Source organism: Polaromonas sp. YR568 (assembly GCF_943371715.1).
Classification (GTDB): Bacteria; Pseudomonadota; Gammaproteobacteria; order Burkholderiales; family Burkholderiaceae_C; genus Polaromonas.
In genome coordinates this window covers 57003-167873 of sequence record NZ_CALRVW010000006.1, presented here as the reverse complement: position 1 = coordinate 167873, position 110871 = coordinate 57003, and the positions used below count along the sequence as shown (strand labels likewise).

Sequence of the window (110871 nt, the reverse complement as noted above, 5' to 3'; positions counted from 1 at the left end):
CCAGTTCACTCTGGAAGCCGCGTTGATCCAGGCCGCGCTGCTACAGGCGTAAGCGGCATCGCCTCAGGGGTGGACTCCCCTTCAAGCCGGGGCCGCGGAACCGGCTTTGCCGGGCCGCAGGCGCAGCGCCCCCTCGGGGGGCAGCGACCCGCGCAGCGGCGGAGCGTGGGGGCCTTTATTCATTCACCGCCCGGCCGATCTCCGGCCAGCGGTGGTGCAGGTAGAGCCAGGCCAGCAGGCCGATGCCCATCATCAGCAGCGACACGGCGGCCAGCGCCACGGTGGAGTGCATGATCAGCGGCGCGATCACGCCGGCGACGATGCCGTTGGCGGTCGAGCCGATGAAGGCCTGCAGCGACGAGGCCATGCCGCGCCGTTCGGGGTAGAGGTCCAGCACCAGCAGCGTCACCACCGGCACCATCAGGGCCCAGCCGAAGGCGAAGATGGCAATCGGAAACAGCGCCCACGAGACATGGGCCTTGAACAGCAGGTTGGCCGCCAGGTTGAGTACCGCAATCACCAGCATGATCACAAAGCCGTGGCGGATCTGCTGCTTGGGCGCGATCCGTCCTGCCATGCGGCCACTGACCCAGGCGCCCGCCATGATGCCGGCAATCGTCAGCACGAAGAACCAGAAGAACTCCGTTGGCGCCAGGCCCATGTGCACGCCCAGGAATTCGGGTGCCGCCAGCACGTAGAGAAACATGCCGTTGAAGGGCACGCCGCTGGCCAGCGCCAGCAGGAAAAACCGCGCGCTCGAACCGAGCTGCCAGTAGCCGCGCATCAGGTGTTTCACATTGAAGGGCTGGCGCTGCGTGATGTGCAGCGTCTCGGGCAGCAGCTTGTAGTTGGCGGTCCACAGCAACACGCCGATACCGGTGAGGAACCAGAAGATCGCGTGCCAGTTCAGGTGCACAAACAGCCAGCCGCCGATGATGGGCGCAATCGCCGGCGCCACGCCGAAATAAATCGTCACCTGGCTCATGACCTTCTGCGCCTGGGCCGGCGGGAACATGTCGCGGATCACCGCGCGCGAGACCACGATGCCGGCGCCGGTGGACAGGCCCTGCAGCGCCCGGAAAAATACCAGCTGCTCAATGCTTTGCGACAGCGCACAGCCGGCCGAGGCGATGGTGAACATCGCAATGCCCCACAGCACGACCGGGCGGCGGCCGAAGCTGTCGGCCAGCGCCCCGTGGAACAGGTTCATGAAAGCAAAGCCGAACAGGTAGGCCGACAGCGTCTGCTGCATCTCGACCGGCGTGGCACCCAGCGAACGCGCAATGCCCGAAAACGCCGGGATGTAGGTGTCGATGGAAAACGGCCCGAGCATGCCCAGCAGGGCCAGCAGCACCGCCAGGGCCCAGCGCGGTGCCCGCCAGAGCTGGTCGGCGTCGGGGTTCATCGCGGCATGTCCTGCCGGTCAGCGGGAGACGGAGTCACTGAAGGCGCTTTGGCGCAGGCGGTTGGGCACCAGGGCGCCGGCCGAATCGAGGATGGGGTAGGCGATGGAGCAGATGTGCGAGTTGATGCGTTTGAGGTCGCTGATCAGATCGATGTGCAGCGAGCTGGTTTCAATGCTCTGCACGGTGTTGTCCGACAGCCGGCCCAGGTGGGTGTTGGCGTAGGCACGCTCGAGGTCGCGGAAACGCGCCTTTTCCTCCAGCAGTTTTTTGGCATCGCGCACATTGCCATTGAGGAAAACGCTCATGCCCAGGCGCAGGTTGTCGAGCAGTCGCTGGTGCAGCTCGCAGATCTCGGCCATGCCGGCTTCCGAAAAGTTGCGGCCAGGCTTGATCTTCTTGTCCTCGATGTCGATCAGAATGCGCTCAATGATGTCGCCGATCTGCTCCATGTTGATGGTGAAGCTGATGATGTCGGTCCAGCGCCGGCTTTCTTCCTCGCCCAGGGCCTCGCGCGAAATCTTGGTCAGGTAGTACTTGATGGCCGAGTACAGCTCGTCCACCGTGTCGTCCATCTTGCGCAGGTCTTCGGCCAGCCGCAGGTCGTTGCGGCGCATGACTTCCAGCATCCCGATCAGCATGCTCTCGACCACGTCGGCCTGGTGCAGGGCTTCGCGGGCGGCGCACGAGATGGCCAGCGACGGCGTGGTCAGCGCCGACGGGTCCAGGTGGTGCGGTCGGCCGCCGGTGGCACCGCCCTTGACCGGACGCGGCAGGAGTTTTTCAACCCAGCGTGCCACCACCTGCGTCAAGGTGATGAACACCAGGCCTACCAGCACGTTGAACATCAGGTGAAACAGCACCACTGTGGTGGCCGCCTCGCCGAGGAAGGGCCGCACATGGCGCAGCCACAGGCCGACCAGGGGTGCGGCGGCGGCGACACCGAGCAGCTTGAAAAGGAAGTTGCCCAGTGGCACCTGGCGCACTTCGATGGCCGAGCGGGCCGTGGTCAGCACCGCGAGCAGGCCGCTGCCGAGGTTGGCGCCCAGCACCAGACCCAGCGCCACGTCCAGCGGAATCACGCTCGAGGCGGCCAGGGTGGCTGTCAGCAGCACGATGGCCAGGCTGGAGTAGGACACCACAGCCAGCACCGCGCCGACCGTGATCTCCAGCAGCAGGTCGCTGCTGAGTGTGCCCAGCAGGGCCTTGACGGCTGCGTTCGAGGTCAGCACCGCGGTCGAGTCCGTCACCAGGCGCAGCGCCAGCAGCATCAGCCCCAGGCCGATCAGGACGCGGCCGAAACGTCCGACATTGGTGGTCTGGCGCGAGATGAACAGCACCACGCCGCTGAAGATGAACAGGGGCGAGAGCCAGGACAGGTCAAACGAGAACACCACCGCCATCAGGCTGGTGCCGATGTCGGCGCCCAGCATCACGGCCAGTGCCAGCGGCAGCGCGATCAGCCCCTGGCCGACAAAGGAGGAAACGATCAGCGCGGTGGCGGTGCTGGACTGCACCAGCGCGGTCACACCGAGACCCGACAGGGCGGCAGTGAAGCGGTTGCCTGCACTGCGCGACAGCACGTGTCGCAGGTTGGCCCCGAACACGCGCAGGATGCCGGTCCGAACCAGGTGGGTGCCCCAGACCAGCAGCGCTATGGCTGCCAGCAAATTCAACAAATGCTTCATAAGTGTGGAGGACCACTATAACGCCGGTGTGCGTGCGACTGGCGCTTTGCGGCAGGGGCCGTGCATTTTTCACCACGCTGCCCGTTGCAGGCAGGTGGTGCAAGGTCGGAGGAAGCGCCTATTTCGCCTTCCGCACTCGCAGCAGTTCGTCCAGCACCAGGCAGATGGCTCCGACGGTGATGGCGCTGTCGGCGACGTTGAAGGCCGGGAAGTGCCAGCCGGCGTAGTGGAAGTCCAGAAAGTCGACCACATAGCCGTGCAGCGTGCGGTCAATCACATTGCCGACCGCGCCGCCCAGAATGCAGGCCAGCGCAAAGGAAAACAGCTTCTGCCCTGCATGCGACTTGAGCATCCACAGGATGAAGAGAGCCGCCGCGATGCCGATGGCGGTGAAGAACCAGCGCTGCCAGCCCGACGCGGAGGCCAGGAAGGAGAACGCCGCGCCGGTGTTGTGCACCCGCACCACGTTGAAAAAACTGGTGACATAGGTCGCGTCCCCGAGCTGGTAGTAGCCCAGGATCAGCACCTTGGTGAACTGGTCGGCAATCAGCAGGATCAGCGCCAGACCCAGCCAGGGCAGCAGGCTGGTGGAGGTGGTGCGGAAGGTGGTTGTGGCCATCATGCAAATTTCCTGTCTTCACCCGCGCCGTAGAGGTTGCTGGTGCAGCGCCCACAGATCGTCGGGTGAGCAGTGTCGTGGCCGACGTCGTCCCGGTAATGCCAGCAGCGTTCGCATTTGATGGCGGAACTGGCTTCGGTCCCAATGGCTTGTGCGCTTCCAGCTATCAAATTTATAGCGGAGGTGATGAAGACGAACTTCAAATCGTCGCCCAGGCTGGCCAGCAGTGCATGGTCATCGGTCGTGACTTCGAGCGTCACTTTGGCCTGCAGCGACGAGCCGACCTTGCCGTCGGCACGCAGGGCCTCGATGTCCTTGTTGACGGCGTCGCGCAGTTCGCGGATGCGGCCCCATTTGGCCAGCAGGGCCGCATCGGGCGTGGCCAGCTCGGCATAGGTTTCCATGAAGATGGATTCCGAACTGCCGGCGAACTTCCAGGCTTCCTCGGCGGTGAAGCTCAGGAAAGGCGCCATCCAGCGCAGCATCGCCTGTGTGATCTGGTGCAGCGCGGTTTGCGCGCTGCGCCTGGCCAGCGACTTCGGTGCCGTGGTGTACAGCCTGTCTTTCAGGATATCGAGATAGAAGGAGCCCAGGTCTTCGCTGCAGTAGATCTGCAGTTTGGAGACCACCGGATGGAACTCGTAAACCTCGTAGTGCGCCAGGATGTCGGCCTGCAGCTGCGCTGCGCGGCTCAGGGCGTAACGGTCGATTTCCAGCATCTGGTCCAGCGGCACGGCGTCTTTGGCCGGGTCGAAGTCACTGATGTTGGCGAGCAGAAACTTCAGCGTGTTGCGCACGCGCCGGTAGGTGTCGACCACGCGCGCGAGGATCTTGTCGTCGCCGGCGATGTCGCCCGAGTAGTCGCTGGCGGCCACCCACAGGCGGATGATCTCGGCACCCAGCTTCTTGCTGGTTTCCTGCGGATCAACACCGTTGCCCTGCGACTTGCTCATCTTGCGGCCCTGGCTGTCCACCGTGAAGCCGTGGGTCAGCAGGCCTTTGTAAGGCGCGTGGTCGTACATCGCGCAGGCGGTCAGCAGCGAGCTGTGGAACCAGCCGCGGTGCTGGTCGTGGCCTTCGAGGTACAAATCGGCCGGCCAGGTGGACTGGGCCGCATGGCTTTTCTGCAGCACGGTGTAGTGCGTGGTGCCCGAGTCGAACCAGACGTCGAGGATGTCGTTGCTCTTGGTGTAGAACTCGGCATCCGCGCCTATCAGCGATTCGGCGGTCGCCTTGCTCCACGCCTCGATGCCTCCCTCGGCCACCATGGCGGCAGCCGTGTCCAGCAACTCCATGGTGCGCGGGTGCAGCTCGCCGGTGGCGGTGTGGATGAAAAACGGCAGCGGCACGCCCCAGCTGCGCTGGCGGCTGATGCACCAGTCGGGCCGGCCGGCGATCATGTCGCGCAGGCGGACCTTGCCGTTTTCCGGGTAGAAGCTGGTTTCATCGATCGCGTTGAGCGCCAGCTGGCGCAGGGTCTGCGGCGCCTTGTCCCTGGTGAATACGCCTTCGCCCTCGTCCATGCGGATGAACCACTGGGCGGCAGCCCGGTAGATCACCGGCGTCTTGTGGCGCCAGCAGTGCGGGTAGCTGTGGGTGATGGTTTCGGTGGCGAACAGGCGCCCGGCGTCGCGCAGCGCGTCGATCACCAGCGGGGCGGCTTTCCAGATGTTGAGTCCGCCGAACAGCGGCAGCTCGTCCACATAACGGCCGTTGCCCTGCACCGGGTTGAGGATGTCGTCCACGGCAATGCCGTTGGCGACGCAGGAGTTGAAATCTTCCACGCCGTAAGCGGGCGATGAATGCACGATGCCGGTGCCGTCGTCGGCGGTGGCATAGTCGGCCAGGAAGACCGGGCTCAGGCGACGGTAACCCTCGTTGACTTCATACAAGGGGTGCATGAAGTTGAGCAAGGCAAGGTTTTTGCCTTCGGTGGTCGCCAGTACGGTGCCGGTGAGTTGGAAACGCTCCAGACATTTCCCGACCAGCGAGGCGGCCAGCAGCAGGATGCCGCGCTCGGTATCGACCAGCGCGTACTCCAGATCCGGGTTCAGGTTCAGCGCCTGGTTGGCCGGGATGGTCCAGGCCGTCGTGGTCCAGATCACCGCAAAGGCGTCTTTCGCCAGATTTTTCAGGCCGAAGGCGGCGGCGAGTTTCTCTGGCTCGGCCGACTTGAAGCCGACGTCCAGCGTCTGCGACTTCTTGTCGGCGTATTCGATCTCGAACTCGGCCAGTGAGGAGCCGCAGTCAAAACACCAGTACACGGGTTTCAGGCCGCGATACACAAAACCGCGTTCGATGATGCGTTTGAGCGCGCGGATTTCATCGGCCTCGTTGCCGGGGTTCATGGTCAGGTAGGGGTTGTCCCATTCGCCGAGCACGCCCAGACGCTTGAAGTCTTCCTTCTGCAGCGCGATCTGCTCGGTCGCGTAGGCGCGGCTTTTGGCCTGCACCTCGTCGCGGCTGAGCTTGCGGCCGAATGTTTTTTCGATCTGGTTCTCGATCGGCAGGCCGTGACAGTCCCAGCCCGGCACGTAGATCGCGTCCAGGCCCTTGAGCTGGCGCGCCTTGACGATCATGTCCTTCAGGATCTTGTTGACCGCGTGGCCCATGTGGATCTGGCCGTTGGCATAAGGCGGGCCGTCGTGCAGCACGAACTTCGGCTTGCCGGCGCGCACGTCACGCAGCTTTTTATAGATGCCTTTTTCGTCCCACTCCTTGACCCAGCCCGGCTCGCGCTTGGGCAAGTCGCCGCGCATGGGAAAGGGAGTGTCGGGCAGGTTCAGGGTGCTGCGGTAATCGGTTTTGTTGTCGGACATGGGATGCTTTTGTTGAGGCGGCCGGTGAGGCCGGACCGCCGGAATACGGGTCGGGAAGAAAGCCGTTCGCCCGGAGGAAGGGACGGGGCCAGAGGCGATGAGATCGTCTAAATTCGGTCGCGCGTGGTCTGGCGGCTGGTTTCCGTGTGCATGGAGGCTGAAAATGACTTCGCGGCCTCGGCAAAAAACGCCCGCGCATCGTCGCAGTCCCTGGCGATGCCTGCCTTGAGGCTGTCCAGACCGTCGTATTTCAGTTCGTCGTGCAGTTTGTGTAGCAGTTCCACGCGGATGATTTTACCGTATGCCTCCTCCGGTCCCAAGCCGGCCGGCCAGGCCAGGCAATGGGTTTCCAGCAGCACCCGTCCGCCGTTGACGTCGGCCGGGTCCAGCGAGGGCCGGATGCCCAGGTTGGCCACACCGGGCAGGGGCTGGTCCGACAGGCCGAACACCTGCACCGCAAAAATCCCGCTGGCTGCCGGTTTCCAGTGGGAAAAACGCAGGTTCAGGGTCCGGAAACCGAGCTCGCGCCCGAGCTTGCGGCCGTGCACCACATGGCCCGAGATGCTGTACGGCCGGCCCAGCAGGCTAGCCACCCGTGTCATCTGGCCCTGGGCCAAGGCCTCGCGCACGGCCGAGCTCGACACCCGGGTGTTGCTCACCTCGTAGCTGTTCATGCGGGCCACGTCAAAGCCCAGGCGGTCGCCAGCGGCGTCGAGCATGGCGTAGTCTCCCGTGCGTTTGGCGCCAAAACGGAAGTCGTCGCCGACCAGCACGTAACGCGCGCCCAAGCCCTGCACCAGCACGTCTTCGATGAACGCCTGGGCCGGCTGGGCGGCCAGCCGCGCGTTGAAGGGCAGCACCACACACTGGTCGATGCCGCAGCGCGCCAGTTCGGTCAGCTTGTCGCGCAGCGTGGCGATGCGCGCCGGCGCCAGCTCGGGCTTGCGCGCCACGGCGGCGAAGTAGTCGCGCGGATGCGGCTCGAAGCTCATCACGCAACTGGGCACGCCGCGGTGTTGCGCCTCATTTTTGAGCAGCGCCAGCATGGCCTGGTGGCCGCGGTGCACGCCATCGAAGTTGCCAATCGTCAGCGCGCACTGCGCCGCAAGCTGGGGGTGGTTGTAGCCGCGGAAAACTTTCATTGCGAAACTTTCATGCCGCCAATTATCGTTTTAATAGCGCCTCAGATCAGTTGGCTGCGGGCTGAGGGACGAAATAGGGCTATTGCCCCGGCTTTGTCATGAATTCGCTGTATATTGATGGTTCAAGCAGTTTGAGTCCGGTTTCCAAGCGTTTTTTTTAAATGTTGGAGGTTCGTTTGAAGGTCTTGAAGCTCTCAGCCCAGGGGTTGCCGCAGTCGTGGATCAGCCTCGAACAAGCCGTGCTGCACTATGCCTCGGATGAAGTGCGCTGGGAGATGGGTGCGCAGGTGGCCACGTTTCACGGCGGCCACAATGCCATCACCGGCAACCAGTCCATCATCAACGTCAACAGCATCATCGGCACCAAGGGCGTGCCCAACATCAACCCCTTCGACCTCAAGCCCGGGCTGACCAACAGCAAGCTGTTCGCCCGTGACCGCAATGTGTGCGCCTACTGCGGCGACCATTTCCACGAGGAAGACTTGACCCGCGAGCACATCATCCCCTTTGCCCAGAACGGCATCGACACCTGGATGAACGTGGTCACCGCCTGCCGCGCCTGCAACCACCGCAAGAGCAGCCGCACCCCCGAGCAGGCGCACATGCCGCTGCTCTACACCCCGTACGTGCCCAGCCTGTGGGAAGACTTCATCCTGCGCAACCGCCGCATCCTGGCGGACCAGATGGAGTTTCTGATGGCGCATGTGCCGAGGACTTCGCGGCTGCTGGTTTGAGCGTGGCAGTTTGGGTCTCCCGGCTCCTGCGGCAGATCTGACCACTGGAAAACGACAGAAATTAGGCCGCCATGCCAATGATCCAAGCAGGTTCAAGTTGAATCGGTGGAACATTCCCGACTGGCTGGAGGATGAAGTCCTTGCGCGGGATTCATCATGCGTCTATTGCAGAGTCGACTTTTCGCTTCCAACTACATCGCCCTCCTGGGAGTACATCGTCAATGATGCAAAGATGGTGACGCGCCAAAACATCGCTCGATGCTGCACGTCCTGCAACGCAAGCAAGGGCGCAAAAGATCTGAGGGCGTGGCTTGCGTCGAACTACTGCAGGCGTAAAGCCATAGCCGAACTTTCTGTTGCCCAAGTTGTGCGAGAAGCGCTATCCATCTCTCCATCCCACGCAGGCGCCTGATGCGCTCCGGTCCAAGGGCGAACACACGCATCATCCTGGCCGTCTTTTGAGTCTCTGCAGCGGCAAACGCGCTTCAAAACCTCAGTAAGTCAGCTCCAGCACCACCAAGTGCCCGTCCGCCAGCGGCCAGGTCCGACCGGTGATCTTCTCACCGTTGAACTCCGCCGCAATCGGGCGAACACCGTCCTGGCTCAGGTTGATCTTGGAACTCGACACGCCCGCGCCCGCGGGCGGCACGCCCGGCAGGGCTTTGCCGTCGAACGACATCTTGTCGCGCGTCGCGTCGAAGTAGCCGCGTGGCCGCGTCAGCGTGATGCTGGACTTGGCGGCTTTGTCGGCTTCGGCCGGGCGGTCGGCGCGCAGGTGGATGAGCTTGCTGGAGCGCGGGAAGGGGCTGCGGTAGATGTGGGTGGTGGCATACCCCGGCGCGCTGATGACAAATTCGTATTGGGTGCCGGGCTGGGCGGTGAACGGTCCCCAGAGGCCGTCGGCGCCCACGGTTTTGCTGTGGACTGCGCTGCCCACACGTGCGCCGGTTGCCGCGTCGGTGGCGTACACCGCCAGTTGCGCGCCCGGCAGCGGCAGGTTGTTCGAATAGTTGCCCGAAGCCGGATCGGTTGGGCGCAGGCCCAGGCCGGTGATCTTGCCGTTGAGGACCAGCGGTGTGTCGGGCTGGATGGTCGTTGTCTGCGGGGTTTTTCCGGTGATGAAACGGTAGGTGGCCTCGAACGCCGCCGGTGAAAAAGAAGTTTCGCGGTGGTCGACGCGCGGCAGTACGAGGTTGGTCGCGCCCTTGAGGGCCGGGCCCTCGAAGCTGACGTTGGTCGGTGTGCCCTTGGAGCCTATCCACACGCCGTCGGGCTGGGCGAACTTGTCGTTGTTGTCCGAGCGCAAGGTCAGCCACTTGACGGGGCCGGTGACTTCGTCGCCGGCGGCGTTCTTCGAGGCATTGAGTGCGGTCAGGAAAGGCCCGGTGCCGGAAAACTCGTTGGCTTCGCGGAAACCCTTGATGGCCCACACGCCGTGGTTGGGCGTGCCGCCCAGAATCGCGTGGCTCACGCGGCTGGCGCCGCCGCCGTTGTAGATGTAGTTGCGCACGGCATACCCGCCGCGCGAGTTGGCAACCAGCACGACCTGGCGGGCGCCCGTGGCCTGCAGCACCTTGTCGACTTCCGCTTTGAGGTAGGCCATGTGTTCCGCGGACGAGCTGCGTCCCGGCTGGGCCTTGCCGTCTTCGTCGCGCGCCAGCGGGTAGGGCAGGTCGATGGCGTGCAGGCGTTCGCGCGGCCAGCCGTTCGATTCAAAACGCCAGATCGTGGTCTGCCACAGCGCGGCGGTGTCGCCGTTGCCGTGCACAAACACGATAGGCGGCTGGTCGCCGGAGGAAGGCGTGGTGGCGCAACCGGCCAGCACCAGGCCGGTGGCAGCAAGCACAAGAAGAAGGCGGCGGTGCAGCATCATGGGGGGTCTCCTGGCATTAAAAAGTGCCCGTGGTTCGTGCCACGGAGCATCGTTTCTCAATATGTCGCCGGCAAGTCAGGCAAACACGCCCGCCGTGTCCTGCATGCGGGCCGAGACCTCACCCAGATGATGCAGGGTGTCGCCGAAGCTCATTTCCATCTGCGTCAGCCGCTTGAAATAGTGGCTCACGATGTATTCGTCGGTCACGCCGATGCCGCCATGCAGCTGCACCGCCTGCTGGCCGACAAAACGCATGGAGACGCCGAGCTGGTACTTGGCGCGGGCCATGGCGGCGCGGCGTTCGGCTGCCGGCGCATTGAGCTTGAGCGAGGCGTAATAACTCATGGAGCGGGCCAGTTCCAGCTGCATCTTCATGTCGGCCACGCGGTGGCGCAGCGCCTGGAAGCTGCTGATCACCACGCCGAACTGCTTGCGCGTGTTCATGTACTCGACGGTGATGGCCAGGGTTTTGTCCATCACGCCGACGGCTTCGGCGCAGGTGGCGGCGATGCCGATGTCGGTGGCGTGCTCCAGCGCCGCCAGGCCGTCCAGCGTGATCAGTGTGGCCGGTGCGTCCTTGAGCACCACGTCGGCCGCGCGGCCGCCGTCCTGCGTGCCGTAGCCGCGCGTGGTGACGCCCTGGGCCGTGCGCTCGACCAGGAACAGCGCGATCTTGCCGTTGGCCTGCGCCGGGACGATGAAGGCATCAGCCTGGTCACCGGCGGGTACTATGTTTTTGGTAGCTGTCAGCGCCCATTCGGCGCCGGCTGCAGTCGCTTTTGCTTCACAAACATCGAGTTGGTAGCGGGCGACGCGCTCCTGCGAGGCGAGCATCACCAGTGCTTCGCCGCTGGCGATGTTTGGCAGCCACGCGGCTTTGACATCGGCGGGCGCGTAGCCGGACAACACGGCGCCGGCGATCAGGGCCTGGGCCAGCGGTTCGAGCACGATGCCGCGACCGAGTTCCTCCATCACGACCATGCCTTCGACCGGGCCCATGCCGAGTCCGCCGTCATCCTCGGGGATGTAGAGGCCGGTCAGGCCGAGTTCGGCCAGCTGGCCATAAGCCTCGCGCGAGAAACCGCCGGCCTTGGCAATGCCGCGGCGGCGCTCGAAGTCGTAGCCCTTGCTGACCCATTTGCCCACTGCATCGCGCAGTTGTTCCTGGTCGTCGCTGAAATCAAAATCCATGCTGATGCTCCAAATTTTTGAGGTTGCGCAGTGAGCTTTCAGCCCAGAACGAACTGCGACACGATGTTGCGCTGCACTTCGTTGCTGCCGCCGTAAATCGTGGTCTTGCGCATGTTGAAATAGGTCGAGGCCAGCGGCGCGTCGGCCGCCATGCCGCCGGGGAAGTTGCCTTGCCAGCCGGCTTCCATGGCTTCCTCGATGAAGGGCAGGCTGTAAGGACCGGCCGCCAGCATCATGAGCTCGGTGTAGCGCTGCTGGATTTCGCTGCCGCGGATCTTGAGCAGGCCGGCGATGTCCAGCGAGTTCTTGCCGGACTTTTCGGCCGAGAGCACACGCAGCACCAGCATTTCGAGGGCCACCACATCGACTTCCATCTTGGCGATTTCGTCGCGGAAGCGCAGATCGTCATAGACACCTTCGGCCTTGGCGATGCGTTTGAGGCGCTCGAGTTCGCGTTTGGCGCGGTTCACGTCGGCAATGTTGGTGCGTTCGTGGCTGAGCAGGTGTTTGGCGTAGGTCCAGCCCTTGTTTTCCTCACCGACCAGGTTCTCGGCAGGCACTTCGACATTGTCGAACCAGACCTCGTTGACCTCGGCCTCGCCGTCGAGCAGCACGATGGGCCGCACGGTGACACCGGGCGATTTCATGTCGATCAGCAGGAAGGAAATGCCGGTCTGCGGCTTGCCTTCGGTGCTGGTGCGCACCAGGCAGAAAATCCACTCGCCGTACTGGCCCAACGTGGTCCAGGTTTTCTGGCCGTTGACGATGTATTTGTCGCCGACACGTTCTGCGCGGCATTTGACCGAGGCCAGGTCCGAGCCCGAACCCGGTTCGCTGTAACCCTGGCTCCACCAGACTTCGCCGCTGGCAATGCCGGGCAGAAAGCGTTTTTGCTGCTCTGGGCTGCCGAAGGCCATGATCACTGGCGCCACCATCACCGGGCCGAAGGGCACGACGCGGGGTGCACCGGCGAGGGCGCATTCTTCCTCGAACAGGTGTTTTTGCACCGCGTTCCAGCCTGGGCCGCCAAATTCCTTGGGCCAGCCGTGGCCGAGCCAGCCTTTTTTTCCGAGGATTTTGGCCCAGCGCTGCATGTCGTCGCGGCTCAGGCGCAGGGCGTTGTGCACCTTGTGCGAAATGTCGGCCGGCAGGTTGGCGTGAACCCAGGCGCGAATGTCTTCGCGGAATGTCTGTTCTTCGGGGGTGAAAGCGAGATCCATAAGATGCGTGTCTCCGTCGGGTTCGAGTTACTGCTGCATTTTTAGCACGGTCGTTCGGAATTTTATGTCCCAGTTGGGACAAATAGCGAGCGATTCCACCTTGCAGAATCGGGCGCCGGCAAACGTGTTTTTCCCGCCCCGGATAATCATCCCACTTTGCCTTCCTACCGCACCATCATCAGCGCCCTCAGTGTCGGCCAGATTCTTGTCTGGGCCATCATGTATTACGGCTTTTCGTCTTTTGTGCTGCCGATGCAGCGCGACATGGGCTGGAGCCAGCCCGACATCATGGGGGCGTTCACGCTGGGCCTGATGGTCTGGGGCCTGGCGACCTATGCGGTCGGCGCGGCGATTGACCGCGGCCGCGGGCGCGCCGTGCTGACCGGCGGAGCGCTGATTGGTGCCGCCGGCTGCGCAGTCTGGTCGCAGGCCTACAGCCTGCCGCTGCTGTACGCCGCCTGGGCGCTGCTCGGGCTGGCCATGGCGATGACCTTGTACGAACCGGCCTTCAGCGAGATCACCAAACGTTTCCCCGATCGCTACCGCCAGGGCATCACCACCATCACGCTGGTCGGTGGTTTTGCCAGCACGCTGTCGTTTCCTGCAGCGGCCTGGCTGCTGCTCACGCTGGGCTGGCGGCCTGCGCTGCTGGTGATGGCCGGGGTGCTGCTGCTGGTGGCGCCGCTGCATGCCTGGGTGCTGCGCGGCCCCTGGAAACGGCCGCCGACTCCCGGCGCCGCGCCGGTGGAAGTGGCGCAGGACCAGGCCACCCTGCGCCAAGCCATGCAGGGCCGCACCTTCTGGCTGCTGACGGCCACCTTCACGCTGTATGCATTTGCGCTGTCCACCGTGTGGGCGCACCTGATGCCGGCGTTCGAGTCGCGCGGGCTGTCGCAGACCGAAGCCGTGGCCGTCATGGTCTGGTTCGGCCCGGCGCAGGTGGCCGGGCGTTTTGCCTTTTTGTGGCTGGGCCGGCCGCTGAGCCACCGCAGCCTCGGGCTCATGGTGCTGGCGCTGTTTCCGCTGGCGCTGATGGTGTTTGTGCTGGGCCGCCAGCCGCTGGTGCTGGTGGGGTTTGCCGTGCTGTTCGGGGTGGCCAACGGCCTGATCACCATCGTGCGCAGCAACATCGTGCCGGACTTCTATGGCCGCGAACATGTGGGCCGCATCAGCGGCGCGATGTCGGGCATTGCGCTGTGCACCCGCGCGGCGGCCCCTTTTCTCACGGCCTGGGCCTTGCTGGGGCTGGGCGGCTACACCGGGCTGCTCTGGCTGCTGGTAGGCATGGGCGTGGCGACGCTGGCGCTGTTTGCCCTGGCCAGGCCGCCGCAGCCGCGGGCGTGATGGCGATAATCCACGCACCCATGCCAAACCTGATGCCACGCCAGCCCAAAAACATCGTGATCCTGATCTCGGGCAGCGGCTCGAACATGGCTGCCATCGTTCGGGCCGCGCAGGCTCAGCACTGGCAGCAGCAGTTCGGTGCCCGGGTGGCTGCCGTCATCAGCAACCGGCCCGACGCGGCCGGGTTGCAGCTCGCGCAGTCGCTGGGCGTGGCCACGCAGGTCCTGAGCCACCAGGCGTTTGAATCGCGCGAAGCGTTTGATGCAGCGCTGATGGCACTGATCGACACCCACCAGCCCGCCCTGGTGGTGCTGGCCGGGTTCATGCGCATCCTCACGCCGGGCTTTGTCAGGCATTACGCGGGACGACTGCTCAACATCCACCCCTCGCTGCTGCCGGCCTTCACCGGCCTGAACACGCACCAGCGCGCCATCGATGCGGGTTGCAAAGAGGCCGGCTGCACCGTGCACCAGGTGACGGCCGAGCTGGACCACGGCCCCATCCTCGCGCAGGCGGCGGTGCCGGTGCTGCCGGACGACACGGCGGACACGCTGGCCGCACGCGTGCTGGTGCAGGAGCATCTGCTGTATCCGCAGGCGGTGAAAGCCTGGCTGCAGAGCCAGCCCTGAACCGGCCTGGCGGTGTTTCAGCCCGCCTTCAACTGGTGCAGCGCCGCCTGGACGATGCTTGACGCATCGACCCCGAAAAAGCTGCGCAGTGCCGCACGCGTGTCGCTGCGGCCGAAACCGTCTGTGCCCAGCGTCAGGTAGCTGCGGCCGGCCGGCAGGAAGGCACGGATGCTTTCGGGCACGGCGCGTACATAGTCAGTGGCGGCGATGATGGGGCCTTCGCTGTCCTCCAGCTGTTGCGTGATGAAAGCTTCCGCCATGGATTCGCCCGCCAGCGCGCGCTGCTGGCAGGCCGCGCCGTCACGCGCGAGTTCGCTCCAACTGGTCACGCTGTACACCGTCACCTCCATGCCGCGCTCGGCCAGCTGCTGCGCGGCCTTGATCACCTCGGTCAAAATCGCGCCGGAGCCCGTCAGTGTAATTTTCTTGAGTGTTTTAGGGCTCTGGCCCCTGTCCGGTGTGCGAGAGTAGCTATTGAATTTATAGCAACCGCGAACAATGTCGGCTTCCGACCCGGGCCGCAGATCGGGCTGGGCGTAGTTCTCGTTCATCAGCGTGACGTAATAAAACACATCCTGCTGCTCCACCATCATGTTCTGCATGCCGCGGTCGAGGATGACGGCCAGCTCGCAGGCAAAGGCCGGGTCGTAGGCCTTGCAGTTGGGAATCGTCGCGGCCACCAGGTGGCTGGAGCCGTCCTGGTGTTGCAGACCTTCGCCACCCAGCGTGGTGCGGCCCGAGGTGGCGCCCAGCAGGAAGCCGCGGGCACGCTGGTCGGCGGCGGCCCAGATCTGGTCGCCGACGCGCTGGAAGCCGAACATCGAGTAATAAATGTAGAAGGGCAGCATCGCCAGAGCGTGCACGCTGTAGCTGGTGGCGGCCGCCGTCCAGCTCGCCAGTGCGCCGGCTTCGCTGATGCCTTCCTCGAGAATCTGGCCGTCGAGCGCCTCGCGGTAGCTGAGCACCGAGCCAATGTCTTCCGGCGCGTATTTCTGGCCCACGCTCGAATATATGCCGACCTGCTTGAACAGATTGGCCATGCCGAAGGTGCGCGCCTCGTCGGCGACGATGGGCACGATGCGTGGGCCGAGTGATGCGTCTTTCAGCAGCCCGCCCAGCATGCGCACAAAAGCCATGGTGGTGCTCATTTCCTTGCCGTCGGCGGCCAGCGCAAAGTTGGCGTACACCGGCATGGCAGGGACCGTGACCGTGTCGGCGCTGGTTTCGCGCTTGGGCAGATAGCCGCCGAGCGCGGCGCGCCTGGCATGCAGGTACAACATTTCCGGGCTGTCTGCGGCCGGCTTGTAAAACGCCAGTTGTCTGGCCTGTTCGTCGCTGAGCGGCAGGTTGAAGCGGTTGCGGAATTCGAGCAGATCGCTTTCGTCAAATTTTTTCTGCGAATGCGTGGTCATCTTGCCCTGGCCGGCGCTGCCCATGCCGTAGCCTTTTTTGGTGTGCGCCAGGATCACGGTGGGCTGGCCGGTGTGGTTGGCCGCAGCCGCATAAGCCGCGTGGATTTTTACCAGGTCGTGGCCGCCGCGCTTGAGCCGGTCGATCTGCTCGTCGGTCATGCCCTGCGCCAGTCGCGCGAGCTCTTCGTTCTGGCCGAAGAAGTTGTCACGGTTGAAGCGGCCATCCTTGGCGGCGAAGGTCTGCATCTGGCCGTCCACCGTGTGCGCGAAGGCCTGCGTCAGCGCGCCGGTGATGTCGCGTGCGAAGAGGCCGTCCCAGTCGCTGCCCCAGACCAGCTTGATGACGTTCCAGCCGGCGCCGGCAAACAGTTTTTCAAGCTCGTCGATGATGCGGCCGTTACCGCGCACCGGGCCGTCTAGGCGCTGCAGGTTGCAGTTGACGACCCAGACCAGGTTGTCCAGCCCTTCGCGAGCGGCCAGCGTCAGCGCGCTCATCGACTCGGGCTCGTCCATCTCGCCGTCGCCGAACACGCCCCACACTTTTCGTCCGGTGCAGTCGAGCAGGCGCCGGTGTGTCAGGTAATGCATGAAACGCGCGTGGTAAATCGAGCTGATCGGGCCGATCCCCATGGAGCCGGTCGGGAACTGCCAGAAGTCCGGCATCAAATAAGGGTGCGGATAACTCGACAGTCCCTGGGCGCCTTGCTTCGCCGCCGAGAGTTCCTGCCTGTAAAACCCCAGATCCTTCTCGTTCAGCCGGCCTTCGAGGTAGGCGCGGGCATAGACGCCGGGCGCGCTGTGCGGCTGAAAAAACACCAGGTCGCCGCGGTGCTGGTTAACACCGTCGATTTGGCCAAGGCCTTCACGTGCATGAAAGAAATGGTTGAAGCCGGTTTCAAACAGGTCGGCCGCGCTCGCGTAACTGGCGATGTGGCCACCGAGTTCGGCCGAGCCGCCCGATTCGGCCTGGTTGGCGCGCACCACCATGGCCAGCGCGTTCCAGCGCATCAACGAGGCCAGCCGTTCTTCCATCGCCAGGTCGCCCGGAAAGACCGGCTGTTCGTTGACGCCTACGGTGTTGACATAAGGCGTGGCAAGTTCCGGCTTCCAGCCCACGCGTTGCTCGCGTGCCAGCCGCGCCAGTTCATCGAGCAGGTACCGCGCCCGGGACGCGCCCTGCGACGCTGCCAGCGCCATGAAAGCTTCGCGCCATTCAGCGGTTTCCTGAGGATCGGGATCGGGTGTGGACATGTCAGCCTGCTGCAGGGCGTGGAGGGGGACGGATGCATTCATGCCTCCAATATAGGCCGATCGGGTCCACATGAGCTGTCGAAAGACGTCGCCAAAAGTGTTTTCGACGGCATAAAATGCTTCAAATTGGAGAGATGAAGCGCCATGAAGCTGGATGCACTGGATTTACGGATACTTGACGAGCTGCAACGCGACGGCTCGCTGTCCAACGTGGAGCTGGCCAGGCGCGTGCATCTGAGCCCGTCCCCCTGCCTGGCCCGTGTCAAGGCGCTGGAGGCGGCCAGGGTGATCGACCGTTATGTGGCGATCGCCAATGCGGCGGCGCTGGGGCTGGGCCTGAGCGTGTTCATTTCCATCAGCCTGCGCTCGCAAAACAAGGACTCGCTGGCCGAGTTCGAGCAGCGTATTGCCGAGCACGACGAGGTTATGGAGTGTTACCTGATGACCGGTGACAGCGACTACCTGATCCGTGTGGCCGTGGCCGACATCGCGGCGCTCGAAAAATTCATCCTCGAGCAGCTCACGCCGATTCCGGGCATCGAAAAAATACGCTCGAGTTTTGCGCTCAAGCAGGTGCGCTACAAAACCGCCTTGCCGCTGCCCGCGCCGTGAAGGCGGGAAAGCTGCTGGTCGTTCAGTGCCGGATGGGATGTTTCGATCGCATTGATCTTGGCCAGCAGGTCTTCGCGGCGGGTGCTTTCTTCCGGCGGAATGCTCGCAGGGCCACCCGCGAAATCGACAAACTGAACGTAGCGCTTCGGCCCTGAGGCCATCCGGCGCAGGCAGGTTTTCAGGCTTCCCAGGACTTGCTGGTGGGTCTGTTTGCGAGGCGTGTCATGCCAGATGGCGATATGCAGGTTGAACGCGTTGGGATCGTCCAGTTTTTCGGACAGGCGGATGCAATCCGCCAGGATCTTGGTGGCAACCTCGGAGACAGCCTCGCGGTTGACCGGGCCTTCGACGAGCATCAGAAAGAGGTTCTCGTCGCAACGAACCACGGTGTCCATGTCCCGCGCGGCCCGGCGCAGGATCTCGCCGATGCGCGACAGCGCGGTGCTGCGCTTGTGGTCGCTCAGCTCGTCGGGGCTGGGCGCCTGATCCAGCCAGCTCAGCATCAGCAGGCCGCATTCCGAGCGCTTGCGACCTGCGCGCAGCAGCATTTGTTCAAGCCTGGGTTCGATGACCCGGGGCAGCATCAGTCCGCTGGCCGGGTCATAGGTCGCCAGGGCGACGCCGCGGTGATTGGAAAACAGGGCCGCCCGGCTGCGCCATGCCAGCACCAGGAAGATCCAGAGCAGGCCAACCATGGCGGACAGCACCCCGGCCGCCTGTGCCGCCTCGATGTTGTGCACCCAGCCCGCGTTGTAGGACAGTCGGGCCAGCACGGCCACTGCGATGGGTGCCGTTCCCAGCAGCAGCAGCAGGTTCCACGCCTGTCCGCGCAGGGACATCCATACCAGGCTGCCCAGGATCGCCAGCGTGGCCAGCGCCAGCCACAGGTTGCGGAGGTCACGCGGGATCACCTCCCGGTCGATGGCCGTCAGGCCGGCCATCAGCAGGCTGCCTACTGCGACGGCAGCCAGCAGCCGGTAAATGCGCGGATGGCTGCTTCGGGCGTAACTGGCCTGGGCGCAGAACCAGGCCCCGGCGGCCATGCTCAGCGCCGACGAGACCCAGCCCATGACCTGGTTGAGGTGCGCACTGCCTGGCCAGATGCGCCAGCTGCCATAACCGATCAGCACCAGCTGCGTGAACATCAGCGTCACCACCACAGCGCCAAACCACAAGAACACCCGGTTGCGTGCCATGGAGAACGCGGCCAGGCTCAGCGCTGCCAGCACGCTGAACATGCCCCACATCAGGCCAATCACCACGCCGACCCGGGAGGCGCCGTCGACATACTCGATGGGAGACAGCAGCATGGGCCGCCCCGTGAGGGCCCGGTTGTTCTCGAAGCGCAGGTAGTAGGTCTGCACGCGGTCGGTGCGGGTCTGCAATTCAAAACTTGGTACGCGGGTGCGCAATGACCAGTCGGCCGGTGCAATCGCCTCGCCGGCCGCCTGCACGAGCCAGTCGCCCCGGGGACCGCGCGAAAAAAGGCTGGCCTTGACGATCTTCTGGCCCGGCAAACGGATGAACCAGGTTTGCAGGGTTTCGGTGGCCGGCAGCGAGAAGCTGGCCCAGACGTCCTGTCCGTCGGAGGTGGGCAGGACCGTGTTGTCGGTGTAGGGCTGCAAGCCCCAGGGCCCGGCGGCGGTGAAGGCCTCAGGCGAGGCGACCGTGCCTTTGGGTACCGCCACCCACCGCAGTGGTTCGGCCAGCGTGATGGTGACGCTGTCGCTGTAAAGGCGGCCGAAGTCCTGCGTGTGGCCTGCCCGCAGCACCAGGCCCAGCAGCACCAGAAAAAAAATGCGCCAACTGGCCTTTCCGTACATTTGCATAGCTTATTGCATAACCCATTGCCTGAGTCCCTGGGTCCGGCCGCGGACCGCCTGGTCATCACGATGTCACAAGAATTGACCACCATGCGTCTTTCTTCAACAACGGATGTTCCATGCCTTCTTTCCGCTTTACCCCAATCCTTCGCCTGGTGATCCAGTCGGTTCTGCCCACGCTGGCCGCCTCGCTGCTGGCCACACCGCTGCATGCGCAGACCGCCTTTCCGGCCACCCTGGCCGGCCATGTGGTCATGCCCGCGCAGTCGTTCATTGCCGCACCGAAAGACGCGCCGCAGGACCTGAAAAATGCCGGTAAATTCACCACCGGAAAGCGCGTCGAGGCCCTGGGCACGGTCGAGGGCCGGTCGGCCGGCCGACCCACCGGCGTCTCGCTGCCGTTCAGGGGACAGCCGCTGCAAGGCCACTCCGGCATCAAGAAAATGCCCGACGGCAGCTTCTGGATCCTCACCGACAACGGCTCCGGTGCCAAGGCCAACTCGCCCGACTCCATGCTCTACCTGAACCGCTACGCAGTGGACTTCAAGGGCGGTGGCATGAAGCGGCTGGAAACGATTTTCCTGAACGACCCGGACAAAAAGGTGCCGTTTCGCATCGTCCATGAAGGCACGAAACAGCGCTACCTGACCGGCAGTGATTTCGACACCGAAAGTTTCCAGATCGCCGGCGGCGCCTTGTGGATCGGTGACGAGTTCGGTCCCTTCCTGATCAAGGCCGACATGAAGGGCAAGGTGCTGGCGGTATTTGAAACCCAGGTGGACGGCAAGCTGGTGCGTTCGCCCGACCACCCCGCGGTGACCACGCCGGGCGTGCCCGGCGGCGCGGTGGATTTCCAGGTACGCCGCTCCAAGGGTTATGAAGGCATGGCCGCCTCGAAGGACGGCAGCAAGCTGTATGCCCTGCTGGAAGGCGCCTTGTGGGATGCGTCCACCAAGGGCAATGAAAAGCTCGACGGCAAGGACTACCTGCGCGTGCTCGAGTTCGATGTCAAAAGCGAGTCGTGGACCGGCCGCCACTGGAAGTACGTGCTGGAAGGCGCCAGCCACGCGATCGGCGACTTCAACATGATAGACGGCACGACCGGCCTGATCATCGAGCGCGACAACGGCGAAGGCACGGCCGACAAGGCCTGCCCCGAAGGCCAGAAAAGCAGCACCTGCTTCCACGACCTGGCCAAATTCAAGCGGGTCTACAAGGTCGAGCTCAGCGAGGCCAACGTCGGCGGCGCGCTGCGCAAGATCGGCTACATCGACCTGATGGCGATTGCCGACCCGGCCAGGCTGGCGCGCAAGCCGCTGAACAACGGCGTGCTGACCTTCCCCTTCTTCACGATCGAGAACGTGGATGTGGTCGATGCCACACACATCATCGTGGGCAACGACAACAACCTGCCGTTTTCCAGCAGCCGCGAGCCGAACAAGGCTGACGACAACGAGCTGATCCTGCTGGAAGTCGGCGATTTCCTCAGGGCGCAGTGACGGGGCAGGGCGCAATCGCTATTGAATTAATAGCTGCTTGCGCCCGTCCCTGTTGGGCCGGAGGCCGAAAAGACTAGATTTTTGACTGGAAGACCAGGCCCGCGTGTTCACGCAGTGCATGGAACTTGATCTTGGGCCACTGCTGCTCGACCGCGCGCAGGGTGGCGCTGTGGTCCACCAGCAGCGTGGGCGCGTCCACCGCGTCGAGCGCCACACGGTGGGCATTGGCGTCGATGAATTTCTTCAGCTCGTTTGGGTCGTCGCAGGTGACCCAGCGCGCCAGATTGAAGTTGCTCGGCATGATGCGCGCCTTGACGCCGTATTCGTGCTCGAGCCGGTGGGCGACCACTTCAAACTGCAGCTGTCCGACGGCGCCCAGCAGCAGCAGGGAGCCGGCAATCGGCCGGAACACCTGGATCGCGCCTTCTTCACCGAGCTGCGTGAGGCCGGCGCGCAGTTGCTTGCTGCGCAGCGGGTCGGCGACCTCGACCGCGCGGAACATTTCCGGCGCGAAGAAGGGCAGACCGGTGAACTGCAGCGCCTCGCCTTCGGTGAGCGTGTCGCCGAGCTGCAGGATGCCGTGGTTGGGGATGCCGATGATGTCGCCGGCAAAGGCGGTGTCCAGCAGCTCGCGGCGCTGGCTCATGAAACTCACCACGGTGTTGGGCCGGATTTCCTTGCCGCTGCGCACCACCTTCAGGCGCATGCCGCGGGTGAATTCGCCGCTGGCCACGCGCAAAAAGGCGATGCGGTCGCGGTGCGCCGGGTCCATGTTGGCCTGGATCTTGAAAACCACGCCGGAAAATTTCTTTTCCTCCGGGTGCACCACGCGCTGCAGCGCGGTGCGGTCGGCCGGCGCCGGTGCCAGGTCCACCAGCGCGTCCAGCACTTCCTGCACGCCGAAGTTGTTGATGGCCGAGCCGAAAAACATCGGCGTCTGCTTGCCGGAGAGAAAGGCGGCGCGGTCAAACTCCGGCGAGGCGCCTTCGAGCAGCTCCAGTTCGCCTTGCGCCTGGGTGAACTCGGCACCGAAACGCCGTTGCGCTTCGGTGTTGTCCAGGCCGGCCAGGATTTCATCGTCGCCGCCGGCCTTGTCCTCGCCGGGGCTGAAGACGCGCATGCGTTTTTCGCGCCGGTCGTAGACGCCGTGGAACAGCTTGCCCATGCCGACCGGCCAGGTGAAAGGCACGACCGTCATGCCGAGCTCCTGCTCGATCTCGTCCATCACGCTCATCGGGTCCTGCACCTCGCGGTCCATCTTGTTGACAAAGGTCAGGATGGGGGTGTTGCGCGCGCGGCAGACCTGCAGCAGGCGGCGTGTCTGCGGCTCGACGCCGTTGGCTGCGTCGATCACCATCAGAGCCGCATCCACGGCGGTCAGCACGCGGTAGGTGTCTTCCGAGAAGTCTTGGTGGCCGGGGGTGTCGAGCAGGTTGATCACGCAGTCGCGGTATTCCATCTGCATGACCGAGGAAGCCACCGAGATACCGCGCTGCTTTTCGATCTCCATCCAGTCCGAGGTGGCGTGGCGTGCTGCCTTGCGCGCCTTGACACTGCCGGCGATCTGGATCGCGCCCGAGAACAGCAGCAGCTTTTCCGTCAGCGTGGTCTTGCCGGCGTCAGGGTGGGAGATGATGGCAAACGTGCGGCGGCGCTTGACCTGTTTTTCGATTTCGGTGGATTCGGACATAACCCACGATTATCGTTGACGGTGGAAAGCCCGGGCTAGCTGGCCTGCCTGGCAAAGCGCGGCTGGCGAACGCCGTCGATCACCACCTCTTCATTGAACATCGCAGCCGGTCGCACCCACAGGCCGTGTTCGCCGTACAGCGCGCGGTACAGGGTCAGGGGTTCGAGGGTTTCGCTGTGGCGCACGGTGCCCACCACTTCATACAACATGCCCTTGTAATGGCGGTAGAGGCCGGGCGGGGTGGTGATCAGCGGGGGAAGGTCGTCAGACATGGTCATCCAGATGCAAAAAGGCACGCCGCGGGCCTGCGGTGGGACAATAGGGGCATGCATCCTAACGCCTTACTCGACAGTTGTGCCACGCTTCTCAAGCAGGTCCTCAGATTTGAACACCCCGCCGACATGGTGGTGTCGCGCCATTTCCGCGAGCAGCGCCTCGGCCCGCGCGAGCGCGCGACCGTGGCCGAGACGATTTACGGCGTCCTGCGCAAAAAGAATCTCTACACCTACCTGGCCCAGCACGGCAGCGGCCCGACCGAACGACGCCTGGCCATTCTGGGTTTTGCGGCGGACCGCGATTTCCTGCTGGGCGCCCTGACGGACCAGGAAAAAGACTGGCTGGCGCGCTGCGACCAGGTCAAACCGGACGACCTGATGGAGCCGCACCGGCACAACCTGCCGGCGTGGCTGGTCGAGCCGCTCAAGGCCCAGCTCGGGGCCGACTTCTGGCCGCTGGTGGAAAGCCTCAATGCGCCGGCCGGGCTGGACCTGCGGGTCAACACCCTGAAAGACAAACGGGCAGACATCCAGAAGGAGCTGGCCAAGGCCGGCATCAAGGCCGTCGCCACGCCGTATTCCCCCTGGGGCCTGCGGCTGACCGGCAAACCGGCGCTCAACAAGCTCGACGCCTTCACCCGCGGCGCGATCGAGGTGCAGGACGAGGGCTCGCAGCTGCTGGCCTTGCTGGTTGACGCCAAACGCGGGGAAATGGTGGTGGACTTCTGTGCCGGTGCTGGCGGCAAGACGCTGGCCCTGGGTGCCAGCATGCGCAACACCGGCCGGCTCTACGCCTTTGACACCTCGGGCCACCGGCTCGATGCGCTCAAGCCGCGGCTGGCTCGCAGCGGTCTGTCCAATGTCCACCCGGTCGCGATCGCGCATGAGCGGGACGAGCGCATCAAGCGCCTGGCCGGCAAGATTGACCGGGTGCTGGTCGATGCGCCGTGTTCGGGCCTGGGAACCCTGCGCCGCAACCCTGACCTGAAATGGCGGCACAACCCCCAGGCCATCGAGGAGCTGACCGCCAAGCAGACCGCCATCCTGCAAAGCGCCGCCAGGCTGCTCAAGCCGGGTGGACGGCTGGTTTATGCCACCTGCAGCATCCTGCGCGAGGAAAACGAGGCGATCGCCGAGGCCTTCAGCGCTGCGAATAAAGAATTCACAGTCCTTGAAACCGGGCCCTTGTTGACCCATCTAGGGGTGGAAAAGGCTGAAACACTGTGCCGCGGTCCTTATCTGCGGCTCTGGCCTTACCTGCATCAGACGGACGGTTTTTTTGCCGCCGTCTGGCAAAAGGCTTAATGTTTTTAGCGGGAAAAGACGGTGAGTAAGCCGAGGTTTCCTGCTTATCGTTGATTTTGTTCGTTTTCTACCGGTTTTGGTATTGGTGCTCCGATTTGCTGTTTCGCACGGTCCCAATTACAATGGAAAGTTGTCCGGCACAGCCTCCGGAGATAACTTTGGTATGCGTGGCTGGTGACTGTTTAAAGGATTCTCATGGTCTTGTTTGATGCCGCCCTTGACTGGCTGGCAAATGGTTTGCTCGCCGCCAGCTGGTGGCAAATTGTGCTGTACACCCTGGTGACGACCCACATCACCATCGCCAGCGTGACGATTTATCTGCACCGCCACCAGGCGCACCGCGCGATGGACCTGCACGCCATCCCCTCGCACTTTTTCCGTTTCTGGCTCTGGCTCGGCACCGGCCAGGTCACCAAGGAATGGGTCTCCATCCACCGCAAGCACCACGCCAAATGCGAAACGTCGGAAGACCCGCACAGCCCGCAGGCCTACGGCATCAAGAAGGTGTTCTGGGAAGGTGCTGAGCTGTACCGCGCTGAAAGCAAGAACAAGGAAACCATGGTCAAGTACGGCCATGGCACGCCGAATGACTGGATCGAGCGCAATCTCTACACCCGTTACAGCTGGCAGGGCGTTGGTCTGATGCTGGTCATCAACCTGGCTTTGTTCGGTGCAGCCGGCCTGGCGGTGTGGGCTGTCCAGATGATCTGGATTCCCGTCACTGCCGCCGGCATCATCAATGGCATTGGCCACTACTGGGGTTACCGCAACTTCGAGGCACCGGATGCCAGCACCAATGTTTCGCCTTGGGGCATCATCATCGGCGGCGAAGAGCTGCACAACAACCACCACACCTACCCCACCTCGGCCAAATTCTCGGTCAAGCCCTATGAGTTCGACATTGGCTGGGTGTACATCCGCGCCATGGAGAAAGTAGGTCTCGCGACTGTCAAGAAGGTGCCGCCCCGGCTTCAGCTCGGCGACATCCAGCCTGTGGCCGACGAGAAAACCCTCGAAGCCCTGATTGCCCACCGCTACGAGGTGATGGCCGGTTTTGCGCGTGAACTGCGTCGTGCCGGCAAGGTTGAAATCGAGGCGCTCAAGGCCCGCAAGGCCGACATCTCGGTCCTGCAGGCGGCCAACCGCTGGTTGCATCGTGACGATGACAAGGTTCCTGCCGCGGCGAAACCTCAAGTGGCGCAGGCCCGTGCCGAGCACCCGGTGCTCGACAAGATGGTCACCATGCGCGAAGAGTTGCGCCAGATGTGGCTCTCGAGGTCGGCGTCGCGCGAGCAGCTGGCCGCCGATCTGCAGGCTTGGTGTCGCCGTGCTGAAGAAAGCGGCATTGCCGCCTTGCAGGAGTTCTCGATGAAGTTGCGCGCCGCCCGCGCCTGATACTCCATCGTCGGGGGCTTGCCTCCCGCGCTGTCAACCGCCTCGGTGCCTTGCGCCCAGGCGGTTTTTCTTTGGGTGCAAGGTACCGCCAGCCGACACGGGCAAGGGTTGGCGATCATGGACCCTTCGGGGTGGTTGCATCTGGCTGCTGGGCAGTCTTGTGACACCAAGCGGAGGCCATGCCGAAGCCTGCGGATCCTGACCATGGTCCATGGCCGCGCCATGGCAAACTGGCACACGCATGAAAAAACCCGCTGGGATGCAGCGGGTTTTTTCATGGTGCAGCACAGGGTGCTGCAGGTTCAGGCCGAATTACTTCAGCTTGATTTCCTTGTATTCCACATGTTTGCGTGCCTTGGGATCAAACTTCATGATCAGCATCTTGTCAGGTGTGGTCTTCTTGTTTTTGGTGGTCGTGTAGAAGTGACCCGTGCCGGCAGTCGATTCCAGCTTGATTTTTTCGCGTGCGCCTTTTGCCATGATGATTCTCCTTAGATTTCACCGCGGGCACGAAGGTCCACCAGGACCGCGTCGATGCCGAGCTTGTCAACAAGGCGCAAACCAGCGCTGGACGTGCGCAGACGCACCCAGCGGTTTTCCGTCTCGACCCAGAAACGGCGGTATTGCAGATTAGGCAAAAACCGACGCTTGGTTTTGTTGTTCGCGTGAGAAACGTTGTTTCCCACCATCGGGCCTTTGCCCGTAACCTGACAGACGCGTGCCATGAGCACTCTCCGTATAAAAAAAGAAAAAAAGGGATGCTGGCACCCGTCGGATACTCAGCCAAGCCTGCGATTATAGCCTGAAAACCAATTCCTCCCAACTGATCTGGCGAGGATGGGAATAATGGCCATTCCTCGTCGGATTGCCCGAGGCAACATCAGCCCTTGCGGGCGCCTGGTCAGCTGCTCTGTTCCAGAAAACGCTGGGCGTCGAGGGCTGCCATGCAGCCGGTGCCCGCACTCGTGATGGCCTGGCGATAGACGTGGTCCTGCACGTCGCCGGCGGCAAAGACGCCGGGCACGCTGGTCATGGTGGCAAAACCCTGCAAGCCGGATCGGGTGACGATGTAGCCGTCCTTCATGTCCAGCTGGCCGGCAAAAATGTCAGTGTTCGGCTGGTGGCCGATGGCGATGAAGCAGCCCTGAACGGGGAGGTCTTCGGTGGCACCGGTTTCCGTGTTCTTGAGCCGCACGCCATTGACGCCGGCGACATCCCCCAGCACCTCATCGAGTGTCTGGTGCAGCTTCAGAACGATCTTGCCGGCGGCCACTTTTTCGTGGAGCTTGTCGATCAGGATGGCTTCGGCCTTGAACTTGTCGCGCCGGTGAACCAGATAGACCTTGCTGGCAATGTTGGACAGGTACAGGGCCTCTTCCACCGCCGTGTTGCCGCCGCCGACCACACAGACTTCCTGGTCGCGGTAGAAAAAGCCGTCGCAGGTCGCGCAACCCGACACGCCCCGGCCCATGAAGGCGGTTTCGGAGTCCAGGCCCAGGTATTTGGCGGAAGCGCCGGTGGCGATGATCAGCGCGTCACAGGTGTAGGTGCCGCTGTCGCCGGTCAGCGTGAAGGGGCGCTGGCTGAAATCGACCTTGTTGATATGGTCAAAAATGATTTCTGTCTTGAAGCGTTCGGCGTGTTCCAGGAAGCGCTGCATCAGTGCCGGGCCCTGCACGCCCATGGGATCGGCTGGCCAGTTGTCCACGTCCGTGGTGGTCATCAGCTGCCCCCCCTGCGCGATGCCGGTGATCAGCACCGGGTTGAGGTTGGCGCGCGCCGCATAAACAGCTGCCGTATAGCCTGCGGGGCCAGACCCCAGAATGAGAACTTTAGAATGTCGCATGGTGAAAATCTGTAGGGGAAAGCATTTGAACTCAGTTAGAGTCGGGGCTGACCACAGGGTTTAAAACCCCTGGCGGGCGGAAATAGTCGGCACAACACACGCTATTGTAAGAACCTGTTCCTGAAGTTTGCATCAGCCGGGAGCCGCTTCCCGGGGTGTGGGCGGGCTTTTGGATTCTTGAGTGGCGTGGTCTGGAGAAGTTTGTCATGTCTACGATGGTGTCTAACCTTGAACTGATTCGTCGGGTGCCCCTGTTCTCGATGCTGACGACCAGCCAGGCCGAATCGGTGGCCCAGGCGGTGATCAAGCGCCGCTACAAGCGTGGTGAAGCCATTGTCGAGCAGGGCAAGAAGTCCAACGCCCTGGCCATCATCCTGACCGGGCGGGCGCGCGTCGTGACCACCGATGCGCGCGGGCGCGAGGTGATCCTGGCAACCCTGCACCCCGGCGACTACCTGGGCGAGATGAGCCTGATCGACAACGAACCGCATTCGGCCACGGTGCGTACCGAAGTCCAGACCGACGTGCTGGTGGTGGGGCGGCCGGAGTTTGCCCGCTGCCTGCCCGAAAACAGTTCCATGGCCTACGCCGTCATGAAAGGCCTGGTGCAGCGCCTGCGCCAGGCTGACCGCAAGATTGAATCGCTGGCGTTGATGGATGTTTACGGCCGCGTGGCCAGGGCCTTGCTGGAGTCGGCGGTCCCGGACCGCGAGGGCAACACCGTGATCCGCGAAAAGGTCTCGCGCCAGGACCTGGCCAAAATGGTCGGGGCCTCACGCGAGATGGTCAGCCGCGTGATGAAGGACCTGGAAGAGCGCGGCTTTATCGAGACCCGCTCCGATGGCTCGATGTGGGTCAAGGACAGGCTCAACACTCTGGGCTGACGACAGTTTTTCTGTCACCTTTTTGCGTCATGCCGGCTTGGTTAACTGAGGTAAGCTCAGTGTTGCCCTATGACTTATTCGCTAGATACCCTGAACTCCAGAACCTCTTCCGCCACCGGTCCCGCAGGCGGCGTGAAACGCTTTGCGCATGAAGTCAGCCTGATCCTGGGCCTGCTCGCGCTGGTCTTCTGGCTCGGCGCGCTGATCAGCTATTCGCCGCAGGATGCGGCCTGGTCCACCACCGGCAGCAGCGAAGCGGCCAGCGCGCTCAAGGCCGGCGAGGCCATCACCCGTAACTGGGGCGGACGCCTGGGCGCACACCTGGCCGATGCCAGCTATTTCCTGTTTGGTTTTTCCGTCTGGTGGGCGCTGGCTGCGGGTGTTCGCGCCTGGCTGGGTTCGCTGGCACGTGGCCTGCGCAGTCAGCCGGCTTCCCGCACGGCCCTCGACCGCGTCAGGTTCTGGTCCTGCCTGGCGCTGCTGCTGCTGGCCAGCACGGCGCTCGAATGGTCGCGGCTGTACCGCTTTGAATTGAAGCTGCCTGGCCATGCGGGCGGGGTGCTGGGTTACCTGGCAGGACCCGCCAGCGTGAAGTGGCTGGGGTTCACCGGCTCCGGCCTGGTCTGGATTGCGGTTGGGGTGATTGCGGTGTCGGTGGTGTTTTCTTTTTCCTGGGCTCACACGGCCCAGCGCATAGGCGCCTGGATTGACGAGCTGATCGAGTCGCGCCGCGAAAAACGCGAGATGGCCGAGGATCTGGCCGTGGGCCGCGTCGCAGCGCGCGAGCGCGAGGAAATCCTGCACGAAGAACGCATCGAGATCGAGGTGCATCACCCGGTCCCGGTGCTGATCGAGCCGACACTGGCCGAGATTCCCAAAAGCGAGCGGGTGGCCAAGGAAAGGCAAAAACCGCTGTTCAGCGAAATGCCGGACTCCAAGCTGCCGCAGGTGGACCTGCTTGACGGCGCCTTGACGCGCCAGGAAACCGTGGCGCCCGAAACGCTGGAGATGACTTCGCGGCTGATCGAGAAAAAACTCAAGGACTTCGGTGTCGAGGTGCGTGTCGTGGCGGCCGCGCCCGGCCCGGTCATCACGCGTTACGAGATCGAGCCGGCCACCGGGGTCAAGGGCGCGCAGATCGTCAATCTGGCCAAGGATCTCGCGCGCGCGCTCAGCCTGGTGTCCATCCGCGTGATCGAGACGATTCCCGGCAAGAATTTCATGGCGCTGGAGCTGCCCAACGCCAAACGCCAGTCCATCAAGCTCAGCGAAATTCTGGGCTCGCAGGTGTACAACGAAGCCAAGTCCATGCTGACCATTGGCCTGGGCAAGGACATCAGCGGCGCGCCGGTGGTGGCCGACCTGGCCAAGATGCCGCACTGCCTGGTGGCCGGCACCACCGGCTCGGGCAAGTCGGTCGGCATCAACGCGATGATCCTGAGCCTGCTCTACAAGGCCGACGCGCGCGATGTGCGCCTGTTGCTGATCGATCCGAAGATGCTGGAGATGAGTGTCTACGAAGGCATTCCGCATTTGCTGGCACCCGTGGTCACCGACATGCGCCAGGCCGCGCACGGCCTGAACTGGTGCGTGGCCGAGATGGAAAAACGCTACAAGCTGATGAGCAAGATGGGCGTGCGCAACCTGGCCGGCTACAACGTCAAGATCGACGAAGCCAAGGCGCGCGGCGAGTTCATCTACAACCCCTTCAGCCTCACGCCCGAGCAGCCCGAGCCGCTGGAGCGCCTGCCCTACATCGTGGTGGTGATCGACGAGCTGGCCGACCTGATGATGGTGGTCGGCAAGAAAATCGAGGAGCTGATCGCCCGCCTGGCGCAAAAGGCGCGCGCTGCCGGCATTCACCTCGTGCTGGCCACCCAGCGCCCCAGCGTGGACGTGATCACCGGCCTGATCAAGGCCAACATTCCGACGCGGCTGTCCTTTCAGGTCAGCAGCAAGATCGACAGCCGCACCATCCTCGACCAGATGGGCGCCGAAGCGCTGCTGGGCATGGGCGACATGCTGTACATGCCCAGCGGCACCGGTTTTCCGGTCCGCGTGCATGGCGCCTTTGTCAGCGACGACGAGGTGCACCGTGTCGTCGCCTACCTGAAGCAGCAGGGCGAACCCAACTACATCGACGGCGTGCTCGAAGGCGGTACGGTGGACGGCGAGGGCGACCTGCTCGGTGACGGCAACGGCGGCAGCGAGGGCGACAAGGACCCGATGTACGACCAGGCGGTCGAAATCGTGCTGAAAAACCGCAAGGCCTCGATTTCGCTGGTGCAGCGCCACCTCAAGATCGGTTACAACCGGGCCGCCCGCATGCTCGAGGAGATGGAGAAATCGGGCATGATCAGCGCCATGTCGGGCAGCGGGCAGCGCGAAATTCTGGTGCCCGCACGCGCCGAATGACGACAGCAGGGGATTTACCGGGGCGATACATTGTTCAGGCAACCAATGCCCTCCGCTTGAGTCCCACAAGCACTGTTCACCCAACGGGGCTTACCCCTCCATTTGCCATGACCCATTCCCTCCGATTGTCCGCCACCGCCCGCCGTCCCCTGGTCGGCGCATGCCGGGCCACACTGGCCGGTCTCCTTGCCGTTTTTGCCATGGCTGCCAGCGCGCAGGTGAGTACTACCAACGGCCTGGAAAGCCTGGAGGCCTTTGTCAAGAACACCAAAAGCGGACGGGCCGTTTTCACCCAGGTGGTGACCAGCCCGGCACGCGAAGGGCAGACCGCCAAGACCAAAACTTCCAGTGGCGGCTTCGAATTTTTGCGCCCCAACCGTTTCAAGTTCGTCTACAAAAAACCATTTGAGCAAAGCATCGTGTCCGACGGCCAGACCCTGTGGCTGCACGACGTGGACCTGAACCAGGTCACCGCCCGCAAGCTCACGCAGGTGCTCAGCGGCACGCCCGCGGCCGTGATCGCGGCGGCGGCAGACATCAAGGCGCTGCAGGCCGATTTCACCCTGGTGCCGCAGCCGGACAGGAACGGCCTCGAATGGGTGCTGGCCACCCCCAAAACCAAGGACGGCCAAGTGCAAAACATCACCGTCGGTTTCAGGAACACCGCCAAGGGCAGCGAATTGGCGGTGCTGGAAATTCTCGACAGCTTCGGCCAGCGCTCGGTGATGACTTTCAGCGAGTTCGAGGTCAACCCGGCCCTGAATACGAGCGGTTTCCAGTTCAAGCCGCCTGCGGGCGCGGACGTGATTCGTCAATAGAAATACAGAAGAAGATACATGGCCGCTCTCGACGGGACCCCATTCGGGCAGGATGCAGATGTCCGGGCGGCGGCCCCACTGGCCGAGCGCCTGCGCCCGAAAAACCTCGGTGAGGTGATCGGCCAGCAGCACCTGCTCGGCGAAGACATGCCCCTGCGCATTGCCTTTGAGTCGGGCCAGCCCCACAGCTGCATCCTCTGGGGCCCGCCCGGCGTCGGGAAAACCACGATCGCGCGATTGATGGCCAGCAGTTTCGACGCCCACTTCATCACCATCTCGGCCGTGCTGGGCGGTGTCAAGGAGATCCGTGAGGCGGTCGAGCAGGCCAGCATCTGGCAGGGGCAGGGCGGCAAACGCACCATCGTGTTTGTCGACGAGGTGCACCGCTTCAACAAGAGCCAGCAGGACGCGTTCCTGCCGCATGTGGAAAGCGGCCTGTTCACCTTCATCGGTGCGACCACCGAGAACCCCTCGTTTGAAGTCAACTCGGCCTTGCTGTCACGCGCGGCGGTGTACGTGCTGCAGCCGCTGGGCGAGCAGGATCTCAAGCAAATCATCGCCAGAGTCCTTTCCGATAAAGCGCTGCCAGCTATTAAAAGCATAGCTACCGAGGCCGCGGACCAGCTCGTGGCCTACGCCGACGGCGACGCCCGGCGCCTGCTCAACACGCTGGAGTCACTCAACGTGGCGGCCCAGCGCGAGAAAAAGGGCGGCAGCCTGGAAGTCACGGCGCCCTGGCTGCTCAAGATACTGGGCGAGCGCATGCGCCGCTACGACAAGGGCGGCGAGCAGTTTTACGACACCATCTCGGCGCTGCACAAGTCGGTGCGCGGCTCCGACCCGGATGCCGCGTTGTACTGGCTGGTGCGTATGCTCGACGGCGGTGCCGAGCCCAAATACATGGCGCGGCGCCTGATCCGCATGGCCAGCGAGGACATCGGCCTGGCCGACCCGCGTGCGCTGCGGCTGGCGCTGGACGCCGCCGAGGTCTACGAGCGCCTGGGCTCGCCCGAGGGCGAGCTGGCGCTGGCCGAATGTGTGGTCTACCTGGCGATCGCTCCCAAGTCCAATGCGGTCTACAAGGCCTTCAACGAGGCCAGGTCACTCGTGAAAAAGGACGATAGCCGGCCGGTGCCGCTGCACCTGCGCAATGCGCCGACCAAGCTGATGAAAGACCTCGACTATGGCAAGAACTACCGTTATGCCCATGACGAAGAGGATGGTTTTGCCGCCGGCGAAAGCTACTTCCCGGACGGCATGCCGGTGCCGGTGTTTTACCGACCGGTGAACCGGGGGCTGGAGATCAGGATTGCTGATAAGTTGAATGAGTTGAAGCTGATGAACAAGCAGAAAATCTAATGGAAAACAAAACCTGCTGATAAAGCCTGATTCGGTTCGATAAATGCGGTTTCTCAAGGGTAAACCCCGCGAAAACCGACTTGCTGGCCCGTTTCTCGCTAGAGACGCATGGCTACAATTTGCGGATTAGCTCGCCACCCAATCCAGTTCTTGTCTGGTGTTGATAGGCGGGCTTTTTGTTAGCTCACGCAGCCTCACGGTGATCCCGGGGGGTCGTGGCCGCCAGGCGGAGTTGACAATTTCAACCAATCGGAGACTGAGTTATGGAAGTTTTGCTTCAGCAGATCATCAACGGGCTGGTGCTGGGCAGCATGTATGCCCTGGTCGCCCTGGGCTATACCATGGTGTACGGCATCATCAACCTGATCAACTTCGCGCACGGCGAGGTGCTGATGGTGGGCGCGCTGACAAGCTGGACCATCATCGTCTGGATGCAGGAAGCCATGCCCGGTACACCGGGCTGGATCATCCTGCTGATTTCACTGCTGATTGCCTTCGTGGTGTGCGGTGCGCTCAATTTTGCGATTGAAAAAATCGCCTACCGGCCGCTGCGCAACTCGCCCAAGCTGGCACCGCTGATCACCGCCATCGGCATGTCCATCCTGCTGCAGACCCTGGCCATGATCATCTGGAAACCCAACTACAAGCCTTACCCGACCCTGCTGCCCTCCGAGCCGCTGCAAATCGGCGGCGCCGTGATCACCGTCACGCAAATCTTCATCCTGGCTGCAACCGCCGTGTCGCTGTCCATCCTGATGTACCTGGTCAATTACACGCGGCTGGGCCGGGCCATGCGCGCCACCGCCGAGAACCCGCGGGTGGCCGCGCTGATGGGGGTCAAACCCGACACCGTGATTTCGGCGACCTTCATCATCGGTGCGGTGCTGGCGGCGCTGGCCGGGGTGATGTACGCGTCCAACTACGGCACGGTGCAGCACACCATGGGTTTCCTGCCCGGCCTCAAGGCCTTCACCGCCGCGGTGTTCGGCGGCATCGGCAACCTCGGCGGTGCGGTGCTGGGTGGCATTCTGCTCGGGCTGATCGAAGCCATTGGCGCCGGCTACATCGGCCCGCTGACCGGCGGTGTGCTGGGCAGCCAGTACTCGGACATCTTCGCCTTCATCGTGCTGATTTTTGTGCTCACGCTGCGGCCTTCGGGGCTGCTCGGGGAACGTGTGGCGGACCGGGCCTAGGAGAACTTCGATGAAAACCAAAAAAATCGTCACTTTCCTCATCGTCGCGGCGGCACTGCTGGTGCTGCCCCTGATCCTGCAGCAGGGCGGCAACGCCTGGGTGCGCATTGTCGACATGGCGCTGCTGTATGTCCTGCTGGCCCTGGGCCTGAACATCGTCGTGGGTTACGCCGGCCTGCTGGACCTCGGCTACGTGGCTTTCTTTGCCGTCGGCGCCTACCTGTTTGCGCTACTGGGCTCGCCGCACCTGGCCGATGCCTTTCCCGCGGTGAAGGCGGCCTTCCCGAACGGCCTGCACCTGCCGATCTGGGCCATCATTCCGATGGCGGCGGCCCTTGCCGGTCTTTTCGGCGTGCTGCTGGGCGCCCCCACGCTGAAGCTGCGCGGCGACTACCTGGCCATCGTCACGCTGGGTTTTGGTGAAATCATCCGCGTGTTCCTGAACAACCTGGACCGTCCGATCAACCTGACCAACGGGCCCAAGGGCATCAGCCAGATCGACTCGATGAAGTTTTTCGGGTTCGACCTGGGCAAAACGCATGAGTTCTTCGGCATCGAGTTCACCTCGGTGTCGATGTACTACTACCTCTTCCTGGTGCTGGTGATCGTGTCGGTGGTGATCTGCCACCGGCTTGAAAACTCGCGCATCGGCCGCGCCTGGATGGCGATTCGCGAAGACGAGATCGCTGCCAAGGCCATGGGCATCAACACCCGCAACCTCAAGCTGCTGGCCTTCGGCATGGGCGCGACCTTTGGCGGCGTGTCCGGCTCCATGTTTGCGGCCTTCCAGGGCTTTGTCTCGCCCGAGTCCTTCAGCCTGATGGAGTCGGTCATGATTGTGGCCATGGTGGTGCTGGGCGGCATCGGCCACCTGCCGGGTGTCATTCTCGGCGCGTTGCTGCTGGCCGCGCTGCCGGAAGTGCTGCGCCACGTGGCCGGCCCGCTGCAGGCCATGACGGGCGGCCGCCTCGACTCCGCCATCCTGCGCCAGCTGCTGATTGCGCTGGCCATGATCACCATCATGCTGTCCAGGCCGCGCGGCCTGTGGCCCGCGCCCGACCATGGCAAATCGCTGGTCAACACCGGCAACGGCAAATAAGGGCAAGGCCATGAGCGAAACCATTCTCAAAGTCTCCGGCGTCTCCAAGCGTTTTGGCGGCCTGCAGGCCCTCAGCGATGTCGGCATCCACATCGAACGCGGCCAGGTCTACGGCCTGATCGGCCCCAACGGCGCCGGCAAAACCACCTTCTTCAACGTGCTGACCGGGCTGTATACGCCCGACAGCGGCACCTTCGAGCTGGCCGGCAAGCCCTACAAGCCGTCGGCCGTGCACGAGGTGGCCAAGGCCGGCATTGCGCGCACCTTCCAGAACATCCGCCTGTTTGCCGACATGACGGCACTCGAAAACGTCATGGTGGGGCGGCACATTCGCACCAAATCGGGCCTGATCGGCGCGGTGTTTCGCACGCCGGGGTTCAAGGCCGAGGAAGCGGCCATCTCCAAACGCGCGCAGGAACTGCTCGACTATGTGGGCATCGGCAAATACGCGGACTACAAGGCGCGCACGCTGAGCTACGGTGACCAGCGCCGCCTCGAGATCGCGCGGGCCCTCGCGACCGACCCGCAGCTGATTGCCCTCGACGAACCCGCCGCCGGCATGAACGCCACCGAGAAGGTGCAGCTGCGCGAGCTGATCGACCAGATCCGCAAGGACAACCGCACCATCCTGCTGATCGAGCACGACGTCAAGCTTGTCATGGGCCTGTGCGATCGCGTCACCGTGCTCGATTACGGCAAGCAGATTGCCGAAGGCCCGCCTTCCGAGGTGCAGAAAAATGAAAAAGTGATCACTGCCTATCTGGGCACCGGTCATTGAAGGAAATCAAGAACATGGCCACCACAAGTCATACCACCCTGCTCAAAGTCACCGGCCTCAAAGTGGCCTACGGCGGCATCCAGGCGGTCAAGGGCGTCGATTTCGAAGTCAAGGAAGGTGAACTGGTCACGCTGATCGGTTCCAATGGCGCCGGCAAGACCACCACCATGAAAGCCATCACCGGCACGCAGCCGCTGCTCGACGGCGACATCGAATACCTGGGCAAAAGCATCAAGGGCCAGGGCGCCTGGGACCTGGTCAAGGAAGGCCTGGCCATGGTGCCGGAAGGCCGCGGCGTGTTCACCCGCATGACCATCACGGAAAACCTGCAGATGGGCGCCTACATCCGCGACGACAAGGCCGGCATCGCGGATGACATGGAAAAGATGTTTACGCTGTTTCCGCGCCTGCGCGAACGCAAGGACCAGCTTGCCGGCACCATGTCCGGCGGCGAACAGCAGATGCTGGCCATGGGGCGCGCGCTCATGAGCCGTCCCCGCGTCTTGCTGCTCGACGAACCGTCCATGGGGCTGTCCCCCATCATGGTCGACAAGATTTTTGAAGTCGTCAGGGACGTGTCGGCGCAGGGCGTCACCGTGCTGCTGGTCGAACAGAACGCCAGCCGGGCCCTGGGCATTGCCGACCGCGGTTATGTCATGGAGTCGGGCCTGGTCACGATGAACGGCGAGGCGAAGGCCCTGCTGGACGATCCGCGGGTGAGGGCGGCTTATCTGGGGGAGTGATGCTTCAGGGGTTTTGTGCGCCCGGTCTTTGTGTGGCGGGCGCGCGCAGCTCTTTTATTCATAGCATCCTCTGATTCCATCCGTTCGGGCTGCGTCGCCCGCAGCGTGTCCCGTCGGTCCTAGGGAATGCCACGGTGACCCCGCTTCCCGGTTTTGCCACAATCGGGGCCATGAAAACCACTTCTCTTTCCTCTTTCGCGTCCCGTGCCCTGGCGGCGGCCTCCATTGCCGTGCTGGCCCTGTCGTCAACCCTTGCCGTCGCGCAGCCCAAGGTCATGCGCATCATCGTGCCGTATGCCCCCGGCGGCCCGATCGACGTGACCGCGCGCCTGATGGCTGAGCGCGTCAAGGACACCCTGGGCACCGTGATCATTGAAAACCGGCCCGGTGGCGGCGGCAACATCGGCGCCGATGTGGTGGCCAAAGCCGCGCCTGACGGCCTGACCATCGGCATTGCCGCGGTGGCCACCCATGCCATCAACCCCTGGCTCTACAGCAAGATGCCGTACAACGCAGCGACCGACTTTGCGCCCATCACGCAGATGCTGCGCGTGCCGAACGTGCTGGTGATGAACGCCGACACCGCCAGACGCCTGAACATCAACACACTGGCGGACCTGATCGCCTACGCCAAGGCCAACCCGGCCAAGCTCAACTACGCCAGCGGCGGCAACGGCAGCGCCGGCCACCTGGCCGGTGAGATGTTCAAGAAGGAAGCCGGCATTTTTGCGCTGCACATTCCCTACAACGGCGGCAACCCGGCCCAGCTCGCGCTGCTCAGCGGCCAGGTCGATTTCAACTTCGACAACCTGGCCACCGCCTCCGCCAACATCAAGGCCGGCAAACTCAAGGCGCTGGCCGTGACCACCGAAAAGCGCAGTGCCGCACTGCCCGAGGTGCCAGCCGTGGCAGAAACACTCAAGGGTTTTGCCATCGACACCTGGTGGGGCCTGGTGGCCCCGGCCGCCACGCCGAAAGACGTGGTCGCCAAACTGAACCAGGCCTTTGTGGCTGCCCTCAATTCGCCGGAAGCCAAAACCCGCTTTGCCGCGTTGCTGGCCGAGCCGGTAGCGAGTTCGCCGGAGCAGTTTGGCGCTTTCATGAAAAGCGAGCTGGCCAAGTATGAGAAGGTGGTGAAGGCTTCCGGGGCGCGGGTGGATTGATTTATTGAGTCTTTTCAGGCTCTAGTCCTTATGCGACGGGCGTAGGAAGCTATTGAATTTATAGCGGATATTTTCTGTGGCTTGTCATCCCGGACTAGAGCCGGGATCCATGTTTGCTAACTCGCGCTTTGAGGTGTGCCAACAAGCCGGGTCTCGCCCCGGCGGGCGAGGCACTTTTCTTTGCGTCGCCAAAGAAAAGTACCCAAAAGAAAGGTGACCCGATGGTCTGGGTCCCTCCGCTTCGCTGCGGGCAACCTGTGGTGCTCGGCAAAAGCAGGGTCTGGCTAAACTCGCCTGCAGCTCAAACAACGCCAGCCCTGATCCGCTTTTGCCTGCGCTCCTCGGCCCAGCCCGACGGGTGTGGGGACAAATGCGGGTTCGGGTTCGGATGCGGGGAGACGACGACGCGCTTTGCGCGTCATCGTCGGAGTACGGGACCGTCATGTTCGCACGCGAGCGCAGCACACGCGGCCAAATGAGGCTCCCCGCCATCGCCCGGCGGGGCGAGGGAGGGGCGGGGGGAGGGAGTGGGGAGTTGCTCCTACTGCCCCATGCCAACCACTAACGGAGCGTGACGCCAGCGGTGGAAAAATTCAGGCCAGCGCTTTGGCCTTGTCCGCCTCCGTCGTAAACGAGTCCGCAAAAAACTCTTCCGGCGGCAGGCCGCCGATCGCGCTGTAGTCGGCGCGGGCCGAGTCGACCACGATGGGTGCACCACAGGCATACACCTGGTGGCTCGACAGGTCGGGGAAGTCTTCCAGCACCGACTTGTGGACGAAGCCGGTGCGGCCGGTCCAGTTGTCTTCCGGCAGCGCGTTGGAGATCACCGGCACATAGCTCAGATTGGGCATTTCCGCCACTTTGGCCAGCACCCAGTCGTTCATGTACAGGTCGGCCGGGCGGCGGCCGCCCCAGTAAAGAACTGCGGGCCGCGTGATGCCCTTGAATTGCATGTGTTCGATCAGCGCCTTGATGGGTGCAAAGCCCGTGCCCGAGGCCAGCAGCACCATGGGTTTGTCGCTGTCTTCGCGCAGGAAAAAGCTGCCGTAAGGCCCTTCGATGCGCAGGATGTCTTTTTCCTTCATGGTGCCAAACACCTGCTCGGTGAACTTGCCGCCCGGCATGTGGCGGATGTGCAGCTCAATGCCCGGGTTGTCCAGCTGCGTGTGCGGCGCATTGGCCATGGAGTAGCTGCGGCGGTCGCCGTCGCGCAGCAAAAACTCCACGTACTGGCCAGCGTGGTACTTGAACACATCGCTGGCCGGCAGCTGCAGGCGGATCACGATCACGTCGTGCGAGGCGCGCGCCAGGTTGCTCACGCGGGCCGGCATTTTCTTGATCGGGAAGGCGCTTTCGTCGGTCACCTGGCGCGACTCCAGCACCACGTCGGTCTGGGCCACGCCGCAGCAGGTCAGGATGAAACCCGCGGCTTCTTCCTCGTGCGACAGTGCCTTGAGCTGGTGCGGGCCGTGCACCACCGTGCCTTCGATCTTTTTGCACTTGCAGGAACCGCAGGCGCCGTCCTTGCAGCCGTAGGGCATGCCGATACCCTGGCGGATGGCCGCTGCCAGCAGCGCTTCGTCGGGGTTGGCGGTGAACGAGCGGCCGCTGGGCAGCACGGTGACGTTGAAAGTCATACTGGTTATCCTCTGACGTAATCCTGTTTTTATAACTCTGGCTGTTTTCAGCAGATTCCCCAATTTTGCCCTCAAACCAAAGTCCCCTTGGCGCCCTGCCTTCGCGCTTTCGCCGCCAGCGTGTTCTGATCATCGGCTGCGGCGACGTCGGCCTGCGTGTCGCACGCCAGCTGGCGCCGCGTGTGCGCCTGCTGGCCCTGACCTCGTCGTCCGAACGCCGCCCTGAACTGCGCGCCCGGCACATCACGCCGCTGGCCGGCAACCTGGACCAGCCCGCCACCTTGCGGCGGCTGGCCGGGCTGGCCACCCGCGTGGTCCACCTGGCCCCGCCGCCCGGCGAGAATCTGCCCGACTGGCGCCGCGACCCGCGCACGCTGGCCCTGTTGCGCGTCTTGCGCCTGCGCGGCCTGCCGCAAGCGGTGGTGTACGGCTCGACCAGCGGCGTGTACGGCGATTGCCAGGGCGAGTGGGCCAGCGAAACCCGCCCCGTGAACCCGCACACGCCGCGTGCCTGGCGGCGCGTTGATGCCGAGGCGCAGCTGCGCTTTTTTGGCCGTTCCAGCGGTGTGCGGGTGCACACGCTGCGCATTCCGGGCATTTACGCCCCCGACCGCGAGGGCGGCACGCCGCACGGCCGCCTGCTCAAGGGCACGCCGGTGCTGGCGCCCGACGACGACGTGTTCACCAACCACATCCATGCCGACGACCTGGCACGCGCCTGCGTGGCGGCCCTGTGGCGCGGCAAACCGCAGCGCACCACCAATGCCAGCGACGACACCGAACTGAAGATGGGCGACTACTTCGACCTCGCCGCCGACCTGTACAGCCTGCCGCGTCCGCCGCGGGTGGCACGCAGCACCGCGCAGGACGAGTTGCCGCTGATGCTGCTGAGCTTCATGAGCGAATCGCGCCGCCTCGACAACATCCGCCTGAAGCAGGAGCTGCGGCTGCGCCTGCGTTACCCCACGGTGGCAGAGGGGTTGGTGCTACAAAAAGAGTAGCTAGTGGCGCTTTCCTGGAAAGGGCTGGTGGCCGATTCGACCTGAAACCTCAGATGCCGGAAGGTTTCTTCAGGGTTTGCAGGCGGTCCTGCGCTTTCAGCACGATGGTCTTGACGTCGGCGCCCTGCAGCACGGTCAGGGTCACTTCCCCATCGGGGGCGGCCCGGTCCCAAAGTTTTTTGTAGAAATCGGCCAGCGTCGCGACCTTGGTGCCGTCCACCGCCAGCACCACGTCGCCCGCTTCCAGGCCGGCCAGCTCGGCCGGGCTGTCCTTGCTGACGCGCACGATCTGGATGCGTCCGCCCTGGTCGCTCGAATTCAGGCCCAGCCAGGGCCGGTGGCTTTGGGCGCTGGTGCCGGAACGCTGCATTTCGGCCAGGATGGGGCGCAGCAGGTCCACCGGCACAAACATGTTGCCGGGCATCGCCCGGTTTTGTCCGCTGGCGTCGGCCACCAGCAGCGAACCTATGCCCACCAGCTCCCCTTTCTGGTTGAATAGCGGCGCGCCGCTGTGGTTGGCGCTGTTGCCCAGCAAGGGCGGGCTGGTGAACAGGGCCATGTCGATGTGGTATTCCCAGGTGCCGGAAAACGGCCGTTTGCTGACCAGCCGCGTCATGCTGACATCGCCGTCGTCGCTGGCCTGCGGGCCGGTCACGGCCATCAGCGCCTCGCCCGGTTGCAGGGGCAGGCTGCTGCCCAGCACCGCGGCACTGATACCGTTACCGGCGCGCAGCGGCAGCAAGGGCCGCAGCAGGCCGAAACCGGTCGCCAGGTCGTAGGCCACGGCGCGTGCCGGCAGGGTCTTGTTCTCCTGCGTGACGATTTCAATCTGCTCGGCCTCCAGCATCAGGTAGCCGATGGTCAGGATCAGGCCGTCCGGCGCGATCACCACACCGGAGCCGCGGCGCAGCTGGCCCAGGGTCTCGGCCGAGCGCGCCTCCTCGTCCACCATCACACGCACGCCGACCACCGAGGCGTTGGCGCGTGCCAGTGCCGCAATCATTTCCTGGGCGGTTGAAGGCGGGACGGTGGTCGCCAGGGCGGGCAGGGCCGCCAGCAGGACAGCCGCCACGACGGGGTGGGTCCAACGACGAAGTGAGTACATGACAGCCTCCCGAAGCCGCAGAAAACACTGCGATTCGAGAATGCGCCCGATTCAATGCCGTGGCATTGCGCAGGGTCAAATCGCGCTGGCGGCAGGGCTTACCGGCTCAGGCGAGCGTGCACCCAGTGCGCGGCCGCCAGCAGGCGGTGGTCGTCGCCGGGGGCACCCACCAGTTGCAGGCCCACCGGCAGCCCGTGGCGGCCCCGGGCAAAGGGCAGGTGCACACAGGGCAGACCCAGCAGGGTCCAGGTCCGGCAAAACAGCGGGTCGCCCGTGCCGTCCAGCCCGGCCGGAGCCTCGCCGATGCTGCTGGGCGCCAGCAACACGTCGTGTGGTCCGAACAAGTCCTGCACCTGGTGCCGCGCCTGCGCGGTCACCTGCAGGTTGTGGACATGGGTGTCACCGCCGATGGCCAGGCCAGTGGCGATCAGCGCCTGCAGCGGCGCACTGAGCCGATCGCGGTGCCGCAGGCGCTCATGGCTCAGGGAACGCGCAGTTTCGAAAGCCTGCACCTCTTTCTGCACGGCGACCAGGCCCGACAGCTCGGGCGGCAGCACCAGCGGCGCGCCATGGCCGGCCAGCGCCGCTTCGGCCTGGGCCCAGGCCTGCTGCGTGTCCTCATCGGCCTGGTCCCACTCGGGCGTGCGGCACCAGCCAATGCGCGGCGCGGCCGTTTGCGCAAAAGCGGCAGGGTCGGCCAGCCGCGCGTCGCCGGTCAGGACCGCGCCGAGCAGCGCCACGTCGCGCACGCTGCGCGCAAAGCCGCCCACCGTGTCCAGCGTTTCCGACAGGCTTTTGACGCCGGCCCGGGGCACGCGGTTGTGGCTGGGCTTGTAGCCGACCACGCCGCAAAAAGCCGCCGGCCGTATCAGCGAGCCGGCCGTTTGGGTGCCCAGCGCCAGCGGCAGCATGGCGTCGGCCACGGCGGCGGCCGAACCGCTCGATGAGCCGCCTGGCGTGTGCTCAATGTGGTGCGGGTTGCGCGTGACGCCGGGGAACATGTTGGCCAGCTCAGTGGTCACGGTTTTGCCCAGCAGCACCGCGCCGGCCTCACGGCACAGCGCCACCGCCGCCGCATCGGCCAGCGGCTGCTGGCCGGCATAAATGGGTGATCCGTAAGCGGTGGGCAGGTCACAGGTGTCGAACAAGTCCTTCACGCCGAAGGGCAGTCCATGCAGCAGGCCGCGCACCGGCCCGGCGTCGAGTTCGCGTGCCGTTGCCAGCGCGGCTTCGGCGCCCAGCTGTACAAAGGCCTGCAGCTGCGGCTCACGTTCGGCAATGCGGTCCAGGCAGGCGCGGACCAGGTCCACGGCCTGGAGTTCGCGGCGTGCGAGCAGGGTGGCGGCTTGCCAGGCGTCGAGTTGATGCAGGGGGGTGGCGGAGCGGGAGGACGTCATGCCCGCAAGTATCTGAGCTTCTGCGCTTTTGCGTGCAGACGCCCACAAAAAAGGCCCCTCCAAAACTGGAAGAGCCTGTAGCTGGTGCCCGGGGCCGGAATCGAACCCGCGTACGACGTGCGCTTCGTCACTATCGCCCAAAGGCGGGCCGGTTCGGGAGAACCAGGCGATCGGTGTTCACAAGAGGTGGTGCCCGGGGCCGGAATCGAACCGGCACGCCTTTCGGCGGGGGATTTTGAGTCCCCTGCGTCTACCAATTTCACCACCCGGGCAGGAAGAAGCAAAGAGGCAAATTATGGCACAGTGCAGGGTATGAATTATCCGACCATCGAAGACGCCATTGGCAAAACGCCCCTGGTGGCACTGCAACGTATCCAGTCCCAAGCCAACACCCAACGCCACAACGTGGTCCTCGGCAAACTCGAAGGCAACAACCCCGCCGGTTCGGTGAAAGACCGGCCCGCGCTGTCCATGATCAAGCGCGCCGAGGAGCGCGGCGAGATCAAACCCGGTGACACGCTGATCGAGGCCACCTCCGGCAACACCGGCATTGCGCTGGCCATGGCCGCGGCCATCAAGGGTTACCGCATGGTGCTGATCATGCCGGAGGATCTGTCGATTGAACGCGCGCAAACCATGAAGGCCTTTGGCGCCGAGCTGATCCTCACGCCCAAAAGCGGCGGCATGGAACACGCGCGCGACCTGGCCGACCAGATGGCCAAAGACGGCAAGGGCCGCGTGCTGGACCAGTTTGCCAACCAGGACAACCCGCGCATTCACTACGAGACCACCGGCCCCGAGATCTGGGCCGACACGGCGGGCAAGGTCACCCACTTCGTCAGCGCCATGGGCACGACCGGCACCATCACCGGCGTGTCGCGTTTCCTGAAAGAGAAAAACCCGGCGATCAGGATCATCGGCGCGCAGCCCAGCGAGGGCTCGCGCATTCCTGGCATCCGCAAGTGGCCCGAGGCCTACATGCCGAAGATTTACGACCCCAGCCACATCGACGAGACCGTGCTGGTGAGCCAGCTCGACGCCGAAGACATGTGCCGCCGGCTGGCGCGCGAAGAGGGCATCTTCGCCGGCATCTCGGCTGCAGGCGCCTGCTGGGTGGCGCAGGAGATTGCCAAAACGGTGGAGAACGCGGTGATCGTGTTCATCGTCTGCGACCGGGGTGACCGTTATCTGTCCACCGGCGTTTTCCCCGCCTGAGCTCTGCCTTTGTTATTGCGGGCTTGACCCGCCATTCATGTTCAATGGACCAGGCAGGTGGTTCATGCAACATGGATCCCGGATCAAGTCCGGGATGACACCCAGAAAATCCATGAGATGAGAAGAAAGCGATCGCATGACTCACGAATTCAAGTTTTGCCCCAGCTGCGCCACCCCGCTGGCGATGATTTCCCAGCTGGAAGACAGCGGCGAAACCGTGCGCCTGCGTTGCCCGGCCTGCGATTACACCCACTGGAACAACCCGGTGCCGGTGCTGGCCGCGGTCATCGAGCACCAGGGCAAGATCCTGCTGGCGCGCAATGCCGCCTGGTCCGGCAAGATGTACGCGCTGATCACTGGCTTCATGGAAGCCGGCGAAACGCCCGAAGGCGGCATCACCCGTGAGATCAAGGAAGAAACCAGCCTCGACGTGACCGACCTCAAGCTGATCGGCGTCTACGACTTCCAGCGCATGAACCAGATCATCATTGCCTACAGCGCCGTCGGCCATGGCGAAGTCAAACTCTCCCCGGAGCTGGTGGACTACCGGCTGTATGCCCATGAAGACGTCAAGTGCTGGCCGGCCGGCACCGGGTATGCCTTGGCCGACTTTTTGAAGTCCAGGGGCTACGCGCCGGAGTTTGTGGAGTGGGCCAAGCGGGATTGAGCGCTGGCGGCGCGGTGCGTGCTGAATTTTCAGGCTTTTTAGGCTACCAGCCCAATACTGGCGGGCGCAAGCAGCTATTGAATATGTAGCATCAGGCTGCTGCATGGCGGGCGGCCAGGAGTGGCAGGTCCCGGGTGCGGGCAGCCGGCCCACCTCCCATCTGTCCGTGCCGCCGCATTGCACCCCGCGACACACCTGCGGCGCCATCCGCGTTGTATTGGCGCTCCCGCCTACACACGCCAGCCGTCAGGACGCCTAAGCTCGAAATTTCCTTCGTCAAGAGAGTTCCCCATGGCAAACAGTTTGATTGAACAGATACTGGCCGGCGTTTTGTCCAATGCCACACTCGGTCGCGGGCAGTCCGGTGCGGAGAGCCCATCGCTGGACGGCGGGTCCAGTGGCGGCCTGGGCGATTTGCTGGGCGGCATCCTCGGCGGCGGGCGTGCCCCCGCGGGTACCCCCACGGAACGCAGCTCTCCCTTCGGCGGTGGCGGCGGCGCGCTGCTGGCCATGCTGCTGCCCCTGGCCATGCAGTGGGTGCAACGCAATGGCGGCCTGGGCGCGGTGCTGGGCAAGTTCCAGCAAAAAGGTTACAGCCAGCAGGCGGCGTCCTGGGTGTCCACGGGTGAGAACGAAGCCCTGCCGCAGCAGGCCATCGACGACGTGGTGGGGCTGGACGAACTGTCGCGACTGTCGCAGCAACTGGGCGTGCCGCAGCAGGAGGTGGCGGACGGCTTCGCGCAGATCCTCCCTGAGGTGGTGCACCAGCTGACGCCCCAGGGCGAGGTGGCCGGCAACGCCGACGATGTGCTGACGGAGGGCATGTCGGAACTGGAAACGCTGCTGCGCCGGCTGGACGCTCGCTGAGCGAGCTGGAGCCTGAGCGTGGGCGCAAGCAACTATCAAATAAGCAGCCATTGAAGGCTGCCAGTTGATGGCCGGCAGGCGCCCGCCCCGGACAACCTGTCATTCCTCGCCGCGGCGCGGCCCGGCGGCGCCCGCCCGTTCACCTTGTTAAACTACGCGTCTGCCTTTGTAGCTCAGTGGATAGAGCGATCCCCTCCTAAGGGATAGGTCGCAGGTCCGATTCCTGCCAAGGGCACCATCTTTTTACGCTGCCGCGCCAATCACCCGCTGAGCGGTGATGCCGCTTCCACCAGCTTCACTTGGACAGCAGGCGCATCGCTTCTTCCAGCCCCTTGATGGTCAGCGGGTACATGCGCTGGTTCACCAGCTGCTGGATGACGCTGATGCTCTGGCGGTACTGCCAGACGCCTTGCGGCTCGGGGTTGATCCAGACAAATTTCGGGAAGGCATTCGTCAGCCGCTGCATCCACTCGGCGCCGGCTTCCTCGTTGTTGTATTCGACGCTGCCGCCCGGCTGCAGAATTTCATACGGACTCATGGTCGCGTCGCCGACAAAGATCAGTTTGTAGTCCTTGTTGTACTTGCGGATGATGTCCCAGGTCGCGAACTTCTCGCTGAAGCGGCGGCGGTTGTTCTTCCACATGAAGTCATAGACGCAGTTGTGGAAGTAATAGAACTCGATGTGCTTGAACTCGGTTTTGGTGGCCGAGAACAACTCTTCCACGCGGCTGATGTGTTCGTCCATGGTCCCGCCCACGTCCATCAGCAGCAGCACCTTCACGTTGTTGTGGCGCTCCGGAACCATCTTGATGTCCAGCCAGCCGGCATTGGCCGCGGTGGAGCGGATGGTGTCGTCCAGGTCCAGCTCTTCCACATGGCCTTCACGCGCGAACTTGCGCAGGCGGCGCAGGGCGACCTTGATGTTGCGCGTACCCAGTTCCTGGGTGTCGTCGTAGTCCTTGTAGGCGCGCTGGTCCCAGACTTTCACCGCGCTTTTGTTGCGGCTTTTTTCCTGGCCGATGCGTATGCCCTGCGGGTTGAAGCCGTTCGCGCCAAACGGCGAGGTGCCGCCCGTGCCTATCCATTTGCTGCCGCCTTCGTGGCGCTCCTTCTGCTCTTCAAAACGTTTTTTCAGCGTTTCCATGAGCTCGTCCCAGCCCATCTTCTCAATCTTGGCCTTGTCTTCGGGGCTGAGTTCGAGCTCCAGGTTCTTGCGCAACCACTCCAGCGGAATGTCCTTGGTGAAGTCGACGATCATCTCCACACCCTTGAAGTAGGCCGCGAAGGCGCGGTCGAACTTGTCGTAGTGTTTTTCGTCCTTCACCAGCACGGTGCGGCTCAGGTAATAGAAGTCGTCGATTTTCCAGGCGCCTTCACCCGCGCCGTCCTCGCCGTCCTCGCCGTCCTCTGCCTGGCCGCTGTTGGGCCCGACCACGCCGGCCTTCAGCGCCTCGAGCAGCATCAGGTATTCCTTGACCGACACCGGCAGCTTGGCCGAACGCAGGGTGTAGAAGAAGTCGATCAGCATTTACAGCCTTCCAGGCAAGAGAATTTGGGGCATGCCACCTCGTTGTCGACCCGAACAGTCGAACCGTTGCAACTGTAAAACCGGGTGCTGGATCCGGGGGCTACCTCCACCCCGCGTTCGAGATCATCACTGGATACGCCTTCATTGAATTTTCTCGAAGCAGAGTAACGCAAGTAATCCAGGCACAACTCAGGATGCTCCGCGCTTATTGTCCAGGCCTTGGCCGTGTTGTTGTAAACGGTGACCAGCCTGGGCACGTAATTGTTAGTGTTTCGCTTGTCTTCCCATTGAAAAAAGGAGGGCGCATTTTTCAGGAAAATCTGTTTGGCTTTCGGCGCCTGCGTCAATGTTTCGCGAGGAACTTCGAATTTGATTTCATCCTCTTTCAGTAGACCCGCGCCCTGAAGGCGATAGTCCTTGAGCTGTACAGGATGCTGTAGAACGGGGCGACAGGCTTGCGCTGAGGAAGGTGAGATCAGTCTTGACATTTGCCGAACGTATATTGCCTTCTTGTCTTTTCGCTCGGAATAGCTGAGACCTTTCGAAACTACCAGGTATCGCTGCACTTGCGCTTCGCCTGCCTCCTGATGCCCGTCCTCGACAAACAGCTCGAGAATATTTCCTTTTCTGTAACCTGCCATTCTTCCGGTGTACACCTTGTGGCAACTGTTGCCCCCGCAACTGTAGTACGACCCGCAAACGAACTGGCCGTTCTGCACCAGTTCCAATTGGCTCGTCGTGTCGAGTTTTGAACCTTCGAAGCAATGCCGTACCGGTGCCACACCCATGATCCCTGCGTCTTCAAACGCCTTTGGATTGCAGGGCGAAGGGATTCGGTAGATTCCGGTCACGTCGGGCAAAGCACTCCTGTCCTGACCCCAGGCATTCGCTGCCAGCAGCGAGAACAGAAGGCACAACAGGGTATGTCGAACGTGATCCAACATGCTCAGGCCCAGTTTCAGCCGCGCGGTTTGTCCAGCATGTACAGCAACTGCGCCTTCACTTCCGGCCACTCGCCGGAGCGCAGGCTGTACATCACCGTGTCGCGAATCGTGCCGTCGCGCCGCAGCGCGTGGCCGCGGATCACGCCGTCTTTTTTGGCGCCCAGGCGCTCGATGGCGCGCTGCGAGGCGAAGTTGAAATTGTCGGTGCGCCAGCCGACGACGTGGCAGCCCAGGGTTTCGAACGCGTGGGTGAGCATCAGCAGCTTGCAGGTGGTGTTGACGTGCGTGCGCTGGCAGCGCGCGGCGTACCAGGTGTAGCCAATCTCGACGCGTTTCACGGCCGGCAGGATGTCGTGGTAACTGCTGCTGCCCAGCACGGTGCCATTGGCGGCGTCGCGCACAGCGAAGGCAAAGCGGTGGCCGGCGTCGCGGGCCTGGAGCGCGTCGCTGATGTAGGCGCGGGTCTGGTCCGGTTCGGGCACCGAGGTCACGCGCAGCTTCCAGAGCTCGCCATCGGCGGCCGCGGCGCGCAGGCCGGCTTCGTGGTCGAGTGCCAGCGGCACCAGCTCGACGCCGCGTGCGGAAAGAGTAACGGCTTGCACAAAACTCATGTGTCTTTGCCCTGTTTTTTGGCTTGCGCACGGCGCCAGCGCCGCGCGATCTGCAGCCCCAGGCCACCGCCCAGGCCGACCAGCACGATGCCGCCTATGGCGCTGTTGCCGTAACCGGCGGCAAAAATGTCCAGGCCGAACAGCCGGCCCAGCCAGAAGCCGAGCAGCGCGCCGCCGACAAAACCGACAGCGTCGGACAGGCCTTCGACCAGCAGGTTGCGGTTGTCGCTTGCCATGGCTTGTCTAGCGGTTGTGGCGTTGCATGAACACCAGTTTTTCAAACAGGGTGACGTCCTGCTCGTTCTTGAGCAGCGCGCCCACCAGCGGCGGCACGGCGACCTTGTCTTCCTTGCTTTGCAGCGCCTCCAGCGGAATGTCTTCGGCGACCAGCAGCTTGAGCCAGTCCAGCAGTTCGCTGGTGGATGGCTTTTTCTTCAGGCCAGGCAGGTTGCGCACGTCGTAAAAGGTCTTCATGGCCGCGGCCAGCAGTTCTTTCTTGAGGCCGGGGAAGTGCACGTCGACGATCAGTTTCATCGTGTCGGCATCGGGGAACTTGATGTAGTGAAAAAAGCAGCGGCGCAAGAAGGCGTCGGGCAGTTCTTTTTCGTTGTTCGAGGTGATGAAGACCAGCGGCCGGTGTTTGGCCTTGATCAACTCGCGCGTCTCATAGCAGTAGAACTCCATGCGGTCGATCTCGCGCAGCAGGTCGTTCGGGAATTCGATGTCGGCCTTGTCGATCTCGTCGATCAGCAGCGCCACCGGCTCGTCGGCCGTGAAGGCCTGCCAGAGCACACCCTTGATGATGTAGTTGTGGATGTCCTTGACCTTTTCGTCGCCGAGCTGCGAGTCGCGCAGGCGCGACACCGCGTCGTATTCATACAGGCCCTGCTGCGCCTTGGTGGTGGACTTGATGTGCCACTGCAACAGCGGCAGTTGCAGGGCTTCGGCCACTTCCTCGGCCAGCATGGTCTTGCCGGTGCCGGGCTCGCCCTTGACCAGCAGGGGCTTTTTCAGGGTGGCGGAGGCGTTGACGGCAAGCATCAGGTCCTGGGTGGCGACGTAGTTTTTGGAGCCTTGGAATTTCATGATGGACAGGAGGTGTAAACGGGAAGGGGGTGAATCTGTGGTGATTCAGTCGGGGCAGGACCGGGCCGCGGCAGGCACAGATATAATCAGCGGTTGTTTTTTATAACAAATTCTCACCTGATTGTGCGCGCAAAATGACCAAGCTGTTCACCACCTTATTCGCCCTGGCTGTCTCATTTGTGACGGTTTCCGCCCATTCCCAGGACATCAAGGGTGATGTCAAGGCCGGCGAAGCCAAAAATGCCATGTGTATCGGCTGCCACGGTATCAAGGGTTACCAGGCCAGCTTCCCCGAGGTCTACAAAGTCCCCATGATTTCCGGCCAGAGCGCCAAGTACATTGACGCCGCCCTGCATGCCTATAAAAAAGGCGAGCGCAAACACCCCACCATGCGCGGCATCGCCGAGTCGCTGAACGACCAGGACATTGCCGATCTGGCCGCGTATTACGCCCAGCATGGCGTGACCGAAGGCGCAGCCGCCGCAGCACGCACCGCCAAAACGCCCAGCCCGGCCGTCGCTGCCTTGCTCGGCAAGGCCAATTGCGCCTCCTGCCACGGTGCCGATTTCAGCAAGCCGATCGACCCGTCCTACCCCAAGCTCGGCGGCCAGCATGCCGACTACCTGTTTGTGGCGCTCAAGGCCTACAAGGTCGAGAACAACCCCAAGGTTGGCCGCGGCAACGCCATCATGGCTGGCATGGCCAAGCAGTACACCAACGCGGAGCTCAAGCAGCTGGCCAACTACCTGGCGTCCGTCGAGGGTGACCTGAAAGTGGTTCCGCAGAGTAAGTTCCGCTAAACACACCTTGCATCCACGAAAAAGCCGCTGATCCAGCGGTTTTTTTGTTGGCTTCAACGGCGATGCGCACTTCCCTGCAAGCAGGGGCCGCGGGTCCGGCCTTGCCGGCCCGCAGGCGCAGCGGCCCCCTCGGGGCTGGTGGCTGCGGCTCCGAACCTGCTTGAGCAGGTTTGGACAGGCATCAGAAGCGAAGCGTCTAACGAGCGGCGGCCTGCAAGGTGCGGGCGCCACTCGCTAGTAGAGCAACCATGGGGGCTAATCTCTTGTCGCGTGGCGCTGCACGCAGGCGATGTAAGCGTCACCGTCGGGCGGGCGCCCGGCGCGCTGGCTTTCCCAGACCATCTGGCCCAGGCAGTCCATGGCTTCATGGTGGGCGTCGTGCAGCGAATTGCGCCGGGCAGTCAGCAACTCGACGGCCTGCCGGATGCCGCGCGGCTGGTCAATCGAGCACTGCTCGCTGATCGACAGGTGCATGGACAGGTGAAGGAAGGGGTTGGTCTTGCCGCCTTCCACGTCGTACATTTTCTCCAGCGCCGCATCGGCATCGGCAAAGTCGGCGTGGTACTCGGGGTGTTCGTCGATCCACTGGCTTGCTATGGTTTCAATAGCTTCCAGCGGTTGCCCCGAGCGGGCTTTGGCGTAAACGGAACAGTAAAAACGACGGACGTCGGCTTGCGAAGGCGTGAACATGGCCTAGTGTAGTGTTGCATTCTCGATGGCGCATTTAAAACCGATGGATTTTTGTTCAGGGCTAGGCGCAAACCACAGCGATACCCGCAGGTATCGCGCGGATTTGCAACAACGCCCTGGGCGAAAAAACGCGGTTTTAAGTGCCAGATAGAGTGCAACACTGCACTTGCGTAGCATGCGGCCCGTGGTGCTTGCCGCTGTGGTGTTTTCGGGACGCCAGAAAGCGCATCGGCAATGTCCTACGGCCCTGCGGCGCTTTATCGGCTAGATTACCTTCACGGCAGCGTGATCCCGGCAAGCGCGCGCCGGCATACCCATCATCCGGCGAGGAGAATTTCATGAATGCAATCAGAATCACAGGCATTGTCCTGATCGTGCTCGGCCTGGCCGGCTTTTTCACCGGCGGTTTCAGCTTCACCAAGGACACCACCAAAGCCAACATCGGCCCCATCCAGCTGACCGTGCAGGAAAAAGAGTCCATCAATGTGCCCCAGTGGCTCAGCATTGGCGCGATTGTCTTGGGCGCCGTGGTGCTGGTCATGGGTTCCCGCAAGTCCTGAACAGCCCGTCGGGTCATGGCCCGATCAGGTGCGTTGAACGCTGAGCAGACGTGAAATCGTTTGTGCGGCGGTCAGCAGGGGCGGCAGCATGCTGTCCTGCATGACCCTGGCGCTGGTCCGGTTGGCCTGGCCGCTGATGTTCAGGGCCGCCACCGTCTTGCCCTGCCGGTCCAGAATCGGTGCAGCCATCGACACCAGGCCTTCTTCCAGCTCCTGATTCACCAGGCACCAGCCCTGCTTGCGCGTCTGCGCAATTTTCTGACGCAGGGTGTCCAGGTCCGTCACCGTGTGGCGGGTGAGCGGCGCCAGCTCCGAGGCTTTCAGGCAGGCCAGCGCTTCGCCCTCCGGCAGACCGGCCAGCAACACGCGGCCCATGGACGTGCAGTAGGCCGGCAGGCGCGAGCCCACCCCCAGCGTGATGCTCATGATCTTGTGCGTGGCGACACGCATCACATACACAATGTCCGTGCCTTCCAGCACCGCGGCAGAACACGACTCCCCGACCTCCTCGGCCAGGCCTTCCATCACCGGTTCGGCCAGGTTCCAGATTGGCATGGACGACAGGTAGGCAAAGCCCAGGTCCAGGATGCGCGGGGTCAGGGAGAACAACTTGCCGTCGCTGACGACATAACCCAGTGTCTGCAGCGTCAGCAAAATGCGCCGTGCACCGGCGCGTGTCAATCCGGTGCGTGCCGCCACCTCGCTCAGCGTCTGGCGCGGCGACTGCGCACTGAAGGAGCGGATGACCTCCAGCCCGCGCGCGAAGGACTGGACATAACTGTCGCCCGGCGCGGGACCAGGTCGGCCATCGGGGCCCGAAGGGGATGCAGCAATTGCCATGGGTGAGGAAATCTCCTAAAATTCATTATACGAACATTTGTTCTATATAAGAACAAATTCAAGGCATGTGATTTTTCCGGTGGAGACCGCTTCATGATCAACAAGACAGCCCGGTCGGTGGCCGAGGCGCTGGCCGGCGTGCAGGACGGGGCCACCGTGCTGATCGGCGGTTTCGGCACGGCCGGCATCCCGAACGAACTGATTGACGGGCTGATTGCGCAGGGTGCGAAGGACCTGACCGTGGTCAACAACAACGCCGGCAATGCCGATACCGGTCTTGCCGCGCTGCTCAAGACCGGCCGCGTGCGCAAGATCATCTGCAGCTTTCCGCGCCAGACCGACAGCTACGTGTTTGACGAGCTCTACCGCGCCGGCAAGCTGGAGCTGGAGCTGGTGCCACAGGGCAACCTGGCCGAGCGCCTGCGGGCGGCGGGGGCCGGCATAGGCGCGTTTTTTTCTCCGACCGGCTTTGGCACCGAACTGGCAAAACATGCCGATGGGTCGCCCAAGGAAACCCGCGAAATCAATGGCCGGCACTACGTGCTGGAAATGCCGATCTACGGCGACGTGGCGCTGATCAAGGCCGAACGCGGCGACCGCTGGGGCAACCTGGTGTACCGCAAGGCGGCGCGCAACTTTGGCCCGGTCATGGCGACGGCGGCCAGACACACGGTGGCGACTGTCCACGAGGTCGTGGAACTCGGCGCGCTGGACCCGGAACACATCGTGACCCCCGGCATCTTTGTGCACCGGATCGTCAAAATTGACCGTGTCGCCACGCAGGGCGGCGGCTTCAAACAGGCAGCCTGACATGACCTACCAGAAACGCAGCAAAGACCAGCTCGCCGCCCGCGTGGCGCGCGACATCCATGAAGGGGCCTACGTCAACCTGGGCATCGGCATGCCGACGCAGGTCGCCAACCACCTGCCCGAAGGGATCGAGGTCATCCTGCAGAGCGAGAACGGCATCCTCGGCATGGGCCCGGCCCCTGCCGAGGGGGACGAGGACTTCGACCTGATCAATGCCGGCAAGCAGCCGGTGACCCTGCTCAAGGGCGGCTCGTATTTCCACCATGCCGACAGCTTTGCGATGATGCGCGGCGGCCACCTGGACATCTGTGTGCTTGGTGCCTTTCAGGTCTCAAGCACCGGCGACTTGGCCAACTGGAGCACCGGCGAGTTCGGCGCCATTCCCGCCGTGGGCGGCGCCATGGACCTGGCCATCGGCGCCAGGCAGACTTGGGTCATGATGGACCTGCTGACCAAGAAGGGCGAGAGCAAGGTGGTCCAGACCTGCAGCTACCCGCTGACCGGCATAGCCTGCGTCAAACGCATCTACTCCGACCTGGCCACCCTGGACTGCACGCCGCAAGGCCTGCGGCTGGTGGATAAAGTCGAGGGGCTGGCGCATGACGAGCTGGAGAAGCTGGTCGGCCTGCCCATCGCGGTGTAAGGCCGCGAAAATTTCCGTTCGGGCCTAGCCTGTCCAGGCCCTTTGATAACCCATCTGTGAGAACGACCATGACCCCCCAAGCTTTTATCTGCGACGCCATCCGTACCCCCTTCGGCCGTTACGGCGGCGCACTCAGCAGCGTGCGCACCGACGACCTGGCCGCCGTGCCGCTCAAGGCGCTGATGGCGCGCAACCCCAACGTTGACTGGCTGGCCGTCACCGACGTGATTTACGGCTGCGTCAATCAAGCCGGTGAAGACAACCGCAACGTGGCCCACATGGCCACGCTGCTGGCCGGCCTGCCGCTGGAGCTGCCGGGCGCCACCATCAACCGCCTCTGCGGTTCGGGCATGGACGCGGTCGGCACGGCGGCCCGTGCCATCAAGGCCGGTGAGGCCCGCATGATGATTGCCGGCGGCGTGGAGAGCATGAGCCGCGCGCCGTTTGTGATGGCCAAGGCCGAGAGTGCCTTCAGCCGCGCCGCGCAGATGTACGACACCACGATCGGATGGCGCTTCGTCAACAAGCTGATGAAGGAAAAATACGGTACTGACGCCATGCCGGAAACCGCTGAAAACGTGGCGGCCGAGTACAAGATCAGCCGCGAAGACCAGGACAAGATGGCGCTGGCCTCCCAACTGAAGGCGGTGGCCGCGCAGAAGTCGGGTTTCTTCGACGCCGAGATCACACCGGTCACCATTCCCCAGAAAAAAGGCGACCCGGTCGTGGTCAGCAAGGACGAACACCCGCGCGAAACCTCGCTGGAAGCGCTGGCCAAACTCAAGGGCGCGGTGCGGCCTGACGGCAGTGTCACGGCGGGCAACGCCTCGGGCGTCAACGACGGCGCCTGCGCGCTGCTGATTGCCAACGAAGAAGCGGCGAAGCAGAACGGCCTCACGCCGCGCGCGCGCATCGTCGGCATGGCGACGGCCGGTGTGCCGCCGCGCATCATGGGCATCGGCCCGGCCCCGGCGACCGAAAAAGTGCTGGCGCTGACCGGCCTGAGCCTGGCACAGATGGACGTGATCGAACTCAACGAGGCTTTTGCCGCCCAGGGTCTGGCGGTGCTGCGCCTGCTGGGCCTGCAGGACGACGATGTGCGCGTCAACCCGAACGGCGGCGCGATTGCGCTGGGACACCCTCTGGGCGCATCTGGTGCACGCCTGGTGACTACGGCGGTCAACCAGCTGCACCGCACCGGCGGCCGCTACGCGCTGTGCACCATGTGTATCGGCGTGGGGCAGGGCATTGCCCTGGTGATCGAACGCGTGTGAACCGCGCGACCCGTTAAAGCGCCATCGACGGGCGCTGCGCCATGGCCGTGCGCCAGCGCATCAGGTCCGGGTGCTGCTCGCCGGGCTTGACCTTGACGATGCGCGCAAAGTCCACCACCACCACCGCGGTGATGTCGGCAATGCTGAACTGGTCTGCTGCCACGAAATCGCGGCCCCGCAGCTGTTCATCCAGCACCGAAAAAAACTGCTGCACGCGCGCCAGGCCGCGCTGGGCAAGCTCCGGAATCTGCGGGTAGTCCACCGGCCCGGGCAGGGCGCGGTTCGCCATCCCTGGCGAGCTGTTGCGCAGGCACTCGGCAATCGCCAGCAGGCCTTCAAACTCGATGCGCCATTGCCAGCTGGCGATATCGGCCTTTTCCAGGGCGGTGCGGCCCAGCAACGGGGGCTGCGGGCAGTGGGCTTCCAGCCAGGCTGCAATCGCGGCGTTGTCGGTCAGCATCACTCCCTCATCGGTGCGCAGTGCGGGCACGGTGCACTGCGGGTTGATGCGGCGGTAGGCCTCACCCAGTTGCTCTCCGGCGCGCAGGTCAATCTGCACGGTCTCATGGGGCACGCCTTTTTCGGCCAGCAAGATGCGGGCGCGCCGCGGGCTGGGTGCGGTGGCGCAGTCGTACAACGTGATCATCATGCGACTGCCAGCTTGTCCTGGGTGCGGGTGTCGAAGTCGCTCGCGTCATGGCGCTCATGCAACTGGCTGGAGGGCTCGCCCCAGGTGCGGTTGACCATACGCCCCCGTCTGGCGCTCGGACGCTTCGCAATCTCTTCGGTCCAGCGCAGCACGTTTTTGTAGACCTGCACCTGCAGGAACTCGCCGGCTTCATAAAGCTGGCCCTTCACCAGGGCGCCGTACCAGGGCCACACCGCCATGTCGGCAATGGTGTAGTCGTCCCCGGCCAGGTAGGGCACCTCGGCCAGGCGGCGGTCGAGCACATCGAGCTGGCGCTTGACTTCCATCGCATAGCGGTCGATGGGGTATTGCATCTTGCTCGGGGCGTAGGCGTAAAAGTGGCCGAAGCCGCCGCCCAGAAAAGGCGCGCTGCCCATTTGCCAGTTCAGCCACGACAGGCACTCGGCGCGCGGCGCGCCGCCCGAGGGAAAAAACGCGCCGAACTTCTCGGCCAGGTACTGCAGGATGGCGCCCGACTCGAACACCCGCACGGGGGTGGCGCCGCTGCGGTCCACCAGCGCCGGGATCTTGGAGTTGGGATTCGCGGCCACAAAGCCGCTGCCGAACTGCTCGCCCTCGTGGATGCGGATCAGCCAGGCGTCGTACTCCGCACCGCTGTGGCCCAGGGCCAGCAACTCCTCCAGCATCACCGTGACCTTGATGCCGTTGGGCGTGCCCAGCGAATAGAGCTGCAAGGGATGGCGGCCGACCGGCAGTTCCTTGTCGTGGGTGGGGCCGGCCACAGGCCGGTTGATGTTGGCGAAGCGGCCGCCGTTGGCTGACGGTGGCGACCAGATGGCAGGGGGGACGTAGGTTGAGGTGTCGTTCATGGAAACCATATTGCCTGAGTTTGTAAGGGTCTGCACAACACGCCTGATTTGAAAGAAGGGTCCTGGCCAGGCCCCAGGAAAAAGCCTGTTTCCCGCCAACGGGAAAACGGATTCCTCTGTATTTCCTGAACCCGGCGTTCGGCTGCAGCACATTCGCGCCAGTTGTTATGAACAAGGAGACAGTATGACGGTGCGCATCGGATGGACAGGTTTGGGACGCATGGGCGAGGCGATGGCAAAGCGCCTGATCAAGGCCGGCAATGAGGTCCGTGTGTGGAACCGTACGGCCTCCAAGGCCGCGCCACTGGCGGAGTACGGCGCCCCGGTCGTATGGCTTCCTGGGTGAGGGGTGGGCGGAGACTAATGCCCCACCTGCCACAGCGGCAGGCGCCAGTCGCGCCACAGCGCCAGCAGGCGCAGGCCGGCGGTGATGGTCACCGTGCTGACCAACGCGACCCATTCGGGCGCGCCGAGCGCGCTCAGTCCCAGGTAGACCCAGCCGCCGACAAAAGCGCAGACCGCATAAGGCCGGTGGTCGCGAAACGCGCTGGGGATTTCGTTGCAGACGATGTCGCGCAGCACGCCGCCGAACACGCCGGTGACGATGCCCATCAACACGCAGACCAGGGCCGGCATGCCGGCCCGGCTGGCCACGTCCACCCCGACGGCCGCAAACAGGCCCAGGCCCAGCGCATCGGGGATCTGCATGACGCGCTCCGTCGGCTCGAAATGGCGCTGGCGCATGAACAGCATCGCCGCCGTGCCGAGCGCCAGGATGCCCCAGACGTACTCCACATGCCGGACCCAGAAGAAGGGCCGCTGGTCCAGCAGCAGGTCGCGCAGCGTGCCGCCGCCAAAAGCGGCCACAAACGCCACCACAAAGACGCCCACGGCATCGAGCCGGCTGCGCGCCGCCACCATGACCCCGGAAAGGGCAAAGGCGACGGTGGCCGACAGTTCCAGCGCATGGCGCAGCCAGCCGCCCCAGGTGTTGATGTTTTCCATGAGGGGGATTGTGCCGCGGCGGCTGTCCGTCGGGCAGCTGCCGCTATTTTTCGGTCCCTGAAAAACTGATTTCCGCTGGATTTCTTGAACCCCGGCAAGTGCTGCTGCACACTGGCCCGGGTCACAAGAAACAAGGAACAAGCATGGGCAAGCGCATCGGATGGATAGGTTTGGGACGCATGGGCGAGGCCATGGCCAAACGCCTGATCAAGGCCGGCAACGAGGTCAGTGTGTGGAACCGCACGGCCTCCAAGGCCGCGCCGCTGGCGGAATACGGTGCCACCATCGTTGGCAGCAAGCAGGACCTGGCGACCTGCGACATCGTTTTCACCATGGTCTCCACCACGGACGACTTGAAGCAGGTACTGTTCGGCGAAGGCGGCCTGGTGGCGGGCACGGCCAAACCCAAGGTGGTGGTGGACAGCTCGTCCATTTCGCAGGAAGGTTCGGCCGAGATCCGCACGCGGCTCGAAGCCATGGGGGTCGGCTACCTGTGTTCGCCGGTGTCGGGCAACGCCAAGGTGGCCAAGGCCGGCAAGCTGCTGCAGGTGGCTTCGGGCCCCAAGGCGCTGTACACCGAGGTCGAGCCCTACCTGCAGGCCATGGCCCGCAAGGTCATGTGGGTGGGCGAGGGTGAGCTGGCGCGCATCTGGAAGATCGCGCACAACACCATGTTCGGTGTGATCATCCAGAACCTGTGCGAGATCACGGTGCTGGCCGAAAAGGCCGGCATTCCGCGCCACATCTTTCTCGAAAGCATCAACGACTCGGTGCTGGGCTCCATGTACACCAGGTACAAGACGCCGATGCTGACCAACCTGACGTTTGACCAGGTGACCTTCACACCCAAGCTGCTGCTCAAGGACATGGACCTCGGCCTGGGCGCTGCCCGCGCGCATGGCGTGGCCATGCCGGCTGCCGCCGCCACGCGCGAGTCGGTGGCACGGATGGTTGGGCGCGGCCACGAGGACATCGACTTCGCCGTGCTGCTGGTGGAAACCGCCAGGGACGCCGGCCTGGAACTGAAGCCGGAAAACGTCAAGATGAGCGACGGGCTGGAAAGCTGAAGATGTCAGTCGTCGCCAGAACCCTGATCCGCGGTGCCACCATCGTCACCATGGATGCGCAGGGCGACCTGCCCACCGGCGACATCCTCGTGACGGGCGACACCCTGACCGAGATTGCGCCGGTCATTCACGCCGACGATGCGCAGGTGGTGGATGCCACCGGCCACATCATCATTCCGGGCCTGATCAACGCCCACATGCACACCTGGCAGACCGCCTTGCGCGGGCTGGCAGCCAACTGGACGCTGCTGGAGTATTTCCAGAAGATGCATGCGGGGCTGGCCACCGTGTTCACGCCCGACGATCTGCACATCGCCACGCTGGTCGGCTCGCTGAACCAGCTCAACTGCGGCACCACCACGCTGGCCGACTGGTGCCACAACAACCCGACTCCGGCGCACAACGACGCGGCCATCAGCGGCCTGCTCGCGTCCGGCATACGCGCGGCTTTTTTCCATGGCACGCCCAAACCCGACCCGCTGCCCGGCCAGGCACCGTTCTGGGAAGTGCCGCATCCGCGCGCGGAAATCGAGCGCCTGCTCAAGGCGCACCAGGGCCAGCCGCTGCTGAGTGTGCAGGCCGCCGTGCTGGGGCCGCATTATTCGACGCTGGAGGTGGCGCTGCACGACTTCGCCATGGCCAAGGACCTCGGCCTGATCGCCTCGCTGCACCAGGGCGGCGGTCCCGCGCGCACGCCCGACGGCTGGCGCCAGCTGGACATGGCCGGCCTGCTGGGCGACCACATCAACATCGTGCACGGGCACGCGCTCAATGACGTGCAGCTGCAGCGTTTCTGCGAGCTGGGCATGAGTTTTTCGGCCGCGGCCGAAAGCGAAATGAGCCAGGGCCACGGCCATCCGCTGACCGGCCGGCTGCGGGCGCTGGGCCGCGCCCCGTCACTGGGCGTGGACCTGGAAAGCGTGATGAGCGGCGACATGTTGACGCAGGCGCGCATCGCGCTGGGCATCCAGCGCTCGCTCGACAACGTGGCCTACCGCGAAACCTACGGCACGATTCCACCGACATCGACCATCACCACGCGCGAGGCGCTGTCCTGGGTGACGGTCGAAGGTGCGCGCATGCTCAAGCAATCACACCGCATCGGTTCGCTGGCCGCCGGCAAGCAGGCCGACCTGGTGCTGATCCGCGCGACTGACCTCAACATGCAGCCGGTGCACGACCCGGTCAACTCGGTGGTGATGCAGACCTCGCTGGCCAACATCGACAGCGTGATGGTGGCCGGGCGCTGGAAAAAGCGCCACGGCCAGCTGCTGGGCGTGGACCTGGCGCCGCAGCTGGCGGCGCTTCAGGCCTCGGGACAAAAAATCGCGAAGGCGATGTCGCTATCAAATAAATAGCCGACTGCGCAGGTAATAAAAGGGCGGAGACCCGTTTTGACCATCAAACCAAGGAGACAAGCACCATGAAACGTTTCATCTTTTTCACCATGAGCCTGCTGGCCGTGGGCAGCGCGCTGGCCCAGGGCTACCCCAGCAAACCCGTCAGATTCCTCGTGCCCTTCACGGCCGGCAGCGGCACCGACCTGATTGCCCGCAGCATTGCCGACACCATGAGCAAAAGCATGGGCCAGCCCATCGTGATCGAGAACAAGCCCGGTGCCGGCGGCACCATTGCCGCGGGCCAGGTCGCCAAGGGCGAGGCCGACGGTTACACCGTGCTGGTCCATTCATCGGGCCATGCGCTGAACCCGGCGATCTACAGCACCATCGGTTACGACACGCTGAAGGACCTGACCGGCATCACGCCGCTGGCCGCCCTGCCCAACGTGCTGGTGGTCAACCCGGCCAAGGGCTGGAAGTCGGTGGCCGATCTCGTGGCCGCCGCCAGGGCCAAACCGGGCCAGCTCAACTACGCCTCGGCCGGTGTGGGCAGCGCGACCCATCTCAACGCGGAGAAGTTTCGCCTGCAGGCTGGCATCGAGGCCCTGCATGTGCCCTACAAGGGCACGCCGGAGGCCATGACCAACGTCATCGGCGGCAGCAACGACTGGTTCTTCGCGCCGCTGGCCTCGGCCCTGCCGTTGGTCAAGGACGGCAAGCTGCAGGCGCTGGCCGTCAGCACACCGGCGCGTTCGCCCGCGCTGCTGCAGGTGCCGACCACGGTCGAGGCCGGCGTGGCGGGCTCCGACTACACCTTCTGGGTCGGCATGATTGTGGCGAGCAACACCCCCGCGCCAGTGGTCAAACGCCTGCATGAGGAGGCGCTCAAGGCCATGGCCAACCCGGAGGTGAAGGAGCGCATGAACAAGCTGGGCGCTGAACCTTTCCCGCTGTCGGTCGAGGCCTTCAATGCCTTCATCAAGACCGAGGTGGACGCCGCCGCGCGTATCGCCAAGGCGGCCGGCCTCAAGGGTCAGTGATGGTGCGGGTGCATGTTGCCGGGGTAGGGAAGATGGGCCTGCCGATGGCCGGGCATTTCCACGCGGCCGGCCATGCGGTGACGGTCAGCGACCCCAGCGAGGCCCGGTTGCAGCTGGCGCGCGGCCAGGGCCTGCAGGTGGCCGAGGCCCCTGCCGCGATGGCGCTTGCCGATATCATTGTTTCCTCGCTGCCCCACGATGCCGCCCTGCGTCAGGTGGGCGCCCAGGTGGCGGCGGCCGCGCCGCGCGGCGCGATCTACGTGGACACCAGCACCGTGTCGCAGCAGGCGTCAGCGGAAGTCGCCGAGGTGCTGACAGCCACCGGCGTGGCCTACCTGCGCACCACCGTGTCGGGCAACAACAAGATGGCCGAGGCGGCGCAGCTCACCGTCATGGCCTCCGGCCCCCGCGCCGCTTATGACAGCGTGTTGCCCTTGCTCAAGGTCCTGGGGCCGAACCAGTTTTACCTCGGAGAGGCCGAGCAGGCGCGCTTGATGAAGCTGGTGGTCAACCTGATGATTGCGCAAACCAGCGCCATGCTGGCCGAGGCCCTGACCCTGGGCCGCAAGGGCGGGCTTGACTGGCAGGACATGTGGCAGGTGCTGGGCGCCAGTGCGGTGGCCTCGCCCATCGTCAAGGCCAAGTCGGCCCAGCTTTCGCAGCGCGACTTCACGCCGACCTTCACCGTCGAACAGATGATCAAGGACCTGGCGCTGATTCTGGGCGCCGGCGCCGACAGCCATGTGCCCTTGCCGCAGACGGCGCTCACCTTCCAGCTGATGCAGGCGGCGCTGGCCCAGGGCGACGGCCAGGACGACTATGCGGCCATCATCAAGGCGGTCGAGCGCAGCGCCGGTTTGCCTGCGGATTGATAAGAGGACCCATGAGAAGTTTTGTCTACAACGCACAGGCGGCTCGCGTGGTGTTCGGCGCCGGCAGCCTGCAGCACCTGGGTCGCGAAATCGACGCGCTGGGCGCACGCAAGGCGCTGGTGCTGTCCACGCCGGAGCAGCGCGCCTCGGCCGAGATGATTGCCGACCTGCTGGGGCCGCGTGCCGCCGGCGTGTTCGACCGGGCCGTCATGCATGTGCCGATGGAAACCGCACGCGAGGCGCGCGAGCTGGCGCGCAAGCTCGGTGCGGACTGCGCCGTGGCCATAGGCGGCGGCTCCACCACCGGCCTCGGCAAGGCGATTGCGCTGGACTCGGGCCTGCCGATTCTGGCGATTCCCACCACCTATGCCGGCTCCGAAATGACGTCGATTTACGGCATCACCGAAGGCGGGCTGAAAAAAACCGGCAAGGACGCGCGCGTGTTGCCGCGCACCGTGATTTACGACCCCGCGCTGACCCTGAGCCTGCCGGTCCGCATGAGCGTGACCAGCGGCATCAACGCGCTGGCCCACGCGGCCGAAGGCCTGTATGCGGTCGACAGCAACCCCATCATGGACCTGATGGCCAAAGAGGGCATCGCCGCCATGGGACGGGCGCTGCCAGCTATCAGAAAAGAAGCAACCGACCTGGCCGCCCGCAGCGATGCGCTGTACGGCGCCTGGCTCTGCGGCACCGTGCTGGGCAACGTCGGCATGGCGCTGCACCACAAGCTGTGCCACACCCTGGGGGGCAGTTTCAACCTGCCGCATGCCGAGACCCACACCATCGTGCTGCCGCACGCGCTGGCCTACAACGCGGCCGCGGCGCCGCAGGCCATGCTGGCGATCGCGCAGGCGCTGCAGGGCCGCAGTGCGGCGCAGGCGGTGTTCGACCTGGCGCAGAACAACGGCGCGCCGGTGGCCCTGAAGGACATCGGCATGCAGGCGTCCGACCTCGACCGGGCCTGCGACATCGCCCTGCAGAACCAGTACCCGAACCCGCGGCCACTGGAGCGCGCTGCGATCCGCCAGTTGTTGCAGCAGGCCTTCGACGGACAGCGCCCCGAAGCCTGAAACGCGGCCGGCCGCCATGGATGCGAAGGCTGTCATATCTCGATATTTTCTGGTGACAGGACTAGACTGGTGTCCTCTGTGGACAGACCCGTGTTGTCATGGAAATTTTTGTTCTGCTGCTGATGGTCGCCGCATTCAGCGCCTGGCAGCTCAAATCAAAAAACCAGGCCAGACGCATGGCCCTGCTGGACGGTTTTCTCGGCCGCTACCAGATCGAAAAGCGGATGGAAAACCTGATCGAAGCTTATCTCGGTGCGCTTGAGGAGAAAGACCCGGAGCGCCAGACCCGGCTCTGGGCCATGCTGGCCGTGTCCGAGGAGCAGCTGTGCAGGCAGGTGCGGCGGTTTGCCGAGGATTTTTCGGCGGTGGACGAAGCCGATGCCTGTGTCAGCAAGCTGCCGGCGTTTCTGCCTGAGACCGACCGGTTTTTCCCCGCCAACACCTTCGACCTGCGGCGCGCTTTGGTCGTTCATGCAGAGGGCATGGAGCGCGTGGCAAAAAATGCACAGGGCCGCTCGCCGCGTGACAAGGCCTACACCCTGTCGGCCGAGTTGTTGCTGATGCAGCACACCTGCCACTGGTACCGCCACTCCAGGGCGGCCGCCTCGGCGCACATGTCGGCCCGCCACCAGACGCCCTACCAGCAGTTGCTGGCGTCCGTGGACCCGCAGACACGCCAGGCCTACCTCGCGGTGATAGGCCGCTGAACCGGGGCGCTGCCCAAAAGTCTCAGTCAAATCGAGCTTCAGCCCAAGCAGGATGAGCGCAGACAGCTATCAAATCAGGAGCTGTCGACAGTTCTCATACGGTGCCGGCGGCATGCCCGGTCGCCTGCTTGAGCACCTGCAGCGCCTGCCCGCCATCGCGGCCGCGCCAGGCCACGATCTGGTCCGGGCGGATCAGGGCCAGCGGCGCTTCGTACAGCGCCAGCAGCGCGTCTGAGGGCTGTCGCACCACTTTCAGGTCCAGGCCCAGCGCCGCCGCCGCTTCCACAAAGCCGCGCGTGTCGGGCGCATCCGGCCCCAGGGCCAGCAGCGTCCATTCAAAGTTGAAACTGTCGTAGAGCGAGGAGCCATCCTCCAGCCAGGCGTGCGGCGCGCGGCCCCCGGGGCTGGCGCTCGGCTGGTAGTGGCCGGCTTCGTCCGGCGGCGGTGTGCTGCCGTCCTTCACGATCAGGGGCGAGCCGTCGTAACGCCCGCCAAAAGTCACGCCGGGAATGTTGAACTCCAGGCGCACGTGCTGGTTCAGGTAGCTGGCGGCGCGCTCGCGTTCGGCCTGGCCCGCGGCACCGTCCTGTTCCAGCAGGTCGGTGGCGCGGAAGCTGCCGACCGAATCGGCAAAACGCCGGGCATAGGCGGTGTTGCGTTCGGCCAGCGCTTGGCGCTCGGGTCCGTAACTGTCCAGCAACTGCGGCGGCGCCTGGCCGCGCAGCACGGCGGCCAGTTTCCAGCCGAGGTTGACGGCATCTTCCACCGCGGTGTTGTAGCCGAGGCCGCCGGTCGGTGTGAACAGGTGGGCCGCATCGCCGCCCAGGAATACCCGGCCGCGCTGAAAGCTCTGCGCCACCAGCGAATGCCCGGCGGTCCAGGTGCCGACCGACAACACCTCGATGGCCAGATGCTGCCCCATGGCTTCATCGACGATGCGCTGCGCGTCGGTCGCGGTCCAGGCCTCGGCATCCTCGCCTTCGTGCACGGCGGCGTGGAAGGCAAACTCCGACTGCCCGTCCACCGAGGCCATGAAGGCACGCCGCTGCGGATTGACCGACACATACATCCAGGCGCGGGCGTGCGGGAACACGGTGTAGAAATCCGGCGCACGCAGGTAGACCGCAAACATCTTGCCGCCCATGAACTCGCGCCTGACGCCGCTGGCGCCGTCCCAGGCGATGCCCAGCGTGCTGCGCACCAGGCTGCGCGGGCCGTCGGCGCCGACCAGGTACGCGGCCTGCACTTCAAGGGTTTCGCCGCCGGCGGTGGCGCGCACCTGTGCCTGCACGTGGCTGCCACGGTCCTCGAAACTTTCCAGGCCCCAGCCGTAACGCACATCGATGCCGGGCAGGGCTTCGGCGTGGCGGCGCAGAGTGGCCTCGACAAACTTCTGCGACACCCGGTGCGGCAGCTCGGCCGCGCTCCAGGAGCCGCCCATGGCCTTGATATTTGTCACCGCCTGCGCGGCCGTGGGCAGCTGCAGGCGCGCCAGCTCATGGCCGGTGTAACGCGTGAAGTAGGCAATGTCGGTCGGGTGGTCGTCCGGCAGGCCCTGGGCGCGGATCTCGCCGGCAAAACCGAGGCGGCGGAAATGCTCCATGGTGCGCGCCTGCGTGGCATTGGCCTGCGGGTTGAAGGCGGTGCCCGGTTTCGGGTCCACCAGCAGGCAGGACACGCCGCGCCGTCCGAGTTCATTGGCCAGCATCAGGCCGCAGGGGCCGCCGCCGGCGACCAGCACGTCGGTATGCAGGACGTCGCTCATGTCAGTACACGCCGAAGCGCCCAGTCCACTTGCGTTCGTAGTCCTGCTTCGCGAAGTGTTCGGCAACGAAGTCGATGAAGGTGCGCACCTTGGCCGACAGGTGTTTGCGGCTGGGGTAGGCCAGGTTGATCGTCAGGCGCGGCAGGTCCCATTCATCGAGCACCGGCACCAGGCGGCCGGCCACGATGTCGTTGTAGACGATGTAGCTGGGCTGCACCAGGATGCCCAGGCCGTCCAGCGCCGCGGTGCGCAGGATCTGGCCGTCGTTCGATTCCAGCAGGCCCTTGACGGTGACGGTGGTGGTCTCGCCGTCGCGGCTGAAGCGCAGCTCGTTCGGGTTGTTGGCGTAGGTGTAGATCAGCAACTTGTGTTTGTGCAGGTCTTCCAGGGTTTTCGGAAAACCGTGCTGCGCAAAATAACGCGGCGACGCCGCCAGGATGCGCCGCGTCTCCGCCAGGCGCCGTATCGTGATGTTGGAGTCGGGCTCGATCTCGCGCGTTCGGATCGCCACGTCGATGTTGTTGTCGATGATGTCCAGGTAGCGGTTGGCGGCTTCCACATGCACGGTCACGTTCGGGTAACGCTGCGTGTATTCGCGCAGCAGCGGCGCCACGTGGTGCAGCGAAAACGACAGCGAGGCCGTGATGCGCAGCATGCCGGTCGGGTTCAGTGCCGTGGCGTTGACCGCCGACTCGGCGTCCTTGAGATCGGACAGGATGGTTTTGGCGCGGCTGAAAAACTCCTGGCCGGTGTCGGTGAGGTAGAGCCGGCGCGTGTTGCGCTCCACCAGCCGGGCGCCCAGGCGTTCTTCCAGCGCCGACAGGTGCCGGCTCGCGGCCGCATTGGACAGGTCCAGCGCTTCGGCGGCGCGGCTCAGGCTGCCGGTTTCGGCCACCTGCACAAACAGTTCAATCTCCGTCCAGCGATCCAAGCCATGTCTCCTGCAGTTGCCGTCCTGGCTATTTTTTGGGCCGCCTGCATTGTGGCCCAGCCGCACCGGCCTTTTTTCCACCGCGCGGAAAAGTCATTTGCGCCAGCCCGCTTTTTTTCAGCGACGCCCCAGCCTACATTGAGGGAAGCGCTGAACAAGTCCCCTGCGGCGCGCGATCAGCCGGGCTAGTGCGGTCTGCTGCGTTGAATTTCTTGCCAATAGCCAGCTATTGGCTGCGAAATCCGCCTTGCATCCCATCCCTATCCGGCTGCCGCACATCCGCCAGGACCTATTCAGCACTTCCTTAGCGCCAGACAGTCCACGAAGGAAAGTATGCACGTCCACGCTCCCGTTTTTCGGCACCTCCGGCCATGCGCAACCTGAACCAGGACACCATCACCCAGGCGGTGCTGGCCCGTCTTGCGGGCACGCCCGACGCCCGCCTGAAGGAGCTCATGACCAGCCTGGTGCAGCATCTGCACGCCTTTGCGCGCGAGGTGAAGCTGACCGAGGCCGAGTGGCTGGCCGGCATTGAATTCCTCACCGCGACCGGCCAGAAGTGCGACGCCAAGCGCCAGGAGTTCATCCTGCTCAGCGACACGCTGGGCCTGTCCATGCTGACGGTGGCGATGAACAATGACAAGCCCCAGGGCTGCACCGAGGCCACGGTGTTCGGCCCCTTTCATGTCGAGGGGGCGCCGCATTTCGACAACGGCGCCGATGTGGCCAACGGCGTGGTGGGCGAGCCCTGCGTGGTGCGCGGCAGGGTGCTGGGCCTGGGCGGCGAGGCGGTGGCTGGCGCAGAGATTGAGGTCTGGCAGGCCGATGCCGCCGGCAACTACGACGTGCAGTACGCCGGGCTGGACAAGTTCCAGGCGCGTGGCGTGCTCCATGCGGGTGCCGACGGCAGCTTTACCTTTCGGACCATCGTGGCCGAGCCCTACCCGATTCCTGTCGACGGGCCGGTGGGTGACATGTTGCGGGCCACCGCCTGTCACCCCTGGCGGCCGGCGCACCTGCATTTCATGATCAAGGCGCCGGGTTATGAAACGCTGGTGACCCATGTGTTTCGCAACGGGGACCCTTACCTCGATTCCGATGCGGTGTTCGGCGTGCGCCAGTCGCTGGTGGCCGACTGGGTCAAGCAGCCCGACGGGGTCTACCGCCTGGACTTTGATTTTGTCCTCAACCCGGTGGCCTGACGTGATCTACATTTTTTCCCTGATCGACAAGCCCGACAGCGCCGCACTGCGCCAGCGCGTCCGGCCCGAGCACAAGGCCTACCTGGCCGGCATGGCGGAGCGCATCGCCTTTGCCGGCCCGCTGGTCAGTGACGATGGCCAGACCATGCTGGGCAGCCTGCTGGCCATTGACTTCGATTCGCGCGAGGCAGCGCACGCCTGGCTGGCCGATGAACCCCTTACCCGTGAGGGCCTGTATGCGAGCACCAGCATCCATGCCTTCGTGAACCTGTGGCCGCAGAAAGCCGGGTTCCCCGCATGATCAAACACATCGTCATGTGGAACATCCGCGGCGACACGCCCGAGGCGAAAGCGGCGGGCATCGCGAAGCTGCAGCGCAGTTTTGAAAGCCTGCGCGGGAAAATTCCCGGCCTCGCGCATCTGGAAATCGGTGTCGATGCCAGCCAGGTCGATTACGCCTGCGATGTGGTGCTGTATTCGGAGTTCGACAGCCAGGCGTCGCTCGATGCCTATGCCAGCCATCCCGAACACCTGCGCGTGAAGGGCGAACTCGCCGATCTGCGCATCGCGCGCCACCAGGTTGACTATGAACCCCGGCGGGGCGCCACCCCACACCACCAGGAGACAGTCCATGAATGACCACGGGGACATGGACAGCGAGTTGCTGATCCGCCAGATGGTCGAGCGCTGGGCCGTCTGGCGCGATGCCGGCGACTGGGACCGTTTTGCGACCGTGTGGCACCCGGAGGGCGTGATGATGGCGACCTGGTTCCAGGGACCGTTCGCGGACTTCATTCGCGTGACGAAAGAGGGCTGGGCCAAGGGGGTCAGCATCCTGCATTTTCTCGGTGGCTCGGCGATCGAGGTCGCGGGCGAGCGGGCCATCGCGCAGACCAAGATGACCATTTCCCAGCGCGGCATGGTGGAGGGCGCGGACGGCCCGGTGCTCTGCGACGTGGTCTGCACCGGCCGCTTTTATGACTTCGTGGAAAAACACGAAGGGCATTGGAAGCTGCTGCACCGCCAGCCGATTTACGAAAAAGACCGCATCGACCCGTTGGATTCCTCGGCCAGCCTGAAGCTGGATGCGCAGGCGCTGGCCGCTTTCCCGGAAGGCTACCGGCATCTGGCCTATATCCAGACGCGGATCGGCTACACCGTCAAGCTCGACATGCCGATGCTAAAGGGCCCGGTGGTCGAGGAGCTGTACCGGCGCGGCGCACGCTGGCTGGCCGGCGGACCCCTGGAGCGCTGACCATCGTGACAACGTCGCCCGAGGTGCTGGCCCGCCTGCGCATCAAGGCCGGTGGATCTTCCTCATTTTTTGAACCCTTGAAAGTCAACCCATGAAAATTGCCCCCGAGTGCCTCGATCAGTTGTTCCTCAAGGCACGCACCGCCAACGGATTTCTCGACAAGCCTGTGGCACTGTCCCTGCTGCGCGAGGTGTACGACATTGCGAAGATGGGCGCCACCTCGATGAACACCCAGCCGACGCGTTATGTGTTCCTCACCTCGCCCGAATCGCGCGCGCGCCTGCTGCCGGCCATGGCGCCCGGCAACCTGGACAAGACGCGGACGGCGCCGGTGACGGTGATCGTGGCCAACGACACGAAGTTCTATGAACACATGCCCCTGGTCTGGCACAAGCCCGGCGCCATGGAAATGTTTGAAGGCAACAAGGCGCTCGCTGACGGCACGGCCACGCGCAACGGCACGCTTGGGGGCGGCTACTTCATGATGGCGGCGCGTGCCCTGGGGCTCGATTGCGGCCCGATGAGCGGCGTGGACCTGGCCAAGGTCAATGCGGAGTTCTTTGCCGACGGCCGCCTGCAGGCCAACTTCCTGATCAACCTCGGCTACGGTGACGACAGCAAGCTGTTCGACCGCAATCCGCGCCTTTCCTTCGAGCAGGCATGCACGGTCCTGTAAATCGGCATGGCCGCTGTCAGGTGGCCGGCGTGGCCGCCCGGCGGATGATGTCTGCGAAATGTTTGATCGTGGGAGAGCGTGTGGCGCCTTTTTTCCAGAGCATGCCGGGTGTGCGTATCGGTGTCGGGTCTTCCAGCGGCACCACGCGCAGGTCGGCCGAGGGCGTGACGGCCGTCTCCGCAATGATGCCGGCCAGCCCGGTCTGGCGGATGAGCTCGATCATCGGCGCAATGGAGTTGAGCTGTGCCGCCACCAGCGGCTCGGCGCCGGCCGCTTCGAAACAGTCGTCCAGCAGCTTGCGTGTCAGGAATTGGGACGGCAGCAGGACCATGCGTACATGATGCAGCTCGACCATGCGCACGCGCCGGCGTGCCGCCAGCGGGTGCGTGGCGGCCACCACCAGGCGCAGCTCCTCGTTGTAGAGCGGCTCGAACCACAGGTCCGTGCCCTCGGGGCGGTAGGACACGGCGAGGTCCAGGTGGCCCGAGGCCAGGCGCCGGGCAATCATGTCGGCCGACAGTTCCTCGACCGTCACCTGGATGCCCGGGTAGTGGTGCAGAAAGGTGGACACGCACAGCGGCACCATGCGCGTGTTGAAGCTCGGCGTGGTGCCCAGGCGAATGCGGCCGGTCAGGGTTTCAGTATCGCTGCGCAGGGCCTGCACGGCACGGTCGATTTGTCCGAGTGCCGGAGTCAGGTGGCTGCGCAGGATTTCGCCGGCTTCGGTCATGCGAACTTTTTTGCTGCTGCGGTCAAAGAGCTCGACGCCGAGCTCTTCTTCGAGCTGGCGGATCTGGTGCGACAGCGTCGATTGGGTGACGTGCAGGCGTTCGGCGGCGCGTGTGAAATTCAGGGTTTCGGCGACGGCATCGAAGTAGCGGACGTGGCGCAGTTCCATGAAAGAAGCTCCGTTTTCATCATTGATGGCATCGATGATAACGGTGGAAATTAATCACTTCCGGAGCGGGGCGTGAGGTCCTAGACTGGCGCTGCTTTTCCAATGCCAAGCCTCAGGGTTAACCACTCAGGGTAAACGATTACAGGAGACAAGACATGGCACAACTCGAAGCACAAGACCTGGCGCAGGCCGTGGTGGACCGCATGGACGACTGCCAGGACGCGCGGTTCAAGCAGGTCATGACCTCCCTGGTCAAACACGCACACGCCTTCGTGCAGGACGTGCAGCTCACCCCCGACGAATGGATGACCGCCATCCAGTTCCTCACCGCGACCGGCAAGATGTGTGACGACAAGCGCCAGGAGTTCATCCTGCTGTCCGACACGCTGGGCATTTCCATGCTGGTGGTGGCGATCGAGCAGGCCAAGGGCGCTGCGGCGCACAAGGCACGCAGCGGTGTCGATGCACCGACCGAAGCCACCGTGCAGGGTCCGTTCTACTGGGAAGGCGCGCCGGAACTGCCGCTGGGCGCCGACATCGGTACAGGCAACCCGGGCGAGCCCTGTTATTACCACGGCCGCGTGACCGACCTGGCCGGCCAGCCGATTGCCAACTGCGCGGTGGACGTGTGGTCGGGCGATGGCGAGGGTTTTTACGACATGCAAAAGGGTGCGGACGCGGGCATGGCCCTGCGCGCGCGTTTTCACACCGATGCGGACGGCAACTACCGCTTCTGGTCCATCAAGCCTTCGTTTTATCCCGTGCCCGACGATGGCCCGGTGGGCGGCATGCTGCACCGCATGGGCCGCCACCCGAACCGGCCCGGCCACATGCACATGATGCTGACCGCGCCCGGTCACGAGCGGCTGACCACACACATCTTCGTGTCCGACAGCCCCTACATCGATTCGGACGCCGTGTTCGGCGTGCGCAACAGCCTGATCGTGGACTTCGATGCCCACCCGGCCGGCCCCGCACCCGACGGCCGCATCCTCGACAAACCTTTCCACAGCGCGAAGTACGACTTCCGGCTGGTGGCCAGCGCCTGAGCCCCCGCGCGCTTTTCTTGACTGGAGAAATGATTTTGAAAATCGGCAAGGCCACCGTGCCCCGTTCCGCGATTTGCACCTCGAACGAAAACACCATCGTTGTTCGCGGCGCGGATCTTGCGCATGAACTGATCGGACAGATCAACTTCGGCGACTACTTTTTCCTGCTGGTGACCGGGCGCCGCGCCGACGCCGCCACCAGCGCCGTGCTCAATGCCACCCTGGTCGCCATCGCCGAACACGGCCTGGTGCCCAGCGTGCAGGCCGCGCGCATGACGCTGGCGGCCGCACCCGACGCGATGCAGGGCGCCGTCGCGGCCGGCATCCTCGGCTCCGGTTCGGTGATCCTCGGCGCCTCCGAAACCGCGGGCCGCCTCTACCTCGAGGTCGAGAAAGAGGCAGCCCGGCACCACGGTGACCTCCAGGCCGCGGCACGCGTGGTGGTGGCTGACTTGCGCGCGCGCAAGCAGGCCATTGCCGGTTATGGACACCCTGAGCACAAGGCACGCGATCCGCGTGTGGGCAAGCTGTTCGAGGTGTCGGCCCGGGCCGGCGGCGGCCAGCGTTACGTGGAGATCGCCCAGGCCGTGGAAGCCGTGATTCCCGAGATCGTTGGCAAGGAGCTCAAGCTCAACGTCTCGGGCGCCATTCCCGCGGTGCTGCTGGGGGTGGGTTTCCCGGTCAATGCGCTCAAGGGCGTGCCCATGCTGGCCCGCACGGCGAGCCTGATTGCGCACCTGAACGAAGAGCTCAGCGACCCCATCGGTTTTGCGCTGTCCTACCAGGCCACGCGCGAGCTCGAATACACCGGCGAGATGCCGGCGGAGCGCCACGTATGAGCAAGGTTCTCGCGGACGTGCGGGTCGTCGAACACGGCACCTTCATCACCGGGCCGGCGGCCTCGATGTTGCTGGCCGACCTCGGCGCCGATGTGGTCAAGGTCGAGTTGCCGGGCACGGGGGATCCTTTCCGGGCGTTCAAGGACGGCCTGTACAGCCCGCATTTCCAGACCTACAACCGCAACAAGCGCAGCATCACACTCAACACCAAGCAGGCCGCCGACCTGGCGCAGTTTGATGCGCTGATCAAGGACGCCGATGTTTACATCCAGAACTTCCGGCCCGGTGTGGCCGAGCAGATCGGCGTCGGCGAGGAGCGCCTGCGCAAGCTCAATCCGCGGCTGATCTATTGCTCCATCAGCGGCTTCGGTGCAACCGGTCCTTCCTCACATCGACCGACGTACGACACCGTCGCCCAAGCCGTCAGCGGTTTCCTGGGCCTGCTCGTCAACCCGAAGGACCCGCGCGTGCTGGGCCCGGCCATGGCCGATTCCCTGACCGGCTTTTACGCGGCCTACGGCATTCTCGGGGCGCTGCATGAACGCCACGCCACCGGCGTCGGCCGCAAGGTGGAGGTCTCCATGTTCGAGGCCATGACGCACTTCAACCTCGACGCCTTCCAGCACCTGTTTTCGGCCAATGAAGTCATGGGTCCGTTCAGCCGGCCCAGCGTCTCGCAGTCCTATGTGATGCAGTGTTCGGACGGCAAATGGATTGCCCTGCACATGTCCTCGCCGCCGAAGTTCTGGCAGGGCCTGGCCGCGGCGATGGAGAAGCCGGACATCTTCGATGATGCGCGTTTTGCCACGCGCGAGGCCCGCATCGAACACCAGGAGGACATGATTGCCGTGCTGGGCCCCATCTTCGCCCAGCGCGATCGCGCGGAATGGTGCCGCCGCCTGGAAGCCGGGGACGTGCCGCACGCGCCCATGTACACCACCGCCGAAGTGCCCGACGATCCGCAGGCCAAACACCTGCAGCTGTTTGTCGAGACCGAGCACCCGGTGGTCGGAACCTTTCGCACCGTACGTTCACCCGTCTCTTTCGATGGCGAACGCGCCCTCGATGTCACCGCACCGCCCCTGCTGGGCGAGCACAACGCAGAACTTCGCGGCGGCTGGACCCCGCGCGCCGCCACAACACCCCAACCGGAAACCCGCGCATGACCCCTTCTTTCATCTCCTCGTCGCACCCGCGCCTGGCCCGGCGCACGCTGCTGGCGGCAGCCTGCACACTGGGCCTGGCCGCCCTGGGCCTGAGCCCGGCGACGGTGCTGGCACAGGACTACCCGTCACGGCCCGTCAAGCTGATCGTGCCTTTCGGCCCGGGCACCACGACAGACATCATTTCCCGCGTCATCGGCGAAGCCCTGGCCAAACCGCTGGGGCAGGCGGTCATTGTTGAAAACCGCGCCGGCGCCGGCGGTGCCATCGGCTCCGACCTGGTGGCCAAGTCGCCGGCGGACGGCTACACCCTGGTGATGGGCACGGTGGGCACCCATGCGATCAATGCCACGCTGTACAAAAAGCTGCCCTACGACCCGCTCAAGGATTTCGCACCCGTCGCCTTCGCCGGCTACACGCCGACGCTGCTGGTGGTGGCGGCGAATTCGCCATTCAAGTCGGTGAAAGACCTCGCGGCCCAGGCGGCCAAACCCGGCGGCGTGAGTTTTGCCTCGGCCGGCAACGGCACCTCGGGCCACCTGGCCGGCGAACTGCTCAAGGCCAGGCTGGGCGGCGAGATGGTGCATGTGCCCTACAAGGAAGGGGGCCTGGCCATGTCCGATGTGATGGGCGGGCAGGTGCAGTTCATGTTCTACCACCCGGCGGCCGTGCTGCCCCACATCAAGGCCGGCAAGCTGCGCGCGCTGGGGGCCTCCAGTGCGAAGCGCAGTGCCGCCGCGCCGGACGTGCCGGCGATCGCCGAGCAGGGTGCTGGCGACTTTGACCTGGTGGCCTGGTTCATGATCTATGCGCCCGCCGCCACCCCTGCGCCTGTCTTGGCCCGGCTGCGCGATGCCGCCGCCCAGGCCATGGCCAGCAGCGAGGTCGTGGCCAAACTCGGTGCGCAGGGTCTGGAGCTGCGCAGCATGAAGCCCGATGAGCTGGCCGCCTTCGGCCGGACGGAAATTTCAAAATGGTCTGAACTGGTCAAGCGCTCCGGCGCGCAGGTCGACTGAGTTCCGAGTTTTTCCGCGTCCTTACCCATAAATCAACAGGAGACAAACCATGAAACTTTTCAACCGTATTTTGTCCGCCGTTGCTGCGGCGGGAGCCGTCAGCCTGCTCGCGATGCCTGCCGCCGCCCAGGCCCCCGCGCCCTTGCGCATCGGCAGCACCCTGGCGCTGACTGGACCGCTGGCCACCACCGCGCTGACACACAAGCTGGCAGGCGAAATCTATGTGGACCAGCTCAACGCCAGGGGTGGCCTGCTGGGGCGCAAGGTGGAATGGATTGTCAAGGACGACCAGTCCAAGCCGGAACTGGCCCGCACCCTGTATGAGCAGCTCGTGACCTCGGACAAGGTGGACCTGCTGATGGGCCCCTATGCCACCGGGGCGATTCTCTCGGCCATGGGCGTCGCCCAGCGTTACAACAAGGTGCTGGTGCACCACACCTTCGGCATTCCGGCGCTGGCCAAGTACGAGATGGCGTTTCCGGCCTGGTCGCTGGGGTCGGATCCCGGCACGACGGTGCCCAACTCGGTGTTCGACGCGCTGGCCGCCTCGCCCAAGCCGCCGAAGACGGTCGCCTTCGTCACCAGCAAGTTTCCGTCCATCCACTTCATGTCGCTGGGCGCCCGGGAAGTTGCCAAGAAACGCGGCCTGCAGGAAGTGCTGTTTCTCGAATGGGACTTCGGCAACCGCGATTTCGGACCGATTGCTGCGCGTGTCAAGGACGCCAAGCCGGACCTGGTCTGGGTCGGTGACATCGGCCTGGAGGGCAACATGCTGCTCGATGCGATGAAAAAAATCGACTACGTGCCGCCGCTGCATTTCCACACCTATCCAGCGCCTGGCCCCATGACCAAGTCGCCTGATGGCAAAAATGCGCTGTCGCTGACGATCTTCGAAGAGCACGCACCGTTCACCGCCAACCCGGTCGCAGCCGAATTTGTCAAACTGTTCAACGAACGCGCCACCAAGGCCAACCTGCCTGACACCTCGGTGGAAGTGCAGGCCGCGGCCTCTTACTCGGCCTGGCAGATCCTGGAAGCCGGCGTGCGCGGCGCCAACAGCTTCGACGACAAGGCGATTGGCGCCTGGCTGCGCAAAAACCGGGTGGAGACCATCCACGGCCGCCTGCGTTTTGACGGCCCCGGCAACTACGGCGACGACCTGATGAAGATCAAGCAGGTGCAAAACGGCAAGTGGGTCGTGGTGCATCCGGCGCAGTTCGCGCCCGCCGGCGTCAAGCTGCAAGTCAACTGACCCCGCGAGCCGCCCATGAGTTTCCCGAGTTTCAACCTGCTCGCCCAGTCCATCCTCTCGGGGATCTTCATCGGCGGCCTCTACGGCCTGATCGGGCTCGGGCTGGGCCTGACCTGGGGCCTGCTGCGCCAGATCAACCTGGCCCACTTCGGCCTGGTGTTCCTGGCTGCCTACATGAGCTACCACATGGCCACGGTGTGGCATGTGGACCCGCTGCTGACGCTGCTGATCCTGCCGCCGCTGTTTTTCCTGTTTGGCGTGGGCATGCAATGGGTGTTGTCGCGTTTTGCAATCTCGCCCTTCAATTCGCTGCTGGTCACCTTCGGCATCACGGTGGTGATGGAGAGCATCATCCAGGCGATCTGGACGGCGGACTTCCGCCGGCTCGAGACGCACTACAACGACCAGAAGTTCACCCTCGGCTCCCTCTACGTTCCGGTGCCCGAGCTGGTGACGCTGGTGGTGGCGGTGAGCCTCTCGCTGCTGATCTGGGCGGCCATGCGGTATACCGACCTGGGCAAGGCGCTGCGCGCCATGGCCGAGGACGGACCGATTGCCGCGGCCTTCGGCATCAACCAGAAAGGCATGTCGCTGATGCTGGCCGGGATCTGCGCCGCGCTGGCAGCCGTCGCCGGCATCTGCCTGGCGCTGACCTTCACGCTCACGCCCTCGCAGATTTTTGCCTGGGTTGGCGTGGTTTTCGCAGCGGTCATGCTTGGCGGCCTGGGCAGCGCGCTCGGCCCGCTGGTGGCCGGCATCATCATTGGCGTCAGCGAGGCCATCACCATGGCCGTCGCCGCGCCTTCGTGGGCGCCCATCGTGAGCTTTTCGCTGCTGATCGTGATGCTGTTGTTTCGTCCCGGCAAGCTATGACCCCCACGCTCACCACTTCGTCTGTTTCGCTGCCCCCCAAGGGGGCTGAACTTTGCTTGGGGCGGCCCGGCGCTCCGTTCGGATCTGAACAATGAACAAAACAGTCATCGGCATCCTGGCCGCGGGGGCCTTGCTGGCCAGCGTGCCCTGGCTCGGCGTGCCGGCCTTCTACGAGTCCTTTCTCTACCTGCTCTGTCACTGGATGATCCTGGCCCTGTCCTGGAACATCCTCTCGGGGTATTCGGGCTACTTTTCCTTCGGGCATGGTGCGTTTTTCGGCATTGGCATGTACACCTCCGCCGGACTGGCGGCCAACCTGAACTGGCCGTTTCTCTGGACCTTGCCCGCGGCCGCGCTGCTGGCGGCCCTGCTGGGCATGGCGCTGGGCGCGGTGGTGTTCCGGGTCAAATCCGTGCGCGGCGAGCTGTTTGCGTTGCTGACGCTGGCCATCACCTTCGTGGTGGGCACCATCGTGCTCAATACGCGCATCGATGGCGGCCCGGGCATTTACCTCAATTCGGTGGCGATTCCGGCGATCGGCCCGACGGCGTCGTCGTCGATCTACCTGATGGCCCTTTTGGGTGCCGTCGCCACACTGCTGATCTCGTACCGCATCCAGGTGTCCCGGCTCGGCATGGGCCTGTTTGCCATCCATGACGACGAGGACGTGGCCGAGGTGATGGGTGTGCCGACCTTTCGCTACAAGCTGCTGGCCTTCGGCATCTCGTGTGCGCTGGCCGGCCTGGCCGGCGGCATCCACGCGCTGTTTGTGTCTTACGTGACGGCGGGTGAAACCTTCACCATCGTGGTGCCGCTGACCGTGGTGCTGATGAGTGTGCTGGGCGGCACGCGGCATTGGGCCGGACCGGCCGTCGGCGCCGTTGCGATCACCTGCCTGATGTACTTCTTCACGGCGGGCAACAACCCGATTGCCGGCAAGGCCGCCGTGGGCGTGATCCTGGTGCTGGTGATCCTGTTCATGCCGAACGGCATTCTGGGTTTCTTTCTCAAGCGTACGGCGGGCAAGCGGTCGGTTCCGCCGGCGCCTGCGGTGCTGGCCGCTGCTGCTCCCGAGGCCGCGGCGGCACCGGCCACCTCCGGCAAGGTGCTGCTGGACGTGCAGAACCTGTCCAAGGCCTTCAAGGGTGTACAGGCCCTGGACGGTGTGAGCCTGCAGGTGCATGAAGGTGAAATTCTCGGTCTGCTCGGCCCCAACGGTTCCGGCAAGTCGACCTTCATCAACGTGGTGAGCGGGCATTTCCCGGCGACCGGCGGGCAGATGTTCTTTGAAGGCCGCCAGCTCGCCGGGCTGGAAGCCCACAGCATTGCGCAGTCCGGCATTGCGCGCACCTACCAGATCCCCCGCCCCTTTGCCCATTTGACCGTGCTGCAGAACGTGGCCTTGGTGGCGATGTTCGGCGGCGCCGCGCTGGACCACGAGCAGGCCACGGCGGAAGCCTGGAAGTGGCTGGAATTCACCGGCCTGCAGGACAAGGCCGATGCCCTGCCCGATGACCTGAACCTGCACCAGCGCAAGTTTCTCGAACTCACGCGTGCGCTGGCTTCGCGGCCGCGCCTGGTGCTGCTCGACGAGGTGCTGTCCGGCCTGACACCGGGTGAAATCAACGAAGCGATTGCACTGATCCGCAAGATCCGGGACCGCGGCGCCACCATTGTGTTTGTCGAACACGTCATGCGCGCGGTGATGGCGCTGGCCGACCGCGTCGCCGTGCTCAACTACGGCAAGCTGATTGCCGTCGGCCCGGCCCAGGAAGTGATGCAAAACAGCGACGTGGTCAGCGCTTACCTGGGGACACCCCATGCTTGAAGTCAAGAATATTTCTGTCAACTACGGCGCGGCGCCGGCGCTGTGGGATGTCTCGTTGCAGGTTCAGCCCGGCGAGCTGGTGTGTGTGGTCGGCCCCAATGGCGCCGGCAAGACCACGCTGATCAATGCCATTGCCGGCATGCACCGGGTGCGCGCAGGCAGCCTGCATTTCAACGGCCGGGACATTACCGAGCTGGCCAGCCACCGGTTTTGCGAGGCCGGCATTGCGATCGTGCCGGAGGGCCGCAGGCTGTTCACCCAGATGACGGTGCTGGACAACCTGGAACTCGGCAGTTTCATTGCATCGGCCAAGGCGCACCGCAAGGCCTCGCTGGAGCATGTGCTGTCGCTGTTTCCGGTGCTCAAGGTCAAGCTGGACAGCCCGGCGGGGTCGCTGTCGGGCGGCCAGCAGCAGATGGTGGCGATTGGCCGTGCGCTGATGGCGCGGCCGGGCTTGCTGCTGCTCGACGAGCCGTCCCTCGGCCTGGCGCCGCTGATCGTGATGGACATGTTCCGCATCATTCGCCAGATCAATGCGCAGGGAACCTCGGTGCTGCTGGTGGAGCAGAACGTGGCCATGGCCATGGAGCTGGCCAAACGCGCCTATGTGATGGAGGAGGGCCGCATCGTTGCACAGGGCGAGGCCAGCGAACTGCTGACACGCCCGGAAATCCAGAAAGCCTACCTGGGCCTGGAGACGCACGATTGAAGCCGCCGACGCCCGGCCGGGCATTGCTCCTGAAAAGATAGCTGCTGGCGCCCGTCCCTTAGGGGCTGGAGCCATATTTCGTGCATGAGTACCGATCAGCGGCCGAACTGTTGGCGATGCAGTCTGGCGGCGCCAGCACCCTTGCAGGCCTGATAATCGGCAGCTTTTGCCCGCAAACCCGTGACTTTTCCGCTGATCACTGACCCCTTCTTCTACGCCGTGGCGGTTCCCGCCGTGCTGCTGCTGGGGGTCAGCAAGAGCGGGTTCGGGGCGGGTTTCGGCTCGCTGGCCGTTCCCATGATGGCGCTGGCGGTGACCGTGCCGCAGGCGGCGGCCATCCTGATGCCGGTGTTGCTGCTGATGGACCTCCTCGGCATGGCGGCTTTCCGCAAGGACTTCGACCTCAAGCTGCTGAAATTCCTGCTGCCTTTCGGCCTGGTGGGCACGCTGATAGGCGCGCTGTTGTTCAGCCTGCTCGACGGCAAGGTCGTGGCCGGCATCGTGGGTTTTTTCACCCTGCTGTTTCTGGCGCAGCGCCTGCTGTTCCCGCCCCGGCCGGACAGCCCGCCGCCGCCGAAGTGGCTGGGGGCGCTGTTGACCGCGACCTCGGGTTTCACCAGTTTTGTGGCCCATGCCGGCGGCCCGCCCATCAGCGCCTATGTCATTCCCCTGCGCTTGAGCCCGCTCAAATTCACCGCCACGCTGGCTTTTTTCTTCTTTGTGATCAACCTCTCCAAGTGGATTCCCTATGCCTGGCTGGGCCTGCTCGACCTGCGCAACATGGCGACCTCGCTGGTCCTGCTGCCGCTGGCGCCGGTGGGTGTCTGGGCCGGTGTGCGCATGGCCAGACGCATCAGCCAGCAGCTGTTTTACCGGGTGTTGTACGGCGGCATGTTTCTCACCGGCTGCAAGCTCCTCTGGGACGGTTTGCGCTGATGCCTGGGCGCCACCGCCCCGTGGGTGGCATGTGTCGCCGGTAAAAATTGCACACGCGGGGACGGGTGATTTTCTGTAAAAATCGCCAACATGAGAACAAAAGGTTACGTGTTACCGTTTGACACCGTGTGCGCACCGGTCTGTTCTTACCGCCGGTTTTTCAGAATGGTTTCATGACCACCGTCGTTTTTGCCGATCTCGTCGGCAGCACCAGCATGTTCGAGCGGCTAGGGGATGAAACGGCCTCGCGTTTTGTCACGCAGCTGGTGGGCGCCCTGAGCCAGGTCTTCGAGCAGCACAGCGGCCGCGTTGTCAAGTTGCTCGGTGACGGACTGTTTGTGGTGTTTCCGCAGGAGGGCGATGCCCTGGCCGCCTGTGTCGCCATCCAGAAACGCTTTCTCGACAAACCCATTCGGCCCGGCGGCAGTGGCGCGCCGGTGCAGATGCAGATGGGCATGGAGTCGGGCGACGTGATTGAGATCGACGGCGACTGTTTTGGCGATACCGTCAATTCGGCGGCGCGCCTGGCCGACCTGGCCGGCGCGGCGCAGATTCTCACCACACAGAACGTCTGGGCGGCGCTGGGGCCTGTGCAGCGGGCGTCATTGCGCAACCTGGGTCCCATGCACCTGCGCGGCAAGGCGGAAGCCAGCCTGGTGTACCGGGTGGAATGGCAAAGCGGCCGCGACGACGATGCCACCATGATGGGTCGCTCGATGGCTACTGACGCCGGGCCGCTGGTTCTGGAGCTGGTGGCTGGCGCGCAGGCCGTGCAGGTCAACGCCGGCGGTGCCAGGGTGTCCATCGGCCGGGGTGCCGGCGCGTCGCTGGCCCTGAACGATCCGCGGGTGTCCCGCATGCACGCCACGCTGGAGTGGCGCGGCGGGCAGTTCGTGCTCAGCGATGCGTCGAGTTATGGCACCTGGGTCTACTTTGGCAACCAGAACGAAGCCGTGGTGCTGCGCCGCACCGAGTGTTACCTGGTCGGCAGCGGCCAGATCAGCGCCGGGTGTGAACGCAAGGAAGGCAGCCCGCTGATCAGTTTTTCCATCAGCAGCTGACCGGCGGCCGATAGAATTGCTGTTTCCAAACGTATCCATCAGTCTCTCCCCTTCTTTTACGTTGCCCCCTTGACCTTCACCGCATGAGCCTCAACAAGCTGGGACGCTACGACATCATTCGCGTGCTGGGCAAAGGCGCGATGGGTCTGGTCTACGAGGCGCGCGATCCCAATCTGGACCGCCGCGTGGCGATCAAGACCATCAAGGTGGAGAACCTGTCGGAAGAGGCCGCTGCCGAGTACGAGGCGCGTTTTCGCACCGAGGCCCATTCGGCCGCCCGCCTGCAGCACCCCAACATCGTCAGTGTGTATGACTCGGACCGCCATGGCGACATGGCCTTTCTGGTCATGGAGTTCATCCAGGGCGAAGACCTCAAACACCACCTGGACGCGGGCCGGCGTTATTCGCTGGAGGAAACGCTGCGCATGGTCCGGGACCTGCTGTCTGCACTGGACTATGCGCACCGGCAGAACATCGTGCACCGCGATGTCAAGCCGGCCAACCTCCTGATCGAGGCCGATGGCCGGGTCAAGCTCACCGATTTCGGCGTGGCCCGCATCCAGGACTCCGGCGAAGCCACACGCACCCAGGGAACCATGGTGGGTACCCTCAAATACATGTCGCCCGAGCAGGTGCAGGGCCTGCCCATCGATGCGCGGGCCGACCTGTTTGCGGTGGGCGTGGTGCTGTACCAGCTGCTCACGGGCAAGCGGCCCTTCGACGGCGACACCGACTTTGCGATCATCCAGCAGATTGTGGGTCACACTCCGGCCGCGCCCAGCAGCTTCAACATGCTGTTGCCGGCCGCCATCGATGCGGTGGTCGCGCGCGCGCTGGCCAAAAAACGCGACCAGCGTTTTGCGACCGCGCAGGAATTTTCGGCGGCGCTGCAGGAAGCCAGCAGCCATGCTTCGGACCCGACGATCGTGCCGCCGGTGAGCCCGTCCGGCGGGCGTGCCGGCACCGCCACCGATACCGGCCGCTCACGCGTGGGCGGCTCCACCGTCAAGCTCAACACGACCGGCACCGACACCGGCTCGACAGTGACGCAGGAACTCGAGCTGGTGTACTGGAAGGACATCAAGGACTCCGGGGACCTGGAAGACCTGGAAGGGTTTCTGGACCGGTTTCCCTCGGGCATTTACGCCGATCTGGCGCGTCGGCGCCTGCGCAAGCTGGGCGGCACGGTGGAGGCCGATGGCTCGGGGACCGGCATCGGGCCCGCGACCCCGGAGGCCTTTTCCGAAGAGGTCAGCGATTGGACGCGATTGCAGGTTCTCCATACCCGGCCGGCCCCGGTATCCGCCTCGGACACCCGGGCCGGCCCTGTCGCCAGTGCCCCAGCCAAGCCGGACGCCGATCGTCCTGACGACACCTGGGGTGTGGCGCCGACGGTGCCGCTTGCCAGTCCCACACCGGCCAACGACGCGGCCGGCATGAGTGCGCCGCCAGTGGGCGCAGCCGACGCAACGGGCGAGGCCGGCACGCCTGCGCCGCCGGCACGCCGCTCCAGCATGCCTCTGTTCGCACTGGGCGGCGTGGCGCTGCTGGTGCTGGCCGGCGTGGCGTTCAAGGGCTTGTCCAGTCAATCGGCGCCGGTGGTTGCAGCGCCAACTGAGGCGGCCCTGCCGGCCCCGGCTGCCGGCGCCGCGATTGTCGTCAGCCCTGCTGCTCGATCTCCGGACCCTTCACCTTCGGCCAAGGCGGGAGCCGAGCCTGCCACCGCCATTCCGGCCGTCAAACGCGTTGCCCCTGTACGCACGGACAAGCCGGCGCCATCCCGGCCGGCCGGGGCCGAGGGCGGGGCGGGCGCTTCAGCGGCGGCAACGGCGGCGGCCGCGCCAGCGCCTGTTACCGCCGCAGCTCAGCCATCCAGTCCGGCGCAGGCCTGTGAAGGCCGCGTGTTGCTGGGTTACCAGATCTGCATGAACGAACAATGCGCCAAACCTTCCTACAGCAGGCATCCGGTTTGCGTCGAACGGCGCACGATGGAAAAGCTGCGCCGGGAGGCGCAGGACCAGCGCAATTGAGACGTTCTGAAGTGGCTGCCCGCCAGCCGCATCGCCAGCCCCTCTTTTTGCTATAAAAACAGGAGCTGTTTGTGCCCGCGTATCAAGGGCTAAGGGTCGATTTGACTGAAATCACGGAGGGCGCGGTGGCAGCGCGGGCGGGAACGGGGATGACCCCTGGCGACCCCGACGTCCCACCCCCGGTTTGGTCGATGTGTTGCCAGCCGTTACCATAGTGTCAAAATTCCGGGAGATTCGCATGCCTGTGGTTGTGATTGCCAATCCGAAGGGCGGCGTCGGTAAAACGACGCTGTCGACCAATATTGCGGGTTATTTCGCCAGCCAGGGCCACGCGGTCATGCTCGGTGATGCCGACCGCCAGCAGTCGTCCCGGCTCTGGCTGGGGTTGCGGCCGCCCGCCGCCCGACCGATTTCGACCTGGGATGTCAACGCCGACCTCATTGTCAAACCGCCCAAAGGCACGACCCACGTGGTGCTCGACACACCCGCCGGCCTGCACGGCTGGCGCTTCAACGACGTCCTCAAGCTGGCCGACAAGGTGATCGTGCCGCTGCAGCCCAGCGTGTTTGATATTTTTGCCACCCGCAGCTTTCTGGACCAGCTCGCCGAACATCGCCACGCCGGCAAGATGCAGGTCGGCATCGTCGGCATGCGCGTCGACGCCCGCACCATCGCGGCTGACAAGCTGCGTGCCTTTGTCGAAGGCCTGGGCCTGCCGGTGCTCGGTTATGTGCGTGATACCCAGAACTACATCCATCTGGCGGCCCGCGGCTTGACCGTGTTCGACGTCGCCCCGGGGCGGGTGGAAAAAGACCTGCAGCAATGGCAGGGCATCTGCCGCTGGCTGGACCAATGACAGGGGCGGCTTGCGGGGCCGGCCATGTCGCTGGCTGGACAGGCCGCCATCGGTGCGGACGTTAAAGTCCGGTCATGAAAACCTTCCAGACCCTTTCCGAACTGGCGGCCTGTGTCGGCCAGGAAGTCGCGATCAGCGACTGGCTGACCATCACCCAGGAGCAGGTCAACCTGTTTGCCGAAGCCACCGGCGACCACCAGTGGATCCATGTGGACCCGGAAAAAGCCAGGGCGGGCCCGTTCGGCGGCCCGATTGCGCACGGCTTCCTGACCCTGTCGCTGCTGCCCAGATTTTTTGAATCGTCCCTCGAGATCGTGCAATCCCGCATGGGGGTCAACTACGGGCTCAACCGGGTGCGTTTCACTGCGCCGGTGCCTGTCGGCAGCCGCTTGCGCGCCCGCCTGAAGCTGTTGGCCTGCGAGCCGATTGACAACGAGGGGCAGCAGATGACCTGGGAGGTGACGGTTGAGCGGGAGGGGGCGACCCGGCCGGTGTGTGTGGCCGAGTCCCTGGTGCGGCGCTACCCGTGACGGGCCCGCAGGCGCGAACCGACTGATTCACGAAAAAAGCCCGCTGCAGTCATGCAGCGGGCTTTTTTTTTTGGGGGAGCAGCAGGGCCCTCCCGGGCGGCAGGCTTACATGTAGCCGATTTCGCCCTGCGGAATTTCCCCGTTGCGCACTGCCGCGATGGCTTTTGCACGCACGGCGCTGCGCTCCAGGCCGGAGTTGGTCACGCCGACAAAGCCGGTGCTCCCGTTGCTGATCTTCATGGGGGTGAGTGCTTCAGCCCGGACTTCGGCGACGGAACGCGTGGAGTTGAACTGGACGGCGAATTGCGAGCCGTCAGCCTCGTCGGCGTGGGCGCCGAAAGCGGCCAGGGTGGAGAAAGCGGCGACAGCAAACAGTTGGGTGGTTTTCATGATGAATCCTTTCAGGTTTATATAGCGTTTCCGGCCAGGGTGGGCATCATCAGTCCCATCTTGTCCAGTCTCGGTGAGTTGGTTTCTGCTCATCGATGGGTTGAACTTTACGCCTGACTCGATCAATTTAAAACTACATAGTCATCAATTAACCATTTCAGTATTTGAAACAATGAATCAGTCGACATACAATCTGTTGCACTATGGATCGTTTGAGTTCAATGAAGGTGTTCCAGCGCGTGATCGACGAAGGCGGCTTCGCGTCGGCAGCACGCTCCCTCGACATGTCGCCCGCTGGCGTCACGCGCATGGTGGCGGCCCTGGAAGAACACCTGGGTGTACGCCTGCTGCAGCGAACAACCCGCAAGCTGGCGCTCACTGACGCAGGGGAGGCCTACCTTTTGCGGGTGCGCAGCATCCTGCAGGAAGTGGAAGATGCCGAGTCGGCTGCGGCGGAACACACGCGCGAATTGCAGGGCACGCTGCACGTGCTGGCGACGCCGGTGCTGGCCTCGTATTTCCTGTCACCGCGCATTGCCACCTGGCATGCGCGTCACCCCGGGGTGCTGCTGGACCTGCAGATCGACCCTTTTCCCCAGCCCCGCATCGAGGAGTTTGACGTGACCTTCCTGGTGGTGGACGAGGGTTTTGACGGCGACATCGTGGCCCGGCCGCTGGCCACGACCGACTGGATCGCCTGCGCGTCGCCCGAGTACCTGCTGCGCGCCGGCACACCTGATGCGCCGGAACAGTTGCGTGGCCACACTTACCTGAAATTCCAGTGGCCGCAGAACTCCGGCCACTATGGCCGGCAAACGCGGCTGCAACCGGTGGGGGGCGGCGACGCCGTCGAGGTGGACCTCAAGCCCGCACTGCAGACCACGAGTTTTGACGTGTTGCTGCGCGCGGCACTCGATGGCGCCGGCATCACCTTCCTGTCGCGCTTGCTGGTGGCTTCGCACCTCGAACGCGGCTCGCTGGTGCACCTCTTACCCGACTGGGTGTTTGGCCGCTTCACGATTTACGCAGCGCTGCCGACGCGCAAGTTCATGCCGTCGCGGACCCGGGCCTTCCTGGATTTCCTGGGCGAGTTGGGTCCGCGGGATGGGGCCGGTCGTCCTAGATCGGGGTGAGTTGGGCCGCAGGCAGCCAGCCGTTGAAAGTGCCCAGCAGGGCGTTGATGCGTCTGGCGGCTTCGGTTTGGTCGCGTGCGCGCGAAATGCACTGGTACAGGTCACTGCGCAACAGCCAGAGATCGGCCGGCGTAGAGGCCGTGTTGATCCTGAAGATGATGCGCTGCGCGTCAACGCTTTTGCAGTCATGCAGGGTCTGGTGCATCTGATGCCGGATCTGCTCCAGCGGCACCCGGTCCGTCGTGTCAGGCGCGGCAGCAGGTGGCCGCATCGCGGCAAAAAAGGTGAAAGCCATGGTGACCTGTGGTGTCCTGAGATCGGGTAGACCACAGGGGGAGGGCGAGGGGAAACGCCGAGGGACCGGATCGCGGCCATCAAGCGTATGCGTGTTCCCGAATTTTAGGGATTACCCTGAGTTTGAGTGGGTGGGTCGCCCTAACGCGTCGTGACATTTGCCGCAGGGGTGCGGCACTCCCAGCAAGGCACGGGGCGTGTTTTCGGCGGCTTCCGGAACAAAAAAACCGCCCGGAGGGAGCCCCCGGGCGGTTCTGCAAGGGCCGAAACCCCGAGCAATTTGCAGTTCCTGCAGCTTACAGGTAGGTGGCTTCGCCGCGTGGGATCTGGCCCAGACGGACAGCGTCGGCCGCTTGTGCACGCACGGTGGCGCGGTCGGTCGCGGACTGCACGGTGGCTGCCACGCGGGAGCCGGCAGGCTCCTGGCTGTGGGTTTTCACTTTGCTGGCGGCTTCGGCGCGCACTTCGGCCACGGAGCGGGTCGAGTTGAACTGGACGGCAAACTGCGAACCGTCGGCTTCGTCAGCGTGGGCGCCGAAAGAGGCAACAGTGGCAAGAGCGGCAACAGCGAAGAATTTGGATGCGTTCATGATGAAATTTCCTTGAGAGAGAGTGAATAAACATTTCCGGGCATGGCGGGCTCATTGATTCCGTCTGTCCAGCCTCGGTGAGTCGTTTATTGGTTGCGGCTCATCGATGTATGAACTTTACCGTTGCTCAAATCAAAGAAAAATAGCTAATTAATCAATTGCTAATTGCTGTTTATGGAACAATAAGGGCTTGAACTACCAATAATCACCCTATGGACCGACTTTTATCCATGCGCGCCTTCCAGCAGGTCGTGGACGACGGCGGATTCGCCGCCGCTGCGAGAACGCTGGACATGTCGCCCGCCGTCATGACCCGCCTGATCACGGATCTGGAGCAGCATCTGGGGGCCCGCCTGCTGCAGCGCACCACCCGCAAGCTCTCGCTGACCGAGGCCGGGCAGTCCTACCTGCAGCGGGTGCGGCACATCCTCAACGACGTGGACCAGGCCGAGGCGTCGACGCGCCAGCAAACCGACGAACTGGCCGGCCTGCTGCGTATTCACACGCAGCCGGTGATGGCGGTGCACATCATTGCACCCCTGGTGGCCGAGTTTCGCCGCCGTTATCCCAAGGTCGTGCTGGACATCACGGTGGACTCGCCGCTGGTGCCGCCGATCGAGGATTACGACTTGACGATTCTGGGCGCGGGCCGGCTGTACGATGCCAACGTGGTGGCGCGTCCGGTGATTGTTTCAGAGGGCCTGCTGTGCGCGTCACCGCGCTACCTGCGCAGTGCCGGCACGCCGCGCCAGCCGGACGACCTGAAGAACCACGCCCTGCTCAGGCTCAGCCAGGCCGGGATCCGCCAGCGCGAATGGCAGCTGATCAACCCCGAGGAAGAGGACCGGGAGGTGGCGGTGGAGGTCAAGCCCGTGATGATGGCCAACCACAGCGACACCTTGCTGCGGGCCACGCTGGACGGCACCGGCATCAGCGCGCAGCCGCTCGATCTGGTGGCCAATTACCTGCGCGACGGCCAGTTGCGGCGCGTGCTGGCGCCCTGGATCACCGGCCGTTTCACCCTGTACGCGGCCCTGCCCAGTCGCAAATATGTGCCTGCGCGGGCCCGCGTGTTTATGGAGTTCCTGATCGAGCAGACCCGGCTGAAAGCCGCCGAGGCCGAGCGTACCTGGCCTTCCCGGGGCGAAGTCAAGGCGGGTGATCCTGCCGCTTAAACAGGGGTGTCGGGCGTGGCAAAGTGGTTTTGCCGCCAGGCTTCAAACACCGTAACGGCCACGGCGTTGGACAGGTTCAGGCTGCGCTGGCCGACCCGCATCGGCAGTTTCAGGCGCTGCGCCGGCGCAAACAGCTCACGCAGCTCGGGGGCCAGACCCCGGGTTTCCGAGCCGAACACCAGCCAGTCGCCAGGCGCAAAAACGGCGTCGTGCACCAGCCTTGTACCGCGGGTCGTGAGGGCAAACATTCTTTGCGGGTCGGGCTGCTCGGTGGCCAGAAAAGCGGGCCAGTCGGCATGGCGTTTGAGTTCGGCGTACTCGTGGTAGTCCAGCCCGGCGCGGCGCATGTGTTTATCGTCCATCGAAAACCCCAGCGGCTCCACCAGGTGCAGGCGGCAGCCGGTGTTGGCCGCCAGCCGGATCACATTGCCGGTGTTGGGGGGAATTTCGGGCTCGACCAGAACGATATTGAACATCGTCTGATTGTCGCGTGGTGCGGGTTTTGGGTTTAGCTGGCTTCGGTACGTGCAACCACGAGGCCGATGACGCCGGCAGCGCCAGCCTCGCGCAGGGCCTGCGCGGCGGCAAACAGGGACGCGCCGCTGGTCATCACATCATCGACCAGCAGGACCTGGCGGCCCGCCAGTTCGCCTGTGCGCAGGGGATCGATCACAAACGCGCCCCTGACGTTGTGCAGCCGCGCTTCACGCCTGAGCTGGGACTGGGGTGGTGTGTTCCTGATACGCAGCAGCAGCCGGGCGTCGGGGCGCGCGGCCGTGCCGCTCTGGCCGGCCAGGGCCTTGGCCAGCTCCCAGGACTGGTTGAAGCCGCGTGTCTGCAGGCGTTCGGCCGACAGGGGCATGGGCAGCAACCAGTCACCGGGCTGCAGGGCTGTCAGCCGTCCGGGGACGCCGGGTGTCCGCAGAAGCAGACCGGCAAACACCGCGGCCCACGCCGGGTCCTGGCCGAATTTGTAGACGGCCATCAGTTTCGACCAGGGATAGGCATAGGTCACGGCGGCAAAACACGCGTCCAGCGGCGGTGGCTGCCGAACGCAGGTGGCGCATTGGGCTTGGCCGCTGACCAGACTGATGGCGCAGGTGCTGCAGCGCGCCGCCGGCTGGCCGAAACGCGCGACGCAGGCCGCGCAGACACGGCGCGCCGGCCAGCTGTGGCACACCGCGCATTGGCTGGCCAGGTTCTGCAGTGTCAGGAAAGCCGGGGTGGTCAGGCGCAGCGACATCGTGTCAATATACTCGTCGCTCTGCCTGCCCGATTCCCTCCATGCCCCTCTTCAGATGTCCAACGACCGCCCTCCCACCCTGGATCCCATCGCTGTTGCCCGCTGGCAACGCATGGCACCGCCGGCATCGCCATGGCTGCATGAGGAAGTGGCACAGCGCATGCTGGACCGGCTGCAGTGGATCAAGCTCCAGCCGCAGGCCTGGGCTCACTGGGGGGCGATGCGCGGCGGCATGCAGGCACACCGGCAACTTGCCGACCGTTATCCGGATGCAGAGTGTTTTGTGGTCGAAACCCAGCAGCAGCTTGCGCAGGCAGCTATAAAAAATATAGCAAAATCCTGGTGGCATCCGAAGCGCTGGACGGCGCCAGCCGTGCGTGTCGAGACCCCGCCGTCAGCCGGGGTGGACATGCTCTGGGCCAACATGGCGCTGCATGAGGCCGCCGATCCGCAGGACCTGCTGGCACAGTGGCATCGGGCACTGAAGGTCGGGGGCTTTCTGATGTTTTCCTGCCTCGGCCCGGACAGCGCGCGCGAGTTGCGCGAACTCTACCGGGCGCTGGGCTGGCCGCCGGCCGGCCACGAACTGACCGACATGCACGACTGGGGCGACATGCTGGTGCAGACCGGTTTTGCCGAACCCGTGATGGACATGGAGCGCATCACCTTGACCTACGAGACACCGCAACGGCTGCTGCAGGAATTGCGCGAGCTGGGCCGCAACTTCCATCCTGCGCGTTTTGCAGGCCTGCGTGGACGCGGCTGGAAGGCACGCCTGTTGCAGGCGCTTGAGGGTTTGCCGCGCCAGAGTGACGGCCGGCTGACGTTGACCTTCGAGGTCATCTATGGTCACGCGCTGAAGGCGCAGCCCAAAGTCAGGGTCAGTCCCATGAGTGCGGTGTCGGTGCAGGACATGCGCGCCATGCTGCAGGGCTCGCGTGGCATTTCCTGAGGTTTCCAGGAGCACGCAGAACAGTCGGGATTGGGCCTTGTGGCGGCTTTGTGCAAAACAATCCCGGCTACAATCCAGTCTCGAATTTTGGCTATCCTACACAGCTGGCAGCCGAAAGTGTTTGATCAGCGTCAAAGTTGCTTCGTGTTGCTCACCACCCCATCATTCCGATTAGCCAAGGCGCCCGGCCAGAGCGGTCAGGGGCAGCAGGCTGTCCAGTGGCTGCTCAAGCGCAACTGTTCCGTGACACCGGCGCAACTGGTGTGGCTGTATGTCTCGCTGTGTGTGGTCTCGTTGGGCATTGCCGGATTTTTCTGGGTGCAGGGTGCCACGATGGTGATGCCGTTCGCGTGGCTGGAGCTGGTGGTGGTGGGTGCGGCGTTCCGGGTGTATGCGCGCCATGCGACTGACGGTGAACGCATCGTCCTGCAAGGCGGCCAGCTGGTGGTGGAGCTCGAGAATGCTGGGCGTCTCGAGCGGGCAGAGTTCAACCGCGAATGGGTTCGTGTCGAGCCCAAAAACGGAGATGGCTCGCTGATCGAGGTATCGGGTCAGGGACGATCGGTCAGGGTGGGGCGGCATGTGCGTCCCGAGCTGCGACCGGCATTGGCCCGGGAGATCCGCCACGCATTGCGTGGGTGTTGAGTTGGCCCGGACGACAGCGTGTCAGGCCGGGGCTGTCCGGACGGTGTCAGGGCTGTCTTTATAATCAGTCGGTAATTGAGGCATTAAAAGTGATCACGATGAACGTACGCACAACAACAGGGTCAGGCATGAAGCACGCAGTCGAAGTTTTGAAGTCCCTGATCCTGCAAGCCGGCCGCAAGCTGGCTGCCGTCACGGCCCTGTCCGTCGCCTGGCTGAGCACAGCGGCCTACGCGGTCAACGACCTCCCGGGCGGCCCGGCCGTCAACCAGCTCAACCTGCACCCGGCCGTGACCAAGATCGCGCAAGAGCAGCACTGGCTGCACTGGTTCATGATGATCATCTGCTTGGTCATCTTCCTGGCCGTGTTCGGCGTGATGTTTTATTCCATCTGGAAGCATCGCAAGGCCGCCGGCCACAAGGCTGCCAACTTCCATGAGTCCGCCACGGTCGAGATCATCTGGACGATTGTTCCCTTTGTGATCGTGATCCTGATGGCCCTGCCGGCCACCAAGGTGCTGGTTGCCTCCAAGGACACGACGGGTGCCGACCTGACCATCAAGGCCACCGGCATGCAGTGGAAATGGGGCTATGACTACATCAAGGGCGAAGGCGAAGGCATCGGTTTCGTCTCGTCGCTGGACAGCACGCAGCGCGAAATGTCCAACAACGGCGGCCCGAAAAAGGGCGAGGCGCCGGATGACTACCTGCTCAAGGTGGACAACCCCCTCGTGGTGCCTGTCGACCGGAAAATTCGCATCATCACCACCGCCAACGACGTGATTCATGCATTCATGGTGCCGGCCTTCGGCATCAAGCAGGACGCGATCCCCGGTTTTGTCCGCGACACCTGGTTCCGTGCCGAAAAGACCGGTGATTTCTACGGCCAGTGCGCCGAGCTGTGCGGCAAGGAACACGCCTACATGCCCATCCATGTGAAGGTTCTCTCGGCCGAGGACTACAGCAAGTGGGTTGGCGTGAAGGTCAAGGAAGCCGCTGCCAAGGCCGATGATCCTGCCAAGGTGTGGGCGCTGCCTGAACTCAAGGCCCGCGGTGAAAAAGTCTATGCGGCCAACTGTGCGGCGTGCCACCAGGCCAACGGCAAGGGTGCCGGCCCGATCAAGCCGCTGGACGGCTCGGCCATCGTGCTCGACAAAGACCATGGCAAGCAGATCCAGGTCCTGCTGAACGGTGCCGTCGGCGGTGCGATGCCATCCTGGAAGGCCTTGAGCGATACCGATCTGGCCGCAGTGGCCACCTACACCAAGAACAACTGGTCCAACCAGACCGGAGAAATTGTGCAGCCCTCTGAAGTGCTGGCCGCCCGCAAATAAGCCGATTTACTCCCGCAGATCCACAAGCCGCCGGCGCAACACCCGGTCCGCCGCAAAGACATAGCTACAGGCACAAGCCACCAAAGGAAGCCAAGATGAGTGCAGTTCTAGACCATCACGATCACGCGCATGACGACCACGACCATGCCCCGACGGGCTGGCGTCGCTGGGTATTCGCGACCAATCACAAGGACATCGGCACGCTGTACCTGCTGTTCAGCTTCACGATGCTGATGTTTGGCGGTGTGCTGGCCTTGGGTATCCGTGCCGAGCTGTTCCAGCCCGGCCTGCAGCTGGTCAATCCCGAGCTGTTTAATCAGCTCACGACCATGCACGGCCTGATCATGGTGTTTGGCGCCATCATGCCGGCCTTTGTCGGTTTTGCGAACTGGATGATCCCGCTGCAGATCGGCGCGGCCGACATGGCGTTTGCCCGCATGAACAACTTCAGCTTCTGGCTGCTGATTCCCGCAGGCCTGATGATCGTGGGCTCCTTTTTCATGCCCGGTGGCGCTCCGGCTGGTGGCTGGACGCTGTATGCGCCGCTGTCGCTGCAAATGGGCCCGTCCATGGATGCCGGCATTTTTGCGCTGCACATCCTGGGCGCCTCGTCCATCATGGGTTCGATCAACATCATCGTGACCATCCTGAACATGCGCGCACCCGGCATGACGCTGATGAAGATGCCGATGTTCTGCTGGACCTGGCTGATCACCGCCTACCTGCTGATCGCCGTGATGCCCGTGCTGGCCGGCGCCATCACCATGACGCTGACCGACCGCCATTTCGGCACCAGCTTCTTCAATCCCGCCGGCGGCGGCGATCCGGTGATGTTCCAGCACATCTTCTGGTTCTTCGGCCATCCCGAGGTCTACATCATGATCTTGCCGGCCTTCGGCATCGTCAGCCAGATCATCCCGGCGTTTGCGCGCAAGCGCCTGTTCGGTTACGCCTCCATGGTGTACGCCACGGGTTCCATCGCCATCCTGAGTTTTGTCGTGTGGGCGCACCACATGTTCACCACCGGCATGCCGGTGACCGGCCAGTTGTTCTTCATGTATTCGACCATGCTGATTGCCGTGCCGACCGGCGTGAAGATCTTCAACTGGATCGCGACGATGTGGAAGGGCTCCATGACCTTCGAGACACCGATGCTGTTTGCGGTCGGCTTCATCTTTGTGTTCACCATGGGCGGCTTCACCGGCCTGATCCTGGCGGTCGCGCCGATTGACATCCAGGTGCAGGACACCTACTACGTGGTGGCGCACTTCCACTACGTTCTCGTGGCCGGTTCGCTGTATGCGCTGTTTGCCGGCTATTACTACTGGTCGCCCAAGTGGACCGGCGTGATGTACAACGAAAAGCGCGGCAAGATCCACTTCTGGTGGTCGCTGATCTCCTTCAACGTCACCTTCTTCCCGATGCACTTCCTGGGTCTGGCCGGCATGCCGCGCCGTTACGCCGACTACCCGATGCAGTTTGCCGACTTCAACGCGATCGCCAGCGTGGGTGCCTTCTTCTTCGGCTTCGCCCAGGTTTATTTCTTCCTCTTTGTGGTCCTGCCCACCATGCGCGGCAAGGGTGAAAAAGCCCCCCAGCGCCCCTGGAACGATCCGGACGGCGCAGGCGCTGAAGGCCTGGAGTGGGAAGTGGCATCGCCCGCACCCTTCCACACCTTTGAGACACCGCCCCGCCTGGACGCCACGGCGACCAAGGTGATCGGTTACTGATTCGTTCGAAAAAAACCCGCGCGTCATGACACCTGAACAGAAAAAGAGCAACCTGCGGCTGGGGCTGATCTTCGCCTCGATCGCGGTGGTGTTTTTCCTCGGGTTCATGGCCAAGCTGGTTTTTTTCGGCAAAGGCTGACGCATGGGCCTGAAGCGCGAAAATTTCAGGATGGTGGGCAAGCTGGGCGTGATCGTGCTTGGCATGTTTGCCTTCGGTTATGCGCTGGTGCCGATTTACAAGGCCATCTGCGAGATGACCGGCATCAACATCCTGGCCCTGGGCGACCGGCAGATTCCCGGCGCGACGCCAAAGTTGTCAGCCAATACGCAGGTCGACACCAGCCGCAGCATCACGGTCGAGTTTGACGCGAACGCACGCGGTCCCTGGATGTTCAAGCCGGCGCAGCGTTCGTTGCAGGTGCATCCGGGTGAACTGATGACGGTGATGTACGAGTTCCAGAATGTGCAGAACCGCACGATGTCGGCCCAGGCGATTCCGAGCTACGCGCCGGTGCAGGCCGGCGCGCATTTCAACAAGCTCGAATGCTTCTGCTTCAGCCAGTACACGCTGGCGCCGGGCGAGAAAAAGCAGTGGCCGGTGGTGTTTGTGATTGACCCCAAATTGTCCAGGGACGTGACCACCATCACGCTGTCGTACACATTTTTTGAAGTCGGCGGAAAGACACCGGCCGCTCCGGCAGCCGTGCCTGTTGCCGCCGTGGATCTGGCACGACCCGTGCGCGAGCCCGGCGTATGACCACGCCGGTCACGCAGCGCAAAGGCTCCATCTGGCGCACCATCAAGGCGGTGAGCTGGTCGTTTGTCGGGCTGCGTAGCCGGGGTGACTACGAGAAGGATGTGCAGCAGCTCAACCCGGTCCACATCCTTGTGGTGGGACTGGTCGGGGTGCTTGTTTTTGTCGGTGGCCTGATTCTGCTGGCCACCTGGGTGGTGGGCAAATAGCCTGCAGGGCGCGCACCAGGCCTTGATTATTGAATTTGAGAATTTAGCGAAACAGGAGTTGGAAATGTCTTCAGCAGCACATGCAGGAACCCCGTATTACTTCGTCCCGGCGCCTTCGGCTTATCCGGTGATGGCGTCTATCGGCCTGTTTTTCGTCATCCTCGGCGCGGGGCAGTGGATCAACGGCTCGGGCTGGGGCGCTTACTCGCTCGCATTTGGCATGGCCTGGTGGCTGGGGGTGCTGTTTTTCTGGTTCCGTGCAGCGGTCAGCGAAAGCGAAGGCGGGCTCTACGGCCACAAGATCGATCTGTCCTACCGCTGGAGCATGAGCTGGTTCATTTTCTCGGAAGTGATGTTCTTCGGGGCGTTCTTCACGGCCCTGTGGTGGGCGCGCGTGCACTCTGTGCCTGCGCTGGGGAGTCTGGAAAATGCCTTGCTCTGGCCCGATTTCAAGGCGGTCTGGCCCAGCGTCGCCGCCGGCGTGACCGGGTCACCGGCCGACATCGTTGAGCCCTTCACGACCATGGGCCCTTTCTGGCTGCCCACCATCAACACGGCCCTGCTGCTGAGCTCCGGTGTCACGCTGACCATTGCGCACCATGCGCTGCGTGAGAACCACCGCGGCAAGACGATTGCGTTCATGTGGATGACCGTGCTGCTCGGTATCATCTTCCTGTGCGTGCAGGGTTACGAGTACTTTCATGCGTACTCCGATCTGAACCTGAAACTCTCGTCCGGCGTGTATGGTTCGACGTTTTTCATGCTGACGGGATTTCACGGTTTTCACGTGTTTGTCGGCATGTTGATGCTGCTGTTCATCACACTGCGCCTGCAAAAGGGGCATTTCACGGCAGATCGCCACTTCGGCTTTGAAGGTGCGGCTTGGTACTGGCACTTTGTGGACGTGGTCTGGCTGGGTTTGTACATCCTCGTCTACTGGCTCTAGAGCGCAGGCGCTGCCGCGGGCGTTTTGCCGGGCAGTTTTTGTTTGCCGCGCGCCCTCAGCGGCGAGCACAGGAAAGGCCGCTCACGCGGCCTTTGTTCATTTTTGTTTCTTTGTTATTTGCCCGCCGGGATGCCGGTGGGCTGGATGTAGCCCATTTTCCACGCGATCAGGATGCAGACAAACAGCACAATTGAAAAGCCGACGCGAAACGCCAGCGCGCGTGCCATGTTGCCGCCCTTGGCTTTGCTGCCACTGCCGCCCTTCAGCATGAAAAACAGTGCGGATCCGAGACTGGCGAGGATGGCCAAAAATGCAATGGCAACGAGGTAATTCATGAACCGGATTATCCGCGCATGAGCTCACCCCTGCCCAGCGTCCGCTTTTGGATCGTGACCCTGGCTGCCTTGCTGATGGCCGGCCTGACCTTTTCGCTGGGCCAGTGGCAATGGGGCCGCGCCGCCGACAAGATCGCGCTGCAGGCTGCGATCGATGCCCAGAACCGGCTCCCCGCCCTGGATAACCGCACATTGCTGGCGACGCAGGACCTGGCGACGGTGCTGCACCGGCAGGCGCTGCTGCAGGGTGTCTGGCAGGAGGCGCACACGGTGTATCTGGACAACCGTCCGATGGGTGGCAAGTCCGGTTTCTGGGTGGTGACGCCGTTGGCGCTGGAGGGCGGGCGGCCGTGGATCCTGGTGCAGCGCGGCTGGGTGCCGCGTGACTTCAATGACCGCACCCGCCTGCCTGCCGTGCCAACCCCGGCCGGCCTGGTCAGCGTGGCTGGCCGCATGGCCCCGCCGCCGTCCAAGCTATATGAATTCGCCGGCGAGACAGGCGGGCGCATCCGGCAAAATCTCGATGTCGCCGCCTTTGGCGCGGAAATCGGCCAACCCCTGATGGCCGTGTCGCTGCTACAGACCGGTGCCGCCAGTGAGGGCTTGCTGCGCGACTGGCCGGCACCCACCTTCGGCGTTGACAAACATTATGGTTATGCCTTCCAGTGGTTTGGCCTGTGCGCCCTGGTCGTGGGCCTGTATGTCTGGTTCCAGCTGATTTCCCCGCGCCGCAAAAAGCGGCATTTACCGCGTCCCCAACCCTGAACGGCGATTTTCAAAGTGCAACCTCCACAGCCCGATCTTTCTCCGTCTCCCACAGGCCCCGCCGTGCCGGGCGGCCAGGACCAGCCCCTGGGCCTGACCGTCCATGCCATGCCGCAGCTCGACGCTGCCGTGGCCGCACGCGCGCCCGCTACCCGGGCGGGGCGCTGGAAAATGCTGGCCGTCCTGCTGATCTGCGCCGCGCCGGTGATTGCGTCCTACTTCACCTACTACGTGATCCGTCCGGAAGGACGGCGCAACTATGGCGAGCTGATCGACCCGCAGCGCCCCTTGCCGGCCTTGGCCGCCATGGCAGCTGATGGCAGCCGCATCGAGTTGCCTGCGCTCAAGGGCCAGTGGCTGCTGCTCAGCGTGGCCGGCGGCGGCTGCGACATTACCTGCCAGCAACATCTGTATTTCCAGCGCCAGCTGCGCGAATCCCTGGGCCGTGAAAAGGCCAGGCTGGACCGCGTCTGGCTGGTCAGCGACGACGCGGCCATTCCGGACACCCTGAAAACGGCGCTGCTCGGTTCCACCGTGCTGCGTGTGTCCGGCCTGGACCAGTGGCTGCAGGCCGCGCCGGGGCAGCGTTTGCAGGACCACCTGTATGTGGTGGACCCGCTCGGCAACTGGATGATGCGTTTTCCGGCGAACATGGATGCGGCCGGTGCGGCGAAGGCCAAGCGCGACCTCGAACGTCTGTTGCGCGCCTCTGCCTCTTGGGACAAGGAGGGCCGGTGAACGTGGCCCCCACGCTTTTCACTGCGCCTTCGGCTGCGTGTAATGCGCTGCCCCCCGAGGGGGCCGCTGCGCCTGCGGGCCGGCAGAGCCGGACCCGCGGCCCTGGCTGGAATGGGAATACTGCGCTGCGCGTGCACTTGGCGCAAAGCGCATCGTTTTAAACATGGACACGCAAGACCTCTACAACCTCAGCCCGGCGCTGCGGCTCATGGGCATGGGCCTGGTGTTGGCACTTGGGCCGCTGGCCTGGGTCTGGCTGCGCAACAAGAACCAGCCGATGGCACGGCGCCTGCGGGTGCTGACGCTGGTGACGCTGTTTCTGACCTTTGACCTGGTGCTGTTCGGCGCCTTCACGCGCCTGACCGACTCGGGCCTGGGCTGCCCGGACTGGCCGGGCTGTTACGGCCACGCCAGCCCGGTCGGTGCGCAACAGCCGATCAGCGCCGCGCAGGCGGCCATGCCCAGCGGGCCGGTCACCCATGGCAAGGCCTGGATAGAAATGATTCACCGCTACCTGGCGACCGGTGTCGGGGTGCTGATCCTGACGCTCGCCGTCGCCACCTGGCTGAGCCGCCGAAAGGGGCAGGGCACCGGCACCATCCTGTCCCCCTGGTGGCCCATGGCGACGCTGGTCTGGGTCTGCGTGCAGGGCGCTTTTGGCGCACTGACCGTCACCATGAAACTGTTCCCGCTGATCGTCACCCTGCACCTGCTGGGCGGGCTGGTCCTGCTGGCCTTGCTGCGTGCCCAGGCCGTGCGTTATGCGCAGGCTCAGGGCGACGCCCGCCCAGCGCCCTTGTCTGCCGCCACCTGGCTGCTGCTGTCAGCGACCTTTGGCCTGTTGTGGGTCCAGATCGCGCTGGGTGGCTGGGTCAGCACCAACTACGCTGTGCTGGCCTGCACCGACTTTCCCGCTTGCCAGGGCAGCTTCTGGCCGCAAATGGACCTCCGGGAAGGTTTCACGCTGTGGCGCGCGCTGGGGGTGGGGCTGGACGGTGACAACATCAGCTTCCAGGCGCTGACGGCGATTCATTATGTGCACCGGCTGATGGCCTATGTTGTTTTTGCCGCCTTGCTGTGGCTGGCCAGCCGCCTGCGGCATGTTCCTGCCATGCGTTCCCATGCCCTCTGGATCGGCGGACTGGCCTTGTGGCAGTTTGCTACCGGCCTGAGCAACGTCGTGCTCGGCTGGCCACTGGTGGCGGCGGTTTCCCACACGGGCGGCGCGGCCGCCCTGGTGGTGGTGCTGACGGGCGCCATTTTTTCGAGCTACCGCACCCCTGAGTTGGCAAGTGCGTCAAAATTGAGGGCTTCCAGCCTATGAACCCCGCCGACTCCTCCGCCTCCGTGGCGGTCGCCCCTTTTGTACCTTCGAAGTTTGCGCAGTTTTACGCGCTGACCAAGCCGCGCGTGGTGCAGCTGATTGTGTTTTGCGCACTGATCGGCATGGTGCTGGCCGTTCCCGGCGTGCCCAGCTGGGCCGATGTGAGGCTGGCGCTGGTGGCCAGTGCCGGCATCTGGCTGGTGGCTGGCGCCGCGGCGGCCTTCAATTGCCTGGTCGAGCAGCAGATCGACTCGAAGATGAAACGCACCGCCTGGCGGGCCACCGCGCAGGGGCAGATCAGCAACCCGCTGACCCTGGCTTTTTCGGGCGTGCTGTGTGCCATCGGCTCCGTGATTCTGTATGTCTGGGTCAACCCGCTGACGATGTGGCTGACCTTTGCGACCTTTGTCGGTTACGCGGTGGTCTACACCGTGATCCTCAAGCCGCTGACGCCGCAGAACATCGTGATCGGCGGCGCCTCGGGCGCGATGCCGCCGGTGCTCGGCTGGGCTGCGATGACCGGCGCGGTGAGCCCCGAAGCCCTGATTCTTTTCCTGATCATCTTCCTCTGGACGCCGCCGCACTTCTGGGCGCTGGCGCTGTACCGTGTGGAAGACTACCGCAAGTCCGGCCTGCCGATGTTGCCGGTCACCCACGGCAACGAGTTCACGCGCCTGCAGGTGTTTCTGTACACGCTGGTGCTGTTCGCCGCCTGCCTGATGCCCTTTGTCTTCCAGATGAGCGGATGGCTGTATCTGGTGGTGGCGATCGGCCTGAGTATGGGTTTCAGCTGGTACGGTTGGCGCCTGTGGCGCAACTACTCCGATGCGCTGGCACGCAAGACCTTCCGTTTCTCGCTGATCCACCTGTCTGTTTTATTCGCAGCCCTGCTGCTGGACCACTACCTCGTATGAGCACGCTTCCTGTTTCTTCCGGCAAACGAAATACTATCAAACTGATAGCTGGTGGCGCTTTTCTGGCGGGCGCTGCAGGTCTTTTGTCTGCATGCTCCGCGGAAAAGAAGCCGCAGTTCACCAGCATCGACATCACCGGTGCCGACTATGCACGCGACTTTTCCCTGAGCGACCACAACGGTCAGATGCGCAGCATCAAGGACTTCCAGGGGAAGGTGGTGGTCATCTTTTTTGGTTTCACCCAGTGCCCCGACGTGTGCCCGACCTCCATGGCCGAACTCGCCGAGATCAAGAAAATGCTGGGTACCGACGGCGCGCGCCTGCAGGGCCTGTTCGTCACGCTGGACCCCGAGCGCGACACGCAGCAGGTGCTCCAGGCCTACATGGGCAACTTCGACCCGACCTTCCTGGCGCTGCGCCCCGATCTCGACAAGCTGCCGCAGCTGGCCAAGGACTTCAAGATCTTTTACAAGAAGGTCGACGGCAAGACGCCCGGCAGCTACACGCTGGACCACTCGGCCGGCAGCTACATTTTTGATCCGCAGGGCCGTGTGCGCCTGTACAGCCGCTACGGCACCGGCGCGGCTCCGCTGGCTGCGGACATCCGCCTGCTGCTGCAGGGCAACTGAAGCGCCGGCCGGCACCCGACCTCACCCTGCCTCCAGAGGCGAAAAAAAAGCCTGCAGACGATGGTCGAATGCAGGCTTTGGCAACCACCGCTAGCGCGGCGTTGCAGTCAAGGTGTCAGGCACGGTCAGGCATAAGCGGCCAGGACCTTTTTCATTTTTTTCATCGCCGCCACTTCAATCTGGCGAATGCGTTCGGCGCTGACCTTGTATTCGGCCGCCAGGTCATGCAGCGTCATGCCGCCTGAGCCATCGTCGTTGACCTTGAGCCAGCGTTCCTCGACGATTCGGCGTGAACGGTCGTCCAGGCCTTCCAGCGCGGTGGCGATGCCGTCGCTGGCCAGATGGTCGCGCTGGCGCGACTCCATCAGCTGCGTCGGTTCCTGCGTGGCATCCGAGAGGTAGGCAATCGGGCCGTAGGCTTCTTCGCCGTCATCGCTCGGGCTCGGGTCCAGCAACACGTCGCCGCCGGACATGCGCTGCTCCATCTCGATGACTTCCTCGCGCTTGACGTTCAGCGTTTTGGCCATCGAATCAATCTGGCCTTCGGTCAGCGTGTCGCGGTGCGTCGCCACATCGGCGTCGTCCTTGAAGCCCTGTTTCATCGAGCGCAGGTTGAAAAACAGCTTGCGCTGGGCCTTGGTCGTGGCGACCTTGACCATGCGCCAGTTTTTCAGGATGTACTCGTGCATCTCGGCCTTGATCCAGTGCAGCGCGTAGCTGACCAGGCGCACGCCCTGGTCCGGATCAAACCGTTTGACCGCCTTCATCAGGCCGATATTGCCTTCCTGGATCAGGTCGGCGTGGGGCAGGCCGTAACCGAGGTATTTGCGCGAAGTAGCCACCACCAGCCGCAGGTGCGAAAGCACCAGCTTTCCGGCTGCGTCCAGGTCGTTCTCGTCCTTCAGTTTCCGGGCAAATTCCTGCTCCTGCTCCAGGGTGAGCATGGGCAGGCGGTTGACCGCCGAAATGTAGGCATCCAGATTGCCCAGCGGTGGCAACAGCGACCATGGATTGGCAGGCGCCAACTGGGTTGCCGCGGGGGCCACTTGAGGGGACAGAGCGTAGGACATAGGGTGAAACTCCTTCATAGAAGTAATATTAGCACTCGGTTTGAGAGAGTGCCAAGCAATAGGTTCAATGGTTTTAATAGAGCAAGGCTAATAAGTAATAACCCTTGTTTGTGTCCCATTTTGCGCTTTAGTTCAACCGGCTTTGTAGTCCAAAGTGCAGTGACTGCGGCGTCCAAAGGCCTTGGTCTGACCGGCGTGCAGGCGGCTGCGGCGGATACAGGGAAGGGTGAGCAGGGGTCGGCAGCGCCGGATTCTATGCATGAAATTGGTCGAAAGCCAAATACAGTCAAGCGGAGGTAGCTATTGTTTGCATAGCAAAATGGAGCCGGTACATGGCCTCCAAGGCGGCGAAAGCCAGTTCAGGCCTCGGGGGTGATCAGGGCAGGCGCTTGTCGCTGCGAATCTCGCGCACCTCGACGTCCACCACGTCGGCCTCGCGCGCCGCGGCGGTGCCGGGCTTGGTGGCGCCCGGCCAGGCAGCCTGCGACGAGAAGCGCTGGAAACGGCCAAACACTATGGGCTTGGGCTTCTGGCCGGTGATCAGCGAACGCAGCAGGCCCAGCGCCAGCAGGACGAGGCCGGCCAGCATCAGGCTGACCGCGAAAATCGCGGCGAAGGTCCACAGGACCAAGCGCAGAAAAAAGGACAGGACGCGACTGAGGAAGCTGGGCACGTGAGGGTTTCCCGTAAAAAGGCAGAACGGTTTATATGCGGGCAACTAACGCCGCTTCAAGCCGGTCAGGGCGGGAGAAGACGGCAGCGACCTACCAGCGGATGCCGAGCTTGCCGAACAGCTTGCTCAGCACGAACAGCGGGCCCACCCAGAGGTATTGGATGTCTTCGAAAAACGAAGGCTTTTTGCCTTCGAGTTTGTGGCCGACAAACTGCAGAATCCAGGCGCCGACAAAAATCGCCACTGACACCGGCAGCACACGCTCGCCCATGGCATGCACCAGCGCCAGCAGGATGGCCGACCAGACCACCATGGTGGCCAGAAAAACCAGCGATAACCGCAGGTAGTACACCATGCTGGCGGCGACAAAAAGATAGGCGACCCAGGGGTGCAGCGCAAACATCATGCCGAGCAGGCTCAGCATGATGAGCGGGATCGCGATGAAGTGGATGAGCTCGTTGGCCGGGTGCCGGTGGCTGTCGCCGTAATGGGCGAGCAGGCGGTCCACCTCGCGGGGACCGGCGGATGTATCGGACGTGTCGGGTGTGCTGCTGGGGTTCATGGGGCCTCCGGTGCTGCAGTCAAAAAGCCGCAGGCAAGCAAGCCACTGTAAGGGATGCCCGCAGTTTGCGAAAGCAGGGGAATTACTGCATTTTCGTCAGTCGATGCAACTGTTCGTGCAGCGTGTCGGGAATCGTCAGCCCCGATTGTCCGGCTTGCCGTTCCAGCGCGATTCTGCGCGCGCCGGCCAGGCGCACACCGTCGTCCACCAGCATTTCCGTGATCAACGTTTCCATGCGTTCGTAGTAGACGTCCTGGCCCGCCAGCGCGCCCGGGTTGATCACAACAAAGGCCTGGCCGAGGCGCGGCGCGTTGCCCTCATCGACAAAAAACGAGGACGCTTCGAAGCCGAACTGCGCGCCGAGCAGGGCCGTGACCAGCAGCTCGACGATCAGCGCCAGCATGGCGCCCTTGGGGCTGCTGGCGGCGCCCAGCGGCAGCATGGAGCCCGCCAGGCCGGCTGTCGGGTCGGTGGTGGGCTGCCCCTGGCTGTCCAGCGCCCAGCCCGGCGGAATGGCCTGGCCTTCGCGGGCCGCCACCATCAGCTTGCCGCGCGCGACCTCGCTCAGGGACAGGTCGATCATCAGCGGGTCGGCGCTGCGCCGGGGGAACACCGCTGCCACCGGGTTGGTGCCGAAGATGGCGTGTTTGCCGCCGGCCGCTGGCATGGCGGCCGGCGAGTTGGCAAAAGCCAGCCCGACCAGGCCGGCATCGGCCACCGCACGCAGGTGGTCGACCAGCACACCGCAGTGGTGGCTGTTGGTCACGCCGGCGAAGCTCACACCCAGCGAGCGTGCGGTGGCGATCGCTGTGGAGACGGCCAGGTCGCAGGCGGGGAACGCCAGGCCCTGGCCGGCATCGACCAGCACGGCCGCCCCCTGGTGGCGCGCCACCCGGGCCACGGCGCTGCCGTTTGCCCGGCCGTTGCGCAGGTGAGTAGCGTACTGCGCCACACGGATCAGGCCATGCGAGGCCAGGCCTTGCGCCTCGGCACGCACCAGCGCTTTCGCGGTACTGGCCGCCATGGCCGACCCCGCGCCGGCATGGCGCAGCGCCTCCAAGGCAAGGCGGGTGGCTTCTTCAAGGGACAGCTGGGCCATATCTTCAGGGTCTTTCCGCTGAGGGGCAGCGATGCGCCGGGGGAAACCGGCAGATGGGTCGCTCAGCCTCTCAGGCCAGCAGGGCCTGCGAAAATTCCCGGGCGTTGAAGGTTTCGAGGTCTTCGAGTTTTTCGCCGACGCCGATGAAATAAACCGGCACCGGCCGCAGGCCGGGCGAGGCCTTGGCGCGCTCCCGCGACCACAGCGCAATCGCGGCCAGCACGCCGCCTTTGGCCGTGCCGTCGAGTTTGGTCACGACCAGGCCGGTCAGCTGCAGGGTTTCGTCGAAGGCCTTGACCTGGCTCAGCGCGTTCTGCCCGGTGTTGCCGTCGATCACCAGCAGCACTTCATGCGGCGCCGTGGCATCCGCCTTGCTGACGACACGTTTGATCTTGCGCAGCTCTTCCATCAGGTGCAACTGCGTCGGCAGGCGCCCGGCGGTGTCCACCAGCACCACATCCTTGCCGCGTGCCTTGCCGGCGCTGACCGCATCGAAACTCACAGCCGCCGGATCGCCCCCTTCCTGGCTGACGATCTCCACCATGTTGCGGTTGGCCCAGACTTCGAGCTGCTCCCGTGCGGCGGCACGGAAGGTGTCGGCCGCGGCCAGCAGCACCGACGCGCCTTCGTTGGCCAGGTGATGTGTGAGCTTGCCGATCGAGGTCGTCTTGCCCGCGCCGTTGACGCCGGCCACCATGATGACCGTGGGTTTGTACTCGCCGATCACCAGCGGCTGCTCCAGCGGCTTGAGCAGCTGGGTAAGCGCCTCGGTCAGGATGTTCTTCACGGCCACCGGATGGGTGACGCCGCTGTCTTTCACGCGGCGTTTGACTTCGTCGAGCAGGTAGGTGGTGGCGCCGGTGCCGGCATCGGCCATCAGCAGGGCCGACTCCAGGTCTTCGTACAGCGCGTCGTCGATGCGGCTGCCGGTGAACACGCCGGAAATGCTGGCGCCTGTCTTGTGCAGGCCCGAGCGCAGCTTGCTGACCCAGTGCTCGCGGCTCGGCGACACTGCACCGGGCAGCGGAATGTCGATGGGTGTGACCAGCGCGCTGCCGATCAGGCCCCCGCTGGGCAGCGCCGGCGCGGTTGCAGCCGGGGCCGCAGAGGGTGCCGCAGCGCCGGGCAGGGCAGGGGGTGATGCCGCTGCCGGCGCGGCCTCAGGGGAGGCAGGGGGCTTTTTTTTCTTGAAGAAACTGAACATTGGTTGTGCTTTGGAGTCACACTATTCTATGAAACACACCACACAGGATGTCATGGGCAGTTTTATCCGGCTTTCGGCACCCTCGCGCAACACGCTTCTTCCCCTTCTTCCCCTGCTCTTCAGCTTCTTTCTGGCCAGCCCCGCGGTGGCCCAGACCGCTGCCTCCGTCACGCAGTTCCAGCTGGCCAATGGCCTGACCGTCATCGTCAAGACCGACCGGCGTGCGCCCACCGCGGCCCACATGCTCTGGGTGCGGGTCGGCTCCATGGACGAAGTTGATGGCACCACCGGCGTGGCCCATGTGCTGGAACACATGATGTTCAAGGGCACACCCAGCCTGAAGCCGGGCGAGTTTTCTCGCCGCGTCGCGGCGCTTGGTGGTCGGGAAAACGCGTTCACTTCCCGCGATGCCACCGGTTATTACCAGCAGATTCCTTCGAACAAGCTCGAGGAGGTGATGCGCCTGGAGGCCGACCGGTTTGCCCGCAATCAGTGGGCCGACGAGGAGTTCGCAAAAGAACTCGAGGTCGTCAAGGAAGAACGCCGCCTGCGCACCGAAGACTCGCCGCGCGCGCTGATGCACGAAGCAGCCAACGCCATTACCTTCGTGGCGTCGCCTTACCGGCGCCCCGTGGTGGGCTGGATGAGCGACCTCGAGGCCATGACGCCCGACGATGCCCGCGCGTTCTACCGGCGCTGGTACGTCCCGGCCAATGCGGCCGTGGTGATTGCCGGCGATGTGGATGTGGCGCAGGTGCGGCGCTTGGCGGAAAAATACTATGGCGCTGCGGTGGCCCGTCCGGTGCCGCCGCGCAAACCGCGCATCGAGCCGGTGCAGACCGGCCTGCGCAGGATGGACTTCAAGGCACCGGCCAGCCAGGCCTATGTGAGCCTGTCCTACAAGGTGCCGGGTTTGCAGTCGCCGGCGGACGCCGCGCCGGGTACGGGTGATGCCTTCAACCGCGATGCGCTGGCGCTGACGGTGCTGTCTGCCGTGCTCGACGGTTACAGCGGCGCACGGCTGGAACGCGCCCTGACCCAGGGTGACAACCGGCTCGCCGACAGTGCCGGCGCGTCCAACGGCCTGATCGGCCGCGGCCCGCAGGTTTTTGTGCTCGACGCGGTGCCGGCCGCCGGCAAAACCGCTGACCAGGTGGCCGACGCCCTGCGCCAGCAGGTGGCGCTGATTGCCCGCGAAGGCGTCAGCGAGGCCGAACTCCAACGTGTCAAGACCCAGTGGGTGGCCAGCGAAACCTACAAACTCGATGCGCTGTTCAGCCAGGCCCGCGGGCTGGGCGCCTACTGGGTCAACGGCCTGCCGCTCGACACCGACGAGCGCCTGATCCGCGAGTTGCGCAGCATCAGCAGCGCCGAAGTGCAGGCCGTGGCGGCGCGTTATTTCAGTGACGACCAGTTGACCCTCGCCAACCTGCTGCCGCAACCGCCCGATCCGGGCCGCGCCAAACGTGTGCCCGCCGCGGGGCTGCGGCATTGAGCGCGCGCCGCCCGCACGGGGCCTTTTCTTCCATCCTGTCTTCTTCGGGAACCGTTGTGACAAGTGCTATCAAAAAAAGAGCTATTGGCGCCCTGCTGATGGGGGCTGTAGCCAGTTTTTACCCCATGTTTTCATGGGCCGCGATTCCGATACAGCACTGGACGCAGCCCGGCGGCGCCCGGGTCTACCTGGTCGAAAGCCCGGCCATCGCCATGGTCGATGTGCAACTGGACTTCGATGCCGGCAGCCGGCGCGTCCCAGCCGACCAGGCCGGTCTGGCCGGGATCACGGCGTCGCTGCTCTCCAAGGGCGTGGCGGCACGTGGCGGTGAGCCCGCGCTCGATGAAAATGGGCTGGGCGAAGCCTGGGCCGATCTCGGTGCGCAGTTCGGCGCATCGGCGGGCTCCGACCGCTTCAGCTTTTCACTGCGCAGCCTGACCGAGCCGGACCTGCTGGGCCAGGCCATGCGGCTGGCCGCGCGCCAGATCGCCGAGCCCTCGTTTCCGGACCCGGTGTGGCAGCGCGACCGCCAGCGCATGCTGGCCCAGCTCAAGGAGGCCTACACCCGGCCCGGCTACCGGGTGGCCCGCGCTTTTTCCGAAGCGGTGTACGGCAGCCATCCCTACGGCCATGAAACCAGCGAAGCCAGCCTGGCGCGCATCAGCGTGGCCGACATGCAGGCTTTTCATGCGCGCTACATCACGCCCTGCCATGCCCGGGTCAGCATCGTGGGCGCATTGACCCGTGCGCAGGCCGACACGCTGGTGACGGGGCTGCTCGCGCGCCTGCCCCAAGGCGACTGTGCGGCAGCCCCGCCTTTGCCGGCGGTGGCCGAGGTGACGCCGCTGGAGCGTGCGCAGGTGATCACCATCCCGTTTGATTCGGCGCAGGCGCATGTGCTGATGGGCCAGCCCGGCTACAAGCGCAACGACCCCGATTTTTATGCCCTCACCGTGGGCAACTATGTGCTGGGCGGCGGCGGCTTCGTCTCGCGCCTGACCCAAGAGGTGCGCGAAAAACGCGGCCTCAGCTACAGCGTCTCCAGCTATTTTTCACCGGGCCGCCATGCCGGCGCGTTCACCGTGGGCTTGCAGACCCGTCCCGACCAGGCCGCGCAGGCCACCGCGGTCGCCCGTGAGGTGGTTGCAAAGTTTGTCGCCGAGGGTCCGACGCAGGCCGAACTCCAGGCCGCCAAGGACAACCTGATCGGCGGCTTTCCGCTGCTGATCGACAGCAACCGCAAGCTGCTTGGCAACCTGTCCAATATCGCCTGGAACGACCTGCCGCTCGACTACCTGGACACCTGGACCGACCGCATCGGCAAAGTCAGTGTGGCGGAGGTCAAGGCCGCGTTTGCGCGCAAGCTGCAGCCCGAAAAAATGGTGACTGTTATCCTTGGCGCTGCTCCCCAGTAAACGGCATGTCCCTTCGTGGGAATCAATCCCTGTCGCCGCATATGAGCCGCACATGAAATACACCCCAGCCTCCGACAACAAAACCGCCAAACCTGCCGCGCCGCGACCGAAATCGGGCAAGGTGGTGGGCCGCAAGTCCGTGCCGCCGGGCGAGATACGCATCATTGGCGGGCAGTACAAACGCACCAGGCTGCCGGTGGCCAACAAGCCCGGCCTGCGCCCGACGCCCGATCGCGTGCGCGAGACCCTGTTCAACTGGCTGGGCCAGGACCTGACCGGCTGGCGCTGCATCGACGTGTTTGCCGGCACCGGCGTGCTCGGCTTTGAAGCCGCCTCGCGCGGCGCTGCCGAGGTGCTGCTGTGCGAGCAGGATGCCGGGCTGGTGGACCAGCTCAAGGCACTGCAGGCCAGGCTGCACGCCGACATGGTGCGGGTGGAGCGCGGCGACGGCGTCGCCGTCCTCAGGCGTGCAACACCGGCCAGCATGCAACTGGTGTTCCTGGACCCGCCGTTTGACTCGCCGCTGTTCGAGCCCGCACTCAAGGCGGCGGCGCAGGTGGTGGCCGAGCCCGGGTATGTCTACCTCGAGGCGCCGCAGGCCTGGACCGACGAGGCCCTGGCCGACTACGGCCTGCAACTGCACCGCAGCGGCAGGGCCGGCGCGGTGCACTTTCACCTGCTGGTGCGCAAGAGCGTTTCGCTGGAAGGCGCGTAGCCCTGCAAGCGGCAGGGACACGCGGCCCCACAGGCAGGCGGGCATAATTGCTGAATGGCGACAAGCACCCCGAGTTCCCGTGTGGCGGTTTATTCCGGCACCTTTGACCCCTTCACGCTCGGGCACCAGGACATCGTGCGCCGCGCGGCCGGGCTGTTTGACCGGCTCATCATCGGTGTGGCGGTTGCCCATCACAAGAAAACGTTGTTCAGCCTGGACGCGCGCCTGCAGCAGGTGCGAGAGGAAACGCATGGCATGGCCAACGTCAGCGTGCTGCCTTTCGACGGGCTGATCATGGATTTTTGCGCGGCCCAGCGGGCCGTGGCCGTGGTGCGCGGCGTGCGCAACCTCACCGATTTTGACTACGAGGCGCAGATGGCCGCGATGAACCGCAAGCTGCGGCCCCAGGTGGAAACCGTGTTTCTGCTGCCGGACGCACCGCTGCAATGTATCAGCAGCACCCTGGTGCGCGAGATCAGCAAGCTCGGCGGCGATGTGGGCCAGATGGTCAGCTCCAACGTCGCCATCGCCCTGCAGCAGGCGCAGAAGGAGGGCTGACCATGGCCTTGCTGATCACCGACGAGTGCATCAACTGCGACGTGTGCGAACCCGAATGCCCGAACCAGGCGATTTACCTGGGCAAGGAAATCTACGAAATCGACCCGAATCGCTGCACCGAGTGTGTGGGCCATTTCGATGAGCCGCAATGTGTGCAGGTCTGTCCGGTGGCGTGTATTCCCGTCAACCCAGCCTTCATCGAAGACCGGGAAACGCTCTGGCAGAAATACCAGCGCTTGCAGGCAGAGCAGCCTGTGGCGGCGGTGGCAGCGCGTTCTTCATAGTCTTTTTGGCCTCCAGCCTTTATGTGGCGGGCGCAAGAAGCTATTGAATTCATAGCAACTTTTTCCGCATTCGTCATCCCGGACTTGATCCGGGATCCATGCTTGCTCACTAATCATTTTTTTAAAAGTGCTGCAGCTTGCCAACAAGCCGGGGGTTGCCCGGCGGCAACTCACTTTCTTTTTGCGTCGCCAAAAAGAAAGTAAGCAAAGAAAAAGGCGACCCGATGGTCTGGGTCCCTCCGCTTCGCTACGGGCAACCTGCGGTGCTCACCGAAAGCGGGGCCGAGCTCGAACTCGCTTCGCTCAGA

The 110871-nt window shown here is 64.1% G+C and carries 113 protein-coding genes and 2 tRNA genes (1 of these 115 cut by a window edge); 72 read left to right on the top strand and 43 right to left on the bottom strand.

The window, feature by feature from the left end:
• Window positions 1-52 carry the final stretch of an NUDIX domain-containing protein gene (locus AAG813_RS06995; RefSeq protein WP_341913239.1) on the top strand. 764 nt of this gene lie to the left of the window's left edge, so only the last 52 of its 816 coding nucleotides appear in the window; its start codon lies beyond the left edge, outside the window; its stop codon occupies window positions 50-52.
• A gap of 123 nt (window positions 53-175) precedes the next feature.
• On the opposite strand, the gene AAG813_RS06990 is transcribed toward AAG813_RS06995, so the two are convergent.
• The 5 genes from AAG813_RS06990 to AAG813_RS06970 all read right to left on the bottom strand — a co-directional run bounded on the left by AAG813_RS06990 (window position 176) and on the right by AAG813_RS06970 (window position 7671).
• A complete protein-coding gene (locus tag AAG813_RS06990) occupies window positions 176-1405 on the bottom strand; it encodes a multidrug effflux MFS transporter (RefSeq protein ID WP_341913237.1) in 1230 nt (409 codons plus the stop codon).
• Window positions 1406-1423: 18 nt separating this feature from the next.
• Window positions 1424-3091: a Na/Pi cotransporter family protein gene (locus AAG813_RS06985; RefSeq protein ID WP_341913234.1), complete on the bottom strand. Its 1668-nt coding sequence runs from the start codon at window positions 3089-3091 to the stop codon at window positions 1424-1426.
• A gap of 118 nt (window positions 3092-3209) precedes the next feature.
• Complete coding sequence (gene lspA / locus AAG813_RS06980; protein WP_341913266.1) at window positions 3210-3710, bottom strand: signal peptidase II; 501 nt, start codon at window positions 3708-3710, stop codon at window positions 3210-3212.
• Window positions 3710-6529, bottom strand: coding sequence for an isoleucine--tRNA ligase (ileS, locus tag AAG813_RS06975; protein WP_341913232.1), 2820 nt, complete (start codon window positions 6527-6529; stop codon window positions 3710-3712). The genes lspA and ileS overlap by 1 nt, the downstream gene beginning before the upstream one ends.
• A 107-nt stretch (window positions 6530-6636) precedes the next feature.
• Window positions 6637-7671, bottom strand: coding sequence for a bifunctional riboflavin kinase/FAD synthetase (locus AAG813_RS06970; protein WP_341913229.1), 1035 nt, complete (start codon window positions 7669-7671; stop codon window positions 6637-6639).
• Between the two features lie 176 nt (window positions 7672-7847).
• On the opposite strand from AAG813_RS06970, the gene AAG813_RS06965 reads away from it, so the two are divergent.
• On the top strand, window positions 7848-8405 hold the full coding sequence (locus tag AAG813_RS06965; RefSeq protein ID WP_300511629.1) for an HNH endonuclease: 558 nt from the start codon (window positions 7848-7850) through the stop codon (window positions 8403-8405).
• 493 nt (window positions 8406-8898) lie between these two features.
• Here the strand turns inward: AAG813_RS06965 and AAG813_RS06960 are convergent, their stop codons facing one another.
• From AAG813_RS06960 to AAG813_RS06950, 3 genes are all read right to left on the bottom strand, one after another.
• Complete coding sequence (locus tag AAG813_RS06960; protein ID WP_341913264.1) at window positions 8899-10275, bottom strand: alpha/beta fold hydrolase; 1377 nt, start codon at window positions 10273-10275, stop codon at window positions 8899-8901.
• Between the two features lie 78 nt (window positions 10276-10353).
• On the bottom strand, window positions 10354-11469 hold the full coding sequence (locus tag AAG813_RS06955; protein WP_341913225.1) for an acyl-CoA dehydrogenase family protein: 1116 nt from the start codon (window positions 11467-11469) through the stop codon (window positions 10354-10356).
• Window positions 11470-11507: 38 nt separating this feature from the next.
• Window positions 11508-12689, bottom strand: coding sequence for an acyl-CoA dehydrogenase family protein (locus tag AAG813_RS06950; RefSeq protein WP_341913223.1), 1182 nt, complete (start codon window positions 12687-12689; stop codon window positions 11508-11510).
• 156 nt (window positions 12690-12845) lie between these two features.
• Between AAG813_RS06950 and AAG813_RS06945 the strand changes: the two genes are divergently transcribed.
• Window positions 12846-14033 (top strand): MFS transporter, encoded by a 1188-nt coding sequence (locus tag AAG813_RS06945; protein ID WP_341913221.1) that lies wholly within the window; start codon window positions 12846-12848, stop codon window positions 14031-14033.
• A 20-nt stretch (window positions 14034-14053) separates the two neighbouring features.
• Window positions 14054-14662, top strand: a complete 609-nt coding sequence (gene purN / locus AAG813_RS06940) for a phosphoribosylglycinamide formyltransferase (protein WP_341913218.1) — start codon at window positions 14054-14056, stop codon at window positions 14660-14662.
• A 17-nt stretch (window positions 14663-14679) separates the two neighbouring features.
• Here the strand turns inward: purN and mdeB are convergent, their stop codons facing one another.
• A complete protein-coding gene (mdeB, locus tag AAG813_RS06935) occupies window positions 14680-17367 on the bottom strand; it encodes an alpha-ketoglutarate dehydrogenase (RefSeq protein ID WP_341913216.1) in 2688 nt (895 codons plus the stop codon).
• Between the two features lie 102 nt (window positions 17368-17469).
• Between mdeB and AAG813_RS06930 the strand changes: the two genes are divergently transcribed.
• Complete coding sequence (locus AAG813_RS06930; RefSeq protein ID WP_341913214.1) at window positions 17470-17937, top strand: Lrp/AsnC family transcriptional regulator; 468 nt, start codon at window positions 17470-17472, stop codon at window positions 17935-17937.
• Here the strand turns inward: AAG813_RS06930 and AAG813_RS06925 are convergent.
• Window positions 17904-19766, bottom strand: a complete 1863-nt coding sequence (locus AAG813_RS06925; RefSeq protein WP_341913212.1) for a 7TM diverse intracellular signaling domain-containing protein — start codon at window positions 19764-19766, stop codon at window positions 17904-17906. The genes AAG813_RS06930 and AAG813_RS06925 overlap by 34 nt on opposite strands.
• A 113-nt stretch (window positions 19767-19879) precedes the next feature.
• Between AAG813_RS06925 and AAG813_RS06920 the strand changes: the two genes are divergently transcribed.
• Window positions 19880-21259: an esterase-like activity of phytase family protein gene (locus AAG813_RS06920; RefSeq protein ID WP_341913209.1), complete on the top strand. Its 1380-nt coding sequence runs from the start codon at window positions 19880-19882 to the stop codon at window positions 21257-21259.
• 73 nt (window positions 21260-21332) lie between these two features.
• Here AAG813_RS06920 and AAG813_RS06915 read toward each other — a convergent pair whose 3' ends face one another.
• Window positions 21333-22949, bottom strand: coding sequence for a peptide chain release factor 3 (locus AAG813_RS06915; RefSeq protein WP_341913207.1), 1617 nt, complete (start codon window positions 22947-22949; stop codon window positions 21333-21335).
• 35 nt (window positions 22950-22984) lie between these two features.
• The gene (locus tag AAG813_RS06910; RefSeq protein WP_293595420.1) at window positions 22985-23227 is read right to left on the bottom strand and encodes a DUF1653 domain-containing protein; all 243 of its coding nucleotides are present in this window, start codon (window positions 23225-23227) and stop codon (window positions 22985-22987) included.
• A 48-nt stretch (window positions 23228-23275) separates the two neighbouring features.
• Here AAG813_RS06910 and AAG813_RS06905 point away from each other — a divergent pair, with 48 nt between their 5' ends.
• Window positions 23276-24529, top strand: a complete 1254-nt coding sequence (locus tag AAG813_RS06905; RefSeq protein WP_341913205.1) for an RsmB/NOP family class I SAM-dependent RNA methyltransferase — start codon at window positions 23276-23278, stop codon at window positions 24527-24529.
• A gap of 195 nt (window positions 24530-24724) precedes the next feature.
• Window positions 24725-25924 (top strand): fatty acid desaturase, encoded by a 1200-nt coding sequence (locus AAG813_RS06900; protein WP_341913203.1) that lies wholly within the window; start codon window positions 24725-24727, stop codon window positions 25922-25924.
• Between the two features lie 312 nt (window positions 25925-26236).
• On the opposite strand, the gene rpmG is transcribed toward AAG813_RS06900, so the two are convergent.
• The 3 genes from rpmG to trxB all read right to left on the bottom strand — a co-directional run bounded on the left by rpmG (window position 26237) and on the right by trxB (window position 27779).
• Window positions 26237-26404 (bottom strand): 50S ribosomal protein L33, encoded by a 168-nt coding sequence (rpmG, locus tag AAG813_RS06895; RefSeq protein WP_007863188.1) that lies wholly within the window; start codon window positions 26402-26404, stop codon window positions 26237-26239.
• 11 nt (window positions 26405-26415) lie between these two features.
• The gene (rpmB, locus tag AAG813_RS06890) at window positions 26416-26649 is read right to left on the bottom strand and encodes a 50S ribosomal protein L28 (RefSeq protein ID WP_096666509.1); all 234 of its coding nucleotides are present in this window, start codon (window positions 26647-26649) and stop codon (window positions 26416-26418) included.
• 176 nt (window positions 26650-26825) lie between these two features.
• Complete coding sequence (gene trxB, locus AAG813_RS06885; protein ID WP_341913260.1) at window positions 26826-27779, bottom strand: thioredoxin-disulfide reductase; 954 nt, start codon at window positions 27777-27779, stop codon at window positions 26826-26828.
• 197 nt (window positions 27780-27976) lie between these two features.
• Here trxB and AAG813_RS06880 point away from each other — a divergent pair, with 197 nt between their 5' ends.
• From AAG813_RS06880 to AAG813_RS06840, 9 genes are all read left to right on the top strand, one after another.
• Complete coding sequence (locus tag AAG813_RS06880) at window positions 27977-28654, top strand: Crp/Fnr family transcriptional regulator (protein ID WP_341913199.1); 678 nt, start codon at window positions 27977-27979, stop codon at window positions 28652-28654.
• Between the two features lie 69 nt (window positions 28655-28723).
• Window positions 28724-31069, top strand: coding sequence for a DNA translocase FtsK 4TM domain-containing protein (locus AAG813_RS06875; protein ID WP_341913197.1), 2346 nt, complete (start codon window positions 28724-28726; stop codon window positions 31067-31069).
• A 200-nt stretch (window positions 31070-31269) separates the two neighbouring features.
• A complete protein-coding gene (gene lolA / locus AAG813_RS06870; protein ID WP_341913258.1) occupies window positions 31270-31887 on the top strand; it encodes an outer membrane lipoprotein chaperone LolA in 618 nt (205 codons plus the stop codon).
• A gap of 18 nt (window positions 31888-31905) precedes the next feature.
• Window positions 31906-33246 (top strand): replication-associated recombination protein A, encoded by a 1341-nt coding sequence (locus AAG813_RS06865; protein WP_341913195.1) that lies wholly within the window; start codon window positions 31906-31908, stop codon window positions 33244-33246.
• A gap of 263 nt (window positions 33247-33509) precedes the next feature.
• On the top strand, window positions 33510-34439 hold the full coding sequence (locus AAG813_RS06860) for a branched-chain amino acid ABC transporter permease (RefSeq protein ID WP_341913193.1): 930 nt from the start codon (window positions 33510-33512) through the stop codon (window positions 34437-34439).
• Between the two features lie 10 nt (window positions 34440-34449).
• On the top strand, window positions 34450-35538 hold the full coding sequence (locus AAG813_RS06855) for an ABC transporter ATP-binding protein (protein WP_341913191.1): 1089 nt from the start codon (window positions 34450-34452) through the stop codon (window positions 35536-35538).
• Window positions 35539-35548: 10 nt separating this feature from the next.
• Window positions 35549-36316, top strand: a complete 768-nt coding sequence (locus AAG813_RS06850; protein ID WP_096666533.1) for an ABC transporter ATP-binding protein — start codon at window positions 35549-35551, stop codon at window positions 36314-36316.
• A 14-nt stretch (window positions 36317-36330) separates the two neighbouring features.
• On the top strand, window positions 36331-37059 hold the full coding sequence (locus tag AAG813_RS06845) for an ABC transporter ATP-binding protein (RefSeq protein WP_341913187.1): 729 nt from the start codon (window positions 36331-36333) through the stop codon (window positions 37057-37059).
• A 170-nt stretch (window positions 37060-37229) separates the two neighbouring features.
• Window positions 37230-38222 carry a tripartite tricarboxylate transporter substrate binding protein gene (locus AAG813_RS06840; RefSeq protein WP_341913185.1) on the top strand — a complete coding sequence of 331 codons (993 nt, stop codon included), beginning with the start codon at window positions 37230-37232 and terminating at the stop codon, window positions 38220-38222.
• 593 nt (window positions 38223-38815) lie between these two features.
• Here AAG813_RS06840 and AAG813_RS06835 read toward each other — a convergent pair.
• Entirely contained in the window at window positions 38816-39859 is a 1044-nt protein-coding gene (locus AAG813_RS06835) for a CDP-6-deoxy-delta-3,4-glucoseen reductase (RefSeq protein WP_341913184.1), read from the bottom strand.
• 65 nt (window positions 39860-39924) lie between these two features.
• On the opposite strand from AAG813_RS06835, the gene AAG813_RS06830 reads away from it, so the two are divergent.
• Complete coding sequence (locus AAG813_RS06830) at window positions 39925-40860, top strand: NAD-dependent epimerase/dehydratase family protein (protein ID WP_341913181.1); 936 nt, start codon at window positions 39925-39927, stop codon at window positions 40858-40860.
• Window positions 40861-40909: 49 nt separating this feature from the next.
• On the opposite strand, the gene AAG813_RS06825 is transcribed toward AAG813_RS06830, so the two are convergent.
• The 3 genes from AAG813_RS06825 to AAG813_RS06815 form a co-directional block, all read right to left on the bottom strand.
• A complete protein-coding gene (locus tag AAG813_RS06825) occupies window positions 40910-41965 on the bottom strand; it encodes a S1C family serine protease (RefSeq protein ID WP_341913178.1) in 1056 nt (351 codons plus the stop codon).
• Between the two features lie 98 nt (window positions 41966-42063).
• Window positions 42064-43362, bottom strand: coding sequence for an amidase (locus tag AAG813_RS06820; RefSeq protein ID WP_341913176.1), 1299 nt, complete (start codon window positions 43360-43362; stop codon window positions 42064-42066).
• Between the two features lie 187 nt (window positions 43363-43549).
• Window positions 43550-43634: transfer RNA gene (locus AAG813_RS06815), tRNA-Leu, on the bottom strand.
• 40 nt (window positions 43635-43674) lie between these two features.
• On the opposite strand from AAG813_RS06815, the gene cysM reads away from it, so the two are divergent.
• The 4 genes from cysM (at window position 43675) to AAG813_RS06795 (ending at window position 46349) form a co-directional block, all read left to right on the top strand.
• Window positions 43675-44577, top strand: coding sequence for a cysteine synthase CysM (gene cysM / locus AAG813_RS06810; protein WP_341913174.1), 903 nt, complete (start codon window positions 43675-43677; stop codon window positions 44575-44577).
• Between the two features lie 136 nt (window positions 44578-44713).
• On the top strand, window positions 44714-45244 hold the full coding sequence (locus AAG813_RS06805; RefSeq protein ID WP_341913172.1) for an NUDIX hydrolase: 531 nt from the start codon (window positions 44714-44716) through the stop codon (window positions 45242-45244).
• A 291-nt stretch (window positions 45245-45535) separates the two neighbouring features.
• Window positions 45536-46111 (top strand): YidB family protein, encoded by a 576-nt coding sequence (locus AAG813_RS06800; protein ID WP_341913169.1) that lies wholly within the window; start codon window positions 45536-45538, stop codon window positions 46109-46111.
• A gap of 162 nt (window positions 46112-46273) precedes the next feature.
• A tRNA-Arg gene (locus tag AAG813_RS06795) sits at window positions 46274-46349 on the top strand.
• A 57-nt stretch (window positions 46350-46406) separates the two neighbouring features.
• Here the strand turns inward: AAG813_RS06795 and AAG813_RS06790 are convergent.
• The 5 genes from AAG813_RS06790 to AAG813_RS06770 are packed head-to-tail and all read right to left on the bottom strand — an operon-like array spanning window position 46407 to window position 50280.
• Complete coding sequence (locus AAG813_RS06790) at window positions 46407-47639, bottom strand: VWA domain-containing protein (RefSeq protein WP_341913167.1); 1233 nt, start codon at window positions 47637-47639, stop codon at window positions 46407-46409.
• The gene (locus AAG813_RS06785; RefSeq protein ID WP_341913165.1) at window positions 47633-48583 is read right to left on the bottom strand and encodes a hypothetical protein; all 951 of its coding nucleotides are present in this window, start codon (window positions 48581-48583) and stop codon (window positions 47633-47635) included. Before AAG813_RS06785 ends, AAG813_RS06790 begins: the two co-directional genes overlap by 7 nt.
• Before the next feature lie 14 nt (window positions 48584-48597).
• Complete coding sequence (locus AAG813_RS06780) at window positions 48598-49194, bottom strand: GNAT family N-acetyltransferase (protein WP_341913164.1); 597 nt, start codon at window positions 49192-49194, stop codon at window positions 48598-48600.
• Window positions 49191-49430 (bottom strand): hypothetical protein, encoded by a 240-nt coding sequence (locus AAG813_RS06775; protein WP_096666585.1) that lies wholly within the window; start codon window positions 49428-49430, stop codon window positions 49191-49193. The genes AAG813_RS06780 and AAG813_RS06775 overlap by 4 nt, the downstream gene beginning before the upstream one ends.
• A 7-nt stretch (window positions 49431-49437) precedes the next feature.
• Window positions 49438-50280, bottom strand: a complete 843-nt coding sequence (locus AAG813_RS06770; RefSeq protein ID WP_096666588.1) for a MoxR family ATPase — start codon at window positions 50278-50280, stop codon at window positions 49438-49440.
• Window positions 50281-50414: 134 nt separating this feature from the next.
• Between AAG813_RS06770 and AAG813_RS06765 the strand changes: the two genes are divergently transcribed.
• Window positions 50415-51080, top strand: coding sequence for a c-type cytochrome (locus AAG813_RS06765; RefSeq protein ID WP_341913159.1), 666 nt, complete (start codon window positions 50415-50417; stop codon window positions 51078-51080).
• Window positions 51081-51335: 255 nt separating this feature from the next.
• Here the strand turns inward: AAG813_RS06765 and AAG813_RS06760 are convergent, their stop codons facing one another.
• Entirely contained in the window at window positions 51336-51770 is a 435-nt protein-coding gene (locus AAG813_RS06760; RefSeq protein ID WP_341913157.1) for a DUF1841 family protein, read from the bottom strand.
• A 338-nt stretch (window positions 51771-52108) separates the two neighbouring features.
• Between AAG813_RS06760 and AAG813_RS06755 the strand changes: the two genes are divergently transcribed.
• Window positions 52109-52330 carry a hypothetical protein gene (locus AAG813_RS06755; RefSeq protein ID WP_176491317.1) on the top strand — a complete coding sequence of 74 codons (222 nt, stop codon included), beginning with the start codon at window positions 52109-52111 and terminating at the stop codon, window positions 52328-52330.
• Between the two features lie 24 nt (window positions 52331-52354).
• On the opposite strand, the gene AAG813_RS06750 is transcribed toward AAG813_RS06755, so the two are convergent.
• Entirely contained in the window at window positions 52355-53170 is an 816-nt protein-coding gene (locus tag AAG813_RS06750; RefSeq protein WP_341913153.1) for an IclR family transcriptional regulator, read from the bottom strand.
• Between the two features lie 93 nt (window positions 53171-53263).
• Between AAG813_RS06750 and AAG813_RS06745 the strand changes: the two genes are divergently transcribed.
• From AAG813_RS06745 to pcaF, 3 genes are all read left to right on the top strand, one after another.
• A complete protein-coding gene (locus AAG813_RS06745) occupies window positions 53264-53980 on the top strand; it encodes a 3-oxoacid CoA-transferase subunit A (RefSeq protein ID WP_341913151.1) in 717 nt (238 codons plus the stop codon).
• Between the two features lies 1 nt (window position 53981).
• A complete protein-coding gene (locus tag AAG813_RS06740) occupies window positions 53982-54623 on the top strand; it encodes a 3-oxoacid CoA-transferase subunit B (protein WP_341913148.1) in 642 nt (213 codons plus the stop codon).
• A gap of 68 nt (window positions 54624-54691) precedes the next feature.
• Complete coding sequence (pcaF, locus tag AAG813_RS06735) at window positions 54692-55897, top strand: 3-oxoadipyl-CoA thiolase (protein WP_341913145.1); 1206 nt, start codon at window positions 54692-54694, stop codon at window positions 55895-55897.
• Window positions 55898-55910: 13 nt separating this feature from the next.
• Here pcaF and AAG813_RS06730 read toward each other — a convergent pair whose 3' ends face one another.
• Window positions 55911-56543 (bottom strand): glutathione S-transferase, encoded by a 633-nt coding sequence (locus tag AAG813_RS06730; RefSeq protein WP_341913256.1) that lies wholly within the window; start codon window positions 56541-56543, stop codon window positions 55911-55913.
• The gene (gene yghU, locus AAG813_RS06725; protein ID WP_341913143.1) at window positions 56543-57415 is read right to left on the bottom strand and encodes a glutathione-dependent disulfide-bond oxidoreductase; all 873 of its coding nucleotides are present in this window, start codon (window positions 57413-57415) and stop codon (window positions 56543-56545) included. The genes AAG813_RS06730 and yghU overlap by 1 nt, the downstream gene beginning before the upstream one ends.
• Window positions 57416-57599: 184 nt before the next feature.
• Between yghU and AAG813_RS06720 the strand changes: the two genes are divergently transcribed.
• Complete coding sequence (locus AAG813_RS06720) at window positions 57600-57761, top strand: NAD(P)-binding domain-containing protein (protein WP_341913141.1); 162 nt, start codon at window positions 57600-57602, stop codon at window positions 57759-57761.
• Between the two features lie 14 nt (window positions 57762-57775).
• Here the strand turns inward: AAG813_RS06720 and AAG813_RS06715 are convergent, their stop codons facing one another.
• Complete coding sequence (locus tag AAG813_RS06715; protein ID WP_341913139.1) at window positions 57776-58420, bottom strand: trimeric intracellular cation channel family protein; 645 nt, start codon at window positions 58418-58420, stop codon at window positions 57776-57778.
• 98 nt (window positions 58421-58518) lie between these two features.
• Here AAG813_RS06715 and AAG813_RS06710 point away from each other — a divergent pair, with 98 nt between their 5' ends.
• From AAG813_RS06710 to AAG813_RS06685, 6 genes are all read left to right on the top strand, one after another.
• The gene (locus AAG813_RS06710; protein WP_341913137.1) at window positions 58519-59487 is read left to right on the top strand and encodes an NAD(P)-dependent oxidoreductase; all 969 of its coding nucleotides are present in this window, start codon (window positions 58519-58521) and stop codon (window positions 59485-59487) included.
• Between the two features lie 2 nt (window positions 59488-59489).
• The gene (locus AAG813_RS06705) at window positions 59490-60845 is read left to right on the top strand and encodes an amidohydrolase family protein (protein ID WP_341913134.1); all 1356 of its coding nucleotides are present in this window, start codon (window positions 59490-59492) and stop codon (window positions 60843-60845) included.
• Window positions 60846-60910: 65 nt separating this feature from the next.
• The gene (locus tag AAG813_RS06700) at window positions 60911-61867 is read left to right on the top strand and encodes a tripartite tricarboxylate transporter substrate binding protein (protein WP_341913132.1); all 957 of its coding nucleotides are present in this window, start codon (window positions 60911-60913) and stop codon (window positions 61865-61867) included.
• Between the two features lie 2 nt (window positions 61868-61869).
• Window positions 61870-62739: an NAD(P)-dependent oxidoreductase gene (locus tag AAG813_RS06695; protein WP_341913130.1), complete on the top strand. Its 870-nt coding sequence runs from the start codon at window positions 61870-61872 to the stop codon at window positions 62737-62739.
• An 11-nt stretch (window positions 62740-62750) separates the two neighbouring features.
• Window positions 62751-63812 (top strand): maleylacetate reductase, encoded by a 1062-nt coding sequence (locus AAG813_RS06690; protein WP_341913128.1) that lies wholly within the window; start codon window positions 62751-62753, stop codon window positions 63810-63812.
• 98 nt (window positions 63813-63910) lie between these two features.
• A complete protein-coding gene (locus AAG813_RS06685) occupies window positions 63911-64519 on the top strand; it encodes a hypothetical protein (RefSeq protein WP_341913125.1) in 609 nt (202 codons plus the stop codon).
• Window positions 64520-64613: 94 nt separating this feature from the next.
• Here the strand turns inward: AAG813_RS06685 and AAG813_RS06680 are convergent, their stop codons facing one another.
• Together AAG813_RS06680 and AAG813_RS06675 are read right to left on the bottom strand one after the other, a co-directional pair.
• A complete protein-coding gene (locus AAG813_RS06680) occupies window positions 64614-66284 on the bottom strand; it encodes an FAD-dependent oxidoreductase (RefSeq protein WP_341913123.1) in 1671 nt (556 codons plus the stop codon).
• Between the two features lies 1 nt (window position 66285).
• Window positions 66286-67215 (bottom strand): LysR family transcriptional regulator, encoded by a 930-nt coding sequence (locus AAG813_RS06675; protein ID WP_341913120.1) that lies wholly within the window; start codon window positions 67213-67215, stop codon window positions 66286-66288.
• Between the two features lie 371 nt (window positions 67216-67586).
• Between AAG813_RS06675 and AAG813_RS06670 the strand changes: the two genes are divergently transcribed.
• From AAG813_RS06670 to AAG813_RS06650, 5 genes are all read left to right on the top strand, one after another.
• Window positions 67587-68417 carry an intradiol ring-cleavage dioxygenase gene (locus AAG813_RS06670; protein WP_341913118.1) on the top strand — a complete coding sequence of 277 codons (831 nt, stop codon included), beginning with the start codon at window positions 67587-67589 and terminating at the stop codon, window positions 68415-68417.
• A gap of 1 nt (window position 68418) precedes the next feature.
• Window positions 68419-68718 (top strand): YciI family protein, encoded by a 300-nt coding sequence (locus AAG813_RS06665; protein WP_341913116.1) that lies wholly within the window; start codon window positions 68419-68421, stop codon window positions 68716-68718.
• Complete coding sequence (locus AAG813_RS06660; protein WP_341913114.1) at window positions 68715-69056, top strand: Dabb family protein; 342 nt, start codon at window positions 68715-68717, stop codon at window positions 69054-69056. The genes AAG813_RS06665 and AAG813_RS06660 overlap by 4 nt, the downstream gene beginning before the upstream one ends.
• Window positions 69049-69672 carry a nuclear transport factor 2 family protein gene (locus AAG813_RS06655; protein ID WP_341913112.1) on the top strand — a complete coding sequence of 208 codons (624 nt, stop codon included), beginning with the start codon at window positions 69049-69051 and terminating at the stop codon, window positions 69670-69672. Before AAG813_RS06660 ends, AAG813_RS06655 begins: the two co-directional genes overlap by 8 nt.
• Before the next feature lie 91 nt (window positions 69673-69763).
• A complete protein-coding gene (locus AAG813_RS06650) occupies window positions 69764-70348 on the top strand; it encodes a malonic semialdehyde reductase (protein WP_341913110.1) in 585 nt (194 codons plus the stop codon).
• Window positions 70349-70364: 16 nt separating this feature from the next.
• Here the strand turns inward: AAG813_RS06650 and AAG813_RS06645 are convergent, their stop codons facing one another.
• Window positions 70365-71246, bottom strand: coding sequence for a LysR substrate-binding domain-containing protein (locus AAG813_RS06645; protein WP_341913108.1), 882 nt, complete (start codon window positions 71244-71246; stop codon window positions 70365-70367).
• A gap of 155 nt (window positions 71247-71401) precedes the next feature.
• On the opposite strand from AAG813_RS06645, the gene AAG813_RS06640 reads away from it, so the two are divergent.
• The 13 genes from AAG813_RS06640 (at window position 71402) to AAG813_RS06580 (ending at window position 85388) form a co-directional block, all read left to right on the top strand.
• Entirely contained in the window at window positions 71402-72295 is an 894-nt protein-coding gene (locus tag AAG813_RS06640; protein ID WP_341913105.1) for a dioxygenase, read from the top strand.
• Window positions 72296-72330: 35 nt separating this feature from the next.
• A complete protein-coding gene (locus AAG813_RS06635) occupies window positions 72331-73134 on the top strand; it encodes a citryl-CoA lyase (protein ID WP_341913254.1) in 804 nt (267 codons plus the stop codon).
• Window positions 73131-74300: a CoA transferase gene (locus AAG813_RS06630; RefSeq protein WP_341913103.1), complete on the top strand. Its 1170-nt coding sequence runs from the start codon at window positions 73131-73133 to the stop codon at window positions 74298-74300. The genes AAG813_RS06635 and AAG813_RS06630 overlap by 4 nt, the downstream gene beginning before the upstream one ends.
• Complete coding sequence (locus AAG813_RS06625; RefSeq protein ID WP_341913101.1) at window positions 74297-75313, top strand: tripartite tricarboxylate transporter substrate binding protein; 1017 nt, start codon at window positions 74297-74299, stop codon at window positions 75311-75313. The genes AAG813_RS06630 and AAG813_RS06625 overlap by 4 nt, the downstream gene beginning before the upstream one ends.
• 49 nt (window positions 75314-75362) lie before the next feature.
• On the top strand, window positions 75363-76565 hold the full coding sequence (locus AAG813_RS06620; RefSeq protein ID WP_341913099.1) for an amino acid ABC transporter substrate-binding protein: 1203 nt from the start codon (window positions 75363-75365) through the stop codon (window positions 76563-76565).
• 15 nt (window positions 76566-76580) lie between these two features.
• Complete coding sequence (locus tag AAG813_RS06615; protein ID WP_341913097.1) at window positions 76581-77438, top strand: branched-chain amino acid ABC transporter permease; 858 nt, start codon at window positions 76581-76583, stop codon at window positions 77436-77438.
• A gap of 91 nt (window positions 77439-77529) precedes the next feature.
• On the top strand, window positions 77530-79266 hold the full coding sequence (locus AAG813_RS06610; RefSeq protein ID WP_341913094.1) for a branched-chain amino acid ABC transporter ATP-binding protein/permease: 1737 nt from the start codon (window positions 77530-77532) through the stop codon (window positions 79264-79266).
• Window positions 79259-79975, top strand: a complete 717-nt coding sequence (locus tag AAG813_RS06605; protein WP_341913092.1) for an ABC transporter ATP-binding protein — start codon at window positions 79259-79261, stop codon at window positions 79973-79975. Before AAG813_RS06610 ends, AAG813_RS06605 begins: the two co-directional genes overlap by 8 nt.
• Window positions 79976-80155: 180 nt before the next feature.
• On the top strand, window positions 80156-80911 hold the full coding sequence (locus AAG813_RS06600) for a sulfite exporter TauE/SafE family protein (RefSeq protein ID WP_341913091.1): 756 nt from the start codon (window positions 80156-80158) through the stop codon (window positions 80909-80911).
• A gap of 173 nt (window positions 80912-81084) precedes the next feature.
• Window positions 81085-81972 carry an adenylate/guanylate cyclase domain-containing protein gene (locus AAG813_RS06595; protein ID WP_341913088.1) on the top strand — a complete coding sequence of 296 codons (888 nt, stop codon included), beginning with the start codon at window positions 81085-81087 and terminating at the stop codon, window positions 81970-81972.
• A gap of 83 nt (window positions 81973-82055) precedes the next feature.
• Complete coding sequence (locus AAG813_RS06590; RefSeq protein WP_341913086.1) at window positions 82056-84002, top strand: protein kinase; 1947 nt, start codon at window positions 82056-82058, stop codon at window positions 84000-84002.
• A gap of 238 nt (window positions 84003-84240) precedes the next feature.
• Window positions 84241-84858 (top strand): ParA family protein, encoded by a 618-nt coding sequence (locus tag AAG813_RS06585; protein WP_293595462.1) that lies wholly within the window; start codon window positions 84241-84243, stop codon window positions 84856-84858.
• A 74-nt stretch (window positions 84859-84932) separates the two neighbouring features.
• Window positions 84933-85388, top strand: coding sequence for a MaoC family dehydratase (locus AAG813_RS06580; protein WP_341913079.1), 456 nt, complete (start codon window positions 84933-84935; stop codon window positions 85386-85388).
• Window positions 85389-85493: 105 nt separating this feature from the next.
• On the opposite strand, the gene AAG813_RS06575 is transcribed toward AAG813_RS06580, so the two are convergent.
• The gene (locus AAG813_RS06575; protein WP_341913077.1) at window positions 85494-85778 is read right to left on the bottom strand and encodes a DUF4148 domain-containing protein; all 285 of its coding nucleotides are present in this window, start codon (window positions 85776-85778) and stop codon (window positions 85494-85496) included.
• Between the two features lie 221 nt (window positions 85779-85999).
• On the opposite strand from AAG813_RS06575, the gene AAG813_RS06570 reads away from it, so the two are divergent.
• The gene (locus AAG813_RS06570; protein WP_341913075.1) at window positions 86000-86911 is read left to right on the top strand and encodes a LysR substrate-binding domain-containing protein; all 912 of its coding nucleotides are present in this window, start codon (window positions 86000-86002) and stop codon (window positions 86909-86911) included.
• Here AAG813_RS06570 and AAG813_RS06565 read toward each other — a convergent pair.
• Window positions 86898-87206 carry a hypothetical protein gene (locus AAG813_RS06565; RefSeq protein WP_341913073.1) on the bottom strand — a complete coding sequence of 103 codons (309 nt, stop codon included), beginning with the start codon at window positions 87204-87206 and terminating at the stop codon, window positions 86898-86900. The two genes, AAG813_RS06570 and AAG813_RS06565, sit on opposite strands and share 14 nt — an antisense overlap.
• A gap of 295 nt (window positions 87207-87501) precedes the next feature.
• Window positions 87502-87795 carry a DUF4148 domain-containing protein gene (locus AAG813_RS06560; protein ID WP_341913071.1) on the bottom strand — a complete coding sequence of 98 codons (294 nt, stop codon included), beginning with the start codon at window positions 87793-87795 and terminating at the stop codon, window positions 87502-87504.
• 212 nt (window positions 87796-88007) lie between these two features.
• Here AAG813_RS06560 and AAG813_RS06555 point away from each other — a divergent pair, with 212 nt between their 5' ends.
• Window positions 88008-88970, top strand: coding sequence for a LysR family transcriptional regulator (locus AAG813_RS06555; protein WP_341913069.1), 963 nt, complete (start codon window positions 88008-88010; stop codon window positions 88968-88970).
• On the opposite strand, the gene AAG813_RS06550 is transcribed toward AAG813_RS06555, so the two are convergent.
• A complete protein-coding gene (locus tag AAG813_RS06550; protein WP_341913068.1) occupies window positions 88967-89446 on the bottom strand; it encodes a tRNA (cytidine(34)-2'-O)-methyltransferase in 480 nt (159 codons plus the stop codon). The two genes, AAG813_RS06555 and AAG813_RS06550, sit on opposite strands and share 4 nt — an antisense overlap.
• Before the next feature lie 32 nt (window positions 89447-89478).
• Window positions 89479-90213: a ComF family protein gene (locus tag AAG813_RS06545; RefSeq protein WP_341913066.1), complete on the bottom strand. Its 735-nt coding sequence runs from the start codon at window positions 90211-90213 to the stop codon at window positions 89479-89481.
• Between the two features lie 55 nt (window positions 90214-90268).
• Between AAG813_RS06545 and AAG813_RS06540 the strand changes: the two genes are divergently transcribed.
• From AAG813_RS06540 to AAG813_RS06505, 8 genes are all read left to right on the top strand, one after another.
• Window positions 90269-91165 (top strand): methyltransferase domain-containing protein, encoded by an 897-nt coding sequence (locus tag AAG813_RS06540; RefSeq protein ID WP_341913063.1) that lies wholly within the window; start codon window positions 90269-90271, stop codon window positions 91163-91165.
• 222 nt (window positions 91166-91387) lie between these two features.
• Window positions 91388-91810: a DUF2244 domain-containing protein gene (locus AAG813_RS06535; protein WP_341913252.1), complete on the top strand. Its 423-nt coding sequence runs from the start codon at window positions 91388-91390 to the stop codon at window positions 91808-91810.
• A 128-nt stretch (window positions 91811-91938) separates the two neighbouring features.
• Window positions 91939-93144 (top strand): cytochrome c oxidase subunit II, encoded by a 1206-nt coding sequence (gene coxB / locus AAG813_RS06530; RefSeq protein ID WP_341913061.1) that lies wholly within the window; start codon window positions 91939-91941, stop codon window positions 93142-93144.
• 95 nt (window positions 93145-93239) lie between these two features.
• Window positions 93240-94874, top strand: coding sequence for a cytochrome c oxidase subunit I (gene ctaD, locus AAG813_RS06525; protein WP_096695414.1), 1635 nt, complete (start codon window positions 93240-93242; stop codon window positions 94872-94874).
• Window positions 94875-94899: 25 nt separating this feature from the next.
• The gene (locus tag AAG813_RS06520) at window positions 94900-95013 is read left to right on the top strand and encodes a cytochrome oxidase small assembly protein (protein ID WP_341913058.1); all 114 of its coding nucleotides are present in this window, start codon (window positions 94900-94902) and stop codon (window positions 95011-95013) included.
• Window positions 95014-95016: 3 nt separating this feature from the next.
• The gene (locus AAG813_RS06515) at window positions 95017-95631 is read left to right on the top strand and encodes a cytochrome c oxidase assembly protein (protein WP_341913056.1); all 615 of its coding nucleotides are present in this window, start codon (window positions 95017-95019) and stop codon (window positions 95629-95631) included.
• A complete protein-coding gene (locus tag AAG813_RS06510) occupies window positions 95628-95837 on the top strand; it encodes a DUF2970 domain-containing protein (protein WP_341913054.1) in 210 nt (69 codons plus the stop codon). The genes AAG813_RS06515 and AAG813_RS06510 overlap by 4 nt, the downstream gene beginning before the upstream one ends.
• Window positions 95838-95901: 64 nt before the next feature.
• The gene (locus AAG813_RS06505; protein WP_341913052.1) at window positions 95902-96783 is read left to right on the top strand and encodes a cytochrome c oxidase subunit 3; all 882 of its coding nucleotides are present in this window, start codon (window positions 95902-95904) and stop codon (window positions 96781-96783) included.
• A 113-nt stretch (window positions 96784-96896) separates the two neighbouring features.
• Here AAG813_RS06505 and AAG813_RS06500 read toward each other — a convergent pair whose 3' ends face one another.
• A complete protein-coding gene (locus tag AAG813_RS06500) occupies window positions 96897-97118 on the bottom strand; it encodes a twin transmembrane helix small protein (protein WP_341913050.1) in 222 nt (73 codons plus the stop codon).
• 18 nt (window positions 97119-97136) lie between these two features.
• On the opposite strand from AAG813_RS06500, the gene AAG813_RS06495 reads away from it, so the two are divergent.
• The 5 genes from AAG813_RS06495 (at window position 97137) to AAG813_RS06475 (ending at window position 101488) form a co-directional block, all read left to right on the top strand.
• Window positions 97137-97883, top strand: coding sequence for an SURF1 family protein (locus AAG813_RS06495; RefSeq protein ID WP_341913048.1), 747 nt, complete (start codon window positions 97137-97139; stop codon window positions 97881-97883).
• Window positions 97884-97991: 108 nt separating this feature from the next.
• Window positions 97992-98621 carry a hypothetical protein gene (locus tag AAG813_RS06490; protein ID WP_341913250.1) on the top strand — a complete coding sequence of 210 codons (630 nt, stop codon included), beginning with the start codon at window positions 97992-97994 and terminating at the stop codon, window positions 98619-98621.
• 163 nt (window positions 98622-98784) lie between these two features.
• A complete protein-coding gene (locus AAG813_RS06485; RefSeq protein WP_341913046.1) occupies window positions 98785-99945 on the top strand; it encodes a COX15/CtaA family protein in 1161 nt (386 codons plus the stop codon).
• Complete coding sequence (cyoE, locus tag AAG813_RS06480; protein WP_341913044.1) at window positions 99942-100859, top strand: heme o synthase; 918 nt, start codon at window positions 99942-99944, stop codon at window positions 100857-100859. The genes AAG813_RS06485 and cyoE overlap by 4 nt, the downstream gene beginning before the upstream one ends.
• Complete coding sequence (locus tag AAG813_RS06475) at window positions 100856-101488, top strand: SCO family protein (RefSeq protein ID WP_341913041.1); 633 nt, start codon at window positions 100856-100858, stop codon at window positions 101486-101488. The genes cyoE and AAG813_RS06475 overlap by 4 nt, the downstream gene beginning before the upstream one ends.
• Window positions 101489-101613: 125 nt before the next feature.
• Here the strand turns inward: AAG813_RS06475 and rpoH are convergent, their stop codons facing one another.
• From rpoH to ftsY, 5 genes are all read right to left on the bottom strand, one after another.
• The gene (gene rpoH / locus AAG813_RS06470; protein WP_341913039.1) at window positions 101614-102558 is read right to left on the bottom strand and encodes an RNA polymerase sigma factor RpoH; all 945 of its coding nucleotides are present in this window, start codon (window positions 102556-102558) and stop codon (window positions 101614-101616) included.
• Window positions 102559-102934: 376 nt separating this feature from the next.
• Window positions 102935-103231, bottom strand: a complete 297-nt coding sequence (locus AAG813_RS06465) for a hypothetical protein (protein WP_341913037.1) — start codon at window positions 103229-103231, stop codon at window positions 102935-102937.
• A gap of 91 nt (window positions 103232-103322) precedes the next feature.
• Window positions 103323-103793, bottom strand: coding sequence for an Mpo1-like protein (locus AAG813_RS06460; protein ID WP_341913035.1), 471 nt, complete (start codon window positions 103791-103793; stop codon window positions 103323-103325).
• Between the two features lie 82 nt (window positions 103794-103875).
• Entirely contained in the window at window positions 103876-104892 is a 1017-nt protein-coding gene (locus AAG813_RS06455; protein ID WP_341913033.1) for an Ldh family oxidoreductase, read from the bottom strand.
• Between the two features lie 70 nt (window positions 104893-104962).
• Window positions 104963-106096: a signal recognition particle-docking protein FtsY gene (gene ftsY, locus AAG813_RS06450; RefSeq protein ID WP_341913031.1), complete on the bottom strand. Its 1134-nt coding sequence runs from the start codon at window positions 106094-106096 to the stop codon at window positions 104963-104965.
• A 28-nt stretch (window positions 106097-106124) separates the two neighbouring features.
• On the opposite strand from ftsY, the gene AAG813_RS06445 reads away from it, so the two are divergent.
• The 5 genes from AAG813_RS06445 (at window position 106125) to AAG813_RS06425 (ending at window position 110563) form a co-directional block, all read left to right on the top strand.
• Window positions 106125-107591, top strand: a complete 1467-nt coding sequence (locus tag AAG813_RS06445; protein ID WP_341913029.1) for a pitrilysin family protein — start codon at window positions 106125-106127, stop codon at window positions 107589-107591.
• A gap of 98 nt (window positions 107592-107689) precedes the next feature.
• Window positions 107690-109006: a pitrilysin family protein gene (locus AAG813_RS06440; protein ID WP_341913026.1), complete on the top strand. Its 1317-nt coding sequence runs from the start codon at window positions 107690-107692 to the stop codon at window positions 109004-109006.
• A gap of 52 nt (window positions 109007-109058) precedes the next feature.
• Window positions 109059-109721, top strand: a complete 663-nt coding sequence (gene rsmD / locus AAG813_RS06435) for a 16S rRNA (guanine(966)-N(2))-methyltransferase RsmD (RefSeq protein WP_341913024.1) — start codon at window positions 109059-109061, stop codon at window positions 109719-109721.
• Between the two features lie 54 nt (window positions 109722-109775).
• Window positions 109776-110279, top strand: a complete 504-nt coding sequence (gene coaD / locus AAG813_RS06430; RefSeq protein WP_341913022.1) for a pantetheine-phosphate adenylyltransferase — start codon at window positions 109776-109778, stop codon at window positions 110277-110279.
• A 2-nt stretch (window positions 110280-110281) separates the two neighbouring features.
• A complete protein-coding gene (locus AAG813_RS06425; RefSeq protein ID WP_341913020.1) occupies window positions 110282-110563 on the top strand; it encodes a YfhL family 4Fe-4S dicluster ferredoxin in 282 nt (93 codons plus the stop codon).
• Window positions 110564-110871: the final 308 nt, after the last annotated feature.

Excerpts from the sequence above, each read along its gene's own strand:
- AAG813_RS06920 (WP_341913209.1), top strand. The coding sequence starts at position 19,880 with ATGCCTTCTTTCCGCTTTACCCCAATCCTTCGCCTGGTGATCCAGTCG.
- AAG813_RS06500 (WP_341913050.1), bottom strand. The coding sequence starts at position 97,118 with ATGAATTACCTCGTTGCCATTGCATTTTTGGCCATCCTCGCCAGTCTC.
- AAG813_RS06990 (WP_341913237.1), bottom strand. The coding sequence starts at position 1,405 with ATGAACCCCGACGCCGACCAGCTCTGGCGGGCACCGCGCTGGGCCCTG.
- AAG813_RS06605 (WP_341913092.1), top strand. The coding sequence starts at position 79,259 with ATGCTTGAAGTCAAGAATATTTCTGTCAACTACGGCGCGGCGCCGGCG.
- AAG813_RS06760 (WP_341913157.1), bottom strand. The coding sequence starts at position 51,770 with ATGTTCACGCCTTCGCAAGCCGACGTCCGTCGTTTTTACTGTTCCGTT.
- AAG813_RS06900 (WP_341913203.1), top strand. The coding sequence starts at position 24,725 with ATGGTCTTGTTTGATGCCGCCCTTGACTGGCTGGCAAATGGTTTGCTC.
- rpmG (WP_007863188.1), bottom strand. The coding sequence starts at position 26,404 with ATGGCAAAAGGCGCACGCGAAAAAATCAAGCTGGAATCGACTGCCGGC.
- AAG813_RS06580 (WP_341913079.1), top strand. The coding sequence starts at position 84,933 with ATGAAAACCTTCCAGACCCTTTCCGAACTGGCGGCCTGTGTCGGCCAG.
- AAG813_RS06855 (WP_341913191.1), top strand. The coding sequence starts at position 34,450 with ATGAAAACCAAAAAAATCGTCACTTTCCTCATCGTCGCGGCGGCACTG.
- AAG813_RS06685 (WP_341913125.1), top strand. The coding sequence starts at position 63,911 with ATGGAAATTTTTGTTCTGCTGCTGATGGTCGCCGCATTCAGCGCCTGG.
- AAG813_RS06440 (WP_341913026.1), top strand. The coding sequence starts at position 107,690 with ATGGGGGCTGTAGCCAGTTTTTACCCCATGTTTTCATGGGCCGCGATT.
- AAG813_RS06865 (WP_341913195.1), top strand. The coding sequence starts at position 31,906 with ATGGCCGCTCTCGACGGGACCCCATTCGGGCAGGATGCAGATGTCCGG.
- AAG813_RS06575 (WP_341913077.1), bottom strand. The coding sequence starts at position 85,778 with ATGAAAACCACCCAACTGTTTGCTGTCGCCGCTTTCTCCACCCTGGCC.
- AAG813_RS06690 (WP_341913128.1), top strand. The coding sequence starts at position 62,751 with ATGAGAAGTTTTGTCTACAACGCACAGGCGGCTCGCGTGGTGTTCGGC.
- AAG813_RS06565 (WP_341913073.1), bottom strand. The coding sequence starts at position 87,206 with ATGGCTTTCACCTTTTTTGCCGCGATGCGGCCACCTGCTGCCGCGCCT.
- AAG813_RS06845 (WP_341913187.1), top strand. The coding sequence starts at position 36,331 with ATGGCCACCACAAGTCATACCACCCTGCTCAAAGTCACCGGCCTCAAA.
- AAG813_RS06910 (WP_293595420.1), bottom strand. The coding sequence starts at position 23,227 with ATGACCATGTCTGACGACCTTCCCCCGCTGATCACCACCCCGCCCGGC.
- AAG813_RS06985 (WP_341913234.1), bottom strand. The coding sequence starts at position 3,091 with ATGAAGCATTTGTTGAATTTGCTGGCAGCCATAGCGCTGCTGGTCTGG.
- AAG813_RS06805 (WP_341913172.1), top strand. The coding sequence starts at position 44,714 with ATGACTCACGAATTCAAGTTTTGCCCCAGCTGCGCCACCCCGCTGGCG.
- AAG813_RS06950 (WP_341913223.1), bottom strand. The coding sequence starts at position 12,689 with ATGGATCTCGCTTTCACCCCCGAAGAACAGACATTCCGCGAAGACATT.
- cyoE (WP_341913044.1), top strand. The coding sequence starts at position 99,942 with ATGAACCCCGCCGACTCCTCCGCCTCCGTGGCGGTCGCCCCTTTTGTA.
- AAG813_RS06630 (WP_341913103.1), top strand. The coding sequence starts at position 73,131 with ATGAGCAAGGTTCTCGCGGACGTGCGGGTCGTCGAACACGGCACCTTC.
- AAG813_RS06585 (WP_293595462.1), top strand. The coding sequence starts at position 84,241 with ATGCCTGTGGTTGTGATTGCCAATCCGAAGGGCGGCGTCGGTAAAACG.
- coxB (WP_341913061.1), top strand. The coding sequence starts at position 91,939 with ATGAAGCACGCAGTCGAAGTTTTGAAGTCCCTGATCCTGCAAGCCGGC.
- AAG813_RS06705 (WP_341913134.1), top strand. The coding sequence starts at position 59,490 with ATGTCAGTCGTCGCCAGAACCCTGATCCGCGGTGCCACCATCGTCACC.
- cysM (WP_341913174.1), top strand. The coding sequence starts at position 43,675 with ATGAATTATCCGACCATCGAAGACGCCATTGGCAAAACGCCCCTGGTG.
- AAG813_RS06880 (WP_341913199.1), top strand. The coding sequence starts at position 27,977 with ATGTCTACGATGGTGTCTAACCTTGAACTGATTCGTCGGGTGCCCCTG.
- AAG813_RS06570 (WP_341913075.1), top strand. The coding sequence starts at position 86,000 with ATGAAGGTGTTCCAGCGCGTGATCGACGAAGGCGGCTTCGCGTCGGCA.
- AAG813_RS06510 (WP_341913054.1), top strand. The coding sequence starts at position 95,628 with ATGACCACGCCGGTCACGCAGCGCAAAGGCTCCATCTGGCGCACCATC.
- AAG813_RS06960 (WP_341913264.1), bottom strand. The coding sequence starts at position 10,275 with ATGCTGCACCGCCGCCTTCTTCTTGTGCTTGCTGCCACCGGCCTGGTG.
- AAG813_RS06915 (WP_341913207.1), bottom strand. The coding sequence starts at position 22,949 with ATGTCCGAATCCACCGAAATCGAAAAACAGGTCAAGCGCCGCCGCACG.
- AAG813_RS06670 (WP_341913118.1), top strand. The coding sequence starts at position 67,587 with ATGCGCAACCTGAACCAGGACACCATCACCCAGGCGGTGCTGGCCCGT.
- AAG813_RS06495 (WP_341913048.1), top strand. The coding sequence starts at position 97,137 with ATGAGCTCACCCCTGCCCAGCGTCCGCTTTTGGATCGTGACCCTGGCT.
- AAG813_RS06485 (WP_341913046.1), top strand. The coding sequence starts at position 98,785 with ATGGACACGCAAGACCTCTACAACCTCAGCCCGGCGCTGCGGCTCATG.
- AAG813_RS06840 (WP_341913185.1), top strand. The coding sequence starts at position 37,230 with ATGAAAACCACTTCTCTTTCCTCTTTCGCGTCCCGTGCCCTGGCGGCG.
- mdeB (WP_341913216.1), bottom strand. The coding sequence starts at position 17,367 with ATGAATGCATCCGTCCCCCTCCACGCCCTGCAGCAGGCTGACATGTCC.
- AAG813_RS06520 (WP_341913058.1), top strand. The coding sequence starts at position 94,900 with ATGACACCTGAACAGAAAAAGAGCAACCTGCGGCTGGGGCTGATCTTC.
- AAG813_RS06595 (WP_341913088.1), top strand. The coding sequence starts at position 81,085 with ATGACCACCGTCGTTTTTGCCGATCTCGTCGGCAGCACCAGCATGTTC.
- AAG813_RS06835 (WP_341913184.1), bottom strand. The coding sequence starts at position 39,859 with ATGACTTTCAACGTCACCGTGCTGCCCAGCGGCCGCTCGTTCACCGCC.
- AAG813_RS06800 (WP_341913169.1), top strand. The coding sequence starts at position 45,536 with ATGGCAAACAGTTTGATTGAACAGATACTGGCCGGCGTTTTGTCCAAT.
- AAG813_RS06715 (WP_341913139.1), bottom strand. The coding sequence starts at position 58,420 with ATGGAAAACATCAACACCTGGGGCGGCTGGCTGCGCCATGCGCTGGAA.
- AAG813_RS06970 (WP_341913229.1), bottom strand. The coding sequence starts at position 7,671 with ATGAAAGTTTTCCGCGGCTACAACCACCCCCAGCTTGCGGCGCAGTGC.
- AAG813_RS06785 (WP_341913165.1), bottom strand. The coding sequence starts at position 48,583 with ATGTTGGATCACGTTCGACATACCCTGTTGTGCCTTCTGTTCTCGCTG.
- AAG813_RS06555 (WP_341913069.1), top strand. The coding sequence starts at position 88,008 with ATGGACCGACTTTTATCCATGCGCGCCTTCCAGCAGGTCGTGGACGAC.
- AAG813_RS06755 (WP_176491317.1), top strand. The coding sequence starts at position 52,109 with ATGAATGCAATCAGAATCACAGGCATTGTCCTGATCGTGCTCGGCCTG.
- AAG813_RS06645 (WP_341913108.1), bottom strand. The coding sequence starts at position 71,246 with ATGGAACTGCGCCACGTCCGCTACTTCGATGCCGTCGCCGAAACCCTG.
- AAG813_RS06490 (WP_341913250.1), top strand. The coding sequence starts at position 97,992 with ATGCCGCAGCTCGACGCTGCCGTGGCCGCACGCGCGCCCGCTACCCGG.
- lolA (WP_341913258.1), top strand. The coding sequence starts at position 31,270 with ATGGCTGCCAGCGCGCAGGTGAGTACTACCAACGGCCTGGAAAGCCTG.
- AAG813_RS06745 (WP_341913151.1), top strand. The coding sequence starts at position 53,264 with ATGATCAACAAGACAGCCCGGTCGGTGGCCGAGGCGCTGGCCGGCGTG.
- AAG813_RS06780 (WP_341913164.1), bottom strand. The coding sequence starts at position 49,194 with ATGAGTTTTGTGCAAGCCGTTACTCTTTCCGCACGCGGCGTCGAGCTG.
- AAG813_RS06740 (WP_341913148.1), top strand. The coding sequence starts at position 53,982 with ATGACCTACCAGAAACGCAGCAAAGACCAGCTCGCCGCCCGCGTGGCG.
- yghU (WP_341913143.1), bottom strand. The coding sequence starts at position 57,415 with ATGAACGACACCTCAACCTACGTCCCCCCTGCCATCTGGTCGCCACCG.
- AAG813_RS06550 (WP_341913068.1), bottom strand. The coding sequence starts at position 89,446 with ATGTTCAATATCGTTCTGGTCGAGCCCGAAATTCCCCCCAACACCGGC.
- AAG813_RS06655 (WP_341913112.1), top strand. The coding sequence starts at position 69,049 with ATGAATGACCACGGGGACATGGACAGCGAGTTGCTGATCCGCCAGATG.
- coaD (WP_341913022.1), top strand. The coding sequence starts at position 109,776 with ATGGCGACAAGCACCCCGAGTTCCCGTGTGGCGGTTTATTCCGGCACC.
- rpmB (WP_096666509.1), bottom strand. The coding sequence starts at position 26,649 with ATGGCACGCGTCTGTCAGGTTACGGGCAAAGGCCCGATGGTGGGAAAC.
- ctaD (WP_096695414.1), top strand. The coding sequence starts at position 93,240 with ATGAGTGCAGTTCTAGACCATCACGATCACGCGCATGACGACCACGAC.
- AAG813_RS06765 (WP_341913159.1), top strand. The coding sequence starts at position 50,415 with ATGACCAAGCTGTTCACCACCTTATTCGCCCTGGCTGTCTCATTTGTG.
- AAG813_RS06460 (WP_341913035.1), bottom strand. The coding sequence starts at position 103,793 with ATGAACCCCAGCAGCACACCCGACACGTCCGATACATCCGCCGGTCCC.
- AAG813_RS06770 (WP_096666588.1), bottom strand. The coding sequence starts at position 50,280 with ATGAAATTCCAAGGCTCCAAAAACTACGTCGCCACCCAGGACCTGATG.
- AAG813_RS06505 (WP_341913052.1), top strand. The coding sequence starts at position 95,902 with ATGTCTTCAGCAGCACATGCAGGAACCCCGTATTACTTCGTCCCGGCG.
- rpoH (WP_341913039.1), bottom strand. The coding sequence starts at position 102,558 with ATGTCCTACGCTCTGTCCCCTCAAGTGGCCCCCGCGGCAACCCAGTTG.
- AAG813_RS06850 (WP_096666533.1), top strand. The coding sequence starts at position 35,549 with ATGAGCGAAACCATTCTCAAAGTCTCCGGCGTCTCCAAGCGTTTTGGC.
- AAG813_RS06955 (WP_341913225.1), bottom strand. The coding sequence starts at position 11,469 with ATGGATTTTGATTTCAGCGACGACCAGGAACAACTGCGCGATGCAGTG.
- AAG813_RS06905 (WP_341913205.1), top strand. The coding sequence starts at position 23,276 with ATGCATCCTAACGCCTTACTCGACAGTTGTGCCACGCTTCTCAAGCAG.
- AAG813_RS06700 (WP_341913132.1), top strand. The coding sequence starts at position 60,911 with ATGAAACGTTTCATCTTTTTCACCATGAGCCTGCTGGCCGTGGGCAGC.
- AAG813_RS06445 (WP_341913029.1), top strand. The coding sequence starts at position 106,125 with ATGAAACACACCACACAGGATGTCATGGGCAGTTTTATCCGGCTTTCG.
- AAG813_RS06730 (WP_341913256.1), bottom strand. The coding sequence starts at position 56,543 with ATGATCACGTTGTACGACTGCGCCACCGCACCCAGCCCGCGGCGCGCC.
- AAG813_RS06545 (WP_341913066.1), bottom strand. The coding sequence starts at position 90,213 with ATGTCGCTGCGCCTGACCACCCCGGCTTTCCTGACACTGCAGAACCTG.
- AAG813_RS06650 (WP_341913110.1), top strand. The coding sequence starts at position 69,764 with ATGAAAATTGCCCCCGAGTGCCTCGATCAGTTGTTCCTCAAGGCACGC.
- AAG813_RS06560 (WP_341913071.1), bottom strand. The coding sequence starts at position 87,795 with ATGAACGCATCCAAATTCTTCGCTGTTGCCGCTCTTGCCACTGTTGCC.
- AAG813_RS06820 (WP_341913176.1), bottom strand. The coding sequence starts at position 43,362 with ATGACGTCCTCCCGCTCCGCCACCCCCCTGCATCAACTCGACGCCTGG.
- AAG813_RS06625 (WP_341913101.1), top strand. The coding sequence starts at position 74,297 with ATGACCCCTTCTTTCATCTCCTCGTCGCACCCGCGCCTGGCCCGGCGC.
- AAG813_RS06860 (WP_341913193.1), top strand. The coding sequence starts at position 33,510 with ATGGAAGTTTTGCTTCAGCAGATCATCAACGGGCTGGTGCTGGGCAGC.
- AAG813_RS06590 (WP_341913086.1), top strand. The coding sequence starts at position 82,056 with ATGAGCCTCAACAAGCTGGGACGCTACGACATCATTCGCGTGCTGGGC.
- AAG813_RS06540 (WP_341913063.1), top strand. The coding sequence starts at position 90,269 with ATGTCCAACGACCGCCCTCCCACCCTGGATCCCATCGCTGTTGCCCGC.
- rsmD (WP_341913024.1), top strand. The coding sequence starts at position 109,059 with ATGAAATACACCCCAGCCTCCGACAACAAAACCGCCAAACCTGCCGCG.
- AAG813_RS06455 (WP_341913033.1), bottom strand. The coding sequence starts at position 104,892 with ATGGCCCAGCTGTCCCTTGAAGAAGCCACCCGCCTTGCCTTGGAGGCG.
- AAG813_RS06825 (WP_341913178.1), bottom strand. The coding sequence starts at position 41,965 with ATGTACTCACTTCGTCGTTGGACCCACCCCGTCGTGGCGGCTGTCCTG.
- AAG813_RS06680 (WP_341913123.1), bottom strand. The coding sequence starts at position 66,284 with ATGAGCGACGTCCTGCATACCGACGTGCTGGTCGCCGGCGGCGGCCCC.
- pcaF (WP_341913145.1), top strand. The coding sequence starts at position 54,692 with ATGACCCCCCAAGCTTTTATCTGCGACGCCATCCGTACCCCCTTCGGC.
- AAG813_RS06610 (WP_341913094.1), top strand. The coding sequence starts at position 77,530 with ATGAACAAAACAGTCATCGGCATCCTGGCCGCGGGGGCCTTGCTGGCC.
- AAG813_RS06930 (WP_341913214.1), top strand. The coding sequence starts at position 17,470 with ATGAAGCTGGATGCACTGGATTTACGGATACTTGACGAGCTGCAACGC.
- AAG813_RS06475 (WP_341913041.1), top strand. The coding sequence starts at position 100,856 with ATGAGCACGCTTCCTGTTTCTTCCGGCAAACGAAATACTATCAAACTG.
- AAG813_RS06620 (WP_341913099.1), top strand. The coding sequence starts at position 75,363 with ATGAAACTTTTCAACCGTATTTTGTCCGCCGTTGCTGCGGCGGGAGCC.
- AAG813_RS06660 (WP_341913114.1), top strand. The coding sequence starts at position 68,715 with ATGATCAAACACATCGTCATGTGGAACATCCGCGGCGACACGCCCGAG.
- AAG813_RS06640 (WP_341913105.1), top strand. The coding sequence starts at position 71,402 with ATGGCACAACTCGAAGCACAAGACCTGGCGCAGGCCGTGGTGGACCGC.
- AAG813_RS06720 (WP_341913141.1), top strand. The coding sequence starts at position 57,600 with ATGACGGTGCGCATCGGATGGACAGGTTTGGGACGCATGGGCGAGGCG.
- AAG813_RS06775 (WP_096666585.1), bottom strand. The coding sequence starts at position 49,430 with ATGGCAAGCGACAACCGCAACCTGCTGGTCGAAGGCCTGTCCGACGCT.
- AAG813_RS06515 (WP_341913056.1), top strand. The coding sequence starts at position 95,017 with ATGGGCCTGAAGCGCGAAAATTTCAGGATGGTGGGCAAGCTGGGCGTG.
- AAG813_RS06615 (WP_341913097.1), top strand. The coding sequence starts at position 76,581 with ATGAGTTTCCCGAGTTTCAACCTGCTCGCCCAGTCCATCCTCTCGGGG.
- purN (WP_341913218.1), top strand. The coding sequence starts at position 14,054 with ATGCCAAACCTGATGCCACGCCAGCCCAAAAACATCGTGATCCTGATC.
- lspA (WP_341913266.1), bottom strand. The coding sequence starts at position 3,710 with ATGGCCACAACCACCTTCCGCACCACCTCCACCAGCCTGCTGCCCTGG.
- AAG813_RS06750 (WP_341913153.1), bottom strand. The coding sequence starts at position 53,170 with ATGGCAATTGCTGCATCCCCTTCGGGCCCCGATGGCCGACCTGGTCCC.
- AAG813_RS06925 (WP_341913212.1), bottom strand. The coding sequence starts at position 19,766 with ATGCAAATGTACGGAAAGGCCAGTTGGCGCATTTTTTTTCTGGTGCTG.
- ftsY (WP_341913031.1), bottom strand. The coding sequence starts at position 106,096 with ATGTTCAGTTTCTTCAAGAAAAAAAAGCCCCCTGCCTCCCCTGAGGCC.
- ileS (WP_341913232.1), bottom strand. The coding sequence starts at position 6,529 with ATGTCCGACAACAAAACCGATTACCGCAGCACCCTGAACCTGCCCGAC.
- AAG813_RS06790 (WP_341913167.1), bottom strand. The coding sequence starts at position 47,639 with ATGCTGATCGACTTCTTCTACACCCTGCGTTCGGCCAAGCTGCCGGTG.
- AAG813_RS06425 (WP_341913020.1), top strand. The coding sequence starts at position 110,282 with ATGGCCTTGCTGATCACCGACGAGTGCATCAACTGCGACGTGTGCGAA.
- AAG813_RS06875 (WP_341913197.1), top strand. The coding sequence starts at position 28,724 with ATGACTTATTCGCTAGATACCCTGAACTCCAGAACCTCTTCCGCCACC.